Annotated in this window: 92 protein-coding genes, 2 tRNA genes, 1 rRNA gene and 1 pseudogene (1 of these 96 running past the window's edge); 67 read left to right on the top strand and 29 right to left on the bottom strand. The window is 69.5% G+C overall.

Translation table 11 applies throughout. The features are described from left to right. The 13 genes from ACZ5PO_RS02705 to ACZ5PO_RS02645 form a co-directional block, all read left to right on the top strand. Positions 1 to 436, top strand: the 3' portion of a protein-coding gene (locus ACZ5PO_RS02705) for an alpha/beta fold hydrolase (RefSeq protein ID WP_464190002.1). 362 nt of this gene lie to the left of the window's left edge; 436 of the gene's 798 nt are visible here — the last part of the coding sequence; its start codon lies off the left edge, out of view; it ends in the stop codon at positions 434 to 436. 108 nt (positions 437 to 544) lie between these two features. Beyond that, the gene (locus tag ACZ5PO_RS02700) at positions 545 to 1258 is read left to right on the top strand and encodes a TetR family transcriptional regulator (protein WP_464190000.1); all 714 of its coding nucleotides are present in this window, start codon (positions 545 to 547) and stop codon (positions 1256 to 1258) included. Between the two features lie 496 nt (positions 1259 to 1754). Further along, a complete protein-coding gene (locus tag ACZ5PO_RS02695) occupies positions 1755 to 2576 on the top strand; it encodes an SDR family oxidoreductase (RefSeq protein WP_464189998.1) in 822 nt (273 codons plus the stop codon). 172 nt (positions 2577 to 2748) lie between these two features. Further along, positions 2749 to 3933 (top strand): acyl-CoA dehydrogenase family protein, encoded by a 1185-nt coding sequence (locus ACZ5PO_RS02690; protein WP_464189996.1) that lies wholly within the window; start codon positions 2749 to 2751, stop codon positions 3931 to 3933. Then, entirely contained in the window at positions 3930 to 5480 is a 1551-nt protein-coding gene (locus ACZ5PO_RS02685) for a class I adenylate-forming enzyme family protein (RefSeq protein WP_464189994.1), read from the top strand. Before ACZ5PO_RS02690 ends, ACZ5PO_RS02685 begins: the two co-directional genes overlap by 4 nt. After that, positions 5477 to 6406, top strand: a complete 930-nt coding sequence (locus ACZ5PO_RS02680; protein ID WP_464189992.1) for an amidohydrolase family protein — start codon at positions 5477 to 5479, stop codon at positions 6404 to 6406. Before ACZ5PO_RS02685 ends, ACZ5PO_RS02680 begins: the two co-directional genes overlap by 4 nt. A 235-nt stretch (positions 6407 to 6641) precedes the next feature. Further along, on the top strand, positions 6642 to 9080 hold the full coding sequence (locus ACZ5PO_RS02675; RefSeq protein ID WP_464189990.1) for a xanthine dehydrogenase family protein molybdopterin-binding subunit: 2439 nt from the start codon (positions 6642 to 6644) through the stop codon (positions 9078 to 9080). Next, positions 9077 to 9913: an FAD binding domain-containing protein gene (locus ACZ5PO_RS02670; RefSeq protein ID WP_464189988.1), complete on the top strand. Its 837-nt coding sequence runs from the start codon at positions 9077 to 9079 to the stop codon at positions 9911 to 9913. The genes ACZ5PO_RS02675 and ACZ5PO_RS02670 overlap by 4 nt, the downstream gene beginning before the upstream one ends. Continuing rightward, entirely contained in the window at positions 9910 to 10410 is a 501-nt protein-coding gene (locus ACZ5PO_RS02665; RefSeq protein ID WP_464189986.1) for a (2Fe-2S)-binding protein, read from the top strand. Before ACZ5PO_RS02670 ends, ACZ5PO_RS02665 begins: the two co-directional genes overlap by 4 nt. Before the next feature lie 30 nt (positions 10411 to 10440). Further along, positions 10441 to 11772: an MFS transporter gene (locus tag ACZ5PO_RS02660; protein ID WP_464189984.1), complete on the top strand. Its 1332-nt coding sequence runs from the start codon at positions 10441 to 10443 to the stop codon at positions 11770 to 11772. A 31-nt stretch (positions 11773 to 11803) separates the two neighbouring features. Next, entirely contained in the window at positions 11804 to 13114 is a 1311-nt protein-coding gene (gene fahA / locus ACZ5PO_RS02655; protein WP_464189982.1) for a fumarylacetoacetase, read from the top strand. Positions 13115 to 13127: 13 nt separating this feature from the next. After that, the gene (locus ACZ5PO_RS02650) at positions 13128 to 13916 is read left to right on the top strand and encodes a cyclase family protein (protein ID WP_464189980.1); all 789 of its coding nucleotides are present in this window, start codon (positions 13128 to 13130) and stop codon (positions 13914 to 13916) included. 164 nt (positions 13917 to 14080) lie between these two features. Further along, entirely contained in the window at positions 14081 to 15289 is a 1209-nt protein-coding gene (locus ACZ5PO_RS02645; RefSeq protein ID WP_464189977.1) for an SEL1-like repeat protein, read from the top strand. A 121-nt stretch (positions 15290 to 15410) separates the two neighbouring features. Here ACZ5PO_RS02645 and trxA read toward each other — a convergent pair whose 3' ends face one another. The 11 genes from trxA to ACZ5PO_RS02590 all read right to left on the bottom strand — a co-directional run bounded on the left by trxA (position 15411) and on the right by ACZ5PO_RS02590 (position 33077). Next, entirely contained in the window at positions 15411 to 15746 is a 336-nt protein-coding gene (trxA, locus tag ACZ5PO_RS02640) for a thioredoxin (RefSeq protein WP_464189975.1), read from the bottom strand. A gap of 117 nt (positions 15747 to 15863) precedes the next feature. Continuing rightward, positions 15864 to 19382, bottom strand: a complete 3519-nt coding sequence (gene addA / locus ACZ5PO_RS02635; RefSeq protein ID WP_464189973.1) for a double-strand break repair helicase AddA — start codon at positions 19380 to 19382, stop codon at positions 15864 to 15866. Then, a complete protein-coding gene (gene addB / locus ACZ5PO_RS02630) occupies positions 19379 to 22588 on the bottom strand; it encodes a double-strand break repair protein AddB (RefSeq protein WP_464189970.1) in 3210 nt (1069 codons plus the stop codon). The genes addA and addB overlap by 4 nt, the downstream gene beginning before the upstream one ends. After that, a complete protein-coding gene (locus tag ACZ5PO_RS02625; RefSeq protein WP_464189968.1) occupies positions 22585 to 23316 on the bottom strand; it encodes a nucleotidyltransferase family protein in 732 nt (243 codons plus the stop codon). Before ACZ5PO_RS02625 ends, addB begins: the two co-directional genes overlap by 4 nt. Positions 23317 to 23491: 175 nt before the next feature. Further along, complete coding sequence (gene tsaE, locus ACZ5PO_RS02620; RefSeq protein WP_464196624.1) at positions 23492 to 25033, bottom strand: tRNA (adenosine(37)-N6)-threonylcarbamoyltransferase complex ATPase subunit type 1 TsaE; 1542 nt, start codon at positions 25031 to 25033, stop codon at positions 23492 to 23494. 127 nt (positions 25034 to 25160) lie between these two features. Further along, positions 25161 to 27707, bottom strand: a complete 2547-nt coding sequence (locus ACZ5PO_RS02615; protein ID WP_464189965.1) for a sensor histidine kinase — start codon at positions 27705 to 27707, stop codon at positions 25161 to 25163. 259 nt (positions 27708 to 27966) lie between these two features. Next, positions 27967 to 29367 carry an adenosylhomocysteinase gene (ahcY, locus tag ACZ5PO_RS02610; RefSeq protein ID WP_464189963.1) on the bottom strand — a complete coding sequence of 467 codons (1401 nt, stop codon included), beginning with the start codon at positions 29365 to 29367 and terminating at the stop codon, positions 27967 to 27969. A gap of 377 nt (positions 29368 to 29744) precedes the next feature. After that, positions 29745 to 30233, bottom strand: a complete 489-nt coding sequence (locus tag ACZ5PO_RS02605) for a tetratricopeptide repeat protein (protein ID WP_464189960.1) — start codon at positions 30231 to 30233, stop codon at positions 29745 to 29747. A gap of 16 nt (positions 30234 to 30249) precedes the next feature. After that, entirely contained in the window at positions 30250 to 31086 is an 837-nt protein-coding gene (locus ACZ5PO_RS02600; RefSeq protein WP_464189958.1) for an ABC transporter ATP-binding protein, read from the bottom strand. Beyond that, the gene (locus ACZ5PO_RS02595; RefSeq protein ID WP_464189956.1) at positions 31079 to 31918 is read right to left on the bottom strand and encodes an ABC transporter permease; all 840 of its coding nucleotides are present in this window, start codon (positions 31916 to 31918) and stop codon (positions 31079 to 31081) included. The genes ACZ5PO_RS02600 and ACZ5PO_RS02595 overlap by 8 nt, the downstream gene beginning before the upstream one ends. A gap of 64 nt (positions 31919 to 31982) precedes the next feature. Next, positions 31983 to 33077: an ABC transporter substrate-binding protein gene (locus ACZ5PO_RS02590; RefSeq protein ID WP_464189954.1), complete on the bottom strand. Its 1095-nt coding sequence runs from the start codon at positions 33075 to 33077 to the stop codon at positions 31983 to 31985. Between the two features lie 214 nt (positions 33078 to 33291). On the opposite strand from ACZ5PO_RS02590, the gene ACZ5PO_RS02585 reads away from it, so the two are divergent. The 4 genes from ACZ5PO_RS02585 to ACZ5PO_RS02570 all read left to right on the top strand — a co-directional run bounded on the left by ACZ5PO_RS02585 (position 33292) and on the right by ACZ5PO_RS02570 (position 36580). Further along, on the top strand, positions 33292 to 34086 hold the full coding sequence (locus ACZ5PO_RS02585; RefSeq protein WP_464189952.1) for a transporter substrate-binding domain-containing protein: 795 nt from the start codon (positions 33292 to 33294) through the stop codon (positions 34084 to 34086). Positions 34087 to 34405: 319 nt separating this feature from the next. Continuing rightward, positions 34406 to 34789, top strand: coding sequence for a RidA family protein (locus ACZ5PO_RS02580; RefSeq protein ID WP_464189950.1), 384 nt, complete (start codon positions 34406 to 34408; stop codon positions 34787 to 34789). Positions 34790 to 34825: 36 nt separating this feature from the next. Further along, positions 34826 to 35701: an amidohydrolase family protein gene (locus tag ACZ5PO_RS02575; protein WP_464189949.1), complete on the top strand. Its 876-nt coding sequence runs from the start codon at positions 34826 to 34828 to the stop codon at positions 35699 to 35701. Positions 35702 to 35803: 102 nt separating this feature from the next. Next, positions 35804 to 36580 carry an SDR family oxidoreductase gene (locus tag ACZ5PO_RS02570; protein WP_464189947.1) on the top strand — a complete coding sequence of 259 codons (777 nt, stop codon included), beginning with the start codon at positions 35804 to 35806 and terminating at the stop codon, positions 36578 to 36580. A 38-nt stretch (positions 36581 to 36618) separates the two neighbouring features. Here the strand turns inward: ACZ5PO_RS02570 and ACZ5PO_RS02565 are convergent, their stop codons facing one another. Genes ACZ5PO_RS02565 through ACZ5PO_RS02550 form a run of 4 tightly spaced genes read right to left on the bottom strand, consistent with a single transcriptional unit; the run spans position 36619 to position 39019 of the window. Next, a complete protein-coding gene (locus tag ACZ5PO_RS02565) occupies positions 36619 to 37083 on the bottom strand; it encodes a hypothetical protein (RefSeq protein ID WP_464189945.1) in 465 nt (154 codons plus the stop codon). A gap of 11 nt (positions 37084 to 37094) precedes the next feature. Then, a complete protein-coding gene (gene hmpA, locus ACZ5PO_RS02560) occupies positions 37095 to 38306 on the bottom strand; it encodes an NO-inducible flavohemoprotein (protein WP_464189943.1) in 1212 nt (403 codons plus the stop codon). 40 nt (positions 38307 to 38346) lie between these two features. After that, positions 38347 to 38619 (bottom strand): TehB family protein, encoded by a 273-nt coding sequence (locus ACZ5PO_RS02555; protein ID WP_464189941.1) that lies wholly within the window; start codon positions 38617 to 38619, stop codon positions 38347 to 38349. Between the two features lies 1 nt (position 38620). After that, complete coding sequence (locus ACZ5PO_RS02550; RefSeq protein WP_464189939.1) at positions 38621 to 39019, bottom strand: group III truncated hemoglobin; 399 nt, start codon at positions 39017 to 39019, stop codon at positions 38621 to 38623. A 96-nt stretch (positions 39020 to 39115) separates the two neighbouring features. On the opposite strand from ACZ5PO_RS02550, the gene ACZ5PO_RS02545 reads away from it, so the two are divergent. Next, positions 39116 to 39577, top strand: a complete 462-nt coding sequence (locus tag ACZ5PO_RS02545) for an Rrf2 family transcriptional regulator (RefSeq protein WP_464196622.1) — start codon at positions 39116 to 39118, stop codon at positions 39575 to 39577. Between the two features lie 15 nt (positions 39578 to 39592). On the opposite strand, the gene ACZ5PO_RS02540 is transcribed toward ACZ5PO_RS02545, so the two are convergent. Continuing rightward, the gene (locus tag ACZ5PO_RS02540; protein WP_464189937.1) at positions 39593 to 40351 is read right to left on the bottom strand and encodes a TetR/AcrR family transcriptional regulator; all 759 of its coding nucleotides are present in this window, start codon (positions 40349 to 40351) and stop codon (positions 39593 to 39595) included. 257 nt (positions 40352 to 40608) lie between these two features. Here ACZ5PO_RS02540 and ACZ5PO_RS02535 point away from each other — a divergent pair, with 257 nt between their 5' ends. The 12 genes from ACZ5PO_RS02535 to ACZ5PO_RS02480 all read left to right on the top strand — a co-directional run bounded on the left by ACZ5PO_RS02535 (position 40609) and on the right by ACZ5PO_RS02480 (position 56716). After that, positions 40609 to 41421 (top strand): ABC transporter ATP-binding protein, encoded by an 813-nt coding sequence (locus ACZ5PO_RS02535; protein ID WP_464189935.1) that lies wholly within the window; start codon positions 40609 to 40611, stop codon positions 41419 to 41421. A gap of 15 nt (positions 41422 to 41436) precedes the next feature. Next, complete coding sequence (locus ACZ5PO_RS02530) at positions 41437 to 42270, top strand: ABC transporter permease (RefSeq protein ID WP_464189933.1); 834 nt, start codon at positions 41437 to 41439, stop codon at positions 42268 to 42270. Positions 42271 to 42526: 256 nt separating this feature from the next. Further along, positions 42527 to 43606 carry an ABC transporter substrate-binding protein gene (locus ACZ5PO_RS02525; protein ID WP_464189931.1) on the top strand — a complete coding sequence of 360 codons (1080 nt, stop codon included), beginning with the start codon at positions 42527 to 42529 and terminating at the stop codon, positions 43604 to 43606. A gap of 42 nt (positions 43607 to 43648) precedes the next feature. Then, positions 43649 to 44428 (top strand): SDR family oxidoreductase, encoded by a 780-nt coding sequence (locus ACZ5PO_RS02520; RefSeq protein WP_464189929.1) that lies wholly within the window; start codon positions 43649 to 43651, stop codon positions 44426 to 44428. Positions 44429 to 44479: 51 nt separating this feature from the next. Next, the gene (locus ACZ5PO_RS02515; RefSeq protein WP_464189927.1) at positions 44480 to 44785 is read left to right on the top strand and encodes a DUF1330 domain-containing protein; all 306 of its coding nucleotides are present in this window, start codon (positions 44480 to 44482) and stop codon (positions 44783 to 44785) included. Between the two features lie 307 nt (positions 44786 to 45092). Further along, positions 45093 to 47555, top strand: coding sequence for a glycogen/starch/alpha-glucan phosphorylase (locus tag ACZ5PO_RS02510; RefSeq protein WP_464196620.1), 2463 nt, complete (start codon positions 45093 to 45095; stop codon positions 47553 to 47555). A gap of 129 nt (positions 47556 to 47684) precedes the next feature. Beyond that, positions 47685 to 48635, top strand: a complete 951-nt coding sequence (locus tag ACZ5PO_RS02505; RefSeq protein ID WP_464189925.1) for an AraC-like ligand-binding domain-containing protein — start codon at positions 47685 to 47687, stop codon at positions 48633 to 48635. A gap of 283 nt (positions 48636 to 48918) precedes the next feature. Further along, positions 48919 to 51006, top strand: a complete 2088-nt coding sequence (locus ACZ5PO_RS02500) for a hydantoinase/oxoprolinase family protein (RefSeq protein ID WP_464189923.1) — start codon at positions 48919 to 48921, stop codon at positions 51004 to 51006. Positions 51007 to 51017: 11 nt separating this feature from the next. After that, positions 51018 to 52808, top strand: a complete 1791-nt coding sequence (locus ACZ5PO_RS02495) for a hydantoinase B/oxoprolinase family protein (RefSeq protein ID WP_464189921.1) — start codon at positions 51018 to 51020, stop codon at positions 52806 to 52808. A gap of 59 nt (positions 52809 to 52867) precedes the next feature. Next, a complete protein-coding gene (locus ACZ5PO_RS02490) occupies positions 52868 to 54235 on the top strand; it encodes a glutamine synthetase family protein (protein ID WP_464189919.1) in 1368 nt (455 codons plus the stop codon). 57 nt (positions 54236 to 54292) lie between these two features. Beyond that, the gene (locus ACZ5PO_RS02485; RefSeq protein WP_464189917.1) at positions 54293 to 55600 is read left to right on the top strand and encodes an NAD(P)/FAD-dependent oxidoreductase; all 1308 of its coding nucleotides are present in this window, start codon (positions 54293 to 54295) and stop codon (positions 55598 to 55600) included. A gap of 198 nt (positions 55601 to 55798) precedes the next feature. Beyond that, positions 55799 to 56716 carry an SMP-30/gluconolactonase/LRE family protein gene (locus tag ACZ5PO_RS02480; protein WP_464189915.1) on the top strand — a complete coding sequence of 306 codons (918 nt, stop codon included), beginning with the start codon at positions 55799 to 55801 and terminating at the stop codon, positions 56714 to 56716. Between the two features lie 305 nt (positions 56717 to 57021). Here ACZ5PO_RS02480 and ACZ5PO_RS02475 read toward each other — a convergent pair whose 3' ends face one another. Further along, positions 57022 to 57939, bottom strand: coding sequence for an alpha/beta fold hydrolase (locus ACZ5PO_RS02475; RefSeq protein WP_464189913.1), 918 nt, complete (start codon positions 57937 to 57939; stop codon positions 57022 to 57024). Positions 57940 to 58017: 78 nt separating this feature from the next. Here ACZ5PO_RS02475 and ACZ5PO_RS02470 point away from each other — a divergent pair, with 78 nt between their 5' ends. Then, entirely contained in the window at positions 58018 to 58662 is a 645-nt protein-coding gene (locus ACZ5PO_RS02470) for a TetR/AcrR family transcriptional regulator (protein ID WP_464189911.1), read from the top strand. Positions 58663 to 58680: 18 nt separating this feature from the next. Here ACZ5PO_RS02470 and ACZ5PO_RS02465 read toward each other — a convergent pair whose 3' ends face one another. After that, on the bottom strand, positions 58681 to 59178 hold the full coding sequence (locus ACZ5PO_RS02465) for a winged helix-turn-helix transcriptional regulator (protein ID WP_464189909.1): 498 nt from the start codon (positions 59176 to 59178) through the stop codon (positions 58681 to 58683). 95 nt (positions 59179 to 59273) lie between these two features. Here ACZ5PO_RS02465 and ACZ5PO_RS02460 point away from each other — a divergent pair, with 95 nt between their 5' ends. From ACZ5PO_RS02460 to ACZ5PO_RS02445, 4 genes are all read left to right on the top strand, one after another. Further along, complete coding sequence (locus ACZ5PO_RS02460; protein WP_464189907.1) at positions 59274 to 59849, top strand: dihydrofolate reductase family protein; 576 nt, start codon at positions 59274 to 59276, stop codon at positions 59847 to 59849. 11 nt (positions 59850 to 59860) lie between these two features. After that, a complete protein-coding gene (locus tag ACZ5PO_RS02455) occupies positions 59861 to 60520 on the top strand; it encodes a glutathione S-transferase family protein (protein WP_464189905.1) in 660 nt (219 codons plus the stop codon). A gap of 241 nt (positions 60521 to 60761) precedes the next feature. Beyond that, on the top strand, positions 60762 to 61562 hold the full coding sequence (locus ACZ5PO_RS02450; RefSeq protein ID WP_464189903.1) for an IclR family transcriptional regulator domain-containing protein: 801 nt from the start codon (positions 60762 to 60764) through the stop codon (positions 61560 to 61562). A 110-nt stretch (positions 61563 to 61672) separates the two neighbouring features. Further along, positions 61673 to 62575: a crotonase/enoyl-CoA hydratase family protein gene (locus ACZ5PO_RS02445; protein ID WP_464189901.1), complete on the top strand. Its 903-nt coding sequence runs from the start codon at positions 61673 to 61675 to the stop codon at positions 62573 to 62575. On the opposite strand, the gene ACZ5PO_RS02440 is transcribed toward ACZ5PO_RS02445, so the two are convergent. Both ACZ5PO_RS02440 and ACZ5PO_RS02435 read right to left on the bottom strand, forming a co-directional pair. Continuing rightward, positions 62562 to 64253, bottom strand: coding sequence for an SDR family oxidoreductase (locus tag ACZ5PO_RS02440; RefSeq protein ID WP_464189899.1), 1692 nt, complete (start codon positions 64251 to 64253; stop codon positions 62562 to 62564). The two genes, ACZ5PO_RS02445 and ACZ5PO_RS02440, sit on opposite strands and share 14 nt — an antisense overlap. Positions 64254 to 64263: 10 nt before the next feature. Continuing rightward, the gene (locus tag ACZ5PO_RS02435; protein ID WP_464189897.1) at positions 64264 to 65013 is read right to left on the bottom strand and encodes an IclR family transcriptional regulator; all 750 of its coding nucleotides are present in this window, start codon (positions 65011 to 65013) and stop codon (positions 64264 to 64266) included. Between the two features lie 212 nt (positions 65014 to 65225). Between ACZ5PO_RS02435 and ACZ5PO_RS02430 the strand changes: the two genes are divergently transcribed. From ACZ5PO_RS02430 to ACZ5PO_RS02415, 4 genes are all read left to right on the top strand, one after another. After that, positions 65226 to 66443 (top strand): ABC transporter substrate-binding protein, encoded by a 1218-nt coding sequence (locus ACZ5PO_RS02430; RefSeq protein WP_464189895.1) that lies wholly within the window; start codon positions 65226 to 65228, stop codon positions 66441 to 66443. A 95-nt stretch (positions 66444 to 66538) separates the two neighbouring features. After that, entirely contained in the window at positions 66539 to 68059 is a 1521-nt protein-coding gene (locus ACZ5PO_RS02425; protein WP_464189893.1) for an aldehyde dehydrogenase, read from the top strand. A gap of 28 nt (positions 68060 to 68087) precedes the next feature. After that, positions 68088 to 68858, top strand: a complete 771-nt coding sequence (locus tag ACZ5PO_RS02420; protein WP_464189890.1) for an SDR family NAD(P)-dependent oxidoreductase — start codon at positions 68088 to 68090, stop codon at positions 68856 to 68858. 212 nt (positions 68859 to 69070) lie between these two features. Further along, positions 69071 to 70204, top strand: a complete 1134-nt coding sequence (locus tag ACZ5PO_RS02415) for a CaiB/BaiF CoA transferase family protein (RefSeq protein WP_464189888.1) — start codon at positions 69071 to 69073, stop codon at positions 70202 to 70204. 147 nt (positions 70205 to 70351) lie between these two features. Here ACZ5PO_RS02415 and ACZ5PO_RS02410 read toward each other — a convergent pair whose 3' ends face one another. Then, positions 70352 to 70867, bottom strand: coding sequence for a thiol-disulfide oxidoreductase DCC family protein (locus tag ACZ5PO_RS02410; RefSeq protein ID WP_464189886.1), 516 nt, complete (start codon positions 70865 to 70867; stop codon positions 70352 to 70354). 15 nt (positions 70868 to 70882) lie between these two features. Then, complete coding sequence (locus tag ACZ5PO_RS02405; protein WP_464189883.1) at positions 70883 to 72370, bottom strand: aminotransferase-like domain-containing protein; 1488 nt, start codon at positions 72368 to 72370, stop codon at positions 70883 to 70885. Between the two features lie 216 nt (positions 72371 to 72586). Here ACZ5PO_RS02405 and ACZ5PO_RS02400 point away from each other — a divergent pair, with 216 nt between their 5' ends. The 4 genes from ACZ5PO_RS02400 to ACZ5PO_RS02385 all read left to right on the top strand — a co-directional run bounded on the left by ACZ5PO_RS02400 (position 72587) and on the right by ACZ5PO_RS02385 (position 79410). Next, entirely contained in the window at positions 72587 to 74617 is a 2031-nt protein-coding gene (locus tag ACZ5PO_RS02400) for a hydantoinase/oxoprolinase family protein (protein WP_464189881.1), read from the top strand. Continuing rightward, positions 74617 to 76623: a hydantoinase B/oxoprolinase family protein gene (locus ACZ5PO_RS02395; RefSeq protein WP_464189879.1), complete on the top strand. Its 2007-nt coding sequence runs from the start codon at positions 74617 to 74619 to the stop codon at positions 76621 to 76623. Before ACZ5PO_RS02400 ends, ACZ5PO_RS02395 begins: the two co-directional genes overlap by 1 nt. Next, positions 76620 to 77630, top strand: a complete 1011-nt coding sequence (locus ACZ5PO_RS02390; protein WP_464189877.1) for an SIS domain-containing protein — start codon at positions 76620 to 76622, stop codon at positions 77628 to 77630. Before ACZ5PO_RS02395 ends, ACZ5PO_RS02390 begins: the two co-directional genes overlap by 4 nt. A 244-nt stretch (positions 77631 to 77874) precedes the next feature. Beyond that, positions 77875 to 79410: a YifB family Mg chelatase-like AAA ATPase gene (locus ACZ5PO_RS02385; protein ID WP_464189875.1), complete on the top strand. Its 1536-nt coding sequence runs from the start codon at positions 77875 to 77877 to the stop codon at positions 79408 to 79410. A gap of 685 nt (positions 79411 to 80095) precedes the next feature. Here ACZ5PO_RS02385 and ACZ5PO_RS02380 read toward each other — a convergent pair. Beyond that, positions 80096 to 80425 (bottom strand): hypothetical protein, encoded by a 330-nt coding sequence (locus ACZ5PO_RS02380; protein WP_464189873.1) that lies wholly within the window; start codon positions 80423 to 80425, stop codon positions 80096 to 80098. A 192-nt stretch (positions 80426 to 80617) separates the two neighbouring features. Further along, entirely contained in the window at positions 80618 to 81373 is a 756-nt protein-coding gene (locus tag ACZ5PO_RS02375; RefSeq protein WP_464189871.1) for an SDR family NAD(P)-dependent oxidoreductase, read from the bottom strand. A 255-nt stretch (positions 81374 to 81628) separates the two neighbouring features. Between ACZ5PO_RS02375 and ACZ5PO_RS02370 the strand changes: the two genes are divergently transcribed. After that, complete coding sequence (locus ACZ5PO_RS02370) at positions 81629 to 82519, top strand: AraC family transcriptional regulator (protein ID WP_464189869.1); 891 nt, start codon at positions 81629 to 81631, stop codon at positions 82517 to 82519. Positions 82520 to 82548: 29 nt separating this feature from the next. Here ACZ5PO_RS02370 and ACZ5PO_RS02365 read toward each other — a convergent pair whose 3' ends face one another. Beyond that, entirely contained in the window at positions 82549 to 82878 is a 330-nt protein-coding gene (locus ACZ5PO_RS02365; RefSeq protein ID WP_464189867.1) for a hypothetical protein, read from the bottom strand. Between the two features lie 322 nt (positions 82879 to 83200). On the opposite strand from ACZ5PO_RS02365, the gene ACZ5PO_RS02360 reads away from it, so the two are divergent. From ACZ5PO_RS02360 to ACZ5PO_RS02350, 3 genes are all read left to right on the top strand, one after another. Beyond that, positions 83201 to 83827 carry an HAD-IA family hydrolase gene (locus ACZ5PO_RS02360; RefSeq protein ID WP_464189864.1) on the top strand — a complete coding sequence of 209 codons (627 nt, stop codon included), beginning with the start codon at positions 83201 to 83203 and terminating at the stop codon, positions 83825 to 83827. Positions 83828 to 83865: 38 nt separating this feature from the next. Further along, the gene (locus ACZ5PO_RS02355; protein WP_464189862.1) at positions 83866 to 84636 is read left to right on the top strand and encodes an HpcH/HpaI aldolase family protein; all 771 of its coding nucleotides are present in this window, start codon (positions 83866 to 83868) and stop codon (positions 84634 to 84636) included. Between the two features lie 193 nt (positions 84637 to 84829). Beyond that, entirely contained in the window at positions 84830 to 85909 is a 1080-nt protein-coding gene (locus ACZ5PO_RS02350; protein ID WP_464189860.1) for an acyltransferase family protein, read from the top strand. Positions 85910 to 85922: 13 nt separating this feature from the next. Here the strand turns inward: ACZ5PO_RS02350 and ACZ5PO_RS02345 are convergent, their stop codons facing one another. Beyond that, a complete protein-coding gene (locus ACZ5PO_RS02345) occupies positions 85923 to 86606 on the bottom strand; it encodes an alpha/beta hydrolase (protein WP_464189858.1) in 684 nt (227 codons plus the stop codon). A 639-nt stretch (positions 86607 to 87245) separates the two neighbouring features. After that, positions 87246 to 87884, bottom strand: a pseudogene (locus tag ACZ5PO_RS02340) (DNA-3-methyladenine glycosylase family protein); the annotation flags it as partial. Positions 87885 to 87915: 31 nt separating this feature from the next. Here ACZ5PO_RS02340 and gluQRS point away from each other — a divergent pair. From gluQRS to ygfZ, 17 genes are all read left to right on the top strand, one after another. Next, complete coding sequence (gene gluQRS / locus ACZ5PO_RS02335; RefSeq protein WP_464189856.1) at positions 87916 to 88827, top strand: tRNA glutamyl-Q(34) synthetase GluQRS; 912 nt, start codon at positions 87916 to 87918, stop codon at positions 88825 to 88827. A gap of 343 nt (positions 88828 to 89170) precedes the next feature. Next, the gene (locus tag ACZ5PO_RS02330) at positions 89171 to 90142 is read left to right on the top strand and encodes an AraC-like ligand-binding domain-containing protein (RefSeq protein WP_464189853.1); all 972 of its coding nucleotides are present in this window, start codon (positions 89171 to 89173) and stop codon (positions 90140 to 90142) included. 111 nt (positions 90143 to 90253) lie between these two features. Beyond that, the gene (locus tag ACZ5PO_RS02325) at positions 90254 to 92281 is read left to right on the top strand and encodes a hydantoinase/oxoprolinase family protein (RefSeq protein WP_464189851.1); all 2028 of its coding nucleotides are present in this window, start codon (positions 90254 to 90256) and stop codon (positions 92279 to 92281) included. A 6-nt stretch (positions 92282 to 92287) separates the two neighbouring features. After that, positions 92288 to 94276 carry a hydantoinase B/oxoprolinase family protein gene (locus ACZ5PO_RS02320; protein WP_464189849.1) on the top strand — a complete coding sequence of 663 codons (1989 nt, stop codon included), beginning with the start codon at positions 92288 to 92290 and terminating at the stop codon, positions 94274 to 94276. 380 nt (positions 94277 to 94656) lie between these two features. Continuing rightward, positions 94657 to 95376 carry a GntR family transcriptional regulator gene (locus ACZ5PO_RS02315; RefSeq protein ID WP_464189847.1) on the top strand — a complete coding sequence of 240 codons (720 nt, stop codon included), beginning with the start codon at positions 94657 to 94659 and terminating at the stop codon, positions 95374 to 95376. Between the two features lie 65 nt (positions 95377 to 95441). Further along, the gene (locus ACZ5PO_RS02310) at positions 95442 to 95636 is read left to right on the top strand and encodes a hypothetical protein (RefSeq protein WP_464189845.1); all 195 of its coding nucleotides are present in this window, start codon (positions 95442 to 95444) and stop codon (positions 95634 to 95636) included. Positions 95637 to 95803: 167 nt separating this feature from the next. After that, on the top strand, positions 95804 to 97006 hold the full coding sequence (locus ACZ5PO_RS02305; protein ID WP_464189843.1) for an ABC transporter substrate-binding protein: 1203 nt from the start codon (positions 95804 to 95806) through the stop codon (positions 97004 to 97006). A gap of 31 nt (positions 97007 to 97037) precedes the next feature. Next, positions 97038 to 97814: an ABC transporter ATP-binding protein gene (locus tag ACZ5PO_RS02300; protein ID WP_464189841.1), complete on the top strand. Its 777-nt coding sequence runs from the start codon at positions 97038 to 97040 to the stop codon at positions 97812 to 97814. Continuing rightward, complete coding sequence (locus ACZ5PO_RS02295; RefSeq protein ID WP_464189839.1) at positions 97814 to 98563, top strand: ABC transporter ATP-binding protein; 750 nt, start codon at positions 97814 to 97816, stop codon at positions 98561 to 98563. The genes ACZ5PO_RS02300 and ACZ5PO_RS02295 overlap by 1 nt, the downstream gene beginning before the upstream one ends. Then, the gene (locus ACZ5PO_RS02290) at positions 98560 to 99474 is read left to right on the top strand and encodes a branched-chain amino acid ABC transporter permease (protein ID WP_464189837.1); all 915 of its coding nucleotides are present in this window, start codon (positions 98560 to 98562) and stop codon (positions 99472 to 99474) included. Before ACZ5PO_RS02295 ends, ACZ5PO_RS02290 begins: the two co-directional genes overlap by 4 nt. A 10-nt stretch (positions 99475 to 99484) precedes the next feature. Then, positions 99485 to 100615 carry a branched-chain amino acid ABC transporter permease gene (locus ACZ5PO_RS02285; protein ID WP_464189835.1) on the top strand — a complete coding sequence of 377 codons (1131 nt, stop codon included), beginning with the start codon at positions 99485 to 99487 and terminating at the stop codon, positions 100613 to 100615. A gap of 8 nt (positions 100616 to 100623) precedes the next feature. Then, positions 100624 to 101556, top strand: a complete 933-nt coding sequence (locus tag ACZ5PO_RS02280; RefSeq protein ID WP_464189833.1) for an aminotransferase class IV — start codon at positions 100624 to 100626, stop codon at positions 101554 to 101556. Between the two features lie 33 nt (positions 101557 to 101589). Then, a complete protein-coding gene (locus tag ACZ5PO_RS02275) occupies positions 101590 to 103608 on the top strand; it encodes a hydantoinase/oxoprolinase family protein (RefSeq protein WP_464189830.1) in 2019 nt (672 codons plus the stop codon). A gap of 12 nt (positions 103609 to 103620) precedes the next feature. Further along, a complete protein-coding gene (locus ACZ5PO_RS02270; protein ID WP_464189828.1) occupies positions 103621 to 105309 on the top strand; it encodes a hydantoinase B/oxoprolinase family protein in 1689 nt (562 codons plus the stop codon). Between the two features lie 96 nt (positions 105310 to 105405). After that, positions 105406 to 106791 carry an aspartate aminotransferase family protein gene (locus ACZ5PO_RS02265; RefSeq protein ID WP_464189826.1) on the top strand — a complete coding sequence of 462 codons (1386 nt, stop codon included), beginning with the start codon at positions 105406 to 105408 and terminating at the stop codon, positions 106789 to 106791. A gap of 436 nt (positions 106792 to 107227) precedes the next feature. Further along, positions 107228 to 107980, top strand: a complete 753-nt coding sequence (locus ACZ5PO_RS02260) for a hypothetical protein (RefSeq protein WP_464189824.1) — start codon at positions 107228 to 107230, stop codon at positions 107978 to 107980. A gap of 50 nt (positions 107981 to 108030) precedes the next feature. Then, positions 108031 to 108936, top strand: a complete 906-nt coding sequence (gene ygfZ, locus ACZ5PO_RS02255) for a CAF17-like 4Fe-4S cluster assembly/insertion protein YgfZ (RefSeq protein WP_464189821.1) — start codon at positions 108031 to 108033, stop codon at positions 108934 to 108936. Between the two features lie 7 nt (positions 108937 to 108943). Here the strand turns inward: ygfZ and ACZ5PO_RS02250 are convergent, their stop codons facing one another. Together ACZ5PO_RS02250 and ACZ5PO_RS02245 are read right to left on the bottom strand one after the other, a co-directional pair. After that, positions 108944 to 109855, bottom strand: coding sequence for an AEC family transporter (locus tag ACZ5PO_RS02250; RefSeq protein WP_464189819.1), 912 nt, complete (start codon positions 109853 to 109855; stop codon positions 108944 to 108946). Positions 109856 to 110132: 277 nt separating this feature from the next. Further along, positions 110133 to 112241, bottom strand: coding sequence for a peptidoglycan DD-metalloendopeptidase family protein (locus ACZ5PO_RS02245; RefSeq protein ID WP_464189817.1), 2109 nt, complete (start codon positions 112239 to 112241; stop codon positions 110133 to 110135). A gap of 1157 nt (positions 112242 to 113398) precedes the next feature. Between ACZ5PO_RS02245 and ACZ5PO_RS02240 the strand changes: the two genes are divergently transcribed. The 3 genes from ACZ5PO_RS02240 (at position 113399) to ACZ5PO_RS02230 (ending at position 115246) form a co-directional block, all read left to right on the top strand. Continuing rightward, positions 113399 to 114883, top strand: a 16S ribosomal RNA gene (locus ACZ5PO_RS02240). 175 nt (positions 114884 to 115058) lie between these two features. Next, a tRNA-Ile gene (locus tag ACZ5PO_RS02235) sits at positions 115059 to 115135 on the top strand. Positions 115136 to 115170: 35 nt separating this feature from the next. After that, a tRNA-Ala gene (locus ACZ5PO_RS02230) sits at positions 115171 to 115246 on the top strand. Positions 115247 to 115343: the final 97 nt, after the last annotated feature.

The raw sequence follows: 115343 nt of genomic DNA, 5'->3' as shown, positions 1-115343 counted from the left end.
CACTGTATCGACCTTCACCGACGAGGTGCGCGCCGGCCTGCGGCAGCGGGCCCAGACCGTGCGCCTCGCGGGGATGGGCGCCATCCTGCAGCCGACGCTCGACCGCTGGTTCACGACAGGCTTCGCCGGTCGGCGCCCGGACATGCTCGACCGTGTGTCGAAGACGCTGCTGGCCGCCGGCAAGGACGTGCACGCGGCCATGTGGGACACGATCGCGACCCTCGACGTCGCGCCGGCGCTCCAGGCGGTCCGCGTGCCGACGCTGGTCCTCGTGGGCGAACTGGACCCGACTACGCCCGTTGCGGCGTCGGAGGCCATCGCGCAGCGGATCGCCGGGGCGCAGCTCGTCGTCCTGCCGCAGGCCTCGCACATGACGCCGATCGAGGTGCCGGCCCTGGTCAACGAGCGGCTGCGGACGTTTCTGGCGGGGCGCTGACTTACCGCCGTCGCCCCGCGGCCGCGCCGGGAGTGCACGCGCGGTCGGAAACGGCAGGGGTGCATGGGCGCGCCTTGACCGGCGCCGACCGGGTGCCCTAATTCGCCTATGCGACCGAAGCGCCTCGACCCCCAGGACAAGCAGATCACCGAGCGCCTCATGCAGGCGGCCGAGTTCGTCTTCGCCGAGAAGGGGCTCGAGAAGGCGACGCTGCGCGAGATCACGGCACGCGCGAACGTCAATCTCGCCGCGGTCAGCTATTACTTCGGATCGAAGTCCGACTTGACGCTTGCGGTCTTCAGCGACCTGTCGACACGGCTGAACAAGCAACGACTCGTCGATCTGGAGGATTGCCTGGCGCGCGCCAAGGCGGCAAAGCGCCCGCCGGAGCTCAAGGCGATCCTCGAGATCTTCATCCGGCCCTACGTCGATACGGGCAAGAGCGGGCGGCTGTTCGCCCGCCTCGTCATGCAGCACCGCGTCGCCCCGACGGATCTCACGCGCGCGATCACCAAGCGCCATTTCGACCCGATGGCGAAACGGTTCATCGAGGCGATCTCTCTGGCGTGTCCGCACCTCGAGCCGAACGATTTCTTCTGGCGCTATGTCTTCATGATCGGCACGGTGGTCTACAGCGTCGCCGACCTCAGCGTCCGGGATCGCACGGCCCAGCTGTCCGAGGGGAAGATCGACCCCAGCAACGTGGACGATTTTCGCCAGGCCATGATCGACTTCCTGATCGGCGGCATGATGGGATCTGCCGAGGCGCAGGTCTCAGCCCCGAAGGTCAAGCAGCGACGGCTTGCGGCGACGCGATCATAAGCCCTGCGCGGGGATCTTGATCGACTGCCGGCGACGGCGGCGCCACGCACCGTCGTCCTGCCGACGGCCATCGACTTCACACGTCGCGGGCTCGCGACGAACGATGCCGATCGTGATCGGTGGATAAGGCATCGGCTGCTGCCGTTGGCCCTTGATTGAAAGCTTGGAGAATCCCTCCCGCCATTTCGTGGCGACGGCGGAGCGTCGCTTACCGAGCATAGAAAGTTGGCGAGCCCTCCCGCCGGGTCGGCGCTGTCGGCGGCGCCCGGCGAGGTCGCTTGACGCGAGCGAAACACGTGTTTAAAACAGACATAATTAAACGCGTGTTTGAAATCGAAATTTGACCGCAGCTTCGAGGAAACATGCCCGCCTCAACGGCCTTCGATGATCCCCGCGCACGAGGGGCGCCGCACCATGACGGCGGCGGTCGAGCCGGCGCTGCATCGGCCGTGCGACCGGCTGTGGCGAAAGATCTGGCGACAGGGAGGAGACTGCTTTGACGGATGTCGTGGGGTTGGAAAACCTTGCCGGCCAGGTCGTATGGGTGACCGGGGCGGGCACTGGCATCGGCCGCGGCGTTGCGCTGGCGTTCGCACAGGAAGGCTGCCGCGTAGCGCTCTCCGGGCGCCGGCGCGAGCCCTTGGACGAAACCGCTGATCTTGTGGAGGCGTCTGGCAGCAGAGCGTTGGTGGTCCCTGCCGACGTCGCGGAGGCTGGCGCCGTGACGGCAGCCCACGACACGGTCGTGGCGACGCTCGGCGACATCGACATCCTGGTGAACAGCGCGGGCACGAATGCGGTCCGGCGCTATTGGCGGGACCTGTCGCCGGCGGACATGGCGCGCACCATGGACGTCAACTTGAAGGGGCCTTTCCTGTGCAGTCTCGCCGTATTGCCCGCGATGCGCGCACGGCGACGCGGGCTGCTGATCCACGTCGTGTCCAACGCGGCCGTTGGCATCTTTCCCGGCGTCGGGCCGACCTACACGGCGAGCAAGCACGGTGCCCGGGCCATGTCGGCCACGATCAACGCCGAGGAAGGCGTCAACGGCATACGCAGCGTGTGTATCAACCCGGGCGCGGTCGAGACGCCGTTTCAGGATGCGAGGCCACGCCCGCCGAGCGCAGCCGATCGGGCCTTGATGGTCAAGCCCGACGACGTCGCCGCCGCCGCCGTGTTCGCGGCTCGCCTGCCACCGCGGACCTGCATGGCCGAAATGCTCGTCACTCCGACGGACAACCACATCTACCGTGAGACTGCGAAGGCCATTGCCGCGCCAGAGCGTGATGATTTTTCTTCGAATCATCATCCGCTCTAATCTTTATTTTGAGCATGATCTTGTCCAAAACCGGTGTCCACTTTTTGGGATCATGCTCTAACGCCCCTGGGCTGACCGCTTCGGCCCATCGCTTCTCGCCCGACCAACGAGCCGCGCGGCGACAAGCGTCCGCAGACAGAGTGCGCCGTCCCTCCTTGCTTTGGGATCTCCAATGATGCCGATCGCAAACAATCCGCCAATGCGCCAACCCTGCGACCGGCTTTGGCCGCCCTTGGCGGATGAAGCGTTCACCCTTGGCTTGCGTGCATTCGTGAGGGAGCGGGTGGTCCCCGAAGCCGATGCGATCGACGAGCAGGATGTCTACCCTGTCGAGCTCGCAAAGGATCTGGCGGCGGGCGGCTACAGTTCCCTGACGCTGCCGGTGGAGTATGGCGGAGGGGGGCAGGACTTCGCCTATGCCATCGCCCTGTTCGAAGAGGTCGCCGTCGGTTCGGCTGCGCTGGCGGTCTCGCTGCTGACGACGTTCCAGGCGCAAACCATCATCCGCCTGTTCGGCAGCGAGAGCCTCAAGGCCCGCGTCCTGCCGCAGTTCGCCGGCGGGCTCCTCGCCTCCTACGCCCTGACCGAGGCGGCGCACGGCAGCGACATCCGCTCGCTCGACACCAAGGCTCGCCGGACGGCGGAGGGCTGGGTGCTGCGCGGCGAGAAGCATTTCATCACCTCGGCATCCGCCGCCGAGTTCTTCGTCATCCTGGCCGAGACGGACAAAGGCGTGTCGGCTTTCGCGGTGCCGCGGCAGACGCCCGGCCTCGACATCTACGAGGGGCGGAACTCGGCGACGTTCGGGTTGCGCAACGGCCCGCACATGAACCTGCGGCTCGACGATGTGGTTGTGCCAGACGACCACCTCATCGGCGCCGAGGGCAAGGGTGTGCGGCAGGCGGTCACGACGCTCGATTATTCGCGAACCCTTGCCGCGGCGATCAGCGTCGGCATCGCACGGGGCGCCTTCGACGCCGCCTACCGCTACGTCGGCGCGCGCAGGGCCTTCGACCAGACGGTGCTGAGCTTCCAGGGCATCCAGTGGTACCTGGCCGAGGCGCTCGCCGACATCGATGCGTCGCGGCTGCAGGTGTTCCATGCCGGCCGGGCGCTCGACGCCCACGACGCCATCGACCGCTACGGCAGCGAGGCCAAATTGCGCGCCGCGCAGGTGGCGACGCGCACTGCGGCGATGGCCGTCCAGGTCTGCGGCGCCCACGGCACCATGGTCAAATCCCCGTTCGGCCGCTACCTGCGCGACGCCAAAACCTACGAGATCGCCGGCGGCTCCAGCGAAATCCTGAAGAACACCATCGGAAAATACCTGGTGCGGGGTCTGGGAGCCGCTCAATGATCACCGATCTCCTGGCCGAGCGGGCGCGTGAGCGACCGCAAGCGCCGTTCGTTGTCACGCGCGAGCGCACCTTCAGCTTCGCCGAAATCCACGAGGCATCGCGGCGGGTCGCGGGCCTGCTCGAGCAGCATGGCATCGGCAAGGGCGATCATGTCGCGCTGCTGGCCGGCAATTCGGCGGCTTTCCTTGCAGTCTGGTTCGGTATCAACCGGCGCGGCGCAGTGGCCGTCACCCTCAACGACCAACTTGTCGCCGACGGCCTGCGCTATTCGGTGGCGCAGTGCGACGCGCGCCTGCTGCTGGTCGACCGCGCCTGGGAGACGAGCCGGGCGAGCCAGCTCGATGATCACCAGCGGGCGCTGCCCCGCATCGTCATCGAGGATGACGCGGCCTTCTTCGCCATGCTGGCCGCGGTCGCCTCCGGCGCGGAGGTGTCCGTCGCGGCGCAGGACGCCTGCACGATCCTCTACACCTCCGGGACGACGGGCCTGCCGAAGGGCGTGGTGAACTCGCACAACGCCTATGCCGCGGCCGGCCGCGCCACGGTCGAGGCGCTGAAGATCACGGCCGACGACCGGATCATGGTGTTCATGCCGCTCTTCCACGTCAATCCGCAGATGTACGCCGTCATGTCGGCGCTGTGGACCGGCGCGGCGCTCATCGTGCTGGCGAAATTCTCCGCCTCCAGCTTCTTCGACGATGCCATCCGGTTCGGCGCGACCGGCTGCACCTTCGTCGGTACCGTGCTGTCGATCCTGGTGAAGCGTCACCCGGGCCTGCGTCGCGATCATCGCGTCCGGTTCTGCTTCGGCGGCGGCGCCACGCAAGCCGTCTGGCGCGAGGTGGAGCAGCGCTTCGGCATCAAGGTCCACGAGGTCTACGGCATGACCGAGGTCGGTGGCTGGAGCACCAGCAACACGGTCGAGGTCTCGCGGTTCGGATCGTGCGGCAAGCCCCGTGCCGACCTGGAGGTGAGGGTGGTCGGTCCCGACGATCGCCCGCTGCCGCCCGGCGAGGTCGGCGAGATCGTGGTGCGGCCGATCGCGCCCGACACCATCCTCATGGGCTATTACAACAAGCCCGAGCAGATGCTCGGCGCGATCCGGAACCTCTGGTTCCACAGCGGCGATCTGGGCGCCTTCGATGCGGACGGCTTCCTGTTCTATCACGGCCGCGCCAAGGAACTCATCCGCCGCAACGGCGAGATGATCTCGCCGGCGGAGATCGAGACCGCCCTGCGGCGCATGTCCTGTGTCGATGATTGCGCGGTCGTGGCCGTGCCCGACGAGATCGCCGGCGACGAGATCAAGGCCGTCGTCGTCGCCTCCGGCGTGCGCGATCCGATTGCGGTCAGGTCGTTCCTTGCCGATCTGCTGCCGCCGTTCATGCAGCCCCGATACGTGGAATTCGTCGAGGCCATTCCCAAGACCGAAACCGAGAAGATCCAGCGCAACAAGCTGCAGTACGTGGACGAGCGCGTGCACGATCTCCGCAGGCCTGCCGACATTGCGTCGGCGCCGGCGGCAGCCGGGGCGACCCGTCCATGAGCCTCCACCTTGACCAGGGCGCGCTGCCGCCGCCGGCCTGTCTGCCGCCACGGCCGGCGCTGCCGCCGTCGCGCTTTCCGATGCCCTCCGGAGCATGGGACACCCATGCCCACGTCATCGGCGGCGGCCCCGATCGGCCGTTCGTGCCGGGCCGCAGCTACACACCGCCGGCCGCCAGCGCGGCCGCCTACGTCGCCATGCTCGACGCCGTCGGCATCGACTACGGGGTCGTCGTCCAGATCAGCGTGCACGGCAACGACAACCGCCTGATCGCCGAGGCGTTGAAACGCTATCCGGAGCGGTTGCGTGGCGTCGTCTCGATCGATGGCACCGAGACCGACGCGCAACTGGTCGCGCTGCGCGCGCTCGGGGTCTGCGGCATCCGCCTCAACGAGCATTTCGCGGGTGGGACCGGCGCTGACCAACTGCACCGGCTGGCCGACCGCTGCCGGCCGCTCGGCTGGCACCTCGATCTGGGCCTCGGCGGGGCGAGGCTGGCGCAACTGGCGCCCGCGCTCGGCCGCCTCGGGATCCGCCTCGTCATCGATCACATGGGCTTCTGCCCCGCCGGGCTCGGCGTCGGCCAGGCCGATTTCGCCGCGGTGCTGGAGCTCGCCGCCATGGATGATTGCTGGATCAAGCTGTCCGGCGGCTATCGTCTGACGGCTGCGCCGGACGGCGAGGACGAGCTTGCGCCGTTCGTCCAGGCGCTGTGCCGAGCCGCGCCGACGCGGACGATCTGGGCTGCGGACTGGCCCAACGTTGCCCTCAGCGATCCGGCACGCATGCCGGAAACCGGGGCGCAGCTGGATGCCCTCAGCCGGCATGTCGGCGATCCTCACCAGCTGCACGCGATCCTCGTCGACAATCCGCAGCGGCTGTACGGACGCCCCGGAACGCCTGTCGGGCCGACGGTGATGGACTAAAATCTGGGCCGGGCCCGCGTGCCAAGGATTGTTCTCGAGTTGATGGATGGCCGGATCAAGCCTGGCCATGACGTCTGAGGTATTTCGTGGCCGTAATGGCCAGAATTGACCTGGCCATCTATATAATCAGAGACTGTCGACCAGTACGCAGGAAGCTGTTTATTTGATGAGACGCTTGACGTCGTCGAAACGTATGTTTAAAACTGTCGTATAAAGACAACGATGTCGAGGAAACATGCCTGAATTCGTTGCGGTGGACACAGAACGTGAAACAGATGCGGCAAGCCGGTCCCATGACCAGGCCGATCACGCGGTTTCGACATGGGTCGGCCGGGATATCCCGCGCAAGGATGCCGACCGGTTCGTTTCCGGACGCATCGACTACACGGCAGACGCCATCGAGGCGGGGACGCTGCGCGTCGCGATCCTGCGCAGTCCGCATGCCCACGCCCGCATCCGGCGGGTCGACACCGAGGCCGCGAGCCGGGCGCCGGGCGTGGTCGCCGTCTTCACCGGCGCGGATGTGCGCGCGTGCTCGGCCCCGATGCCGACGCGGGTGCCGCGCGAGCGCTTTCCCGGCCCCGTCGATATCTGGCCCCTGGCCGGCGACGAGGTGCTGTACGTCGGCCAGCCGGTGGTGGTGGTTGTCGCTACGAGCCTGAACGATGCGGAGGCCGCGCGGGCTTGCATCGAGGTCGACTACGATGGGCTCGAGCCGATCCTGAGCGCATCGGCGGCTTTGGCGCCGGGCGCCGCGCTCGCCCGGACGGAGTGGCCCACCAACGTCGTGGCCCGCGACATGATCCGGCAGGGGGACGTCGACGAGGCCTTACGGACGGCCTTCCGGACCGCACGCGGCGAGGTCTCGTTCGGCTCGGGCACGAGCGCCCCGATGGAGCCGCGCTGCTATATCGGCGATTGGGACGACCGCGCGCAGCGTCTGACTCTGCGGGGCACGCTGCAGCAGCCGCATCCGACCCGCTGGATGCTGGCCCACGTGCTCGGGCTGGCGGAAGCGCAGATCCGCGTCCTGGCAATGACCGCGGGCGGCACCTTCGGCCTGAAGATGGTGGGCCATCCGGAGGAGGCGCTGGTCGCCATCCTCAGCCGCCAGCTCAAGCGGCCGGTGGCCTTCGTCGAGAGCCGCGAGGAATGCTTCCTCGCCAACGCCCGCGAGCAGACGCACCGCTTCGAGATCGCCGCCGACGCGCAAGGCAGGGTCGTCGCCTTTCGCAACACGATCGTCGCCGATGTCGGCGCCATCGGCGCCGGCGGCGGTTGGGTGATGGCGTTGGTGACGCCGACGGTGTTCCCGACGGTCTACGACGTGCCCAACGTCGCCGTCGACGCCACCGTCGTGACCACCAACAAGCCGCCCTGGCAGGGCATTCGCGGCTACGGCAAGGAAACCGCGAACCTGGTGATGGAGCGGGCCATCGAGCTGATCGCCGGCGAGCTCGGCATGAGCTCGATCGAGGTCAGGCGCCGCAATCTCCTGCCCAAGCACGCCTTTCCGCATCGGTTGCCGTCAGGCCTCAACCTGGACAGCGGCGACTACGGGCCGGCGCTCGACCAACTGCTCGAGCTGTTTCCCCTGGACGCATGGCGGCAGCGGCAGCAGAGCGCCGACAAGAGCGACAGGCGCATCGGCATCGGCTTCGCGTTCGACCTGACGCCGGAGGGAGCGTCGTTCCCGGGGACGATGCAGGCCGGGTTCGAGACCTCGACGGTGATCGTCGATCCGACCGGCACCGTGCGGGTCGCGACCAGCGTGACGTCGCCGGGCGGCGGCAACGAGACCGGCATCGCCCAGCTCGTCGCCGACGTCTTCGGCCTCTCGCCGGACGAGGTGACGATCATCCAGGGGGACACCGACATCACGCCGTTCGGCACCGGCAACACCAGCAGCCGCAGCCTCATGTTCGGTGGTGCCGCGTCCGTCCTGGCCGCCCGTGAGCTGCAAGCGCGCATTGCCGTCTGTGCCGCGACGTTGCTGCAGGCGGACCCCGGCGAGCTGGTGTTCTCGCAAGGGCGGATCGGCATACGCGGCGACGCCGACCGATCGGTCTCGTTCAAGCAGGCCGTGTCGACGATTTATACTTACGCCTATTCGGTCGCGGCCGACGTCGAGCTGCCGCTGCAGGTGAGCAAGACCTATCGCTCACCCAATATCCGGCACGTTCCGGACGAATTCGGCCGGATCAGCGCGTATCCGTCGTTCCCCTATTCGGTGCATGCGGCGGCCGTCGAGATCGACGTCGCGACGGCGCAGGTGCGCGTGCTGGACTACGCCGCGATCCATGATTGCGGCGTCGTGGTCAACCCGGGGCTGGTCGAGGGGCAGTTTCGGGGCGCCGTCGCCATGGGCATCGGCGCCACCCTCTGGGAGGAGCTGCTCTACGACGCAAGCGGCGCCACGCGAACCAACCGGTTCAAGAGCTATGTGCTGCCGCGCGCGCCGGATCTGCCGCGGATTAAGGTCGGTCATCGCTCGACGCCGAGCCCGTTTCATCCGCTGGGCACCAAGGGGGCCGGCGAGTCCGGCTTCGGCGGGGCGATGACGGTGATCACCAACGCGATCGCCGACGCCCTGGGCGAGCAAGGCAAGCTCGTGGATCGCGTGCCGTTCAAGCCGGACCGGCTGCTTCCTCTGTTGGGGCAGGCATCGTCATGATCGCGCACGATTTCGACTACCACGCGCCGCGTTCGCTCGCCGACGCCCTGTCGCTGCTCGCGCAGGCCCGGTCGGACGCCGCCGTCCTCGGCGGCGGCACCTGGCTCGTGCCGCACATGACCTACGGCCAGCAGCAGCCGAAGGCGGTGATCGACATTCGCCGGCTCGGCCTCGATACGATCGAGGCCGAAAGCGACCTCATCGTCGTCGGCGCCGGTGTGACCTACCGCCAGGTGCTCGAGTCCGAGGCGCTCGGGACCAGGCTGCCGCTGTTGACCCTGATGGCGCAGCAGATCACCGGCGGCCCCCAGATCGTCGGCCAGGGGACGCTGGGCGGCTCCGCCTGCTACGCCAATCCGTCGTCCGACGTGCCCGCCTGCCTGGTGGCGCTCGACGCGACGCTGCGGCTCGCCAGCAGCGCCGGGCGCCGCGAGGTCAAGGCCGTCGATTTCTACGCCGGCGCCTTCCAGACGATCCGCCGGCCCGACGAGATGCTGACCCATATGGTCTTCCGGCCGACGGCCGACCGCGGCGGCTGCGGCTATTACAAGCTGAAATTCAGCACCGGTTCGTGGCCGATCGTGACGGCCGCCTGCATCTCGACGGTCAGCGCCGGCGGAGCGCCTCGCCACCGCCTCGCCGTTGGCGGCGCCAACGCCGTGCCTGTCGCGTTCGAGGTGGATGACGAGAGGCCCGAGGAAGCCATCGCGGGCCACCTCTCGCGCCTGATTTCGCAGGAGTGGTCGGACGAGTTCGCCGGCGCCGGCTATCGCCGCCAGGTGGCGCCGGCCATCGCGCGCCGGGCATTGCATCAAGCTTGGGGGGCCAGATGAGTGGTTCACCGATCGACGTCGAGCTCAGGCTCGATCACCACGATGTCGTCGCCCGCGTCGACGGGCGCTCGCTGCTGATCGAGGCCATCCGCGACCTCGGCGCCAGGAGCGCGCGCATCGGCTGCCTCACCGGCGATTGCGGCGCCTGCACCGTCCTGCTCGATGGGCAGCCGATCAAGTCGTGCCTGATGCTGGCGGTGGCCGCCGAGGGCCGCGAGATCGTCACCCTGGAGGGCAGCGCCTCGGCCGTCGCCGACGCGGTGCGGCAGGCCTTCATCGCCAAGAAGGGCTTCCAGTGCGGCTACTGCACGTCCGGCATGATCCTGATCGCCATCGACCTGCTCGAGGCCAGCCCGGATCCGGCCGAGGCGGACATCCGCGCCGCCATCAGCGGCAATCTGTGCCGCTGCACCGGCTACGACGACATCGTCAGCGCCATCGCCGAAGCCGCCAGGCAGTTGCAGGCGGCTCAGGCGAAAGGCCTGCGGACTGGGTGAGATCTCACAAACAAGCAAGAGGGGACGCACATGACGACCGAAGAGTTGGGGCAGCCACAGCGCACGCCGGTCACGGCAGGTCTGTCGAGCATGCTGGGCAGCTGCATCGAATGGTACGATTTCTACATCTTCGGCACGGCGACCGCGCTGGTCTTCAATGCGATCTTCTTTCCGAATTTCGACCCGCTGGTCGGCACCCTGCTCGCCTTCGGCACCTTCGCCGCCGGCGCCATCATGCGTCCGCTCGGCGGCATCGTCTGCGGGCATTTCGGCGATCGGATCGGCCGCAAATCGATGCTGGTCATGACGCTGATCCTCATGGGCGGCGCCACCGTGCTGATCGGCCTCATCCCGAGCTATGCCAGCATCGGCGTGCTGGCGCCCATCCTGCTGATCCTGCTGCGCTGCATCCAGGGCTTTGCCTTCGGCGGCGAATGGGCGGGCGCGGCGCTCATCGCCGTCGAGCACGCGCCGCCCCGGCGCAGCGGTTTCTTCGGCAGCCTGCCGCAGATGGGCTCGCCGATCGCGCTATTCCTGTCGACAGGCACCTTCGCGCTGCTGGCGCTGATGCCCAAGGACGACTTCATGAGCTGGGGCTGGCGCATTCCCTTCGTCGGCAGCGCCCTGCTGATCCTGGTCGGGCTCGTCTTCCGCCTGAAGCTCTTGGAATCGCCGTCCTTCGTCCAGGTGCAGCAGCGCGGCGAGGTGGCCGGCGCGCCGATCAAGGAGGTCCTCAGGCACGACCTCAGGCGCGTATTGATCGGCTGCGGCATCGTGCTGTGCACCACGGTCGCCTTCTACATCCAGGCGATCTTCGTCGTCTCCTACGCCACGCAGACCGTCGGCGCGCCGCGCCAGGTCGTGCTCAACGCGGTCCTGGTCGCCTCGTTCTTCGAGCTGCTGATGCTGCCGGCCTTCGCCATCCTGGCCGACCGGATCGGCCTGAAGCCGGTCGCCTTCTTCGGCGCGCTGTGGACGGCCGCCTTCAGCTTCCCGTTCTTCCGGCTGATCGACGGGGGCAGCGCCTTCGACATCACGCTGTCGATCTCGCTGGCGATGGTGGGTATCAGCGCGCTGTTCGCCGTGCTGCCGGCCTACGTGTCGAGCCTGTTCGAGGCCCGAGTACGCTACACCGGCATCTCGCTGGCCTACGGCATCGCCGCTGGCCTGATCGGCGGCCTGACGCCGCTGCTCGCGAGCAGCCTCTACATCTGGGCAAAGTCCGCCTGGCCGATCGCGCTCTATCTCGTCGTCGTCGCCGTCATCAGCCTGATCGCCATCGTCGCCAGCCCGGGCCGCTGGATCATCGCCCGCAGCGACGCGACGGCGCCGCCCGCCGCCCGCCAGGTGCCGGCAGAATAAGACGATCCGCACAAACCGCGAGAACCGCTCGATGATGCAGCTCGACGCAACCCATGACCCGGCCCGCAAGAGCTGGGTCGCCAGCGCCAACGACCCGGCGACCGACTTCCCCATCCAGAACCTGCCCTACTGCATGTTCTCCCGAGACGCCGAACCCGCGCGTGCGGGGGTGGCCATCGGCGACGGCATTCTCGACCTCGAGGCGGCCCTCGACGTGGGGCTGCTGGCCCCGAGCTACGCCGGCGCGATCACGGGATGCCGCGGCACCGGTCTCAATGGGCTCGCCAGGCTCGACCGGGCTGCACTGCAGGCCCTGCGGGCGCGCCTGTCCGAGCTGCTGAGCGCGGAGGAGCATGCAACCGGGCCACACCGCGATCGCCTGATCGTCGCGGCCCGGCGAGCCGCCCTGCACCTGCCGATGAAGATCGGTGGCTTCACCGATTTTTTCGCCTCGCTCTACCACACGGAACGGGGGGGCCGGCGGACGCGGCCCGACGATCCGGTGCCGCCGAACTACCGCTATGTGCCGATCGCCTACAACAGCCGGGCCAGCTCGGTGCGCGTGAGCGGCGCAGCGATCCGCCGCCCCAAGGGGCAGTGGCGCACTACGGCCGGCGACGTCCATTTCGGCCCGACCGAGGCGCTCGACTTCGAGCTCGAGCTCGGCGCCTTCGTCGGCCGTGCGAGCGCGCTCGGCGATCCCGTGCCGATCGACGCGGCGGCGGACCATGTCTTCGGCTACTGCCTCCTCAACGACTGGTCGGCGCGCGATGTCCAGCGGTGGGAGAGCGTGCCACTCGGCCCGTTCCTCGCCAAAACCTTGTCGACGACGGTCTCGCCTTTCGTGGTGACGGCCGACGCCCTGGCCCCGTTCCGCACGGCGCCCGCCCCCCGGCCGGCGGGCGATCCGCAGCCGCTGCCATACCTCCATGCGCAGAGCGATCAACGCGACGGCGGCCTCGATCTCGTCCTGAAGGCCTTCATCCAGACCGACGCCATGCGCGACGCAGGTGAGCCGCCGGTCTGCATCACGACAACCAACTTCAAGCATATGTACTGGACCGTCGCGCAGATGATCGCGCATCACACCAGTAACGGCTGCAACATCGAGACGGGCGACCTGATCGGCAGCGGCACGACGTCGGGGCCGACCGATGACAGCCGCGCCTGCCTCGCCGAGATCACCGGCGGCGAGCGGCCGATCGCCATGCCGACCGGCGAGAGCCGCGCGTGGCTCGACGATGGCGACACCATCGTTTTCACCGGGAGGGCGGAGCGGCGCGGCTTCGTACCGATCGGGTTTGGCCGCTGCGAAGGCCGCATCATCCCGGCCCACGCTTAAGACAAGGAATATTATGGCACGCCGTCTCATCGACATCTCGGTCGCGTTGCAGACCGGAATCGCCAGCGACCCGCCGCATGCCTTGCCGCAGATCGAGTACCGCGATCACCACATGACCGCGCCGGCGATCGCCAGCTACTTCGGTGTCGGCATCGATCAGCTGCCGCAGGGCGAGTATGCGGCCGTCGAGACGTGCACGCTCAGCACCCACAATGGCACGCACCTCGACGCGCCCTACCACTTCTTCTCGTCGATGAACCACGCCCTGACGCCCGGCGGAGAGCCGAGCCTGCGCATCGACGAGGTGCCGCTGGAGTGGTGCTTCCAGTCGGCCGTCAAGCTCGATTTCCGGGCGTTCGACGACGGCTACGTGGTGACGCCGGGCGACGTGCAGGCCGAGCTGAAGCGCATCGGGCACCAGCTGAAGCCGCTCGAAATCGTCGTCGTCAATACCCGGGCCGGCAGCCGCTACGGCGAGGACGACTATGTCGACGCCGGCTGCGGCATGGGCAAGGCCGCGACCTTGTGGATGCTCGAGCAGGGCGTGCGCCTGGTCGGCACCGACGCCTGGAGCTGGGACGCCCCGTTCTCCCACACCCGGCGCAAGATCGCCGAGGGCGGCGACGCGAGCCTGATTTGGGAAGGGCACCGGGCCGGCCGCGAGATCGGCTATTCTCACTTGGAGAAGCTGCACAACCTGGAGATCCTGCCGCCCACCGGCTTCCAGGTGGTGTGCTTCCCCGTGAAGATCCTGCGCGCCTCGGCCGGCTGGACCCGTGCGGTGGCGATCGTGGACGCCTAAGGGGGGCTCCTGAGCTGCCGGACAGGGCCGCCGGAGACGCGGCCGCCCGCGCGGTCTGCGCGGTCGGTGCACGACTAAGTTGCGCGGCCTGTTTCTTCGCTTGATCCGATCGTTGCGGTGCCTCAACGTTGCTGAAGCACGGCTGTGATGGGGGCACGAAGCGCATGCGGCTCAGGGGGGCTCTGCTGATCTGGCTCTGTTGCCTCGTTGCCGGCGCGACCGGGGTCGTGGCTGCCTCCGACGAGGACAGCCGCCACGGCTTTTCCGCGGCCCGCAGCGCCGAGACCGTGGATCGCAGCCAGATGCCCGGAGAGATCGTCCGCCTCAAGGCCGCCGCCGACGGCGGCGACGCCACGGCCATGTACGATCTGGGCGCCATCTACGCCGAGGGCTATGGCGTTGCGCCGGATTTTGTAGCCGCGCACGCCTGGTTTCAGAAGGCTGCGGACGCGGGGCTGGCCATCGCCATGACCGGCTTGGGAGCGTTGCATGCCAACGGCTTGGGCGTGGCACAGGACTACGCGGTCGCCCGCGGATGGTACGAGAAGGCGGCCCGCCTGGGCGAGCCGACGGCGCTGCTCAACCTCAGCACCATGCACCTCAACGGGCAGGGCGTTACCAGGGATCCGGCCGCCGCCGAGGGACTGCTTCAACGAGCGGCCGAGGCGGGGAGCGTGTTGGCGATGGGCGCGCTTGGGCTCAAGTACGCCAAGGGCGACGGCGTGGCCCTCGACTACGCGGCCGCGCGCAGGTGGCTCGAGAAGGCCGCCGATGGCGGCGATGATACCGCCATGTACAATCTCGCGATCCTGCATAGCCACGGCTACGGCGGCCCACCAGACACGGTGGCTGCTCGCGAGTGGTACCGGAAGGCGGCCGAGGCGGGGAACGTGTCCGCCATGACCGAGCTTGGCCTCACCTACGCCAGGGGCGACGGCGCGGCGCCGGACTTTGCCGCCGCCCGCACTTGGCTACAGCGCGCGGCCGACGAAGGCGACGCGCAGGCCTCGTACAATCTCGGGGTCATCTACGACCGTGGCCTCGGCGTCGCTCAGGACGCCGCCGCCGCCCGGGCCCTGTACCAGAAGGCCGCGGACGCCGGTCTCCCGGCCGCGATGGTCAACATGGGCACGATGTATGCCCGCGGCCAGGGCGTTGCCCAGGACTTCGCCACCGCCCGCAACTGGTATGAGAAGGCGGCGGCGGCCGGCAGCACCGCCGCGATGATCAATCTGGCCATGATGTACGCCGACGGCGACGGCATGGCGCGGGACGTGGCCGCGGCGCGGCGCTGGTACGAGAAGGCGGCGGCCGCGGGCGACGAGGACGCCGCCAAGCGGCTGGCAGAGCTCGACAAGAAGAGCCGGAGGTAGACGCGCCGGAGGCGGAAGGGGAGCGAGAGCCAAGCCGCGGGCTCTCCGCAGCAAGACGACAAACAAACAAGGCCGGGCTTGGCGGCCCGGCCTTGTGCAAAATTCCAGGACTGCGCGTCGATCAGGCGACGGCGGTGCCCGCCGTGCTCTGGATCCACCGCGACAGGTCGCCCTTGGGGGCGGCGCCGACCTTCTGGGAGGCGAGCTTGCCGTCCTTGAAGATCATCAGGGTCGGGATCGAGCGGATGCCGAACTGAGCCGCGACGCCGGGGTTCTCGTCGACGTTCAGCTTGACGATCTTGACCTTGCCGTCGAGCTCCTTGGCGATCTCCTCGAGCGCCGGGCCGATCATGCGGCAGGGGCCGCACCATTCGGCCCAGAAGTCGACGACCACCGGCTCCGCGGCCTTCAGGACATCGGCCTCGAAGCTGGTATCGGTCACTTTTGTGGTCGCCATAGCTAACCTTTCCGCGAGCCGTTCGACTCGCTCCATTCATCGTCGCACAGAAGCTAGGAAGCCGTCGGCGGAGGGTCAAGGCCGGCCTCCCGCGGCCGGCACAGGGCGGGTGTGCGTCTACACGATATCAGGTCCGGCGGCGGCGGCGGTGCTGCGCCCCAGCTTCCGCAGCGCCTGCTGCTGCTGTTCCGGCGTCAGCTCGATGACCGTCGGCCCCGTGCGGTAGACCAGCAGCGGGCGCACCGGCCGGCCGGGGAGCGCCTGCCGCACCAGGGCGGCATAGAGCGCCAGCTGGGCCACGTGGCCGTCGTTGGGCGCCGCCGCCGCGGCGCCGCTCTTGAAATCGGCGATGAGCACGGCGTCGTCCGTCACCGCCAGCCGGTCGATGCGGCCGCTGACCGAGACGGGGCCGGCGCCCGGCAGCGTGACCTCGCCCGCCACCTCCACTTCGCTGCGGCCGGCCGGGCCGAACAGGGCCTTGAGCCGCGGCGCGGCGACAATGGCCAAGGCCTCCGTCGCCAGCGTCTCCCGGCGCTCGGCCGGCCAGTCCGCTGCCTGGCTCGCCACGTAGCGTTCGGCCGCCGCCGCCCGCATCGCCGCCGCCTGGGCCGGCAGCCGCTCCAGCAGCCCGTGCAGCAGCAGGCCTTCGCGCCGGGCGTCGCGGTCGCCCGTCGCCCTCTGGCCCGTCGCCCTCCGCCCCGGTGCGCTATCCACGGCGGAGGAGGGCAGCAACGGGGTGGCCCGGGCCGGTTCCTGCGGCGCCGGCGTGGTCAGCCAGGGCGGCGACGGTGGCGCGGCGGCGACGGTGGCGCGCTGCTCCGCCGGTGCAGCCGGTGCGCCGCTCGCCACCACGCGCAGCGTGCCCCCGCTCAGCGGATCGTCGACCTCGCGCATCTCCAGCCCACGGCCGTCGGCGTCGGCGGCGAGCCCCAGCGCCACGTCGATCATGCCGTACCAGGATTCGAGCGGCGGCGCCTGCGGGCGCTTGGCGAGGTGGGGGGCGATGATCAGCCGCTCCTTGGCCCGCGTCATGGCCACGTAGAGCAGGCGGTTGTGCTCCTCGCGCTCGCGCCGGCGGGCGGCGCTGCAGGCCTCCACCAGGGCTGCCGGCCGCTCGGCCGCGGCCGGCAGCCACACCGGTACCGGCCGCCGCGCGGGGCCCCCGCCGACGTCGAAGGCGAGCAACAGCGGCAGCCGCTCGTCGTAGCGGCAGGCGTCGGCGAGGATCACCGCCTCCGCCTCCAGGCCCTTGGCGCCGTGCACGGTCATGACGCGGATCTCGCCGCGGCTGGCGTCCATGTCGCGCTTCACGTCGTGCACCGCGTCGCCGAAGCGGGCCAGGAACAGGGCGAGCGACGGGGTCTCGCGCTGCTCGTGGGTGAGGGCCAGGCTCAGGAACTCGTCGATGGCGTCGTGCGCCTCGGGTCCCAGCCGCGCCACCAGCGCCCGCCGGCCGCCGAGCGGGCCGAGCAGCGTGGCGTAGAAGCCGAACGGGCCGAGCCGTCCGCTCATCTCCTCGAAGCGCTCCACGGTCTCGAGCGCGGCCGCCGCCTTCATGTGGCCTGCGCCGGCCGTGTCGCGGAGCGCGTCGCGCAGCGACGACCGGCCCGGGCGGCGGGCGGCGACGGCCACGAGGTCGTCGTCGTCGAGGCCGACGAGCGGGGACTTGAGCACCGTGGCCAGGGTCAGGTCGTCGGCGGGCAGCAGGGCGGCGCGGCCCGCGGCCACCAGGTCCAGCACGGCGATGTGCTCGTCGAGCCGCAGCCGGTCGGCGCCGGCGACCGGGAGCCCCGCGCCCTTGAGCGCACGGATGATCGCCTCGAACAGCGCGCCGCGCTTGCGCACCAGGATCAGCACCTCGCCGGCCGGCACCCGGCGGCCGGTCTCGTCGCCCTCGTGCACCAGGGAGCGGACGTTGCGCGCGATGCGCTCGGCCAGCACGACGGCGGCCGAGGTCGGCTCGGGCGCATCGACGGGGGCGGCCCAGGCGTCGGGCTCGACCTCCTCCTCGGCCGCGGTCGGCGTCCAGATCTCGACGCGGCCGTAGTGGCCGAGCCGGCTGGTGGCGTGCACCGTGCCGGCCCGGACGTTCGGGCCTTCGCCGAACGCCAGGCCGGCGAAGTGGCCGGGCACGCCGAACACCAGGTCGACGGCGGCCAGCACCGCCGGCGCCGAACGGAACGAGACGTTGAGCTCGAGATGCTCGAAACGGTGGCCGGCGGCGGCGGCCGCGCGGGCGAAGTGGCGGCCGCTTTCGGCGAAGGCCCGCGGATCCGCGCCCTGGAAGCCGTAGATCGACTGCTTGGGGTCGCCCACGGCGAACACGGTGCGGTCGAGCTGGCGGGCCCCGGCGCCGACGGTGAACTCGGCCGTCAGCGCCCGCAGGATGTCCCATTGCGCCGGGTTGGTGTCCTGCGCCTCGTCGACCAGCACATGGTCGATACCGGCGTCGAGCTTGTGCAGCACCCAGCTCGCTGCGTCCGAGTGCTGCAGCAGCGTGCGCGTCTTGTCGATGAGGTCGTCGAAGTCCAGTGCGCCGCGGGCGTGCTTCATCGCCTCGACCCGCGCCAGGATGGCCTCGGCCAGCGTCATCAGCGCAGCCGTGCGCTCCACCGTGCGCGCCGCCCGGCGCCGGTCGATCAGGCCGGCGAGCCGGTCGCGCTCGGCCCGGATACGGGCCGCCAGCTCCGGCGCGATCGTGCGGGTGACCAGGATGTCGGCGCGTGGCTTGCCGTCGGTGAAGAATACGGTGAGGTAACACTCGAGCCGTTCGCTCGGCTCGGTCGCGGCGCTGGCCGCCCGCAGGTCCGCGGCACGCTGCTGGTCGGTCTTGGCGCCGCGCGCGAGCTCGTCGGCGATGGCGCTCCACTCCGCCGGCGGCAGCCCGTCCTCGATCATGGTGCGCTCGATCGCGGCGAGCGTGTCGCCCGGCAGGAGGCCCAAGGCCCGCGCCAGGGCATCCATGGCGGTGGCGATGCCGCCCGCTGTCGCGGCCGTCTCGCGCAGGAAGGCGCGCTCGGCGAGCGCTGCGCGCACCGCCGCGGTGAACAGGTCGCCGGCGGCTTCCAGGCTGACGCGATGGAGGGCGGCCGCCGCGGTGCCGCCGATGGCGGCCGCGCTCAGCACGGCGCGGGTAGCGTCGGCTACGAGCTCCTCGCCAGCCGCGTCGTCCAGCACCTCGAAGCGGGCCGGGACGTTGGCCTCGAACGGCACCAGGTGCAGCAGGCGCTCGCAGAAGGCGTGGATGGTCTCGATCTTGAGGCCGCCCGGGGTCTCGACGGCCTGTGCGAAGAGCCGGCGCGCCGCGGTGAGGCGCGCCGGCGAGGGCCGTCGACCCTCCAGCGTGCTCAGTTCTTTTGCCAGCTCATTGTCGCCGTGGGTGACCCAGGTGGCGAGACGGTCGAACACCTTGACGGCCATGTGAGCTGCCGCCGCCTTGGTGTAGGTGAGGCACAGGATCTTGCCCGGCGGGGTGCCGGCGAGCAGCAGGCGCAGCACCCGGTCGACGAGCACCTTGGTCTTGCCGGAGCCGGCGTTGGCGGAGACGAAGGCGGAGAGCGCAGGATCCGAGGCGATACGCTGCACCTCGGTGGCGCGGCTCACCGGAGCGGCCGCCTCGAGCGCGTCGAGGCTCATGGCTCCGCCTCCGTGCTGGCGAGGGACCACTCGCGCACCCGCGCCAGGTGGTCGTAGTCGTTGTAGCGCTTGGCGTACTTGGCGAATGGACGGGCCCGGAAGGGCAGCTCGCCGGCGACATAGCGGCCGATCAGGGTCTCGAAGCGGGCGAGGTGCTCCTCGATCAGCGCGGCGACGGTGCGCGTCTCGCCCGGTGGCGGCGCGAGCGGCCGCGGCCGCAGCGGCGGGGCGCCGCCGTTCGCCTGCACGTAGACGAGCTCCGCCGGACCGTGGCCCGGGGGCACGCCGGCGAAGGCGCCACGACGCAGCATGGCCGCCTCGAGGGTCAGCTGCGGCGCGAAGCCGACGAACACTTCCTTGGCGGTCGGCGGCGAGCCGGTCTTGAAGTCGACGACCGTGGCACCGCCGTCGCGCTTGAGCTCGATGCGGTCGGCGCGGGCCCGCAGCGTGAAGGCGGCGCCGTCGGCGAGCGCCAGCTCCAGGCTGCCGGAGACCTCGGCGAAGACCTGCGCGATGCCGGGGCGGCGCGCCAGCTCCCATTGCGCGAAGGCCCGGGCGACACGCTCGAAGCGCGGCCACCATTGGGCGGCGACATCCGGATAGGCGGCGAGGCCGGCGAACGCCTCGCGGCCGAGCGCGACCAGCTCGTCGGTGGGATCGCCGGCGAGCGCCGTCGGCCAGCGCTCGGCGAACGTGCCCAAGACGTCGTGGATGATGGTGCCGCGGTCGGCCGCGCCCGGCGGCACGGCCAGGTCGTCGAGCGGGTCGAGGCGCAGCACGTGCTTGGCGAAGACGGCATAGGGGTCGCGCACCAGCGTCTCGACCTCGGTGACGCTGAGCGAGCGGGGCACCAGGTCGGCCGGCGGCAGGGGCGCGGGCTGCGCGATCGGCCGCGGTGCCGGCGTCGCGTCCAGGGTCGCCGCCCAGGCGAGATAGCGGCGGCCACGGGCGACGGCCTCGGTCCAGGGCGAGACCGACCCGCCGTCGTCGGCGAGCGCCTTGAGCCGCTGCAGGAAGCGCGACGGCACGGTCGGCGCGCCGCCGCGCTTGGCGGCGCGGGTGATGACCGCGTCGGGCGTGCCCAGCGCGGCAACGAAGTCGTGCGCCGTCTGGCCGATGCGCCGTTCCGGCGGCGGCAGGCCGAGGGCTGCGGCCATCGGCCGGTTGATGAAGCTGTCGGTGCGGGCGGCGGGCGGCCACACGGCCTCGTCGAGGCCGCCGAGGATGACGCGGTCGACGTGGACGAGGCGCGCCTCCAGGAGGCCGAGGATGCGCACGCGCCGGTCGCCGCCGGCCCCCTCCTGGCGTGCGACACGTTCGCCGGACAGCCGGGCGAAAAAGCTCGGATAGTCGCCAAGCCCGCCGGGCACCGTGCAGCCCGCGGCGGCGGCGAGATCGTCGAACAGGGTGAACAGGGCCTCCGCATCCGGCCCCGCGAGCGCGGTGCGCTCGCCATCGCCGGCCGCGGCCGCCAGCACCGCCTGCCGGTGGGCGGCGGCGAGCGCCACCAGATCGTCGCCCCCCGCGGCTGCGATCAGCGGAGCCAGCGCCGCCTCCAGGCGGTCGATGAGGCCGGCGGCGAGCTCCCAGTCCCGCTCGCCGAGCCGCTGCAGCGGCCGCGGTGCATGGCGGCCCGCGGCTTCGGCCCGCCGCTCCGGCAGCACGGCGCGCAGGCCGGCCAGGCCCGGCGGCGGCTCGGGGCCGCGCAGCAGCCCGATCTCCAAGGCGGTCGCGGCGCGGCGCGCCCGGCGCCGGCTCAGGCCGAAGGTGGCGAGGGGATGGGTGACCAGGGCGACGAGCGGCCGCGCCGCGCAGCGGCCGGCGGCCGCCTCCGCGAGCAGCCGGGCGAGCCGGCCGGGGCCGGTGCGGGCGAGCGGCCGGCCGGCGGAATCGTCGGCGTCGATGCCCCAGCGGCCGAGCTCGGCGCAGACCCTCTCGGCCAGGCCCCGATCGGGGGTGACGAGGGCGACCGTGGCGCGGGCGTCCTCCAGCGTCTCGCGGATGGCGATGGCCGCGGCCAAGGCTTCCTCGCGCTCGTCGGCGGCTTCCACGATGGCGACCCCGGCGAGGGCCCGGCCGGCCGTCTCGGGCGACGGCCGATGCGCCGGCTCGGCCCACAGCTCGGTGGTGGCGGCCGGCCGCAGCGCCTCGCTGAGCAGGCGGTTGCGAGCGCGGGCTGCCGGCGGGGCGGTGCCAAGCGGAGCGACGTCGTGCCTGTCGATGCCGATGGTGGCGAGGAGCCGCGCCATGGCGGTCTGCGGGTGGCCAAACGGCGCCTCGTCCACGCCCTCGCGCTCGTCGTTCCGCCGGCCGCTGCCGGTCAGCAGGGCGAAGCTCGCGTCGTCCAGGTCCTGGTCCAGCCCCGGCAGCACCACGGTGCCGTTGGGCAGGCGGGCAATGGCGGCGAGCAGCCGGGCCGTGGCCGGCATCGAGCCGGTGGAGCCGGCGGCGATCATCGGGGCCAGCGGCGCTGCCCCGTGCTCGCCCGCCAGCCGCGCCGCCTCGGCCAGGATGAGGGCGTTGCGGCGGGCGGTGGGATCGCTCGCGCCGCGCTCGGCGAGGATCGCCGGCCAGGTCTCGGTGACGATGCGCAGGAACGCCAGCGTGATGCCGAAGTAGGCGCTGTGGCGCGCCTCCACCGTCGCCGCCAGGGCGTCCCAGTCGACCCCCTGGGTCGTCACGTGGTCCATCAGGCGTTCGAGGTCACCGGCGAGCGCCAGGGCGTCCGCCGGCGAGGCCGGCACCAGCAGGGGCTCGTGCGGCGCCAGCTTGAGGAGCGCCCGATCGACTTGCTTCGCCCACGCCAGCACCAGGCGGGTCAGCGTGAGCCGCCGCTCGGTCGCCGGGATCGGCGGCGGCAGGGCGGCGCCGGCGCTCTCGAAGGCACCGGCGTCGTCCTCGTCCGGGTCGAGCGGCGTGTCCTCATCGACGTCGCCCAGCGGCACGATGCGCGGCAGGAACAGGGCGCCGACGCCGGCGTGCGCCACCAGATGGTCGGCGAGAGCCCGCGCGGCGCGCCGGGTCGGCAGGAAAATGGTGGCGCGGGCGAGGCCCAGAGGCTCGGTGCGCGGCGCGAAGCCCGGGATCAGGCTACCGTCGAGCAGGGCGGCGGCGAGCGTCGGCAGGAATGGCGCGCCCGGCGGGACGGTGAAGACGCGCGGAGCGGCGGGGCGGCTGAAGAGGTCGGGACGCGGCTCGTCGATCACCGGTTGCTGTTCGCGATCACATCCTCGGCGGCGCGCACCGCGTCCGGCGTCCCCACGTGGAGCCACTGGCCGTCGAGCCGCAGCCCGTGCAGACGGCCGCGTTCGAGCGCACGGTCGAAGATGAGGTTGAGCGAGAACGGGCCGTCCGGCGTGTCCGCGAACAGGGTCGGCTTGATGACGGCCACGCCCGCGTAGACGAAGGGCACCACCAGCCGCTCGCCGCGGCGGATCAGTCGGCCGTCGGTATCCATGGCGAAATCGCCCAGGCCGTCATAGCCCACGCTGGTCGCCGTGGAGGCGAGCAGCAGCAGCACGTCCATGCGTTCGGGATTCCAGGCCTGCGCGAGGCGCCGCACGTTCGAGCGCGGCCCTTCGATCCACAGGCTGTCCGAATTGCCTATGAAGAACGGTGCCTCGCCCAGCAGCGGCAGCGCCTTCTTGACGCCGCCGCCGGTTTCCAGCAGCCGGCTGCGCTCGTCGGACACGGTGATCATCGGCGCCTTGCGCTTGCCCAGGTGCGTCTCCACCAGGTCGGGCAGATAGTGGACGTTGACGATCACCTCCGTCACGCCCGCATCGAGGAAGCGGTCGATGGCATGGTCGACCAGCGCCCGCCCGCCGACCCGCACCAGCGGCTTGGGCGTCGTGGTGGTGATCGGCCGCATCCGCTTGCCGAGCCCGGCGGCAAGGATCATGGCGCGGGTAATGGGCTGTTGGCCGTCGGTCATGGCCGCGTTGGCCCCGATGGACCATTGGGCGGATCCCGGCTGAGGAGCTGACATGTCGTTCATGCGCCTAGCGTCTAATGCGTTAGGGCCGCAGGCGCCGAGCGTCTGCTGCCCAACTCTTTGATTCCGGAGCGCTTCTCCGCGACTGGGTGGGTCCCCTCAATCGCGAAGCGCTCTAGCCGGCGTCGTCGACGAGGAGCCGCGGCAGGTGGGTCTCATACCAGACCTTGACCGGCGTCAACACGGGGTGGGCCAAGTCACGCCTGAGGTAGGTTTCTATCCGTGGCAGGTGCCGCAGGTACTGCGGCTTGCCGTCGCGTCGGTCGAGCCTGGTGAAGATGCCGAGCAGCTTGGTGGCCCGCTGCGCGCCGAGCACGGCATAGGCCTGGGCGAAGGCCGCCAGGTCGAAATCGGGCTCGGCCGCCCGCCGGGCGCGCGCGTAGGTGCCCAGCAGCTTGAGCTCCAGGTCGGCCGGCACGGTGACCCGCGCATCCTGGAACAGGGATACGGTATCGTAGGCCGGGTGGCCCAGGACCGCGTCCTGGAAGTCGATGACCCCCAGCCGCTGCGCTTCCGGCCGGTCGGGCAGCCAGATGAGGTTGGGCGAATGGTAGTCGCGCAGCGCCCAGGTCGGCTTGGCGGCGACGACGGGTCGTAGCGCCTCGTTCCAGGCGGCGGTGAATTGCGAGCGCGCCAGCGCCGGCAGGGCGCGGGCATTGGCCGGCAGATACCAGTCGAGCAGCAGCTCGACCTCGATCATCAGGGCGTCCAGGTCGTAGGGCGGGATGACATGGTCGATGCCGTCGGCCACGGGCAGCGTATGCGGCAGGTCGATGCCGTGCAGCCGCGCCAGCAGCTGGGCCGCCGCTTCGTAGCGCGCCGGGATCGGGGCGCCGTCGGCCACGATGCCGCCGTCGCCGAGGTCCTCGACCAGCAGCACGCCGGCGTCGAGGTCGGCCCCCAGGATCTCCGGCGCGCTGATGTCGAGGGCGCGGAGGCCATTGGCGACGGCGACGAAGGCGTGCACGCTTTCGGCCAGGTGGGCGATGGCGCTGTAGGGCTTGCCGCGGCGGATCGCCGGCCCGTCCGGCCGGCGCGGCGAGATCATCAGGATGGCGGTCGCACCGGAGGGCCTGGTCAGGCGCTCGTAGGCGCGCGTCGAGGCGTCGCCCTGCAGGTGCTCGCGGCGGGCATCCTGCCAGGCGGCATGCGTCAGCACCGTGCGGATGGCGCGCGCGATGGCGAGCCGTTCGGCCCAGCCGCCGAAGCCGGTCATCACGGCAAAGCGGTGCGATGCGCTGTCCGGCGCGATGCGCAGCATGATGTCGAGCCGGTCGCGCCCCAGCGGGCGCTGCGCCCGCTCCGGCCATTCCACCAGCGCGATGGCGCCCGCCGTCGCCTCCTCCCAGCCGAGCTCCAGCAGCTCGTCGGGGCCGGAGATGCGGTAGAGGTCGGCGTGCACCACCCCGCCGGCCGGCGTGTCGTACTGCTGCATCAGGGTGAACGTCGGGCTCGGCACTTCGACCGTGGGGTCCTGCGCCAGCGTGCGCACCAGGGCGCGGGCGAGGGTCGACTTGCCGGCGCCGAGATCGCCGGACAGCGTGATCAGGTCGCCGGGCCGGAGCATCTCCGCGATCACGCGGGCGAGGGCGGCCGTCGCGTCCTCGTCGGGCAGGTCGAGGGTCCAGGTCGCGGTGGGGCCTTCCGCCTCGCCCATGGCCGCGGCGGGGGGCTGCGCCGGACGGCCATGGCCGGTGTCGGGCGCCGCCCGCACGGGGGCGGCCGACAGTTGGTCCTGCGCGGCGGCGCCGGGCGTCATCGTGTCGAGATCCATGCTGCCCCTATTATTCGGCGGCGGCGGGCACGGCCAGAGCGGCCGTCGGGAAAACGCAGGTGACGCGCGTGCCGCGCCCCATTTCGCTGGCGATGGTCACCTGGCCGCCATGCAACTCGACGAACGAGCGCACGATCGACAGCCCCAGCCCGACACCGCGCCGGCGCGCCTCCGGCGCGTGGCTCTCGAAGCGGTTGAAGACCTTGTCGACGATGTCGGCCGGGATGCCGCGGCCCTGGTCGACGACGTCGAACACCACGGCGCCGGCTTCGCGGCGCACCCGCAGCGACACCGTCTGCTGCGGCTTCGAGAAGCCGATGGCGTTCGACAGCAGGTTGAACAGGATCTGGCGCACCCGCTTGCCGTCCGCCTCGAAGCGGCCGATGTCGTCGGGGACGTCGATGGCCAGGTTGATCGAGGCCTCGGCCAGGCGGTCCTCGACGCCGCGCGCGGCCGCCTGGATGGTCTCGCGGATGTCGATCGGCTGGCGGTTGAGGGCCATGGAGCCGTTGTCGATGCTGGCGAGGTCGAGGATGTCGTCGATGATCGCCGTCAGTGCCGTCGACGAGCGCAGGATATGGTCGGCGTAGTCGCGCTGCTTGGCGTTGAGCGGGCCGCTCATGCCGTTGCTGAGCATCTCGACGAAGCCGATGATGTTGGTGAGCGGCGAGCGCAGCTCGTAGGAGACGTGGTGCACGAAGTCGTCGCGCAGCTGCGAGGCCTTGAGCAGCGCCTCGTTGCGCTCGGACAGCACCCGCTCGATGCGGGCGCTCGCCGTCATGTCGGTGAAGGTCAGCAGCGTCGAGCCGTCGGGCAGGGGCGCCATGGCGCAGTCGACGATGATCGTGGTGTCGCCGACGCCGTGGCCCAGCCGGCAGGTCGCGGCGCGGCGACTGTCGTGCAGGCCGACCACGGCCTCGCGCACCTGCGCCCAATGCTCGTCGTCGGCGATGATGCGTCGGCCCCGTTCGACGATCTCGTCGACGTGCGGCTCGGTCGCGGCCAGCCCCTTGGGCAGCTTCCACAGCCGCTCGAAGGCCGGGTTGGTGAGCCTGAGCCGGCCGTCCGGGCCGAACACGGCGACGCCCTCGCGCAGGGTGTCGAGCGTCTCGCCCTGCACGCCGATGAGGCCGTTGTAGCGCGACTCGAGCTGGAAGCGCTCGCTCACGTCGTCGAACAGATAGGTGACGCCGCCCTGGGGATTGGGGTTGGTGACGACGCGCAGCGTGCGGCCGTCGGGCAGGTACCACCAATGGTCCTGGGCCTCGACGGCCAGATAGGCCGCCAGCACGCCGGCCTTCCATTGCCGGAAGTCGGCCTCCTCGGGCAGCCGCCGCTCGGCGCGCAGCCGCTCCAGGATCTCGCCGTCGGTCGGTGCGCCGTCGAGGAAGGATTGGTCCAGCGACCACAGCAGGCGATAGGCCGAGTTGTGGAAGACGAGGTGCTGGCCGGCGTCGAAGATGGCGACGGCGGTCGGCAACTGGTCGAGCGTGCGCGCGTGCGCCTCCATCTGGCGCTCGAGGTCGTCGCGCAGGCTCGCCAGCTCCGATACGTCGGTGGCGATGCCGGCGCTGCCGGCGGGGCCCGGCACCTCGACGACATCGAGCATGCGGCGATCGCCGGCGAGCACCGCCGGCACCCGGGCGACGTAGGACAGGCCGATCTCGCGCCGGCGCTGCGATTCCTCGCGCGCGGACTGATCCAGCAGTTCGGTCGCTCCGGCGGCCGCGCCCGCGGCGTCCTGCGCCTCGATGGCCCGGCCGTAGGCGGCGTTCCACCAGGTGAGCTGGCCCGTATGGTCGCGCACCCAGACCGGCTGAGGGATCTCGTCCAGCATCACCCGGAGCGCGCCGAGCTCCGCTTCGACCCGGCCGAGCAGTTCCTCGGTGCGGGCGAGCTCCGCCCGGTCACCGGAGATCTCGCTGAGGCGCAGCAGCGCCGAGCCGCCGACCACGCGGCCGTCGGCGACGAGGAAACGCCCGGTGGTCGTCTTGAGCCGCAGCGAAAACGCTTCGCCGCCGAGCTTGAGGCGCTCGACGGCCATTTCGACGGCCTGCGCGTCCGTGGGCGTCAGGTAGGAGCCGAAGGCGAGGATGCGGCGCGGCTGGGCATCGATGGCGGCGATCGCCGTGTCGCCGTCGATGGTCGGCTCGGCGCCGGGCCGGGTCCAGGTGATCAGCACCTGCGGCACGCCGGCCAGGAAGGCCTCCGCCCGGTCGCGGGCGAACAGCGCCCGGTCGAGCTGGGCGCGCATGTGCCGCTCCCGCCGCCGATGCCAGCCGCGGGCGGCCATGTGGAGTCCCACCGTGACGCAGAGACAGAGGACCAGCCCGAGGATCAGGGCGAGCAGGCCGGCGCGGGCGGTGTCGAGCGGCGCGGCAACGAGGCCGGTGAGCTGCGCCGGCGAAGCCGTGCCGGCGGATCGGCGCAGGGAGGAGAGGGCATCAGCGAGATCAGGACGCGCGCCGCCCGGGGCCCAGGCGTAAAGCGCCAGCCCGGCTGCGCCGAGCGCGGCCGAGAGCACGAAAGCCCGCTTGATGACCCGCGAGCCGGCCATGGCATGAACCCCTCGTCGGTTGGCCCGAGGCGGCGGTTGTGCGCCGGAGCTGTCCCGAATCGGCGTCAGTGTACCTGGGCGGGCAACGCGATCGGAAGAGCTCCGCCACGACGCATGCACAGAACAGGCCGAATAAAGCGTTACCCGGCCGGAAATAAGGCGCCTCCGGCCTTGGAACCGGAGCGCCTCCCTTGCGATCGGGTGATCCCACCCGATCGCCAAACGCTCCCGCCGGGCGGGGCGAGCCGCGCCCGCAGCGTCAGTAGCGGTAGTGGTCCGGCTTGTAGGGGCCGGTCACCTTCACGCCGATGTACTCGGCCTGCTCGGGCTTCAGCTCGGTGAGCTTCACGCCGATCTTGGCCAGGTGCAGCCGGGCCACCTTCTCGTCCAGGTGCTTGGGCAGGGTGTAGACCTTCTTGGCGTACCGCCCTTCCTTGCCGAACAGCTCGATCTGCGCCAGCGTCTGGTTGGTGAACGAGGCCGACATGACGAACGACGGGTGGCCGGTGGCGTTGCCCAGGTTCACCAGGCGCCCTTCCGAGAGCAGGATGATGCGCTTGCCGTCCGGGAACTCGACTTCGTCGACCTGCGGCTTGACGTTGTGCCACTTGAGGTTCTTGAGGCCGGCGACCTGGATCTCGTTGTCGAAGTGGCCGATGTTGCAGACGATGGCGCGGTCCTTCATGCCGCGCATGTGGTCGAGGGTGATGATGTCCTTGTTGCCGGTGGCGGTGACGTAGATGTCGGCGCGCGGCAGCGCCTCCTCGATCGTCGTCACCTCGTAGCCTTCCATGGCCGCCTGGAGCGCGCAGATCGGATCCACCTCGGAGACGATGACGCGGGCGCCGGCCTGCCGCAGCGATGCGGCGGACCCCTTGCCCACGTCGCCGAAGCCGGCGACGAACGCCACCTTGCCGGCCATCATCACGTCGGTGCCGCGGCGGATGCCGTCGACCAGCGACTCACGACAGCCGTAGAGGTTGTCGAACTTGGACTTGGTGACGCTGTCGTTGACGTTGATGGCGGGGAAGAGGAGCTTGCCCTCCTTCTCCATGATGTAGAGCCGGTGCACGCCGGTGGTGGTCTCCTCCGAGACGCCCTTGATCGAGGCGGCGATCTCGCCGAACCAGCCCTTCGGCTTCTCGGCCAGGGTCTTCTTGATCAGGGCGAAGAGGATCTCCTCTTCCTCCGAGCCCGCCTTGTCGAGGAAGGCGGTGTCGCCGCCCTCGGCGCGCACGCCCAGGTGCACGAAGAGGGTGGCGTCGCCGCCGTCGTCGAGGATCATGTTGGGCACGCCGCCGCCGTGCCACTCGAACAGCTTGCGGGTGTAGTCCCAGTAGTCGTTCAGCGTCTCGCCCTTCACGGCGAACACCGGCGTGCCGGCGGCGGCGATCGCCGCGGCGGCATGGTCCTGGGTCGAGTAGATGTTGCAGGAGACCCAGCGCACGTCGGCGCCGAGCGCCTTCAGCGTCTCGATCAGCACGGCGGTCTGAATGGTCATGTGCAGGGAGCCGGCGATGCGCGCGCCCTTGAGCGGCTGCGCGGGACCGTACTCCTCGCGCACGGCCATCAGGCCGGGCATCTCGCTCTCGGCGATGGCGATCTCCTTGCGGCCCCAATCGGCGAGGCCGAGATCCTTGACAATGAATTCGTGCGACATGCGTCCAAAGCCTCCGCTGGCGACTGAGCCGGGGATTACCACCCCGCGCCGCGAAGGGCAATAAACATATAAACAAATCTTTATGTGATGATGGCGCCGGCCGCGGACGGGCCGCGCCCGGGCCCATGGCCGGCAATGCCGCTTGCCCGAGTGCTCTCCGATCGGCTCCGGCCAATCCGATCGCAGCGACGCGCTTCATGATTGGGGCGATGGGCGGGGCAACGGCCCGTTGCTCACGCAAGAGCGTGCGGGGGGCGCCGGGAGGCTGCCGGAGCCTATTCGGATCCGATGGACCCGGCCGGCCGGCCGCAACGTCACGAGCCTTCGAGACGGGCCCACTTCCTCGTCCAGCGACCGTACCCGATGAGGTTGCGCCTCTACGGCTTCGGCGTACGGCCGGCGCGGACGAGCGCCTCTCGCAGCTCGTCGTGCTCTTCGCAGCCGTCGGGATGGCAGAGCAGGCGCAGCAGCTCGAGATTTTTCTCGGCGCCGGCGAAGTCCCCCCGCTCGACGAAGAGCTCGCCCTGGTATTCCAGCGCCGACCGGTGGGCCGGATCGTAGAAGAGCGCTTCCTTGTACCAACGCGCCGCCTCGTCGTAGCGCTTGAGCTTGCGCAGGGAGTAGCCGAGGAGATTGTAGAGGTCGGCATGGCGCACGGTGGCCGTCAGGGCCTCGAGCTCGCGGGCGGCCGTCTCGTAGTGGCCCCCTTTGATCTCGGCCCGGATCGCCGACAGGTCGGGCAGGTCGGTCGAAGGGGCCGTGTCCATTGCCGCGGCGGCGTGGCCGGCCACGACCGCCAGCACGAGCAAGGCCCTGGGCAGGAGCGCGAGCCACCCGCTTACGGCTCGCCGTCCGCGGTTGATCATGGTTGCGTCACCTCGCTCAGGCGGCCGGCCGCTGGGCGCCGTCTTCGCCCATGGCCGCGAGGATGCGCCGCTTGAGCGCGGCAAATTCGGGGCTCGCCCGGTCCCGCGGCAGCGGCAGGTCGACCTCGATCTCGGCGGCGATCCGCCCCGGGTTGCGGGCCATGACGGCGACCTTGTCGCTGAGATAGATCGCCTCGTCGACGTCGTGGGTGACGAGGATCATGGTGATCCGCTCCAGCCGCCAGATGCGCTGGAGCTCCGCCTGGAGGTGCACCCGGGTCAGCGCATCGAGCGCGCCGAGGGGCTCGTCGAGCAGCAGGATCTCCGGGCGGCCGACGATGCCGCGGGCGATCGCGGCGCGCTGCGCCATGCCGCCGGAGAGCTCGTGCGGGTAAGCCTTTTCGAAGCCCGCCAAGCCGACCAGCGCGATGTGGTCGCGAACGGCGGCCGCCTTGTCGGCCGCGCTCCAGCCCGCGTTCTCCAGGGCGAGGGCGATATTGTCCTCCAGCGTCAGCCACGGCAGCAGCCGATGATCCTGGAATACGATGCCGCGCGACAGGGCCGGGCCTTCGATCCGCTGACCCCCGATGAAGATGTCGCCCCCGTGGTCCCGGTCGAGGCCGATGATGAGCCGCAGCAGGGTGGACTTGCCGCAGCCGCTCGGCCCCACCAGCGACACGAAGGCGCCCGCCTGAACCTCGAGGCTCACCCGCGAGAGCACGCGCACAGGCGGGCGTCCGGCCACCGTGTAGGTCTTTGATACGTTTCTGACGTCCAGATGCCCCGGCGTGACCACCGTCGCCGCTCCCTTCGTCGTCGTGAGCCCGATCTCGTTCAGGGGCAGCTCAGCCATCGTAGCCCTGCTTCCAGCGCAGCACGCGGCGCTGCAGGAGGGCCATGCTCCGGTCGATCGCGAAGCCGACGAGGCCGATGATGACCATGCAGACCACGAGCTGGTCGGTCAGCAGCAGGCCCTGCGCCCTGAAGATCAGGAAGCCCAATCCCTCCAGGCCGCTCAAGCCTTCGGCGACGACCACCAGGGCCCAGGCGAGGCCCGCGGCATAGCGGAGTGACACCATGATGGAGGGGACCGCCGCCGGCAGCACCACCTTGCGCACCAGCTGCCAGCGGGTCAGGGTGAGGACGCTGGCGAGCTCGATGTAGCTCTTCTCGACGTTGCGGATGCCTTGCAGCGTGTTGAGGAACACCGGAAAGAACACGGACTTGCCGATCACCAGCACCTTTGCCGGCGCACCAATGCCGAGCCAGAGGACGATCAATGGCAGCCAGGCGATGCCCGGGATGTGCCGGATGGTGTCGAACGTCGGACCGAAGAATTGTTCGACCTTGCGCGACAGCCCCGCCGCGATGCCCAGGCCGACGCCCGCGAGCGAGCCGTAGACGAAGGCCTGGCCCACGATCTTGACGCTGGCGAGGAAATCCAGCGCCAAGTTCTGCTTGGTGAGCATCTTCCAGAACGCCGTCACCACCGTGATCGGCGCCGGCAGGAAAACCGGGTCGATCCAGACGCGGCTGGCGGCGGTTTGCCAGAGGCCGATGATGATAGCCGGCAGGATGATGCCGATCAGCGCCGGCCTCCGGCGCGGGCCTCCGGCCGGCCTTGCCGGCGCGTCGGCGCGCCCCGCCAGGACGGAGCCGTCGATCGCCTCGGCTGTGTTGCTCATGCGGGCCCTCGCGGGATCGGCGCAATCGTGCCGCCGGCGCCATCGGCCGGCGGCTCGTTTCGCCTCAGTTGTAGATGGAGTATTGGCCGCCGACGAAGAAGCGCCCGTCGACAAAGGCGTCGATCTGGGTGTCCGTCAGCTTGCGCTCGGCGAGAATATCGTCGCCGTTCTCGATGTACCACGCCTGAAACGTCTTGATGGCGTTGCGGGCGCGCTCGGCGTTCGGCTCGCCGGCCATGAATTCCCATTCGCCGGCATGGGTGATCTGGAACTTGGCGACCTCGACGGGGACCCGCGTTTCCCGCGCCACGATTTCGGCCGCCTCATCCACGTGATCGAACGTCCACGCTCGCGTTTGCTCGCGCGCTTCGAGGAAAGCCTTCACCACATCGGGATATTTGTCCACGAAGTCGCGGCGCGCGAAGTAGGTCACGCGGCCCGCGTTGTTGACGTAGATGCCGTCGTCCGGCGAGCGGCCGACCACCTTGAGCTTGCCGGACAGCCAGGCGCCCGTGGCGGCGGCGCCGGCCGCGAGATGGACGGTGGTCGCATCCGTCGCGCCCGAGAGCACCGAGGAGATGGCCACGGCGACGTTATCGATCGAGGTGTAGCGGATGCGGCCCTGCTTCTCGCGCGAGTCGAACGGCAGCCCCGCCTTCTGGGCGACCTCGAAGGGCGACGACCAATAGCAGCTGATCCGGCTCGAGCCGAACTTCTTGCCGTCGAGGTCGGCGATGGTCTTGATGCTGTCGTTGTCCGCCCGCGCCAGGATCGGGGCGCGATACCGGTTGGACGGCTCGGACACCCAGATGATCTGGCCGTCGAGACCGTTCGCCCGATGCACGGTCGCGGGATAGATCATGCGCTGGGCGATGGCGATCGCGCCGCCCTTGACCGCGGCGGCCTCGGCGCCGAGCAATTCGGCCGCGCCCGAGGCGATCAGGTTGATCTGCGTGGTGCCGATCCTGTCGAACTCCTGCTTGAAGAAGCCCTTCTCGCGCGCAATCACCGTCCATGGCGTGAGCTGGAGATTGATCGCCGGCAGCGCCTCGGAGGCTCCCGCGGCGCCGACGCTCGCCCAAGCGGCGGTCGCGAGCGTGGCTGCCATGGTCAGGGCGGACGAATAGAACGTCTTTCTCGATTGATGCGTCCACAGCATAATGAAATTCCCTTTCCGCAGGGCGGCGCGAACATTGTCTGGATATTAGAATAGGCGGCTGCAATTATGCCTGTCCACATGGTGCGAACGCCGCTGTATTTCTTTATTCAGTGCTATCATGGATGAATTTTCTAGCTCACAGCCCGCTCGCGCCGCCGCTCGGTCGCCGTCGCGGCCGATACGCCGCGCGCCGGCTATCGGTGCCGCCGTCATCGTGTGCGTCGGCGCTGCTCTGGCGGCCGCCTTCGGCGGCGTCGGCGCCGCGACGCCCGTGCCGCGGGCGGCCGGGGCGGCTCGGCTCGAGGGGCCGCTGCGGCTGGGCGTGGCTTACGTCGCTCCGGCCCGGACGCCCGCGACCCGCATCTATGTGGAGGAGGGCTTCGAGGCGGACCTCGCCCAGGAGATCGGCCAGGCGCTCAAAGTCGAGGTCGAGCTCGTGGCCGTGGCAGCCGATCGGGACGGTGCGCTGGCCGACGGGCGCGTCGACGCCCTGCTCGTGCGGGCCGGCGCGGACGATCCGCTCCGCCGGACGGCCCGCGTGCTCCCGACCGGCTACGCCTCCGGCCTGAGCCCGGTGATGCGATCCGACAGGCCGCTGGCGCGGTGGAGCGACCTCGCGGGGCACGTGGTCTGCGTGACCGACGCCAACCTGCGCGGCCAGGCGCTGGCGCGCGCGCTCGGCGCGCAGGTACGGACGATGAGCGCGCCGGCGCAGGCCTTGATCGCGGTCCGCACGGGCGAGTGCGCTGCGGCCCTGCACGACCGCGCGGGCCTCGACGCCCTGTTCCGCAAGCGGTTCTGGCAGAAGTTCTCGGCGACTCTGCCCCCGGCCGAGACGAGCGAGCTCGTGGTGGCGGTGGCCGCGACGCGGCCCGACCTCGCCGCTGCGATCCAGACGGCGCTCGCGGCGGCCGGGTCCCCCTCGCAATGGCAGCAGCGGCTGGAGCGCTGGGCCGAGCTGGCCTCGTTCGAGGTGTATCGCGACCAGGTGGCCGGCGATTGCCATTGAGCCGGCAGTGCCGGCGATGGATGCTTCGTCGAGGCAAGGACGTCGGCGCGGGATTCCGCGCTCGTCCATCTGACGGCGGTCTATCGATATAGCAAATCTCGATGCGGTGATGGGCGCGGTGCGTTGGCGCCTGCGTCCGGTCCTCGCATCCGGTTCTGTCCGCCAGTGTCATCTCGATCGATCGATCAATTCAAACTTGATCGATCGATCGATATATGCTCTCTGAGCCGAACGTCGCGCGGCGGCCCGGGACGATCCGTTCCTGAGCCCGGCGGCATCAACAAGCGCAATCGGCAACAAGCGCAATCGGGAGGTGACGATGAGCGGGCGACGCAGCGTCGATATTCACGGGTTCAAGCACGTCAATCCGATCCCGAACGCCAGCCGGATCGGCAATCTGCTGATGTCAGGCCTGATCATCGGCGTCGACCCCGAGACGGGACAGCTTCCGGATACCGTGGTCAGGCAATGCGCCAACATGTTCGTGCACATGCGCAGCATCGTCGAGGCCGGCGGCCTGTCGATGGACGACATCATCAAGATGAACGTCTGGCTGCGCGACCCGTCGGACCGCGCCGCCCTCAACGACGAGTGGACGAAGGCCTTTCCGGATGCCGCCTCGCGCCCGGCGCGCCAGGCCCTGCCGCTGACCGCGGCCGGCGATGCGCTCATCCAGTGCGAGGTCATCGCCGTCGCCGGTTGAGGCGCCGCCGGCCCGTTCCCAACAAGGACCCCTCAGATGCAGAAATACAAGCTGTTCGATCCCAATCCGAAGGTGCCGGAGCCGCTGCCGCCGGCGGGAACCTGCGACGGCCAGTTCCATATCTTCGGCCCGGTGGAAGCCTATCCGATCCGGCCCGGCGCCGTGTACTGCACGCCCCAGGCGACGATCGGCGCGGCGCTGCGGATGCACAGGACGCTCGGCATCGCGCGCGGCGTCATCGTCCAGTCGAGCGCCTACGGCACCGATTTCCGCATTCTCTACGACGCGCTCGCCGAGGCGGGCCCGAACTACCAGGCCTGCGTGGTCATCGACGACAGCGTGAGCGATGCGGAGTTGCGCCGGCTGCACGATGCCGGCGTGCGCGGCGCGCGCTTCAACTTCTGGAAGGTGCTGAACCTGGTGCCGAGCCCGGAGCAGTTCAAGCGCTCGATCGCGCGCATCCAGGAGATGGGCTGGTACGCCAAGCTGCACATGCCGGCCGACGAGTTCCTGGAGATGGCTCCGCTCTTCGATCCGCTCACGCTCAACGTCGTCCTCGATCACTTCGGACGGCCCGACTTCAGTCTCGGGCTGGAGCATCCGACGGTCCGCCACATGCAGGCGCTCCTCGAGCGCGGCAACTGGTGGATGATGCTGTCCAACGGCGACCGCTGGTCCACCCAGGGCGCGCCCTGGGACGACGCCGTCGCCTTCGCGCGTGCGTTCATCGCAACGGCGCCCGATCGCATGATCTGGGGCTCCGACTGGCCGCATCCGCTGGTGGAGGAGCACATGCCCATGAAGAACGACGGCGAGCTGCTGGAGCTCATCTACCGCTATGCCGGCTCCGAGGCGATCAAGAAGAAGATCCTGGTCGACAATCCGGCCAAGCTCTTCGGTTTCACAGCTTAGATCACGCCTCCGATCAGATGATCGTCATCTGGTCGGAGAGACATGGTCCAACTCTTCAGAAAACACAGGCGCACGCCGGCTTTCGTCTCACGGAGAATACGCATGGATCTCGGTATCAAGGGCCGGAAGGCCATCGTCTGCGCCTCGTCGAAGGGGCTCGGCAAGGCCTGCGCCACGGCGCTGGCGCAGGAGGGGTGCAGCGTCGTCATCAACGGCCGCGACGAGGACGGCCTGCGCCAGGCGCGTGACGAGGTCGCCGCGACCGGCGCCGAGGTCACGGCGGTGCTCGCCGACATCAACACCGAGGCGGGGCGCGCGGCGCTGATCGCCGCCTGTCCGGAGCCGGATATCCTCGTCAACAACAACGCCGGGCCGCCGCCCGGCAAGATCGAGGATTGGGATCACGCCGCCTGGCTCACGGCGCTCGAGGCCAACATGCTGGCGCCCGCGCTGCTGATCCGGGCGGTGCTGCCGGGGATGCGCGCCCGGCGCTTCGGCCGCATCGTCAACATCACCTCGGCGATGGTGAAGACGCCCTATCCGGAAATGGGGCTGTCGACGGCCGCACGCGCGGGCCTCACGGCACTCAGCAAGGGCATGTCGAAGCTCGTCGCGCCCGACAACGTGACGCTCAACAACCTGCTGCCGTTCCGCATCGACACCAACCGCCAGCGCTTCTTCTCCCAGCGCCTGGCCGACGAGCAGGGGATCCCGTTCGAGGAGGCGCGCCATAAGATCGCCCAGACCGTCACCGCCGGCCGCATGGGCACGCCCGAGGAGTTCGCCGCGGCCTGCGCCTTCCTCTGCAGCGTGCCGGCCGGCTTCATATCGGGCCAGAACCTGCAGCTCGACGGCGCGTCCTACCAGGGCCTGATCTGACCGCAGCGTCCGTGCCGCATGACGGCGGGGTCGATGAGCTAGATCAGCCCATGGCTTCCGGCGACGGCGCCGAGCAGCGTGACGACCGCCGCGGCGAGGAGCAGGCGATGGAGACGCTCCATCCGCGCGAAGTCCGTCGCCGGCGCCGGCGACGCCGCCATGCGCCGGTGCAGGACCAGCGGCTCGAGCACGAACAGCATCGCCGCGAAGAGCGCCCAGAGGCCGACCATGGCGTGCATCCACCAGAACCGGGGGTCGACGAACCGGCCCCACATGTCCCCCCGCTGGATCATCCAGACGCCGCTCGCGCCGGCGAGCAGCACCCAGATCCGCGCCTGCGGCGCGAAGCGCGCCTCGATCCGGTGAAAGGCGGCGAGGCGCTCGTCCGGCGCGTGGCCGCGCCGCACCGACGGCATCACCACGGTCGTCACGAAGGCGACCCCGCCGATCCACATCAGGACCGCAAGGACGTGCAGCGCGCGAGCGATGGTGATGTCGTCCATGGCGACCTCCCTCAGGCGGCCAGCAGTTCGTCGGCCGGGCCGAAGAACTCGTAGTGGATGCTGTCGGACGGCGCGCCGGCGAGCGACAGCGCCGACACGAAGGCGCGCAGGAAGGGGCGCGGACCGCAGAGATAATAGTCGGCCGCTCCGATCGGCGTCTCGGCGGCGAGCCAGTCCGTGTCGATCAGCCCGGCCCGGTCGTAGTCCCGGCCCAGGACGTCCTCGCCGCGCGGGTGCTGGTAGAAGGTGGTGACGCGGATGTTGGGATGGCGCGCCGCGAGCGCCTTGACGTGGGCGCCCATGGCGTGGGTCGCCCCGTCGTAGGTGCCGTGGACATAGTGGACCGGAAGGCCGGGATGGCGCGTGGCGATGGTCTCCAGCATCGCCACCATCGGCGTCAGCCCGACGCCGCCCGACATCAGCACCACGGGCCGCTCCGGCCGGTCGTGCAGGGCGAACTCGCCCGCCGGCGGCGCCACCTTGAGCACCGTGCCCGGTGTGGCGTGATCGTGCAGCCAGCCGGAGGCCAGCCCCTTGGGCTCGCGCTTCACCGAGATGCGATAGCTTTCGCCGTTGGCGGCGTTCGAGATCGAGTAGTTGCGCTTGATCGGCGGGTGGCCGGGGATCTCCAGCCAGAAGGTGAGGTACTGGCCCGGCCTGTGGCGGATCACGGAACGACCGTCGGTCGGTCGCAGCAGGAAGGATGTGATGAGGCTGCTTTCGGGGCGCACCGCGTCCACCACGAAGGTCCGCCAGCCGGTCCAGCCGCCGTCGGCCCCGGCCAACTCGCCGTAGATGCGGCCCTCGCGCGCGATCAGGATGTGGGCGAGGAACCAGTAGGCTTCGCCCCAGGCGGCGAGGATCTCGTCGGTCGCCGCATCGCCGAGCACCGCCTTGATCGCGCCGAGCAGGGCTTCGGCCACATGCGGATAGTGCTCCGGCAGAATCTGCAGGCCGACATGCTTCTGCGCGATGCGCTCGACGGCCGGCGCCAGCGCCCCCAGATTGTCGATGTTGGCGGCATAGGCGAGGATCGCCGCGGTCAGCGCGCGCGGCTGCGAGCCGGCGTCCCCGTGGTGCGACTGGTTGAACAGGTCGCGAATATCGGGGTTGCGGAACATGCGCGCATACATCTCGCGCACGATGTCGAGGCCATGGGCCTCGAGCGCGGGCACGGTGGCCTTGACGAGCGCAATGGTGCGCTCGCTGAGTGTCTGTGACATCAACGTCTCCTTCGGGAACGGAAAAAAGGCGGGAGGGCGATCAGCCGTCGGGTGGCCGATCGTAGAAATCGACCTGCATTCGCATCGGGCCCAACGGCTCGACGAAGTGGGCCTGTTCGGGCCGGAGCGGCCCGGGCGTTCGGGAGTCAAGCACGGCCTCGCGGAACGGATCGAGGTAGGTCAGCCGCACCCGCCCTTCCAGCACGCGGACCATGCCCCAGACCCCGGCCTTGGTGCTGTGCCGCGAACGCAGCGCCTGGGGCAGCGTCGCCTCGTCGAACACCGGCGTCGAGCGATAGGGCTTGGCGGTCATGTCAGGCTCTCCGCGCGGAATGAGGATCCAGCTTGAAGAAGAGGGCCAGCTGCAGGCTTTCGGCGATGCGCGCCGCCTTGGCCTGAAGCGCGGCCGCCGCGGCGGGCGGCATGGCCTCGGCCACGGTCTGGTTCCAGAGCGCCAGCCAGCGCTCGAACAGCTCGGGCGCGATGCGGTCGCGGTGCTTGAGGTGCGCCGCCACCGGGTTGCCCTTGTAGCGGCCGCTGGTCAGCATCACCGACGACCAGAAGGCGGCGAGCTTCTCCAGGTGCTCCGGCCAGTCGTCGATGGCGTCGTTGAAGATCGGGCCGAGCGCGGCGTCGGCGCGGACGCGCGTGTAGAACAGCGTCACCACCCGCTGCAGCGCCTCGTCCGTGATGTTATCGACGCTGGTGTCCATGGCCGATCCATAATCATGCATCTCATATGCATCTATTATGACGCTTTAAAAGATGCAAGCGAAATGCATATTAAGGAGAGCCATGTGAGAGGGCCGATGCGGCTGACGCGCTACACCGATTATGCGATGCGGGTGCTGCTCTACCTGGGCGCACGGCCCGAGCGCCTGTGCTCGATCGGCGAGATCGCGCGCGCCTACGGCATCTCGCAGAACCACCTGATGAAGGTCGTCAACGACTTGGCCAACGCCGGCTACGTGGTCAGCACGCGCGGCCGCGGCGGCGGCATCCGGCTCGGCCTGCCGCCCGAGCAGATCAACGTCGGCGCGCTGGTGCGCCACACCGAGGACGGCTTCGATCTGGTGGATTGCGGCAGCTGCATCATCGCGCCCGCCTGCGGCCTCACCGGCGCGCTGCGCGAGGCGCTGGCGGCCTTCATGGCGGTGCTGGACGGCTACACGCTCGCCGACCTTCTCGCCAAGCGGGTCCAGCTCGGCAAGCTGCTCTCCGCCGCCGGCCGCACGGAGGCGGAGCCCGGCCTGGCCGGCTCGTCGGGCTGACCTGCGGCGCCGCCGTCAGGCGTGGGAGACGTGCTTGCCGACGGCGGCGGGCCGCCGCCGTCGTGGTGGCGCAGGTGCTGCGGACGGCTGCGCCGGCGCCGGGGCGCGGAGACCATTCAGCAGGAACGGCAGGATGTGCTCGAAGGCATAGTCCACGTTGCGCAGATCGCAGCGGCCGCCCGAGAGGTCGTAAATCCGATCCGGGTTGTTGAGCGTGTGCGTAATGATGCAGAGGAGGCAATGCAGGCGCCAGTACAGATCCTCCTCGGGCACGTCGGGAAGGACGAGTTGCAGCGCCCGGATGAAGCGATACTGGAAGTCGTCGAAGAACTCCCGCATCATGGCACGGGCGATCTTGCTGCGATCGCTGCCGATGCGGCCGACCAGGCGCATGAAGTGATCGCGCTTGGGCGTGCGTGCGAAGCTGTCGCGCCATGACGGCAGGAAGTAGCCGCGCAGCAGGTCCTCCAGACGCGGCTCCGGGCTCGCGGCAAGGACCGCCTCGATCATGTCGGAGCGCTGCTGGTTCACCGGCGCCGCCTTGCGCTCGAAGATGGCGCGCAGCAGGCCCTCCTTGTTGCCGAAATGATAGCTGATAAGCGAAATGCTGACCCCGGCCGACGCCATGATGCCGCGCAGCGAGGCGCCCTCGTAACCGTGATCGGCGAACAGGATCTCCGCTGCCTCGATGATGCGGTCCCGCGTCGCCTCGCCCGAGCGCTCCTTCTGGCGGGGGACGGCCCCACCGGTTGCTGTCGATGCCATCTTCGCCATGCGGACGTTCCCGAAGCCGATTCTCTACTGAACGATCAATTCACTAAGCTCTATCACGGCGCGGTTGCGCTGTCCCGCGGCGCGGCCGCCTCGGCGCCCGTTTCGGTCGATTCCGAACTTGCATTTGTATCGTTCGATCGATACAAAATTGATCCACAGGCGCCGGCGGATGAAGCTCGTGCGGCGTTCGATCGCCGCGGCGGACGAGGCGCTCGAAAAGGCGAGGGGCGAAGGCCTCCGTCACAAGGGAGGGATGCATGGCTCCGACCGCAGCCGCGGTTGCCGACAGCGCAGGGCGAACGGCGTCGTTTATCAATCTGGCCGGGGTGGCGAAGACCTACGCATCGCGCGAAGGCACGCGCGTCAATGCGGTCGAGGAGGTGTCGTTCGGCATCGCGCGCAGCGAGTTCACCTCCATCGTCGGGCCGTCCGGCTGCGGAAAGACGACGCTGCTCAAGATGATCGGCGGCCTCATGCCGGCCTCGCAGGGGGCGATCACCTACGACGGCCTGCCCAAGGGGCGCACGCGCCCGGAGCTCGGCATGGTGTTCCAGGATGCGGTGCTGCTGCCGTGGCGCACGGTGCTCGAGAACGTCATGCTGCCGATCGAGGTGCTGTCGCTCGATGCCAAGATGGGACGGCGGCGCGCGCTCGATCTCATCGAGCTGGTGGGGCTCAAGGGCTTCGAGGGAAAATACCCCACCGAGCTGTCCGGCGGCATGCAGCAGCGCGCGTCCATTGCGCGCGCCCTGGTCAACGAGCCCAAGCTGCTGCTGATGGACGAGCCGTTCGCCGCGCTCGATGCGCTGACGCGCGAATCCATGTCGCTGGAGCTTCAGCGCATCTGGCAGAGCAGCCGCAGCACGGTGCTGTTCATCACCCATTCCATCGCGGAGGCGGTGTTCCTGTCCGACCGGGTGCTGGTGATGACGGCGCGGCCCTCGCGGGTGCGCGAGATCATCGACATCGAGCTGCCACGGCCGCGCTCGCTGGCAATGACCACCAGCCCCGAATTCGGCGCCTATGTCGCCCATATTCGCACCCTGCTGTCCGCGACCGGGGGGATTTGAACGATGAGCCCCGACATGGTCGATCTTCAGCCGCAGGTGGGCAAGCCGCCGGTGCCTTTCGCGCGGCGCGCCGTCGCCTGGCTCGATCTCGGCACCATCCTGTCCGCCGCGTCGTTCGTCGTGCTGCTGGCCGTGTGGCAGTACGCGGTGCGTGCCAGCCTGATCCCGGCCTTCGTGCTGCCGGCGCCGACCGAGGTCGCGGCCCGGGTCTGGTCCGACATCCTGAGCCCGGCGACGCAGTTCGATTGCGGCTACACCCTGGTGGAGATCCTGGCCGGCTTCGCCATCGCCGCGGTCCTGGGCGTCGCGCTGGGCGCGCCGATCGCGCTCGTGCCGATCGTCGATCGCATCCTGTCGCCCTACATCGTCGCCTTGCAGACCATCCCCAAAGTGGCCGTGGCCCCGATCCTGATCATCTGGTTCGGCTTCGGCATCGAGTCGAAGATCGTCATCGTCGCCCTGATCGCGTTCTTTCCCATCCTGGTCAACGCGGTGCTCGGCTTCCGCAGCACCGATCCGCGCCAGATCACGCTGATGAAGGCGCTCGATGCCTCGGCGTGGAAGATCTTCGTCAAGGTTAGGATGCCCAACGCCCTGCCGTCGATCATGGCGGGCATGCACATCGCCATGATCTTTGCGGTGATCGGCGCGGTGGTGGGCGAGTTCCTCGGCTCGCCGCACGGCCTCGGCAGCCAGATCATGCAACGGCAGTCGTCGATGGACGTCGTCGGCGTCTACTCGCTCCTCGTCATCCTCACCGCGATCGGCATCGCCTTGAACACGGCGGTGAAGATGGTGGCCGATCGCCTGGTGTTCTGGGGCCAGACGGGGGAGACCAGCGGCTTCTAGAGCATGATCCCCAAAAGTGGACACCGGTTTTTGGACAAGATCATGCTCGAAACAAAGACTTAGAGCGGGAGTCGAAGATAAATCATCCCGCTCTAGAGCAGGATCTAGTGCAGGAGCCGGCATCCCCGTCTCGGGATCACGGGCCAGAGCCTGGTGTCAGGCTCCGCATCCTGCCGTACGCCGCCAAATCAAAGCTTCAAGACAGGGGGCCACCGTCCGCAGGGGCGGCACGAGCCCGAACAGGGAGGGGTTTTGCATGTTTCATGAGCGCTCTCGCGCCGCTGTCCGCACGCGCCTGACCGCCGTGCTCGCCCTCGGCGCCATCCTGGCGTCCGGCGCGGCCGCTGCCCAGACCAGGCTCGTCGTGCAGGGCGGCGCGCCCGTGCCGTACACCGGCTTCCTTCCGGTCTACGTCGCCCAGCACGCGGGGCTGTTCAAGGAGGAGGGGCTCGACGTCGAGGTCCGCTACAGCTCGGGCGCGCCCCAGGCGACGCAGATCGCCGCCGCCAACCAGGCCGACGTTGCCGTGGTGACCGTCGAGCCGGCGATCAACGGCTACGACAAGGGCATCCGCGGCAAGCTGTTCGGCCGCATCAACAACGAGCTGATCTACTACATCGCCGTGCCCGAGGGTTCGCCGATCAAGTCCGTCGCCGACCTGAAGGGCAAGAAGATCGGCGTGGCGAGCTTCGCCAGCGCCGCGGTTCCCGTCATCAAGTCGATCCTGAGGTCCGCCGGCGTCGAGCCGCAATCGGACACGCTGCTGCCCGTCGGCGTGAACGATCAGGCGATGGCGGCGCTCCGCTCCGGCGCGGTCGACGCGCTCGGGCTCTACGACGGCATCTATTTCGGCCTCGAGCGTGCCGGCTTCAAGTTTCGCTATTTCCGTCAGCCGACCCTGGGCAAGTTCGGCAACACCGGGCTGTTCGCGTCGGACGAGACCTTCAAGGCGAAGCAGGACGCCCTGTGCCGCTTCGGGCGGGCCTTCGCCAAGGCGGCCCTGTTCGCCGAGACCAACCCGCGCGCCGCGGTGCAGCTCTATTGGAAGTCGGCGCCCGGCAACCGCAAGGGCGCGGACGAAGCCGAGGCGATGAAGAACGGCCTCGCCGAAGTCGAGCCGATGCTGAAGGTCTTCAATATCGGCTTCCCGCCGCAGGCCCGCTACGGCGAGATCGATATGGCCGCCTTCCGGCAATACATGGAGCTCAACAAGCAGGAGGGCGTCATCGCCAACGTGCCGCCGATCGATGCCATCGCGACCAACGCGCTCATCGCCTGCATCAACACCTTCGACGGCGACGCCATCCGCAAGATGGCCCGCGACTGGAAGGACTGACGGGTCGGCTCCGCCTGCCCGATCGCCGACAGCGAGGATCATATGGATTTTGGCATCAGGGGACGCGTCGCACTGGTGTGCGGCGCGAGCAAGGGGCTGGGCCGCGGCTGCGCCGAGGCGCTGGCGGAGGAGGGCGCCGATCTGGTGCTCGTCGCCCGCGGCCGAGACGCGCTGGCCGACGCGGCCCGCGACATCGGCGCCCGCTTCGGCCGCCCGGTGCGCACCGCCGCCGCCGACATCACCACGGAGGAGGGACGCACCCGCGTCCTGGCGGCCTGCCCGGCGCCGGACATCCTGGTCACCAACGCCGCCGGCCCGCCGCCCGGCGATTTTCGCGCCTGGGATCGCGACGCCTGGATCGCCGCCCTCGACGCCAACATGCTGACGCCGATCGAGCTGATCCGGCGGACCATCGACGGCATGATCGCCCGGCGCTTCGGGCGCATCGTCAACATCACGTCATCGGCGGTGAAGGCGCCTATCGACATCCTGGGCCTGTCGAACGGGGCGAGGTCCGGCCTCACCGGCTTCGTCGCCGGCCTCGCCCGCGCCTCGGCGCAGCACAACGTGACCATCAACAATCTGCTGCCCGGCCCGTTCGCCACCGACCGGCTCGATGCGCTGGTCGGCACCATGGCCGCAGGCCGCGGGGAGGCCGCGGACGATGTCCGCCGGCGCCTGATGGCGCAGAACCCCGCCGGCCGCTTCGGCTCGCCGGAGGAGTTCGGCGCTGCGTGCGCCTTCCTGGCCAGCGCCAGGGCGGGGTTCATCACCGGGCAGAACATCGTGCTCGACGGCGGCGCCTATCCCGGCACGTTCTGACGGAGGCTGCGGCATCCCTGCCGCGGCACACACATGGCGAGGGAGGTGGCGATGAGCACCTACGTTCTGTTCGATGTCGAGATCCACGACCCCGAGGGCTTCGCCACCTTCATGGCCGGAGTCAAGCCCGCGATCGAGAGCGCCGGCGGGCGCTACCTGGCGCGCGGGGGCGCGCACACCGTGCACGAGGGCGACTGGCAGCCCCGCCGCATCGTGCTGCTGGAATTCCCCTCCCCGGAGGCCTGGACCGCCTTCTACGCCAGCAAGACCTATCGCGACCTGAAGGCCGTCCGGGAGAAGGCGAGCTCGGCGCGGCTCGTCAGCTTCGAGGGCCTTGCCAGCTCCCCGCCGACATAGACGTCGCGACGGCGATCGGCGCACCGGCGGCGCCTCGCCGACCCGGATTCCAGGCCAGGGTGATCGGCATCTGTGGGCTGCGCGACATAGGCGTGCCTCAAGACATGTGCTTTAGAGAGGGAGCATCACGCGCTCGGCAACGGTCCGAGCCGCGGCTGGACCGGCGTCCGGCCGCATCCCGGGAACGGCAAGCTCGAGGAGATCTGACGTGACGAACCTCGCCGACCAACCGACTTCCCCCGCGCTGCGGACCGACGGTCACGCCGAGCTGCCTCGGCCGGCCGCGCGCGGCCGCACCGACAATGGCATCGGCTTCGGCCCGTCGCCCAGCGGCCTGCCGTCCTCCGGCCGCTCCGCCGAGCAATGGCGCGACGACATCCTCGACAAGCTGCTCTACGAGGTGGGCCGCACCACCCAGACGGCGGCGCCGCACGACTGGTACCTGGCCACGGCCTATGCGGTGCGTGACCAGATCGTCGACGGCTGGGTCGGCTCGCGCACCCGCACCTACGACGAGGACCGCAAGCGCGTCTATTATTTCTCGGTCGAATTCCTGATCGGCCGGCTGCTGACCGACGCGCTCTGCAACATGGGCGCGACCGAGGCGGTGCGCCAGGCGCTCAACACGCTGGGCATCAGCCTCGACTCGATCCGCGAGGTGGAGCCGGACGCGGCGCTGGGCAACGGCGGCCTTGGCCGCCTCGCCGCCTGCTTCATGGAGAGCCTGGCGAGCCTGTCGACCCCGGCCTACGGCTACGGCATCCGCTACGAGCAGGGCCTGTTCAAGCAGGCGATCGTCGACGGCTGGCAGCGCGAGCTGCCCGAGGACTGGCTGTCCCTCGGCAACCCCTGGGAGTTCAAGCGCGCCGACGTGACCTACCCGGTCTGCTTCGGCGGCGTGGTCGAGCACATCGGCGGGGACGGGGAGCGGGGCCACGCCATCTGGCATCCGGCCGAGACGGCGATCGCCATCGCCCACGACACGCCGGTGCCGGGCTGGCGCGGCCGCCACGTCAATACGCTCAGGCTGTGGTCGGCCCGGTCCGTCGATCCCATGCAGCTCGAGGCCTTCAACCGCGGCGACTTCGTCGGCGCCCTGGCCGACCGCGCCAAGATCGAAGCGATCTCGCGGGTGCTCTACCCCAACGACGAGACCGAGGCCGGCCAGGAGCTGCGCCTGCGCCAGGAGTTCTTCTTCACCTCCGCCTCGCTGCAAGACCTCACCCGGCGCCACCTCACCCAGTACAAGGACATCACCACGCTGCCGGATTACTGCGCCATCCAGCTCAACGACACCCACCCGTCGATCGCCGTCGCCGAACTGATGCGGCTCCTGATCGACGAGCACGGCGTGGGCTGGGACGACGCCTGGAGCGTCACCACGCGCACGCTGAACTACACCAACCACACGCTGATGCCGGAGGCGCTGGAAAGCTGGTCGGTGGAACTGCTCGGCCGCGTGCTGCCGCGCCACCTCCAGATCATCTACCAGATCAACTGGGAGCACCTGCGGCGCATCGCCGAGCACGGGCCCAGCTCCGACGAGCAGAAGGCGGCCCTGTCGCTGATCGATGAGCAGCACGGCCGGCGGGTGCGCATGGGCCACCTCGCCTTCCTCGGCGCCCACCGGGTGAACGGCGTCTCCGCCCTGCACACCAACCTGATGCGGCAGACCGTCTTCAAGGAGCTGAACGAGGTCTACCCCGGAAAAATCGTCAACAAGACCAACGGCATCACCTTCCGTCGCTGGCTGTTCGAGGCCAATCCGCGGCTGACTGCGCTGCTGGTCGAGACGATCGGGCCGGCGTTCCTCGACGATCCCATGCGGCTCACCGACGTCGCCCCCTTCGCCACCGATACGGGCTTCGTCGAGCGTTATGCCCGCTGCCGCCGCGAGAACAAGACCGCGCTCGCCCGCATCATCCGCGACCGTTGCGGGCTGGCGGCCGATCCGGCGAGCCTGTTCGACGTGCAGATCAAGCGCATCCACGAGTACAAGCGGCAGCTGCTCAACGTGCTCGAGACGGTGGCGCTGTACCAGGCGATCAAGGACGACCCGAGCCGCAGCTTCGCGCCGCGCACCAAGATCTTCGCCGGCAAATCGGCGGCGAGCTACGTGCGCGCCAAGCTGATCATCAAGCTCGCCAACGACGTCGGCCACCGCATCGAGGCGGATCCCGCCGTGCGCGACCGGCTCAAGCTCGCCTTCCTGCCCAACTACAACGTGAGCCTGGCCGAGGACATCGTGCCGGCGGCTGATCTCTCCGAACAGATCTCGACCGCGGGCATGGAAGCCTCGGGCACCGGCAACATGAAGCTCGGCCTCAACGGCGCCATCACCATCGGCACGCTCGACGGCGCCAACGTGGAGATGCGCACCAACGTGGGCGAGGAGAACATGGTCATCTTCGGGCTGACCACGCCCGAGGTGGCGGAGAAGCGCGCCGCCGGGGTCACCGGCGCCCAGGCCGTCGCCGAGTCGCCGCGCCTTCAGCGCGTCATCGAGGCGCTGAAGGCGGGCGAGTTCTCGCCCGACGACAAGCAGCGCTTCGCCCCGCTCCTCGATGCCATCCTCGGCGCCGATCCGTTCATGGTCTGCGCCGATTTCGACAGCTACTGGGAGGCGCAGCGCCGGGTCGACGCGCTGTGGGCCGATCCCGCCACCTGGTGGCGCATGAGCATCCTCAATACCGCGCACATGGGCTGGTTCTCGTCGGACCGCACGATCCGCGAGTACTGCGCCGAGATCTGGGGCGCTCCGACCGAATAGCGCCTGGGCGGCGGGGGCCGCGGCCCATCGCCATCGGCGGTCGCCCGGATCGGGCGCCGTGGCGGCCCGCGACTTGCATGGATTTTCGGTCAGGGCGGCCCGCGCGGGCTCGCCGACGGGGATCCCTGCATGTCGCCTGCGCTCCAAGATCTCAACGGCAGCCGGACTCGATCGGTCGAGTCCTGGCGGGAGTGGATCGGCAAGGCGTACTTCGAGCTCGACGTCCAGACGCCTGATGCGGAGGCCTTCACAGGCGAGATGCAATGCTGGGACGCGGGCGAGTTCGGCTTGTCCGTGGTCCAGTCCTCGTCGGTGCTGTACCGCCGCCGGCGCGAGAGCTGCCGCCGCGGCGGTGGCCGCATTCTCGTGACCGTGCCGCTGGAAGGGGAGGTGGAGTTCTCGCAGTTCCGGCGACAGGCCCGGTGCGGGTCGGGCACCTTCGTCCTGGAGGCCAGCGACGAGCCCTACGAGTTCATGCACGCGCCGTCCTCGCGGCTGCTCGTGCTCAGGGCCGAGGAAGGCGCCTTGCGCGACCGGGTCCACGATGCGCGCCGCTTCTTCGCCACGGGCATCAGCGCGCGCGACGGCCTCGGCCGCCTGTTCGCCGACTTCCTGCACCTGTCGCTGCCGCACATCGTGCGCGAGCCGCAGCGCCTGCTGCCCATGCTCGGTCCCCAGCTCCTCGATCTGCTCGGCGCCGCGCTCGAAAGCGAGCCCGAGGCGATCGACTCGTCCCTGTCGGCGGTCAAGGCGGCGCATCTCGCCCGCGTCGACGCCTATGTCCGCCAGCATCTGCGCGATCCCGAGCTGTCGCTGGAGCAGATCGCCGGCGCCTGCGGCGTGTCGCTCCGCTACCTGCACCGGCTGTTCCACGACGCCGGATCGACCGGGCGGCAATGGATCCGCGATCGCCGCCTGCGCGTGGCGCACGACCTCCTCGTGCAGCCGGATCGCAACCTGTCGATCGCAGCGCTCGCCTATCGCGTCGGCTTCAGCGACCACGCCCAGTTCTCCCGCGCCTTCCGCGCCAAGTTCGGCTGCTCGCCGCGCGACGTGCGAGCGCGCCATCGTTCGAGCTGACAGCGTTCGCAGGGACGACGCGGCGCGCCCCGTTGCAGCAAAGGGTGCGGCGAGTGCCGCAGCTAACTCGCCACCCGCGCGGCTATCGCACATCTGTGGCATCGGCTCCGGCGGCGCCAGACCTTCAAAACAGAGCTAGCTTGGCGGTGTGCGCGCCACGCCCAATTTTCGGGCCCGTGGCGGCAAGACCGCCCCCTCTGTCGCTGCCTAGCATCCGTCTCCGTTGACCCGCGGTGCGCGCAGTGAGCGGCGCCCGCGACGAGCGGACGGGACAGGACGGGCGATGGGCTACAAGATATCGGTCGATACCGGCGGCACGTTCACCGACGTGGTGATCAGCGACGCCGCCGGCAGTCTCACGATCGGCAAGGCCCTGACCACGCCGGCGCGCATCTTCGACGGCATGCGCGATGCCATCGGCGCGGCGGCCGAGCAGATCGGCCTGTCGTTCCCGCGCCTGCTGGCCGATACGGACCTGTTGATCTACGGCACCACGCGCGCCACCAACGCCGTCGTCACCAAAACGGTGGCCAAGACCGCCTTCCTCACCACGCGGGGCTTTCCCGACACGCTGGTGCTCAAGGAGGGCGGCAAGTTCCGGCCGCACGACTTCAGCCAGGACTATCCGGAGCCCTATATCCCGCGCCGCTACGTCTTCGAGATCGACGAGCGCGTCAATGCGGCCGGCGACGTCACCCGGAAGCTCGACCGCGAGCAGGTGCGCGAAACCCTGGCGGTCCTGAAGGCGCGCGGCTTCGAGGCGGTGGCCGTCTCCTTCCTGTGGTCGGTCCTCAATCCGACGCACGAGGAGGCCGTCGCCGCGCTGATCGAGGAGCAAATGCCCGGCGTGCCCTACAGCCTGTCGTCGCGGCTGATCCCGATCATGCGCGAATACCGGCGCGCTTCGGCGACCGCCATCGACGCCTCGCTGAAGCCGCTGATGCAGCGCCACCTCCAGGAGCTCGAAACCGACCTGAAAGCCGCGGGCTACCGTGGCGACATCTTCGTCAGCACCGCCGCCGGCGGCTGCAACAGCATCGCGGCCCTGGTCGAGCGGCCGATCTTCACCATCGGCTCCGGCCCGGCCATGGCGCCGGTCGCCGGCATCACCTACTCGCGCATGGAAGGCCTGGGCGAGAACGTCATCATCTGCGACACCGGGGGCACCACCTTTGACGTCGGCGTGGTGCGCGACGGCGCGCTCACCTTCAACCGCGACACCTGGCTCGGGCCCCGCTACACCGGCGACCTGCTCGGCATCGCCGCGGTCGACATGCGCTCGATCGGCGCCGGCGGCGGCTCCATCGCCTGGCTCGACGACGGCGGCCTGATGCACGTGGGGCCGCAATCGGCCGGCGCCGTGCCGGGCCCGGCCTGCTACGGGCGCGGCGGCACCCAGCCCACCGTCTCCGACGCGGCGGCGGTGCTCGGCTATTTCGACCCCGCCTATTTCCTCGGCGGCCGCATGACCCTCGACGTCGCCGCCGCGCGCGCCGCCATGCGCGGGCTGGCCGAGGCGCTGGGCCTCTCCATCGAGGAGACGGCCTGGCGCATCCTGACGCTCGCCGGCGATCTGATGATGCGCGCGGTCGCCGACGTGACCATCAACGAAGGCATCAACCCGCGCGACAGCACCATCGTCGCCGGCGGCGGCGCGGCCGGCATGAACATCATGCTGATCGCCAAGGAGCTCGGCTGCGACCACGTGGTGCTGCCCAAGACCGCCTCGGCGCTCTCGGCCGCCGGCATGCAATATGCCGACATCGTGGCGGAAGAGGTGGGCAGCCTCTACAGCCTGTCGCACCGCTTCGATTTCGAGCGGGTCAATGCGCTGCTCGAGGCGCTGGAGGCGCGCGTGCTGGCCATGCGCGAGACGGTCCCGGGCCAGGCCGGCGACGTGGAGCTCGAGTTCTACGGCGAGGCCCGCTACCAGGCCCAGGTCTGGGAGCTCGACACCCCCTTCCCGGACACCAAGCTGCCCTCGCGCCGCTTCGCCGGCCAGGCCGACCTCGACGCCTACGTGCAGAACTTCCACGACCTGCACGAGCGCATCTTCGCGGTGAAGGACCCCGGCAGCGCGGTGGAGACCGTGAGCTGGAAGGTGCGCCTCGTGGTCAAGCTCGATGCCCCGGCGGCCCGCCAGGCGGCACCGGGCGAGGGGGCGACCCCCGCGGTCGCCAGCTACCGCCAGTGCTTCTTCGGCGGCACCGAGCCGGTGCGGACGCCGATCTACAAGTCGTCGGACCTCGGCGCCGGCCACACCATCGCCGGCCCGGCGGTGATCGAGGAGCCCAACACCACCCTCGTCGTCTATCCCGGCATGTCGGCGCAGGTGAGCGCCGCCGGGCACTATCGGCTGAACATTCACTGAGGCGAAGCATCATGGCGAGCCCGACCCAAGCGTCCGATTTCGATCCCTACATGACCGCCATCCTGGCGAACCGGGTGGACGGCATCATCCGGGAGATGACCAACACGCTGCTGCGGGCTGCCCGCTCCGGCGTCATCAACAGCGCCCGCGACTTCAGCTGCTCGATCTGCACCGGCGACAACCGGCTGCTGGCGTCGGCGGAAGGCCTGCCGATCCACATCTTCGGCAGCCACATGCAGGCCCGCACCATGACGGAGAACGCGGGGGCGGACCTGAAGGAAGGCGACTGCTACCTCCACAACGACCCGTACTCCGGCAACAGCCACGCGGGCGATCACACCTTCCTGGTGCCCGTCTTCATCGACGGCGAGCACCTGTTCACCACAGTAGCCAAGGCGCACCAGGCCGATATCGGCAACTCGCTGCCCACCACCTACATGGCCGGCGCGCGCGACCAGTACGAGGAAGGGGCGCTGATCTTCCCGGCGGTGAAGATCCAGTCGGACTACGAGATGGTCGACGACGTGGTGCGCATGTGCCGCTCCCGCATCCGCGTGCCCGACCAGTGGTACGGCGACTTCCTGGCCGGCATCGGCTCGGCCCGCATCGGCGAGCGCCGGCTGAAGGAGCTGTGCGAGAAGTACGGCACGGCGACCATCAAGGCCTTCATCGGCCACTGGATGCAGTATGCCGAGCAGCGCATGGCGGCCGCCATCAAGGCGCTGCCCGCGGCGACGCTGACCAACACCGGCAACCACGATCCCTTCGGCGATCTCCTGCCTGAGGGCATTCCGCTCAAGGCGAGCCTGACCATCGACCCCGTCGACGGCTACATCGACGTCGATCTCCGCGACAACGTCGACGTCGTGCCCTGCGGCTTCAACCAGAGCGCCGCCTGCGCCAGCGCCTCGGTGATGGCCGGCATCTTCAACTCGATCCGCGCCGACGTGCCGCGCAACTCCGGCTCGTTCAGCCGCATCCGCATCCATATCCGGCAGGGCTCGGTGTGCGGCGGGCCGGTGTTTCCCGCAAGCTGCTCGCTCGCCACCACCAATGTCTCCGACCGCATGGTCAATCTGGTGCAGGCGGCCTTCGCCCAGATCGGCGACGGTTGGGGGCTGGCCGAGGGCGGCATCGGCATGGGGGCCGGCTGCGCCGTCGTCTCCGGCCGCGATCCGCGCCTCAACGGCACCCCCTTCGTCAACCAGCTGTTCCTCACCAACTCGGGCGGCCCGGCGAGCGCGGTGGCCGACGGCTGGGTGACCTACGGCCTGCCGGTGGCGGCCGGGCTCATGTACCGCGACTCCGTCGAGATCGACGAGCTGAAGCACCCGATGGACGTGCAGTACGTGCGGCTGATCCCCGGCACCGGCGGCGCCGGTCGCTTCCGTGGTGCGCCCTCCATGGAGACGGGCTACGTGGCGCGCTGCCCGCGCATGGAGGTGATCTGGCCCTGCGACGGCACCCACTTCGCGCCTCAAGGGGCGTGCGGCGGCCAGGCCGGCGGCTCGGCCGAGCACCGGCTGGTGCGGGCGGATGGCCGCGTCGAGCCGCTGCCCAACATCGTCGTGCTCGCCCTCGACGAGGGTGACCGGGTGGAGGGCTGGCAGACCGGGGGCGGCGGCTACGGCAACCCCTTCGAGCGCGATCCCAAGCGGGTGCTGCACGATGTCCTCGAAGGCTGGGAAACGATCGAGCGAGCTCGCGAGATCTACGGCGTGGCCCTGACCGGCGCGGTGGACGACGAGACGCTCGCCATTGATGCCGCCGCGACCGAGAGCCTGCGCCGCGTCGCGGCCTGAGCGAGAGCCTCGCCTGGGCGGCGGCCGTGACGGGCGCCGCCCGCAAACAAGAGCCTGACATGCTGGTACAAACGGACGATTCCAGCGACTTTACCCGGTGGCTCGAGGCCAACGGCCCGATCGAGAGCATCCAGGCGGTGGTCTGCGACCTCAACGGCATCCTGCGCGGCAAGCGCGTGCCGGTGAGCCAGGCCGCCAAGGTGCTCGGCGGCAACATCCGCATGCCCTTGTCGATCGTCGGCGTCGACGTCTGGGGCGAGGACATCGTCGGCAGCGAGCAGGTCTTCGAGAGCGGCGACAACGACGGTGTCTGCGGCCTCACCGGCCGCGGCGCGCTGCCGGTCAACTGGACGTCGCGGCCCAGCGCGCTGGTGCCGCTGTGGATGTTCCTGGAGGACGGCCGGCCGTTCCTGGCCGATCCCCGCCAGGCGCTGGCGGCGGTGCTGCGCCAGTACGCGGCGCTCGGCCTGCATCCGGTGGTGGCCACCGAGATGGAGTTCTATCTGATCGACCCGGAGCCCGACAGCGCGGTACCACCGATCTCGCCCTATACCGGCAAGCGGCTCGATTCCGATGCGATCCTCTCCATCGACGAGCTCGACGATTTCGGCGAGTTCCTGTCGGACGTCTACCGGGAGTGCGCCCGGCAGAACGTGCCCGCCGACGCGGCTGTCGCCGAGAACGGCATCGGCCAGTTCGAGATCAACCTGATGCACAGCGACGATCCGCTGAAGGCGGCGGACGACGCGGTGTTCTTCAAGCGCATCGTCAAGGGCGTGGCGCGCCAGCACAAGCTGGCCGCGACCTTCATGGCCAAGCCCTACGGCACCCGCTCGGGCAACGGCATGCACGTCCATTTCAGTGTGCTCGACGACGCGGGCCGCAACGTCTTCGACGACGGCACGGCGGCCGGCTCGCCGGTGCTGCGCCACGCGGTGGCAGGGCTGTTGCGCGGCATGGCCGAGACGACGCTGCTGTTCGCGCCGCACTTCAACTCCTACCGGCGGCTGCGCCCCGACACCCACGCCCCCACGACCATCGCCTGGGGCTACGAGAACCGCACGGCCGCCATCCGCATCCCCGGCGGCAAGCCGGCCTCGCGCCGCATCGAGCACCGCGTCGCCGGCGCCGACGCCAATCCCTATCTGGTGATCGCCGCCATCCTGGGCGCGGCGCTGGCCGGCATCCGCGGCGGCTGGGAGCCGCCGCCCGACGTGCCCGGGCGGGCCTATGCGCCCGACCGCTTCCCCAAGATCCCGGCGGATTGGGGCCAGGCGGTCGACGCCTTCGAGGCCGGCGAGATCGTCACCGGAATCTTCGACCCGCTGCTGCGCGCCATGCTGATCGCCTGCAAGCGCCAGGAGATCGCGGGCTTCGCCGAGCAGGTCACCGACTACGAGTTCAGCGCCTACCTCGACATCGTCTGAGGGCCGGCGAGCCGGCGAAGGCCTGGCTCGCCGGGGCGGCCGCAAACAGGAGAACCCATGTCCCCGGGCGGCCCCGGCGCCGGCGTGCGCCAAGCTCATGCGCCATCCTATTATGCCGCGACCGCCAACGACACGGCCGAGCGCCCGGCGCTCGACGGGTACATCCGCGCCGACGTCTGCGTCATCGGCGCCGGCTTCACCGGCATCTCCGCCGCCCTGGCGCTGGCCGAGCGCGGCTATGCGGTGGTGGTGCTGGAGGCCGCGCGCATCGGCTTCGGCGCCTCCGGCCGCAACGGCGGCCAGATCGTCAACGGCTACAGCCGCAACCTCGAGGTGATCGGCAAGCGCTACGGCGAGGCGGCGGCCCGGGCGCTCGGCGCCATGGCGCTGGAGGGCGGCCGCATCATCCGCGAGCGCATCGCCACCTACGGCATCGACTGCGACCTGGTCGACGGCGGCTTCTTCGCCGCCTTCACCGACAAGCAGATGCGGGAGCTGGAGCACGAGCTGGCCATCTGGCGGGCCTATGGGCACCAGCGCCTGCGCTTGGTCGGCCCCGGCGAGGTGCCGGGTATCGTGCGATCGGACCTCTATGTCGGCGGCCTGGTCGACGAGACGGGCGGCCATATCCATCCGCTCAACCTGGTGCTCGGCGAGGCCGCCGCTCTCGAGCGGCTGGGAGGGCGGATCTTCGAGCACTCCCGCGTCGTCGCCGTCGACACCGGGGCGGCGCCGGCGGCGAGGACCGAGCGGGGCTCGGTCACCGCCTCCTTCCTCCTCGTCTGCGGCAACGCCTATCTCGGCGGCCTGCTGCCCGAGATCAGCGCCAATATGATGCCGGTCTCCAGCCAGGTGATGGCGACCGAGCGGCTCGATGCGGATCTCGCGGCCGAGCTGCTGCCGGCCAACTATTGCGTCGAGGATATGAACTACATCCTCGACTACTATCGCCGCACCGCGGACAACCGCATTCTGTTCGGCGGCGGCGTCGTCTACGGCGGCGGCGATCCAGCCAGCGTCGAAGGCAAGCTGCGGCCCCACCTCGCGCGGACCTTCCCGCAACTCGCCCGGGCGCGCATCGACTATGCCTGGAGCGGCAGCTTCGCGCTGACGCTGACCCGCATCCCCCATGTCGGCAGGCTGACGCCCACGGTCTATTTCTCGCACGGCGACAGCGGCCACGGCGTCACCACCACGCATCTCCTCGGCCGCATCCTGGCCGAGGCCGTGGCCGGCCAGGCCGAACGCTTCGACGTCTGGAGCCGCCTGCCGTGCTATCCCTTCCCCGGCGGGGCGCGCCTGCGGGTGCCGCTCACGGCGCTCGGCGCGTGGTGGTACGGCCTCCGCGACCGCTTCGGTCTGTAGGCGTTTTCTAGCGCCGTCTTCCCAGGGACTGCTCCCGCGACGCTGGGCGCCGCCCTGCATGAGCGCGAGCCCCGCATGTCGCCAGCGGCTCGCCTCATCGGCGCGGACATGCTCTAGACTGATGGCCGGAAGCGGAAACGAATTCCGGATTCGCGGTCACCCGCCGCGGGCAAACCACAGCAGGAAGAGGAAACGCGCATGCAGCTGGAACTGGTCGCCGAAGGACTGCAATTCCCGGAAGGGCCGATCGCCATGGCCGACGGCTCGGTCATCCTGGTCGAGATCCGCCGCGGCACGCTGAGCCGGGTGAAGCCCGGCGGCGCCATCGAGGTGATCGCCGAGCTCGGCGGCGGCCCGAACGGCGCCGCCATCGGCCCGGACGGGGCGGCCTACGTCTGCAACAACGGCGGCTTCGAGTGGCACGTGCGGCCGGACGGCGGTGTCACCCCGCACGGCACGCCGGCCAACTATGCCGGCGGCTCGATCCAGCGCGTCGACCTCGCCACGGGGCAATTCACGACGCTCTACACCGAAGGCGGCGGCCGCAAGCTGCGCGGGCCCAACGACCTGGTGTTCGACAAATCCGGCGGCTTCTGGTTCACCGACCTGGGCAAGGCCGACGACGAGCGGATGGACATCGGCCATCTCTACTATGCCCGTCCCGACGGCTCCGAGATCATCAAAGCGCGGAGCGGCATCACCACGCCCAACGGCTGCGGCCTGTCGCCGGACGAGAAGGTGATTTACGTGGCGGAAACGCGAACCAGCCGCGTATGGGCCTTCGACATCGAGGGCCCCGGCAAGATCCGCCAGCCGCAGGACCGCTTCCAGCCGCACAAGGTGCTGGGGCCGCTGCCGGGCTACCAGTTCCTCGACAGCCTCGCCGTGGAGGCCGACGGCCGCGTCTGCGTGGCGACGATCATCAACGGCGGCGTCACCATCTTCAACCCGGCCGACGGCTCGACCGAGCACGTCTCCGTGCCGGACACGCTCACCACCAACATCTGCTTCGGCGGTTCCGACATGCGCGATGCCTGGATCACGGCGTCGTCCACCGGCAAGCTCTACAAGGGGCGTTGGCCGCGGCCGGGCCTGAAGCTCAACTTCAACGCGTAGCTCAGAGCGGTGCTCCTTGCGGCGCGCCGCCTTCGGGAGGGTGGGCTGCGACGATCCCATCGTCATGGCCGGGCTTGACCCGGCCATCCATCCACTGAGGAACGCGCCATTCGGCCAGCCCTGGCGGGCTGAAGTCCATGTGCGTCGATGGATGGCCGGGTCAAGCCCGGCCATGACGCGGTGGAGACGCGCCAGCCTCTCTTCGCAAGCGGGGCGAGGTGTTCCGTCCGGCCGCGGCGTTCGGGGCGAGGCGCCCTATGTCAGCCGCTCGCCAGTCCGAAGCCGCCGCGCGGCCAGCGGTTCAATCAGCCCGCCGCGAAGGCGGCGAGCTCCGCGTTGAAGCGGTCGGGCGCCTCATAGAACGGCGTATGGCCGACCTCCTCGTAGAGTGACAGGCGGGCTTTGGGGTTGAGCGCCAGCACCCGCTGCGACATCGGCAGCGGGGTCAGCGCATCCTTGGCACCATAGGTCACGAGCAGCCGCTCGGTGGCGGCGAAGGCCTGGTCGAGCCCGTCGCTGCCCAGCCGGACGATGCCCTGCTGCACGACGCGGGGCACCATGCCGTTGAACACCAGCATGCGCCGGAAGGCCTCGGTTGACGGCGGCTTGGCGAAGCAGACGGCGAGAAATCCTTCGATCGCCTGGGTCCGCGCGGCGAGATCAGGGGAGGCGAGGCGGACCGCGTAATCCCTGGCGGTCGCCGTGAGCAGCTCCGGCGAGAGCTTGGTGACGGCGTTGACGAGGTTGACGCCGGCGACCTTGGCCTGTCCGTGCCGGGCCAGGTAGTGGCCGATGGCGAAGCCGCCGAGCGACCAGCCCACGAGGACCGGGCGCCGCAGGCCCGCGGCCTCCATGACGGCCTTGATGTCGTCGGCCCAGCGGGCGCCGTCCGCATAGGCGGCGACGTCAGCCGGCTTGTCCGAGTCCCCGTGCCCCCTGAGGTCGTAGGTCGCGACGCGAAAGCGCTGCGCCAGCGTGCTGCCGGTCTGCAGCTCCCACGACAGGCGGCTCTGGCCGAGACCGTGGATCAGCAGGATCTCCGGCTGCGAGCGGTCGCCGTAGAGCCGTCCCGACAGCGTGAGCCCGTCCTGCGTGCGGGCGGTGAAGGCCTCGCCGGCATCGGCGGCCCCCGCCGCGGGGCCGGCGTGAGCGACGCCGGCGCGGGCCGCCAGCGCGGCAAGGCCGAGCGTGGCGCCAAGGATGGTGCGGCGCGTGTGGTCCATGACAGGTCTCCATGTTGTTTAGCGATCGCTATTCAACTCAGTTGACGCGTGTCGTCAAGCCGTTGTTTAGTGGCCGCTATGGAACCTGTTCCGAAATCCCGCGGCGGCCGGCCCTGGAGCTTCGACCGGGAGGCCGCGGTGGAGACGGCCATGCGGCTGTTCTGGCGGCATGGCTATGAGGGCGTGTCGATCGGCGATCTCACCAAGGCGATCGGCGTCTCGCCGCCGAGCCTCTACGCCGCCTTCGGCAGCAAGGCCGGGCTGTTCCGCGAAGCGCTGGACCGTTACGTGGCGGGCCTCGGCGCGCTCAACCTGCGCGGCCTCGCCACGGCGACGACGCTTGAGGAGGCGGTGCGGCGGCTGCTTGAGGCGGCGGCGCACGCGGTCACGGCGCCGGAGCGCGAGCGCGGCTGCATGGTCTCCAGCGGCTTGGTCACCTGTCATCCCGAGCATGAGGCGCTTGCCCGCGACGTGGCCGGCCGCCGTGACGCGTTACGCGCCGCGATCGAGGACGGGCTGCGACCGTTCGCCGGCGCCATGGAGGCGGGCCCTTTGTCGCGGCATATGGCGGCCGTGATGCAGGGGATGTCCATTCAGGCCCGCGACGGCGCGACCTCGGCGGATCTGCAGGAGATCGTCGAGGAGGTCGTGGCCGGCCTGGCGGCGCGCCGCCGCGCGCCGGGCCGGCCCGGCGGCGTCTCGAAGGCTCGGCTGAAGCGCTGAGCCCCGAAGCGCGGCGGCTTACCCTGCCTTGGCCGCCACCGCCGCCTCGTAGGCGGCCCGCAGTTGCGCGGCCACCGACGGCCCCGGCTTGGCCGGGGCGCCCAGGTGGACGGTGCGCAGCTCGTCCATGAACGCGGCCCACAGCTGCGGGCCGCCGGCCTCCAGCAGCTCGGCGCGCACCGACAGCTCGTACGATGCCGCCCTGTACTTCACGCCCCAGGCGCCCATGTGCGCCAGCAACGGAACGAGGGCGATCGCCATCTCGGTCAGGCTGTAGATCGCCTTCTGCTTGTGGCTGGGGTCGTCGGCCCGGGAGATGAAGCCAGCCTGGGTCAGTCGCTTCAACCGGTCGGCCAGGATGTTGGAGGCGATGCCTTCCTCCGATCGCGTCAACAGCTCGCGGAAGTGGCGGCGGTTGCCGAACATGATGTCGCGAATGACCAGCAGGCTCCAGCGGTCGCCCAGCGCCTCCAGCGTCAGATTGATCGGACATCCCGACCGCTGCGTCTCGCCCACGATTCAGCTCCGGCTCAAAACCGCTTGCAAATTAGGATCGGTTTCGGCAGCCTGCAACTGGTCGCGTCTTGCAATCAAATTGAGGCGAGGTGCGCGTGCCCAAGCTGGTCCTGTCCATGTTCATGAGCCTCGACGGTTACATCGCCGGTCCGGACGGCGAGTTCCTGCCGCCTGATTGGTCCGACGACGTGGCGGCCCATTGGTCGGGCTATGCGCTCGGCCGGGCAGGGCATCTGCTCTACGGCCGCGTCAACTTCCTGTTCAACAAGGGGTTCTGGGAGGCCGCCGACACCAACCCCGACAGTCCGGCCGCCGGGGTCAGCTATGCCGGGACCATGAACCGGCTGCCGAAGACGGTGGTCTCGACGACGCTCACAGGCGACCCCGGCTGGAACGGCACGGTCGTCGCTGGCGATCTGCCGGCCGCCGTGGCCAGGCTCAAGGTGGCAGAGGCGGGGGATCTGTTCCTGTTCGGCGGCGCCGGCGTGGCGCAGAGCTTCGTCGCCCACGATCTGCCCGATGAATACAGGCTGATGGTGACGCCCAACCTGCTGGGGGCCGGCAAACGGCTGTTCGAGCCAGGCTTCGCGCGGCTCGACCTTGAGCTGATCGAGAGCCGGCCGCTCGATACCGGCGCCGTCATCCTGCACTACCGTCGCAAGCGGGCCTGATGGAGGCGATCATGGCCCTGCTGCTCTATGCCCATCCGTTCTCGTCCTATTGCCAGAAGGCGCTCGTCGCCCTCTACGAGAACGGCACGCCCTTTGAATTTCGCCTGCTGTCGCCGGACGAGCCGCGGAATCTGGCGACCCTGGGAGAGCTCTGGCCGTTCAAGCGCTTTCCGCTGCTTGTCGACGACGGTCGCCCGGTGATGGAGGCGAGCATCATCATCGAGCACCTGGACCTCTATCATCCGGGCCAGCAGCGCCTCGTGCCGGGCGATCCGGCCGCGGCGCTCGATGTGCGGTTCATCGACCGCTTCTTCGACAACTACGTCGCCACGCCGCAGCAGAAGATCGTCCTTGACGCGCTCCGGTCCGAGGCCGATCGCGACCCTCGCGGTGTCGCCGAGGCACGGGCGATGCTCGAGACCGCCTATGCCTGGCTCGACGCGCACATGGCGGAGCGCACGTGGGCCGCCGGCGACCGCTTCAGCCTGGCGGACTGTGCCGCGGCGCCGTTCCTCTTCTACGCCGACTGGACACACGCGATCGACGCGCGCTTCAGCCGCGTGCGGGCCTATCGCAGCCGGCTGCTGGCCCGCCCGTCCTTCGCCCGGGCGGTGGACGAGGCGAGGCCGTACCGCCCCTATTTTCCACTCGGGGCGCCCGATCGCGATTGAGCGGCTCGAGCCAAGACGCCGGCCCCCATGCATGGGCGTCGGTGCGCCGGCGCACACCCCTCGCTTGTGGCATATTTCCCGCGAAGCGAAAGCTCTGGTATAGTTTGGCCATGCGGTACGCGGCCCGCGAGCATTTCGGGATGGGATGATCACATCCCATTGCGGAGAAATGCTCCAATTCGCTTTTTTTGAAGCTGGTGCGCTCTCTCACGATCGGTGAAGCGCTCCAGAAGGAACGTCAATGGCGGAACAGGGGAAGGACCGTGAGTTCGTAACTGCATTAGCGCGCGGGTTGTCCGTTATCCAAGTCTTTGATCGCGACCACCCCGAGCTCACGCTGAGCGAGGTTGCCAAGCGGGCGAAGCTCAGTCCCGGGACGGCGCGGCGATGCCTGTGGACGTTGCAGGCCCTGGGCTACGTGGGCGCCAACGGCAAGCGTTACCTGTTGCGGCCCAAGGTGATCACGCTCGGCTCCGGCTATCTCGATGCCGCCCACGTCGACGAGCTGATCCTGCCCTACCTGCGCGAGCTGGTGACGGCGACGGGCGAGAGCAGCGCGCTGGCGGTGCTCGATGAGGGCGAGGTGCTGCCGCTGACGTATTTTTCCGCTCGGCGCCTCGTCCGGTTCACCATGGGCGTGGGCAGCCGCTTTCCAGCCTATGCGACGGCCATCGGCCGGGCGTTGCTGGCGCAACTGCCGGAGGCCGAGCTGGACCGCTATCTGGAGCGCATGACCTTCCGCACCTTCACGTCGCGAACCATCGGCGATGCGGACGGCCTGCGCGCGGCGCTGGCCAAGACCCGTGCCGATGGCTTCGCCATGGCCGTGGGCGAGCTCGAGGAGGGGCTGACATCGATCGCTGTTCCCGTTCACGTGAACGGCCGGGCGGTGGCTGCCATCAACTGCGCCACGTTCCAGCGCGGCGAGCTGCCGGCGGAGACCCTGGCGGCATGGCTCACCGCGATCCGCAACACCGCGCACAACGTCGCCGGTGCGGTCAGCCGGGACCGCGTGCTGCTGCATTCGCTCGCCGCGGGCTGACGGTCGGCCTTCGCGGCCTGCCGCGGCTGCGGCCGTCGTCGAGCGGCGGCATGGGCGGTTGACCGTGATGCACGGGGTCTGGACCATGTCTCGCAGGAGGAGACAGACCCATGACCGCACCCCGTTTCGAGACGCTGCTCTATGCCGTCGACGGCGCCATCGCCACGATCACGCTGAACCGGCCCGAGGAGCTCAACACCATCGTGCCGCCGATGCCGGAGGAGTTCGAGGCGGCGGTGACCGCGGCCGTGCGCGACCACGCGGTGAAGGTGATCGTGGTGCGCGGCGCCGGGCGGTCGTTCTGCGCCGGCTATGATTTCGGCGACGGCTTCCACCACTGGGACAAGGAGTTCACCACCGACGGCGCCTGGGACCCGGGCAAGGACTTCGTGTTCGCCACGGCCCAGGCGGTGGCGCCGACTCAGAAGTTCATGAGCATGTGGCGGGCGCCCAAGCCGGTCATCGCCCAGGTGCACGGCTGGTGCGTCGGCGGCGGCAGCGACACGGCGCTCTGTGCCGACATCGTCATCGCCAGCGAGGACGCCCGCATCGGCACCCCCTATGCCCGCATGTGGGGCGCCACTCTCAGCGGCATGTGGCTCTACCGGCTGGGGCTCACCAAGGCCAAGGAGTACGCGCTCACCGGCAAGCCGCTGTCGGGACGGGAGGCGGCGGACGTCGGCCTGATCAACCGGACCGTGCCGTTCGCCGAGCTCGAGGTGACGGTGCGCCGCACGGCCGAGCAACTGGCCTCGATCCCGGCCTCTCAGCTCGCCGCCATGAAGCTCGTCGTCAACCACGCCTACGAGACCATGGGGCTGGCCTCTACCCAGACGCTCGGCCCGATCCTCGACGGCCTGATGCGCAACACGCCCGACGCCAGGAGCTTCATCGACCTCGCCGAGCGCGAAGGCGTCCGCGCCGCCGTCGCCCGGCGCGACGGCCCGTTCGGCGACTACAGTCAGGCGCCGGCCTCCGAGCGGCCGAACCCGGCCAACGTCATCGTTCCATGACGAGCCAGCCGCGGTAGCGGACGACCAAGCCGATCAGCGGATGGGTGAGGCTCACGTCGAAGTGGAAGCGCCTGTCCGCCGCCATCTCGCGCGCATCGGCGTGCGGGCCGAGCCAGAGCGGCAGGGGCACGCCGAGCAGGCTCCACCGCCGCACCACGAGCTTGAGCTGCTTATTGTCCACGACCGGCGCCATGGCGACCGCGAGCGGGCCGAAGCGTTCCCACAGCAGATGCTCGTCGCGGCCGCGGCCGGCGTACTGGACGCTGCTGAACGAGTGCTCGCCGAAGCGCCGCGTCCAGGTCTCGCGCCCGTCCGCCGCCGCGAACGTCACGGTCACGGCGATGTCGTCGGCGGCCGGTGGAAAGCCGACGAGGCGCGCGGCCAGCCGCGCCAGAAGCGCTGGCCCACGCTCGACGCGTGCCCTGCCCGCCGCCACCCGGCGGCCCGAAACATCGTGCATGGCTTTCAGTTCGGGCGGCAGGGCGTCCCACGCCGGGCCGAGCGCCCGCCGGTACAGCAGCTGGCTCTCGTCCGGGACGGCGTCGTCGCGGATGCCGGTGGCGATCGGGCGCCCGCCGAAGAGCCGCTCGTAGTCGTCAAGCTCGACGTCGCTCGTCGCGGCACGGGCGCCGCTCGGCGGCGGTCGCCCCTCCAGGTGCCGGTATATCAGCGCCGCGACGGCCATGGCGGGGATGAAGGGGCCGTGGTCGCCTTCGGCGATGAGGTGCCAGCCGCGCTTGAGCGCCGCGCCGGAGTCGGCGCGGCCGGTGACCTCGACGAACATGCCGCCGCGGTGCTCCCCCCAGCGCAAGTGACGCATGCCGAAGGTGACGAGGGGCGCGGCCGGTGCGAGCGTCGGCAGCAGGCCGAGCCGGACCAGCCAGGCGCCGCCCATCAGCAGGCGGTACAGGCTCTCGGGTACGGGGGCGGCGCCCATCCAGACCGTGCGCGCCTCCGGCCACAGCTCGCGCAGGGCGCGGAGGTCGGGCACGTCCACCAGCGCGAACAGCCGGCTGCCGAGCGGCACCCGGCCCGGCGGCGCGATGGTGTAGCGAACGCCGTCGGTGAGGGGCCAGGCGGTCACGTCGGCGCCGTCGCGCCGGACCGGCGTCGGCTGGCCGGCGTAGCCGGTGATGGCCTGGATGACGTTGCCGCCGACGCCGGCGTAGGGCGACGGCGCGATGCCGCCGCGGATCGCGTCGACGGCGGCCATGCCGATGGATAGCCGGCGAACGACCGCGGCGGTCAGCACCGGGAAGCTGGACGCGCCGGTGAGCACCGAGATGCCGGCCGCCCTGGCGGCCGCGTCATGGCTGGCGACGCCGGCGACGAAGTCCGAGCCGTCCGCCAGGTCCATGTAGCCGACGCCGGTCGCCAGGCACGCCTCGATCAGCCGATAGGGCGCGGCGCCGTAGGCCTGGAACGGGCCGCTGGCATCGACGACGAGGTCGGGCTTCAGCGCCGCGAGCGCTACCGCCGCATCGCCGGTCCGATCGAAGGCCGCCGGCTGAAGCGCGGCGGCAGCCGGTTGCTGCGCCGCGCAGAACGCCTCGGCCTTCGCGTGCGAGCGGCCGGCGACGATGAGGTGGAGGCGCGGCTCGTCCTTCAGCAGGCCGACGATACGGCTGCCGAAGGTGCCGTAGCCGCCGACGACGAGCAGGCGCAGACGCTCGCTCATCGGCCGACCCTCATGATGCCTGCTCGCGCAAGGCCGCCTCGCAGGCCTGCACGCCGCGCCTGATCGTCTCCGCCGTCTTCGGCCGGATGTCGAGGCAGCGCGAGATGGGGCCTGCCACGACCACGGAGAGGTTGCGGTCGCCGATCCGGAACGGCAGCGAGACGCCTGCGAGGTCGGGAATGTACTCCGAACGGCTCTGGTGATAGCCGCGGTCGCGAGCCTCCTCGAGCTCGCGCTCGATGTCCTCGCCGCTCATGGGCGTGGTGTCGGAAAAGCGCTCGAACGGGATCTTGCGATAGACGGCCTGCCGCGCTTCGGGCGGCAGCTGGGAGACGATGGCGCGGCCGACGGAGCTTGCATGCGCGGGCACGCGGTCGCCGATCTTGGCGTGGTAGCGGACCGAATGGCCTGACTCGACCACGTCCAGGAAGATCGCAAACGTGCCGCTGAGCGCCGCGACGGCCGTCGTCTCCCCGGTCTCCCTGGCGATCGCCGCGACCATGCGCTGCACCGCCTCCGGCAGCGGCTCCGCATCCGCGATGCGCTGCACCAGCGCTTGCCAGCGCGGGGTCGGATAGTACCCCGCCCGCGGCCGGGGTTCGTAGAGGAAGCCCTTCTCCACGATCGTGCCCACCAGGTTGAACGTGCTCGATCGCGGCCAGCCGAGATCGTCGGAGATCTCGGCCAGCGTCGCCGGACGCCGGCGGTCGGCGAAATACTCGATCAATTCCAATACGTTGGCAGCCTGCTTGACGCTCATCGTACCCCTCGGTCGGCCTCTTCGCAGGCGGCCGCGCACAGCGGGCCGTCGCCAAGATGCCTTGACATAAATTCACCACTAGGCATTATTAATTCCTATACAGGAATTATTAGACAATTTTCATCGATACGTCCGCATCCACAATGACCGTCGCAGCGGCCGAGAATCCCACGTCCGCCGCGCCGTAAGAAGCACGAAGAGGGAGAAGAAACATGCCCATATCGAGGTTCGGGGCCGCGCTGGCCCTGGGTTTGCTCTTCGGCACGGGCGCCGTCGCGGCGGAGCCGACGCCGGTGAAGCTCGGCGTGCTGCCGGACATGTCGGGCATCTTCTCCGACATCGGCGGCAAGGGTTCGGTCGACGCCACCAGGCTCGCCGTCGAGGATTTCAACCGCCTGCCCGAAGCCCAGGCGTTCAAGGTCGAGGTGGTCGCCGCCGATGCCCTGAACAAGCCGGACATTTCGAGCGGCATCGCCCGCAAATGGTTCGAGTCCGACGGCGTCGACGCCCTCGTCGACCTGCCGACGAGCGCCGTGTCCCTCGCCATCGCTCCGTTGGTGAAGGAGAAGAACAAGGTGGCGCTGTTCACCGCCGCCGGCACCTCGGATCTCACCGGCAAGGCCTGCACCCCCAATTCGGTGCACTGGACCTATGATACCTGGGCGCTCGCGCACGGCACCGCGGATGCGATCACCAAGGCCGGCGGCAAGAGCTGGTTCTTCCTCACCGTGGACTTCGCCCTCGGCCACTCGCTGGAGCGGGACGCCGCTGCCGTCATCGCCGCCAACGGCGGCAAGATCGTCGGCAGCGTCCGTCATCCCACCGATTCCAAGGACTTCTCCTCCTACCTGCTCCAGGCGCAGGCCTCCCAGGCCCAGGTGATCGCCCTCGCCAACGCCGGTGGCGACACCATCGCGGCCATCAAGCAGGCGGCCGAGTTCGGCATCGTCGACGGCGGCCAGAAGCTCGCGGGCATGCTGCTGTTCATCTCCGACATCCATTCCCTCGGGCTGAAGGCCGCGCAGGGCCTGCAGCTCACCACCGCCTTCTACTGGGACCTGAACGACACCACGCGCGCCTTCGGCCAACGCTTCGCCGAGCGCAACGGCGGGCGACTGCCGACCATGAACCAGGCCGGCGCCTACTCCGCCACCCTGGCGTACCTGAAGGCGGTGGCGAAGGTCGGCTCGCCCAAGGACGGGGCGGCCGTGGTCAAGGCCATGCGCGAGGCGGGGACGTTCGACGACCCGCTGTTCGGCAAGACCCAGCTGCGCGAGGACGGCCGGGTCGTCCATCACATGATGCTCGTCGAGGTCAAGAAGCCCGAGGAGTCGAAGGGGCCGTGGGACTACTACAAGGTCCTCGCCGACATCCCGCCCGAGCGGGCGTTCCGCCCGCTCGCCGACAGCGCCTGCCCGCTGCTGAAGTAGCCCGGCCCCGCGCGCCGGAGCCGCGATCCCTCCGGCACCCGCCAGCCCGGACGCCACGAGAGCCCGATCCGCACACCGCCTGATCCGAGGGGACCATGAACTCCATCGCGACAATCGACGCGCCGTCGACGCCGGACGACCTTGCCCGCTACGAGCACCTCTACATCGGCGGGGCCTGGGTGCCGCCGGAGGACGGCGGCCTGGCCGAGAGCATCGATCCGTCTGTCGGCCGGCCGTGGGCCATCGTCGCCTACGGCGGCGCCAAGGATATCGACAAGGCGGTGGCGGCGGCCCGCGCCGCGCTCGACGGGCCATGGGGCCGCATGCCCGGCCACGAGCGTGCCGCGCTGCTGCGCCGCTTCGCCGACCTCTACAAGGAGCGTGCCCGCGACCTGGCCGTGCTGGAGACGCGTGATTCCGGTCGGGCGCTGCGCGAGACGCTGGCCGATGTCGGCGGCCACTCCACCGGCTATCACTGGTGGGCCTCGCTCGCCGACAAGCACGCGGGCCGCACCATCCCCTTCGACGACAGCGTGCATGCCTTCACCACCCGGCTGCCGGTCGGCGTCGTCGGCGCCATCACCCCCTGGAACGTGCCGCTGATGGCGGCGGCCTGGAAGCTCGGCCCGGCGCTGGCCGCCGGCTGCACGGTGGTGCTGAAACCGGCGGAGCACACGCCGGTGACCTCGCTGGCGCTCGGCCGGCTGTTCGACGAGGCCGGCTTCCCGCCGGGCGTGGTCAACATCGTTCCGGGCTACGGCAAGGACGGCGCCGGCGAATACCTCGTGGCCCACCCCGGCGTGGACAAGATCGCCTTCACCGGCGAGGGAGCGACGGCCAAGGCGATCCTGCGCACCGGCGGCGAGACGCTGAAGCGCTTCACCTTCGAGCTCGGCGGCAAGTCCCCCCACATCATCTTCGCCGATGCCGACATCGAGCAGGCCCTGAACGCCGCCACCAACTCGGCCTGGACCCTGTGCGGGCAGAGCTGCGCGCTCGGCTCGCGCGTCCTGGTGCAGCGGCCGGTCTACGACGAGGTCGTGGCCGAGTTCGCGCGCCGCGCCGGCCGGGTGCGGGTGGGCGCGCCGCTCGATCCGGCGACCCACATGGGCCCCCAGGCCCACGAGGAGCAGCTCGCCAAGACGTTGTCCTACATCGACATCGGCCGCGCCGAGGGCGCCGAGCTGGTCACCGGCGGCCGCCGCCTGACGGCGCCCGAGCTGGCGGCCGGGTATTTCGTCGAGCCGACCGTCTTCGCCGGCGTCTCCAACCGCATGCGGATCGCGCGCGAGGAGATCTTCGGGCCGGTGGCGGCGCTGATCCCGTTCGACGACGAGGACGAGGCCGTGGCGCTCGCCAACGACACCTCCTACGGGCTGACGGCGGGGCTCTGGACGGGCGACGTCGGACGCGCCCACCGGGTGGCCGCCCGCATCAAGGCCGGCATGGTCTGGGTCAACACCTACCGCTTCATCCGCTGGTCGACGCCCTACGGCGGCTTCAAGGCCAGCGGCTGGGGCCGCGAGAACGGCATCGAGGCGCTCGATTCGTATCTGGAGACGCGCACCACCGTGGTCTCCACCACCGGCCGCTTCCCCGATGCCTACGCCAGCTGACAACCGCAACCGGAAGAGAGAAGCAACCATGCGTCTGGCCAACAAGCTCACCGTCGTGACGGCGGCCGCTTCGGGAATGGGGAAGGCCGGGGTCGAGCTGTTCCTGGCGGAGGGCGCGACCGTCGCGGCGATCGACATCAACGCCGATGCGCTGGCGGCGCTTGCCGCCGACATGAAGGCCAAGGGCCACGAGCTGGTCACGATCCAGGCCGACCTGTCGCGGCCCGACGAGGTCCGCCGGTCCATCGACGACGCGGCGGAGCGCCTGGGCGGCATCGACGTGCTCTGGGCCCATGCCGGCACGCCCGGCCCGGCGGGCGTCGAGAACCTGGACCTCGCCGCCTACGAGCATGCGATCTCGCTCAACGTCACCTCGGCGACGCTCTCCGCCGGCGAGGGGATCGGGCACATGCGCAAGCGCGGCGGCGGCTCGCTGGTCTTCACCGCCTCCGTCTCCGGCCTCGTCGGCTCCATGTTCAGTCCGGTCTACTCGGCGGCGAAGTTCGCCGTGGTCGGGCTGACCAAATCGCTCGCCCAGCGCTTCGCCGCCGACGGCGTGCGCGTCAACGTGGTGTGCCCCGGCCTCGCCGACACACCGATGAAGCTCGGCTTCACCGGGCGCTCCGGCGACCCGGCCGAAGCCGCGGCCAACCAGGAGCGGCTGCTCGCCTCCGTCCCGATGGGACGCCTGTGCAAGGCCGAGGAGGTCGCCCACGCCGTCCTCTGGCTGGCCTCCGACGATGCCTCCTTCGTCACCGGCGTGGCGCTGCCCGTGGACGGCGGCTTCACGGCGCGGTGACATCGGGGCCGCGGTTGCCGTGCCGCGCGGCGAGCTGATCGGATGACCGCGGGTCCCTGCGTCCGGCGGATGCTAGAGTATTTCGTCATTGGATGGGATCATCCAATGACAGAGAAATGCTCATAACCTTTTGAATCTGGAGCGCTTCTCTTGTGATCGGGTGATTCCACCCAATCACGAAGCGCTCTAGGCAGGCTTTGATGGAGGTGCGGATGGCCGGGCCGCTCGACGGCATCAGGGTGGTGGACCTCACCACGGTGATCGCCGGCCCCTACGCGACCCAGATCCTGGGCGACCTGGGCGCCGAGGTGATCAAGGTGGAGCCGCCGGGCGGCGACATCATGCGGGCGCCCGGCCCGGCGCGCAGCCCCGGCATGGGCGCGGGCTTCCTCAACAGCAACCGCAACAAGACGGGCATCGTCCTCGACCTGAAGGACGAAGGCCAGCGCGCGGAGCTGATGGCGCTGGTGGAGGGAGCCGACGTCTTCGTCCACAACATGCGCATGGCGGCCGCCGCGCGCCTCGGCCTCAGCTATGAGCATCTCGCCGCCCGCAACAGCCGGCTGATCTACGGCGCCGTCGTCGGCTACGGCCAGGACGGGCCCTACCGCGACCGGCCGGCCTACGACGACGTGATCCAGGCGGAGGCGGGGTGGGCCGCCCTGGAGCAGCGCGTCGGCGGCGAGCCGCGCTATGCGCCCACCATCGCCGCCGACAAGATCACCGGCCTCTATGCCGCGGCCGCCATCAACGCGGCGCTCGTGGCCCGCGCCTCGTCCGGGCTGGGGCAGGCCATCGAGATCCCCATGTTCGAGATCATGGCGTCGTTCCTCGCGGTGGAGCACCTGGCGGGGCGCACCTTCGTGCCGCCCCTTGGCGACACGGGCTATGCCCGCCTGCTCTCGCCCCACCGGCGGCCCTACGCGACGCGGACGGAGCCCATCTGCGCTCTGCCCTACACGGCGGGGCACTGGCGCGCCTTCTTTGCCGCCGCCGGGCGCGACGACTGGGCCGCGGACCCCGCGCTCGCCTCCGACGCCGCGCGCGCAGCTATGATCGACACGCTCTACGAGCGGCTCGGCGCCTGCCTGCGCGAGCGGACGGCTGCCGAATGGCTCGCCGTGCTGCGCGCCGCCGATATCCCATGCGCGCCCATCAACACGCTGGATGACCTGCTCACCGACGAGCACCTGGCGGCGGTCGGCTTCTTCCAGCCGGTGCGCCACCCGAGCGAGGGCGACATCCTGAACGTGCGCCCGCCCATCCGCTTCTCGCGCACCCCCTGCGAAACGACCAAGCCGGCGCCCGCGCTCGGCGTGAAGGACACGCCCGAGGGGACCGCTTAGCCCTCTTGCACAGCGGCGTTGCGCAGTCGATGCCGGCGTAAGGCGCCGCCGCATGCCTCGCCTGCGGGAGCGGTCGGATCGCGCGCAGCTGACCAACTGGCGTGGGCGCTCGCCTAATCCCGACGCGCGACGGCGTTCAGGCCGTCATCACGCTCGCGCTTGTTCGTCTCCGGCATGAAGGTCTCCAGCACCCGGCGTCCATGCGCCGGAGCGGGGCGCGACGAAGCGGTCGGCCTGTGCCGGGTCGGGCATGAAGCAGGTGTCGCGCCGGCCGAACCAGCGCAGGCGGTTGCGCGCGATCACGGCGTAGAGCCGATCGGCGAGGGGGCGCGGCAGCAGCCGGCCGATCGTCGCCAGCGACCACGGCAGGCCGAGGCCCTCGAAGATGCGGATCGAGCCGTCCGCCTTGATCCGCACCCGCCCGTCCTCGATCAGCAGGTTGGATTCGTAGTCGCCGGCAGCCAGGCCGAAGTGTCCGTAGAGGGCTTCGCCCAAGGGCGACTGCGCCGCCAGCAGCCGATAGCGGCGCCTGTGGTCGTGGCGCAGGATGAACTGGGCGAAGCCCGAGCACAGCACGCAGTGGCCGTCGAAGACGATGATCGGCCGGTCGTCGGGAAACGCTGGCACGGCCGGGTCGCGCCGGTAGCTGTAGGGTTCGGGCATGATCCTCTCCGCGCCTCAGCCCGCGCTACGCAGGGCGGCCGGCGGCAGCCGCCTGGCCGGCCGCCGGCCGGCGTAGGCCTGCCAGGCCTGGGCGAGCCGGCGCACGCCCAGCGTGATCGCCTCGCCGTCCTGTACGAACTGGAGGCGCACGTGATCGTCGCCGCTGCCGTCGCAGGTCAGCGCCGAGCCGGCGACGACGGTGACGCCGTGCAGCAGCGCCACCTGGGCGAATTCGGTCGCGGTGCCGGAAGGCAGACCGGCCCAGAAGGAGAGGCCGCCGTGCGGCCGCCGCCAGGTCCAGTCCGGCAACAGCCGCTCCATCGCCTCGCACAGCACGTCGAGGCTGCGGGTGATCTCCTGATGGCGCCGTTGCCGCACCGTGCCGGCGTGCACGAGCAGGCCGGCGGCGATGGATTGAACGATCGGCGAGCCGCCCATGTCGGCGACGGCCTTGAGCCGCGCCAGATGCTCGATGATCGGCTGTGGCGCGCGGATCCAGCCGACGCGCAGCCCGGGCCAGAACAGCTTGCTCAGCGAACCGATGCTGAGGATCGGCGCCGTCGGGGAGAGCGCCGCCAGCGAAACGGGCCGCTCCGCGCCGACGAGCAGATCGCGCATCGTCTGGTCGTCGACGGCCGTGACCTGATGCTCGTCGATCAGGTCGACCAGGGCGCGCCGCTGGTCGTGCGGCATGACCACGCCCGTGGGCGCTTGGCAGGTGGGCGAGACGAGGACGAGGCGCGGGCGCGCGCTCTTCAGCAGCGATCCCAGGCGGTCGACGGCAAAGCCGTCCGCCGTCACGGGCAGTGGTTCGAGGTGGGCGCCGAGCATGCGGAATGCATCGATGGCGCCCGGATAGCTCGGGTTCTCCAGCACGACGCGCTCGCCGTGGGGCGCATAGAGCTGGCCGATGAGCCAGATCGCCTGTTGTGCCCCGGAGGTGACGAGGATGTGCTCGGACTGGGTGGGCAGGCCGCCGAGATCGGTCACATAGCGGGCGATCGCCTCGCGCAGTTCGGCGAGGCCGAGCGGCTGGTAGCCGCCGCTGGCGGGCAATTCGTCCAGGGCGGCGGCCCGCGCCAGGGTCACCTCGCGCAGCAACGGCCCGATGCTGGCCTGCCGCGATACGCTGAAATCGATGGTGCCGCTGCGCTGGGGCGACAGGGGGCGCAGCATCGGGTTGCGGGCCATGGCCCGGACCACGTCGGCATCGACGTAGGGCTGCGGCACGGCGTGCTGTGGATGGCGCACGAGGTGGCCGCTGCCTTGGCGGCTGTCCAGCCAGCCCTCTTGGCGCAGGATGCGGTAGGCGCTCACCACCGTCGTGCGGCTGACCCGCAGGATCTGAGCGAGCGATCGCTCGGGCGGCAGCAGCATGCCCGGAGCGATGTCGCTCTGCGCCAGTGCCGCGCGCAGGGCGGCCGCCAGCCGGGCGTAGAGCGCTCCCTCGGCCTGCCGCCAATCCCCGAGGATCCGTTGAAACGATTGCGGCTTTTGGAGCACCGGTCTCGACTCCCGACGACACCGGCCCGTCCCTGTGGCCGCCGGACTGCCGCGTTGCGGGCCAATCACCACGGGGCGACGGCGGATGTCAACGCCAAGCCAGGCCGTCGAAGGGTCCAATTTGTTGTATTGGCTTCTTGATGCGCCGCACAATGTCAGCGCCAATAGCCTCATTGGCCTTTATGGCCCCGTCCAATTCCAGCGACGCGAGGCACAATGACCGTGGCGAGCATCCGTGTGGCCGTCGACGTCGGCGGCACGTTCACCGACATCTGTATCTTCGACGACCGATCCGGAACGATCCGCGTCGAGAAGCTGCCGTCGAGCACCGATCCGATCGAGGCGGTTCTGGAAGGGGTCGGCAAAGCCGGCGTCGACATGCACGACGTCGCCCTCTTCTCCCACGGCACGACGGTGGCGACCAACGCGCTGATCACCCGCCGGCTGCCGCGCGCGGCGATGGTCACCACCCGCGGCTTCCGCGATATCATCGAGATCCGCCGCGGCACCAAGGAAGACCTGTGGGACGCCTATAAGGACGTGGCGCCGCCCTATATCCGCCGCCGCGACCGCATCGAGGTGTCCGAGCGGGTCGACTACGACGGCGCCATCCTCACCGCGCTGGACGAGGACGACGCCCGCCGGGTCGCCGCCGTGCTGCGGCGCAAGGGCATCGAGACGATCGCCGTCTGCTTCATCAATGCCCATGCCAATCCCGCCAACGAGCGGCGCATGCGCGACATCCTGGAGGTGGAGCTGCCGGGAGCCCGCGTCTCCTGTTCCAGCGAGGTGCTGCCGGAGATCTTCGAGCACGAGCGCTTCTCCACCACCGCGGCCAACGCCGTGCTGGCGCCTCTGGTCAGCGGCTACGTCAATCGGCTGGGCGCTCGCCTCAAGACCAGCGGCTACGAGGGCGACCTGCTGATCCTTCACTCCGGCGGCGGCGTGATGACGCCCAAGACGGTGGAGAAGATGTCCGTGCGGCTCGCCGCTTCAGGCATCGCCGCCGGTGCCATCGCCGGCCGCCACATCGCCGGCTTGGCGGGCTTTGCCAATGCCATCGGCCTGGACATGGGCGGCACCAGCACGGACATCTCCCTGGTGGCCGATGGCGTGCTGCGGACCACCAAGGAGTGGTTCGTCGAGTACGGCTATCCGATCTGCCTGCCCAGCATCGAGGTGCTCACCATCGGCGCCGGCGGCGGCTCGCTCGCCTGGCTCGACGATGCCGGCGGCCTGCGCAACGGGCCGCAATCGGCCGGCGCCAATCCCGGGCCGGCGGCCTACGGCCGGGGCGGCACGGCGCCGACCAATACGGATGCCAATCTGGTGCTCGGCCGGCTCGGCGGCGAGCTCATCTCCGGCGCCATGACGCTGGACCAGGATGCGGCCGGCGCGGCGATCGCGTCGCACGTGGCGGAGCCGCTCGGCCTCGCCCTCCCGGCCGCCGCCAATGCCATCCTGCGCGTCGCCAACGCCAACATGGCCGATGCGGTGCGGCTCATCTCGATCCGCCGCGGCTATGATCCGCGCGAGTTCGTGCTGGTCGTGTTCGGGGGTGCCGGGCCGCTGCACGGTGTCGACCTGGCGCGCGAACTCGCGATCCCGACCGTGCTGGTGCCGCCGCACCCGGGCATCACCTCGGCGCTCGGCTGCCTCCTGGTGGACATCCAGCACGACCTTTCGACCATGTTCCTGGGGCGGGCGGACGCGGTCGACCCGGCCGACGTCGAGGCCGAGTTCCAGACGCTCGAGGAGGAGGGGCACCGGCGTCTCGCGGCCGAAGGCGTGGCAGCGCAGGATATGCAGCTGCTGCGCCACATCGACATGCGCTACGTCGGGCAGTGGCGGTCCATGTCGATCGCCACCGGCGGCCCGGTGACCGATCTCGCCACCATCGTCGAGCAGTTCCACGCCGCCCACGCCCGCGAGCACAACTTCCGCCGCGACGGCGCCAAGGTGGAGGTCTATCGCCTCAACGTCACGGCCATCGGTACCGTGCCAAAGCCCGATCTGCCGCGGCACGCACCGGTCGCGGAGACCCCGATGCCGGTCGCCACCCGGCCGGTGTGGTTCCAGGACAGCTCCGAGGCGATCGCGACGCCCGTCTTCGATCGCGCCAGCCTCGTCACGAGCATGGTGATCCCGGGGCCGGCCATCATCGAACAGCTCGATTCCACCACCCCCATCCCGCCGGGCGCCACCGCCGAAGTCGACGCGTGGCAGAACCTCAGGATCACCGTCTGATGGATACGCAAGCCCCCGCCGCGGCCGCCACCCGGGCCTACACGCTCGATCCGGTCACCCTCGAGGTGCTCAAGAACGCCTTCTCGACGATCGTCGACCAGATGGCGGAGCAGATCCTGCGCACCTGCCACTCCTTCGTCATGTATGCCCGCGACTTCTCGTCGGCCTTGTGCGACCGCGAGGGCAACACGGTGATGCAGGGCAGCGCCGACATCGCCGTGCACGTCGGCACGCTGCATTTCACCGCCAAAGCGGTGATCGAGGCGTTCGGCGACGACATCGGGCCGGGCGACGTGTTCGCCGTCAACGACCCCTACCTGGGCGGCACGCATTTCTGCGACGTCAGGATCGTGCGACCCATCTTCGCTGGCGGCGAGATCATCGGCTATTCCCAGTCGAACGGGCACTGGGCCGACATCGGCGGCAGCGTGCCGGGCTCCTTCGACGTCAACGCCAAGGAGCACTTCGGCGAGGGCCTGCGCTTGCCGCCCATCCGCATCGTCCAGCGCGGCCGCTATTGCGGCGACGTGGTGCGGATGATCGTCTCCAACACCCGCGCCCCAGAGGCGGCCGAGGGCGACCTGCACGCCCAGCTCGAGGCGACGCGCATCGCCGAGATCGAGCTGTTGCGCCTCGTCGGCAAGTACGGCCAGGACACCGTGGTGACGGCCATGCAGGAGGTGCAGGACTACGTCGAGCGGCTCACCCGCCAGCGCGTCGCCGAGATGCCCGACGGCACCTGGGAGACCATCGACTACCTGGATTACGACCCGGCCAAGGGCGAGGGCCTGGTTCCCGTGAAGGTGCGGATGACCATTGCCGGCGACCGCATCCGCTACGACCTCTCGGGCTCGGCCGAGACGGTGGCTACCTTCTTGAACGGCACCTTCGGCTCGTCCTTCTCCGGGCTGGTCACCGGCACCAAGATGTTCTTCCCCGACCTGCCGCTCAACTCGGGCTTCTACCGCGTGCTTGACGTGGAGCTCGGCCCCCCGGGGACGGTGGTCAACGCGCAATGGCCCGTGGCGGTGACGGGCTTCTGCTCCGGCTCCTACGGCAAGGTGGTCAACGCCGTCTTCGAGCTGTGGTCGCACGTGCAGCCGCAGCGGGCGATGGCCTGCTGCGTCGACATCGAATACCTGCTGGTGGGCGGCCGCGACCGGCGCACGCCCGACGGCGACGTGTTCATGTGGTACGACTGGATGGTCGGCGGCTGGGGCGGCCGCAATGGCAAGGACGGCTCGAGCGCCACCTCGGCGGTGTTCGGCGTCGGCGAGGCGGTGCAGCCGCTGGAGGGGCAGGAGCGCCTGTGCCCGGTGGTCACCACCGAGCACCAGATCGCCACCGACTCCGGCGGGCCGGGACGCTTCCGCGGCGGCTGCGGCGTGCGCAAGGGCGGCGTGCTGACGGGCATGCGCGGCACCGTCATGTCCTATTGCTGCGACCGTGCCCGCTCCATCACCTGGGGCATCCAGGGCGGCCTGCCGTCGATTCCCCACGGCGTTTGGCTGACCCGGGCGGGCGGGGAGCCGCGCTACATGGGCGCCATCTTCTCCAACGTTCCGGTGGGGGAGGGCGACCGCTTCACGCGGCCTTCGGCCGGCGGCGGCGGCCTCGGCGATCCCCTGGATCGGGACCCGGCGGCGGTGCTGGAGGACGTGATCGACGACTATGTCAGCGTTGCCCGCGCCAGGCGCGACTACGGCGTCGTCGTGACCGAGATCGATCGCGAGCTCGATCTGTTCGAGATCGACGCGGAGGCGACGGCGGCCGAGCGGCGGCGCATCCGTGCCGCGCGGGTCGGGTGGCTGAGCGAGGATGCCGAAGGGGTGGCCGCCCGCTTCCGCGGCGGCGAGCTCGATATGCTCGACCTGGTGCGCCAGTACGGCGTCATTCTCGACTGGGGCACCGGGGCGCTGCTGCCCCAGACGACGGCGCAATACCGCGAGATGCTGCACCGGCGGGCGGTGCCGGCCTGGGGCACTGCCGAGGGAGGCGCGGCATGAGCGACGGCTTCAATCTCGACCGGCAGATCGCGTCCGCGCCGGCCGCCTTGCGCACCATCCTGGCCCAGCCGGTGCCGGCGCTCGATCACCGCCGGCCGATCATCTTCACCGGCATCGGCACCTCGCTCCATGCGGCCCGCGTCGCCGCCGGCTGGATCACCACGCTCAGTGGTGGGACGGTGCGACCGCAGGCCCTCGATGCCCATGACGTGGGGACCTGGGCACCACTGCGGCCCGATGACCAGGTGGTGGTGATCAGTCACCGCGGCACCAAGATCTTTCCCACCGCGGCCCTCGCCCGCGCCCGCGCCGCGGGTGCCGCGACGGTTGCCATCGTCGGGGCGACCGCCCCGGAGCAGCCCGCCGACCACACCCTGCGCACCTGCGCCGACGAGACCGCCGGCACCTTCACCGTGTCGTATCTGAGCTCGCTCGCCGTCCTGGCGCGCCTGGCCGAGCCGTTCGAAGCCTCCATCGACGGCGCCTTTGCGGCCGGGCTCGACGCATTGCCCGACGCCGTGCAGCAGACGCTCGGCCTCGGACAGCCGTCGGCGGCCGCCGCGGCGGTGGCCGAGGCCGAGACCCTGCTGATCGTCGGCTTCGGGGTCGACTTGCCGACCGCTCAGGAGGCGGCCCTGAAAATCAAGGAGGGGGCGTGGCAGTGGACCGAGGCGATGTCGCCGGAGTTCGCCCTGCACGGCACGCCGGCGAGCTATCGCCGCGGCATGGCGGCCGTGCTGATCGAGCCGGGGCAGCCGGACGGCGGCCGCACGGCTCTGCTGCGCACCGCGCTCGGCGAGCTGGGACTGCGCACCCTGGCGGTCGGCGAGCGCGCGGACGCGGAACTCCCCTTCGTCGCACCGCATCCGCTGCTGCGCCCGGTGACTGGCATCGTGCCGCTGCAGCGACTGACCGCCGAACTGGCACGCTTGCGGGGCACTGATCCTGACACCATGCACGGCCACCGCGAGCCATGGCGCACGGTGATGACGGGCATCCGGTTATGAGCGGGCGGCCTTCGCCGCAAGAGGGGGCCGCCTGCTTCAGCTCATCGGCCGGGCACGCGCGAGCGGCGGTGAGGGCTTTCGAGCCGATGCTGGCCGGATCAAGCCCGGCCATGACGCTGGACGGACGCGGACGGCCCGGCTCGCTCGCGTCTCATGGCTTGTCGTCGTGTTCCTGTCTTGTTCTTGCATTTGTCCCGGCTTTCGCTAGCATAGGTTGCGGCAGCGGCGAGGGTGGGGCGGGCGGATGGTCACGCGGGTGGCGACGGTGGCGTTCGCGGGCATCGAGGCGCGTGCCGTCGACGTGCAGGTGCAGATCGTCAGCGGCGCGGTGGCCTTCACCGTCGTCGGGCTTGCCGACAAGGCGATCGCCGAATCGCGCGAGCGGGTGCGGGCGGCGCTGATCGCCTCGGGGCTGGCGCTGCCCGGCAAGCGCATCACCGTGAACCTGGCGCCGGCCGACTTGCCGAAAGAAGGCTCGCACTACGACCTGCCCATCGCGCTCGGCGTCATGGCGGCGATCGGCGCCATTCCCGCGGACGCGCTCGGCGGCTTCACCGTGCTGGGAGAGCTCGCCCTCGACGGCTCCATCTCGCCCGTCGCCGGCGTGCTGCCGGCGGCCATCGCCGCGGCGGGGCGCGGCCACGGCCTCATCTGCCCGGCGGCCTGCGGCGCGGAGGCCGCCTGGGCCGGGGGTGAGCTCGACATCGTGGCGCCGCGCTCGTTGATCCAGCTCGCCAACCACTTCAAGGGCACGCAGGTGCTGGCGCGGCCACAGCCGGCGATCGCCCAGGCTGCCGCGCCGCTGCCCGACCTCAGGGACATCAAGGGCCAGGAGAGCGCCAAGCGCGTGCTCGAGATCGCCGCCGCTGGCGGCCACAACCTGCTGATGAACGGGCCGCCCGGCGCCGGCAAGTCGATGCTGGCGCAGCGGCTGCCGTCGATCCTGCCGCCGCTGACGCCGCGCGAGCTGCTCGACATCTCCATGGTGCATTCGGTGGCGGGCCTGCTGGAGGAGGGGGCGCTGACCGACCGGCGGCCGTTCCGGGCGCCGCATCATTCCGCCTCCATGGCGGCGCTCGTCGGCGGCGGCCTGCACGTCAAGCCGGGGGAGGTCTCGCTCGCCCACAACGGCGTGCTGTTCCTGGACGAACTGCCGGAATTCGCGCCGCAGGCGCTGGACGGCCTGCGCCAGCCGCTGGAGGCCGGCGAGGTGATGATCTCGCGGGCCAACCACCGGGTCGTCTATCCCGCCCGCTTCCAGCTCGTCGCCGCCATGAACCCGTGCCGCTGCGGCCGCGGCACCGAGCCGGGCTTCGCCTGCAAGCGGGCGCCCAACGAGCGCTGCATGGCAAGCTACCAGGCGCGGCTGTCCGGCCCGCTGCTCGACCGCATCGACCTGATCATCGAGGTCGCCGCCGTGACCGCGGCCGACCTGATCCTGCCGGCGCCTGCGGAAGGGTCGGCGGAGGTGGCCGCGCGCGTCGCCGCGGCGCGCCAGCGCCAGTCCGCCCGCTACGCGGCGCTCGGCCTGGCCGGCACCATCAACGCCACCTGTCCGGCGCCGGTGCTGGAGGAGGTGGCGCGGCCCGACGCCGCCGGCCTCGCCCTGCTGCGCGATGCGGCCGAGGCCATGCGCCTTTCCGCCCGTGGCTTCCACCGGGTGCTGAAGGTGGCCCGTACCTTGGCCGATCTCGACGAGGCCGACGCGGTGCGCCGCATCCACATCGCCGAGGCCCTGGGCTACCGTACCGCGGTCGACCGCGTGGCCGCGGCGGCGTGAGACGATGCGGCCGGCTTCGAGAGCTAGAGCATTTCTCCGCCATTGGATGGACCCATCCAATGGCGGAGAAATGCTCATAGTCTTTTGAATCTGGAGCGCTTTCTTGCGATTGGGTGTGTCCACCCAATCGCAAAGCGCTCTAGCCGATCGACTCGTCGTGCTGCATAGAGATTCGAGCAGCTTGCGCCATGGCAGCGGTTTGGTTCTTCAAGACGATGGATGGCCCGGCTATCTGGCCGCCGTCGTGTCAAACCCTCAGAGCAACACGGCAGATTTCGTATCCACCGCGAAAGAAATTCGATGAAAATTTGGAATATTTTTATATTTATTATTGTAATTTTGACTATAATTCCTATCATAGGCGATATTCTATCCGGAAGGACGCCTAAAACGGAAGTTTCGCCACAGGAAATTCTCGCATCGTACTCGGATCGGGATATCTGCCGAGAAGCCATCACCGCTGAAGGGGTAGCTTGGAAGCAATCGCTGATCACGCCGGAATTCGTAGCCGAGGCGCACCGGCGTGGCCTGAGTCTGAATGACTGTCGTCAATTCTTCGGCTATCGGGCCTTGCCGTCTCCGCCGCCCTAGGGGGGCAGTAAGAGAAGGGCGGGCGACGCCTCGTCGATAGAGCGCATATTGCAGAGGCGCTGGGCTACCGCACCTTTAGAGCAGCGGGTCCCGCTCATTCATTCGACGCCTGCGTCTCGCGCTCTTCATTACATGCGCGTTGCGTGTCGAATATCAAATACTCCTTGCCTCCCTTGACCGCGGCGCAGGTGCGAACGGTGGCGCCGCTCGACGTATTTGATTTGGGATTCAAGTCGCAGCGATACTTGCTCGACTTGAAGTCGTCGAGCAGCTTCCCGCCAACTTTGACGCATTTCTGGCCACCCGGGTTCGAGTGCCAGTTAAAGGCAAACTTCCCTTGCAGCGCATCGATCCCCGCGGCGCTTCCCGGTGCGGACGAAAGAACGAGGAGAAGAACAGCAAGGCCCCATCGGATGTTCGGCATCGGAATACCCCCTCAGTGCTCAAACATGGTTCTGATGCCATGTCCTCTTGGCCCGAGAACATACCCGAACGGACCGGGCCAGACAAAAGGTTTGGCCCGCGCATTCTCCACGTGTCTCGTGGTGCTGGCTTGAGCGACCGGGGAGCTCCCCTTTCGAGGTCGAGCCGCCCCGGCGGCGCCGCAGGGCCTGGCTCAGATGCCCTGGCCGCCGGACACCTCGATGCGCTGGGCGTTGACCCACCGGTTGTCCTCGGCGAGCAGGCTGGCGATCATCGGGCCGATGTCGTCCGGCAGGCCGACGCGGCCGAGCGCCGTCATCTCGGCGAAGATCTTGTTGACCTCCGGATTGTCGCGCACCGCGCCGCCGCCGAAGTCGGTCTCGATCGCCCCGGGCGCCACCGTGTTGACGGCGATGCCGCGCCCGCCGAGCTCCTTGGCCATATAGCGGGTCAGGACCTCGACGGCGCCCTTCACGGCCGCATAGGCGGCGTAGCCGGGGTAGGACAGGCGGGTGAGGCCGGACGACAGGTTCACGATGCGGCCGCCGTCGGCGATCAGCGGCAGCAGCGTCTGGGTGAGGAAGTAGACGCCCTTGAAGTGGACGTTCACCAGCCCGTCGAACTGCGCCTCGGTCGTCTGGCCGATCAGCGCGTAGTCGCCGTGGCCGGCGTTGTTGACGAGGTGGTCGAACGTGTCGCGCGCCCAGGTCTCCCGCAATGTCGTCCGCAGGCGGTCGGCGAACGGTGCGAAGGCTGCGACGTCGCCGGTGTCGAGCTGAAGGGCGATGGCCTTGCGCCCCATCGCCTCGATCTCGGCCACGGCCGCCTGCGCGGCGTCGCCCTGGCTCCGGTAGGTGAGGACAACGTCGCCGCCGTGGCGGGCGACGGCAAGCGCGGTGTTGCGGCCGAGCCCGCGGCTGGCGCCGGTGACGAGGCTGATCTTGGTCATGGTCGTGCTCCTCTCGCGCATCGAAGCCGATGCGGGGACAAAGAGCCGGAGCGGCCGCTCCGATGCGGTCGGTGCAGCCGCCGCTCCGGCGTGACGTGGCGGATATCGGGGCGCCGCGCGGCCGCCGGTTGCCGGATCCTCGGTGTTGCTTGCCCGATCCTCCAAGGGGAGCTCCAAGTCGGCGTCCAAGCGGGCCTCCAAGTGGGCTTTCAAGCGGACGTGCGCCGGCTCTGCCGAGGCTGTAGGCTTCACGCCATGACCGATCTGCTCGATGCCGTCCGCCGCCACGCCGAGGCGCACGCCGACGGCCGCGGTATTGCCCGCACGCCGATCGCAGGCCTCACGACGGTGCGTGCGACCGCCCCGAGCGACCTCGTCCACGCGATCTCCCGGCCGCTCGTCGCCCTCGTGGTGCAGGGCAGCAAGCGTGTCACCATGGGCCCGCAGGCGTTCACCTTCGCGGCGGGGGACAGCCTGCTGATCACGGCCGATGTGCCGACGGTGAGCCAGATCACGCGCGCCAGTATCGCCGCGCCCTACTACTCGCTGGTCCTGGAGCTCGACCCGGCGGTGATCGCGGACTTGACGGTGGAGATCCAGGCCGTGTGCGTCGGCGATGACGCGCCCGTGCAGGTCGAGCCGACCGACGCCGAGGTGGCCGAGGCGGCGCTGCGGCTGATGCGCCTGCTCGACCGGCCGGCGTCCTTGCCGGTGCTCAAGGCACAGCTCGTGCGCGAGGTTCATTACTGGCTGCTGGCCGGCCGGCATGGCGCCGCCATCCGCCGTCTCGGCTGGCCGGACGGCCACGTGCAGCGCGTGGGGCGCGCCGTCGCCGTGCTCCGCGCCGAGTTCGCGCGGCCGCTGCCGGCGGCGCGCCTGGCGGCCGTGGCGGGGATGAGCCCGTCGTCGTTCTACCAGCACTTCCGCGCGGTGACCTCGCTGTCGCCGCTGCAGTTCCAGAAGCAGCTGCGCCTGATCGAGGCGCGCCGGCTGATGCTGTCGGAGGGCGCGGCCGCGAGCAGCGCGGCGTTCGCCGTGGGCTACGAGAGCGTGCCCCAGTTCACGCGCGAATACGGGCGCCTGTTCGGCCTTCCCCCTGCCCGCGATGCCGAGGCGGCCCGGGTGAAAATCCGGGCGGTGGCCTGAGGCAGGGCGTCATGCAATGGCGACCAGGCTCATTCGTTCGACGCCTGCGTCTTCCGCTCATCCTCGCAGGCGCGCAGCGTGTCAAATATCAAGTATTCCTTGCCATCTTTTATCTCGGTGCATGTGCGAACGCCGGCGCCACTGGACGTATTCGACTTGACGTTCAGATCGCAACGATACTTGGCCGACTTGAAGTCGGAGAGAAGCTTACCTCCGACCTTTGCGCATTTTTGACGATCCGGGTTCGCATGCCAGTTAAATGCGAACTTTCCTTGCAGCACATCGATCTTGTCCGCGTGCGCGGGCGTGCCTGGGAGCAGCAGGGCAAGAATAGTAAAGACATAGCGGCTGCCCGGCATTGGAGCTCTCCGTCGGTGCGCATGTGAGACTGCGCTCTACATTCTCTCGTGACGAGGCATATCCTAATGGATCGCGCGAGACAAAAGATTCCGTTCGCGGTTCTCCGGCGGAGCGTTGCCGCGCGAGCCCAAGACTGCGCTGGCGAGCTGCGCCCGACAGCCGACCGGAGGCTAGCTGAAAGGCATCGTCGGAAACGGCCATGCCCGGCCGGCGCTTTGGCGCGGCTGCGTGAGGCGCCGAGCCGGCCTGCCCGCAGCAGGACTCCCGCAACGTCGCCTAAGCCTCTATGACAGGCGCCGAACCATATCAGGAGGAACAACCTTGATCGAGGCGGTTATCTGGGATTTCGGCGGCGTGCTCACCTCGTCCCCGTTCGATGCATTCGCGCGCTTCGAGCGCGAGCGGGGGCTGCCTCAGGATTTCCTGCGCACGGTGAACGCGACCAACCACCTGGACAACGCCTGGGCCAAGGTGGAGCGCAACGAGATCGACGGCGACACCTTCGACCGCCTGTTCGCCGAGGAGAGCAGGGCGCTCGGCCACGAGGTGCGCGGCAACGACATCATCCCGCTGCTCAGCGGCGACCTGCGGCCGGCGATGGTGGAGGCGCTGCGCCGCATCTCCGAGCGCCTGAAGACCGGCTGCATCACCAACAACCTGGTGGCGAGCGCCTCCGACAATCCAAAGTCGATCTACAAGGCCGAGGTCATGGCCCTGTTCGGCCACGTCATCGAGAGCGCCAAGATCGGCCTGCGCAAGCCCGATCCGCGCATCTACGCCATGATGATCGAGGCCCTTGAGGTCGATCCCGCCAGGTGCGTCTATATCGACGACCTCGGCGTCAACCTGAAGCCGGCGCGCGAGATGGGCATGACCACGATCAAGGTCGTCGACCCCGCGGTGGCGATCGCCGAGCTGGAGCGGGCGGTGGGCTTTCCGCTCGGCTGACGCGATCGGGTCGCAGCCCCAGGAAAGGTGAGGACGCCATGTCGGTCTATACAGCCTTCGCCGATCGCCTCCGCCGCGCGGAGGCGACCTATACCGCCTGGGTCGGCTGGCCCGAGCCCATGGTCGCCGGGGCGCTGGCGCGGTCCGGCTTCGACGCCGTCACGCTCGACATGCAGCACGGCGCCATCGACTACCTCGGCGTCGTGCGCTCGATCCCGCTGATCGCGGCGGCGGACCGCCCGGCCGTCGTGCGCATCCCGGTCGGCGAATTCACGACCGCGTCCCGGCTGCTCGATGCCGGGGCCGCGGCGGTCATCGCGCCCATGGTCAATTCCGCCGCCGACGCGCGGGCGCTGGTGTCGTTCACCAAGCTGCCACCGGTGGGGCAGCGCAGCTGGAGCCCGTACGGCGCCCTGCCGCTGTCGGGGCTCACCGCGACCGACTATCTCGCGGGCGCCAACGGCCTGGTGCGTGTGCTGGCCATGGTCGAGACCCGGGAGGCGCTCGCGGCGCTCGATGACATCCTCGCCGTCGACGGCATCGACGGCGTCTTCGTCGGCCCGTCCGACCTCTCGATCGCTCTGTCGAACGGGGCGGAGGTGGATGCGGAGGCGCCGGGCGTCGAGCCGGCGCTCGACCACGTGGTGGCGCGCTGCCGTGCGGCCGGCAAGGTGCCCGGCGTCTTCGCGATAACGCCGCAGCGGGCCAAGGCGCTCGCCGCCCGCGGCTTCGTCTTCATCGCGGTGAGCACCGACGCCCTGCTCCTTCAGAGTGCGGCGCACCAGGCCATGGGCATCCTGCGGGGCTGAGGCGAGGTCGCGGGATCGGCAGGCCGCTCGTGGCGCGCGCCGCCGCTCGGCCGGCCTCGGCGGGGCGACCGGGTGTGTTCAAATATCCACGCCGGCTTAGAATGTTTTCCCCCTCAAGTTAGAATCGTTCTTACCCGATTGACGGCTCACCTGACGTTGCGTCAATTGCAACTCGGGGTGGGTGGGGCACGTCATGTGGGCTGAAAACAGGCCTCTCACGGCAGTGAGAGGCATCGCGGCGTTGTGGGTCGTTGGGCATCATCTGGCTCTGCGTTTCGTCAACACGGCGGACGCCCAGGCCGATCGTTTCCTCATGCCGGGCTTCATCGCCGTCGACATCTTTTTCATCCTCAGCGGCTTCGTCCTGGCCATCTCGTACCGCGACCTGACGCTTCGCGCGGCGCCGACCTTCCTGCTGCGGCGCGCCTTCCGGATCTATCCGCTGCACCTGGCCGTGATGGCGGCCCTGGTCGCCTATGCCGGCGCCAGGCTCGCGCTCGGCCGGCCGGAGGCGCCGGGGCTGCCGTGGGACCGGCTGGCCGACGCGCTGACGCTCACCCAGGTCTACGACGACGTGCCGCTGTCGTGGAACATCGCGAGCTGGTCGCTCGGCATCGAGATGGGCTGCTACGTGCTGTTTCCCATCGCGATCCTGGCGCTGCGCTGGCTGCCGCGCCTCGCCTTGGCGTTCGCCGCGGTGGCGTTGGCGTGCGTCGAGTATCTCGTGCTCGACCGCTGGCAAGGGGCGACCTCCGGCCTCGGCGCGATGCTGCGCGGCGTTGCCGGATTCGTGCTCGGCATGGCGCTCCACCTCGCGGTGCGCGAGCGCGCTCTGTCGCCCCGCCTGTGCGCGGCGGGCGAGCTCACGGCGCTCGTTGGCATCGGCGCGGCGCTGCTGGCCGGCCAGCTCGCGCTCGTTCCCCTGTGCGCGGCGCTGGGCATCGTCTGCCTGTTCTTCGACGCCGGCCCGCTGGCCCGCCTGCTGCGGCACTCCTGGCCCGTCGGGCTCGGGCGCATCTCCTATTCGTTCTACCTGATCCACCTGCCGCTGATCAGCGTGCTGGCGATGGCGATGCCGCCGGCCCTCGTTCCGTTGCCCGCGCCATGGAACCTGGTGGCGTGGTCGGCCATGGCGGTCGTGCTGTCGCTCCTCCTGTCGGCGCTCACCTTCCGCTTCATCGAGGAGCCCGCCCGCCGCTACGGCGCCCTGCTGGCACAGAGCTTCGGGCGCAGGCGCGCGGCGGCGCCGGCTGGTCTGCTCATCAGCCTATGAGGTGCGGGCTGGATCAGCGCGCAGGATAGGGCAGCCCGAAGCACTGGGTCAGGAACAGGCCGCCGTGGCGCAGGCCCTCGGCGTCGATGCCGTGGCCGAGCCCGAGGCAGAGGTGCCACTGGCAGGGGACGTCTGCCTTCGCCAGCCCCTCGGCGGAGAGGAACAGGGCGTCGGCCGGAATGAGGTCGTCGGCCTCGCCGTGGATCAGCAGGACGGGCGGTCGCGCGCGGATGTCGTGCTTCAGGGCGTCCGCGCCCGCCCGCTCGTCGGTGACCAGCAGGCCGGAGTAGCCGAGCAGGGCGGCCGACTGCCGCCCCCGCCGCAGGCCCACGTGCAGGGCCATCATGGTGCCCTGGCTGAAGCCGACGAGCGCCAGCTTGCTTTCGTCGAGGCCGTGGCGGGCGAGCTCGGCGTCGAGGAAGGCGTCGATGACGGGCGCGGCCGCCTGGGCGCCGACCCAGCGCTCGTTGGGATCGCGCATGGTGAGCGGGAACCACTGCCGGCCCGTCGGCATCTGCGGCAGGCGGCCCGGTGCGTGCGGCGCGACGAAATAGGTGTCCGGCAGCCAGGCTTGCCACTGCCGCCCGATTTCGATCAGGTCGTTGCCGTCGGCGCCGTAGCCGTGCAGCAGCACGACCAATCGCTTGACCCGGCCCGATCGCGGCGCAAGGCGCGGCCCGTCGATCGTCTGCGCCATCGCTTGCTCTCCCCCTGGATGCCCGTCTGCTCGCCGAGCCTTAGCACGACGGGCCGAGGGGTGACACGGTCAGGCGGCGGCACCGGCCCGTTGCCGCTGCAGGCGCCGCGCCCGGCTGCGCAGCACCGTCGGGCCGTCCTCGCTCAGGCGCGTCAGCACCAGCGCCAGGCGGGCGGCGTGGGCGCCGGTGCGTCCCGCCAGATCGGCGGCCGCCTGCAGCGCGCCGACGCGCGCCTCGGCGCGCACCTCGCTCCGGCCCTCGGCGATGCGCAGCAGCACGGCGACCGCCCGCCGCGCCTCTCGGTCGGTCAAATCGGCGCGCGCCAGCGCGTCCATCAGGTGCGGGGCGGCGTCGTGGGCGAGGCGGGCGGTCACCGCCTCGGCCCGGCCGGCGAGCGCCGCAGGCGTCGCCGCCGCCAGCGCCGCGAGGCCGCGGGCGGCATTGACGCGGATGGCGGGGCTGTCGGACAGCACGCCTTCGAACAGCAGCTCCGCCGCCCAGGGGCTGCGCAGGAGTGCCGCCGCGGCCCCTTCCGCGCCGCGTCCGTCGGCGAGCGCCGCCAGCTCGTCGCGGAGCGGCGGGCGGTCGGCTTCGGCCGGCTCGGCACCGGCGGCCGCGGCGCCGTCCGAGCCCGCAGCCGGGGCGCCGTCACGGCCCTTGGCGCGGGCGTAATAGGCCCACAGCAGATAGGCGGCGGCGCCGCGCCATGGCCGCCAGCGCAGGGCGAGCGCCGCCATGGCCGTTTCGTCGGGCCGCTCCGCCAGCCTCAGCGCCAGGCGCGCCGCCTCCTGCAGGGCGAGGTCGCCGGCCGGGAAGGTGTCGGGATGGCCGAGGCAGAACAGCAGGTAGATGTCGGCGGTCCACGGGCCGATGCCTGCGACATGGGTCAACGTGGCGTGGGCCGTCTCCGCGCTCATGTCGGCCAAGGCGTCGAGCGGCAGCGTGCCGTCGGCGACGGCGGCCGCGATGGCGCGCAACGCCCGCATCTTGGGGGTGGAGAGCCCCGCCGTGCGCAGCACCTCGTCGGTGGCCGCCAGCACCCGGTGCGCACCGATCGGGTGCAGGGCCGTGTCGAGCCGCGTCCAGATGGCGTTGGCGCTGGCGGTCGACACCTGCTGCGCCACGATGATGCCGGCGAGGCCACGAAAGCCGGGCTCGCGCTTGCGCAGCGGCGGCCGCACCCCGCGGTCCAGCAGGTCGGCCATCAGCGGGTCGAGCCGTGCCAGCTCGGCGAGGCTCGCGTCGAGCGCCTCGCGGGAATCGATCAGGCTTGTCATGGCCGAAGCTTAGCGCGAAAGCAGGGGGCACATGATCCCGGATCTCGCGCCCATCGGCCCGGCGGCCCGCCCCATCCTGCGTTTTGCGCCGAGCCCTAACGGCTATCTGCACCTGGGCCATGCCTATTCGGCGCTGCTCAACGAGCGGATGGGGCGCAGGCTCGGCGGCACCGTGCTGCTGCGCATCGAGGACATCGACATCGGCCGCTGTCGGCCCGCCTACGCGCACGCCCTGCGGGAGGACCTGGACTGGCTCGGCCTTGCCTATCCGGAGCCGGTGCGGCGCCAATCGGAGCATTTCGCCACCTACGCGGCCGCCCTCGAGCAACTGCGCCGGGGGCAACTGCTCTATCCCTGCTTCTGCTCACGGGCCGCGATCGCCGCGGCGGTGGCCGAGCGCGGCGATCGCGGCCTGCGCGATCCCGACGGCGCGCCGCTCTATCCCGGCACCTGCCGGGCACTGGCGGCGGCGGAGGTGGAGCGCCGGCTCGCGGCCGGCGCGCTGCACACCCTGCGCCTGCGCATGGACGAGGCCGCGGCGCGGTGCGGCGAGGCCCTCACCATGCGGACGTGCGGCGCCGGCGGCGAGGCGGGCACCGTTGCCGTCGATCCGCGGCGCTGGGGCGACGTGGTGCTCGGCCGGCGCGATGTGCCGACGAGCTACCACCTCGCGGTCGTGGTCGACGACGCGCTGCAAGGGGTGACGCATGTGGTGCGCGGGGCCGATCTCCTCGCCGCCACCGCCATCCATCGCCTGCTGCAGCGCCTGCTCGGCCTGGGCGAGCCCTGCTACCACCATCATCGGCTGATCACCGACGACCACGGCCACAAGCTGGCCAAAAGCCTGGGATCGCTGCCGCTGCGCGAGCTCAGGGCGCGCGGCACGACCGCCGCCGAGGTGCGCGAGGGCCTCGGATTCGGTGATCTCGGCGCGGCCGCCTGAGATGTAGCCGGCCACGGCGAAAGTATTGTGCGCTGCGGCGTAGGACGTCCGTCGCCGCCGCCACTGCACTCAGACGCATGACTCCACGCACGCACCGGCAAGCGTGTCGTGATAGTGTCGTTTAACAATAACGACTGCGGCTTGGTGCCAGGCTTGGCAACCAATTTGCTAGAGCTGCGGTCGGAGGGCACCATGCGTGCTGCAGGTCACGTCGGCGAGGCGGGCTCGCGCACCGTCCCTGGGGGCGGAGGCCGGCGGCCCATGCGAAGCTCCGTCGGCATCGGACAGGCGCTCCGGCAGCGCTGCGGCCACGCACTCCCTGGTGCCGAGACGGGAGGTTAGGATGCGCGTGAGCTACTCGACCGTGCAGGCCGCCCCGGCGGCACGCAAATGGTACTGGAACCGGGCGGTGGCGCGCACGTACTTCCCTTTGGAGCTCAGCTTTCACAGCACGCCGGGCTTTGCCGGCGAGCTCGACGTGTGGACGCTCGGCGACGTCTCGATCTCGCGCAACGTCTCCGACGGCCTGATCTACCGGCGGCATGAGCAGCATCTGCTGCACGAGCGGGAAGAGAGCTTTCTGATCACGGCGCCGGAGCTCTCGGACATTGCCTTCGTCCAGGACGGCCGCGAGGTGCGTGGCCGGCCGGGCACCTTTCTCGTCGAGCGCAGCCATCTGCCCTATGAGTTCAGCCATGCGGAGCCCAACGCGCTCTGGGTGCTCAAGGTCCCGGCGGCGACGCTGCGCGCCCGCGTCGGCCGGCCCGAGCGGCTGGCGACCCTGACCTTCGATGCCACGCGCGGCATCGGCGCCCTGTTCGTCGACATGATCAGGATGGCCGCGCCGCGCATCGACGAGATGGACGAGGCGGCGCGCGATCTCACCGGCCGGCAACTGGTCGATCTGCTGGCCATGGCGGTCGAGGCCGACGACCGCGTCCTGGGCAGCCGCGGCAGCTCGGTGCAGAGCGCCCATCTGCAGCGGGTCGAGCGCTTCATCCGCGCCAACCTGGGCATGAGTCAGCTCGCGCCGCAGATGATCGCGGATGCCTGCGGAATTTCTGTGCGCTACTTGCACCAGTTGTTCGAGATGCAGGGCAATACTGTCTGCGGCTGGATCCGCAGTCAGCGCCTTCTGATGTGCGACGAGGCGCTGCGCGATCCGGCGAGCCGCCGCTCGATCTCCGAGATCGCCTACCAGTGGGGCTTCGGCGATCAGGCGCAGTTCAGCCGGCACTACCGGGCCCACTTCGGCCGCACGCCGAGCGACACGCGGGGGACCATCCGCGCCGGACGGGCGCAAGCGCCGCGGTGAGGACGCCGGCGGGCTGAGAGCCGGCACTGCCGACCCGACGATCGAGGCCACCCGCGCGGGCGGGCGGCGGAGCTCTGCCCGCGAGCCGGGCACGGACAGGAGACTGATGCCTTGCAGAACCTGCGCGTTGCAGTGGATGTCGGCGGCACCTTCACCGACATCTGCATCATGGACGAGGCGACGGGCCTCATCCGCATCGAGAAGACCGCCTCGTCGGCGGACCCGATCGACGGCGTCATGGCGGGCCTCGACAAGGCGGCCATCGATCTGGGCGAGGTGGCGCTCTTCTCGCACGGCACCACCGTCGCCACCAACGCGCTGATCACCCGGCGCCTGCCCCGCACCGGCATGGTCTCGACCCGCGGCTTCCGCGACGTCATCGAGATCCGGCGCGCCAACAAGGAGGAGCTCTGGGATACCTACAAGGACGTGGTACGCCCCTACGTGCCGCGGCGCGACCGCCTCGTGGTCACCGAGCGCGTCGACGCCCAGGGGGCGGTGGTGACGCCGCTCGACGAAGCCGACGCGCGCGAGGTCGCCCGCATCCTCAAGCGTCGCCAGGTGGCGGCGGTCGCCGTCTGCTTCATGAACGCCTACATGAGCGGCGCCAACGAGCGGCGCATGAAGGCGATCCTCCAGGAGGAGATGCCGGGCGTTCCGGTCTCGATCTCCTCGGAGGTGCTGCCCGAGATCTTCGAGCACGAGCGCTTCTCGACCACCGTCGCCAATGCGGCGTTGAGCCCGGTCGTCGTGTCCTACACGTCGCGTCTGGGTGAGCGCCTGAAGCAGGAGGGCTACACGCGCGACCTGCTGCTGCTGCACACCGGCGGCGGCGTGATGACCCCCGCCAGCGTCAAGGATTTCGCCGCGCGCCTGGCCGGGTCCGGCATCGCCGCCGGTGCCATCGCCAGCCGGCACATCGCCATGCTGTGCGGCTTCCGCAACTCGATCGGCCTCGACATGGGCGGCACCTCCACCGACGTGTCGCTGGCCTACGACGGCCAGTCGCGGGTCACCAAGGACTGGTACGTCGAGTTCGGCTATCCGATCCGTTTCTCCTCCATCGAGGTGCTGACCATCGGCGCCGGCGGCGGCTCGCTGGCGTGGACCGACGAGGCGGGCTCGCTGCGCAACGGGCCGCAGTCGGCCGGCGCCAGCCCGGGGCCCGCCTGCTACGGCAACGGCAACCGCCAGCCCACCAACACCGATGCCAACGTGGTGCTCGGCCGCCTCGGCACCAGCCTCGCCGGCGGCAAGATCATGCTCGACCCCAAGCTCGCCATGGAGGCGGTGGAGGAGGGCGTGGCCAAGCCCTTCGGCCTGGAGCCGCACGCGGCGGCCGATGCCATCATCCGCGTCGCCAACGCCAACATGTCGGATGCGGTGCGGCTGATCTCGATCAGCCGCGGCTACGACCCGCGCGACTTTGCCCTGGTCGCCTTCGGCGGCGCCGGTGCTCTGCATGGGGTCGACGTCGCCCGCGAGCTGGCGATTCCCGCCGTCATCGTGCCGCCCAATCCGGGCGTGACCTCGGCGCTCGGCTGCCTGCTCGTCGACGTCCAGCACGACTTCTCGGAAAGCTATCTGGTCGAGGCCGCCGATGCCGATCCCGCCGCCATCGAGGCCGCCTTCGGGCGGCTGGAGACGGAGGCGCTCGAGCGCCTGGCGCACGAGGGCGTCGAGCCGGCGGACACCATCCTGCAGCGCTCCATCGACATGATGTACCAGGGCCAGTGGCGCTCGCTCGCCGTCACCGCGCCGAGCCCGATCGCCTCGATCGCCGAGCTGACCGAGGCGTTCCACCAGAACCACGAGCGTGAATACAACTTCCGCCGCGACGACGCGCCGGTCAGCCTGTTCCGCCTCAACCTGAAGGCGGTCGGCGTCGTGCCCAAGGCGGAGCTCGCCGTGCACGAGGCGACGGGCGAGACACCCGCGCCCGTGAGCCGGCGCCCCGTCTGGTTCGATGGGGAGGCCGCGGTCGAAACCCCGGTCTACGAGCGCTCCGACCTGCCGGCAGGCCTCGTGCTCGCCGGCCCGGCGGTCATCGAGCAGCTCGATTCCACCGTGCTGATCCCGCCCGGCACCCGGGCCGAGGTCGACCAATATCTCAACATCATCATCCGCGTGAGGGATTGATCCGCGATGGCCGAGCCGCTCCCCCTCGATCCCGTGACCTTCGAGGTGCTGAAGAACTCCTTCATCACCAGCGTCGACCAGATGGGCGAGCAGATCCTCAGGACCTGCTATTCCTTCGTCATCTACAACCGCGACTTCTCCAGCGCCCTGCACGATGCCGAGGGCAACTCGGCGGCGCAGGGCAACCAGGACATCGCGGTCCACGTCGGCACCCTGCATTTCACCTGCAAGGACGTGATGCGCGCCTTCGACGGCGACATGCATCCGGGCGACGTGTACGCCATCAACGACCCCTACGCCGGCGGCACCCACTTCTGCGACGTGCGGCTGATCCGGCCGATCTTCGCCGACGGCAAGATCATCGCCTTCAGCCAGTCGAACGGCCACTGGTCGGACGTGGGCGGCAGCGTGCCGGGCTCGTTCGACGTGGCAGCGCGCGAGATGTTCCGCGAGGGGCTGCGCATCACGCCGATCCGCCTGTTCTCGAAGGGCAAGCTCTGCAAGGACGTGGCGCATCTGCTCGCCGCCAACACCCGCGATCCCGCCTCGATCATCGGCGACATCCAGGCCCAGGCCGAGGCGACGCAGGTGTGCGAGCGCGAGATCCTGCGGCTGGTCGACAAGTACGGCCGCGACACGGTGGAGACCGGGCTCGCCGCGGTGCAGGACTACGTCGAGCGGGCGGTGCGCCAGCGCCTCGCCGCCATCCCCGACGGGGTGTGGGAGACCCAGGACTTCATCGATCGCGACCCGGCGAGCGGGGAGGGGCTGATCCCCATCAAGGTCAAGCTCACCATCAAGGGCGACAAGGCGATCTACGATTTCACCGGCAGCCACCCGACCATCGGCTCGATCTACAACTCGGCCTTCGGCGCCACCTTCTCGGCGGTCGCCGCCGGCATGAAGACCTTCTTCCCCGACCTGCCGCTCAACTCCGGCTTCTACCGCGCCTTCGAGATCATCGCGCCGGAGGGGTCGATCGTCGACGCCAAATGGCCGGTCGCCGTCACCGGCTTCCTGATGCCGTTCGAGAAGATCATGAACGCCATCTACGAGATGTGGTCGAAGATCATGCCGGAGCGGGCCATCGCCTGCGCCTTCAACCTCGAATACCTGCTCACCGGCGGCCTCGACGGGCGCCGGGCGAGCAAGCCGATCTTCATGTTCTACGACTGGCTGCCCGGCGGCTGGGGCGGGCGCAACGGCAAGGACGGCTGCAACGTCACCACCGCCTGCTTCGGCACCGGCCTGATGTCGCAGCCGGTGGAAGGGCAGGAGCGGGCCAATCCGATCCTGACCACGCAGTACGAGATCCTCACGGATTCCGCCGGGCCGGGCAAATGGCGCGGCGGTGCCGGCGTGCTCAAGACGTCGGTGATGCTCGAGGCGGAAAAGACCGTCATCTCCTACATCTGCGACCGCGAGCGGGCGGTGGTGTGGGGCATCGAGGGCGGCTTGCCGTCCATGCCCCATGGCCTCGCCATCAGGCGCGCCGGCGCCGAAAAGGAGGAGTGGCTCGGCTCCGTCTTCTCCGACGTGCCGATCGGCCCCGGCGACGTCTTCACCCGGCCGACCGCCGGCGGCGGCGGCTTCGGCGATCCGCTGGAGCGCGATCCGGCGCTGGTGCTCGAGGATGTTATGGACGACTACGTCTCGGTGGAGCGCGCCGAGAGGGACTACGGTGTCGTCATCCGCGTGATCGACGCCGAGATCTGCGACTATGCGGTCGACGAGGCGGCCACCAGGGCCGCGCGTGACCTGATCCGGGCCGAGCGCGGCCGATGGCTCGCGACCGATCCCGAGGAGGTGGCGGCCGGCTATCGGGCCGGCGCGATCGACAAGCTCGACGTCGTCCGCCGCTACGCCGTCATTCTCGATTGGGACACCGGCACGCTGCTGCCGAAGACGACGGACCAGTTCCGCGACATGTTCCGGCTGCGCTCGGCGGCGAAGTGGGCCGCCGCGACGCCGGACGTGGAGATCGCCGCCCAATGATCGGGCAGCCGCTCCTCGGCGCCGACCAGCCTCGGCCACGGGCGAGGTCTCTTTTGCGGCAGGCCTCCCCGTGTCGTTGGATGGGGCGGGAAGCGGGGGATGCCTTGCATGCTGCACGGGTCCCGCCGGGCCGCTTCCGTCAGGCGTCGCCCGGACGCGGCCATGTGGCTGGCCAACGGCTTGAGAAATCGAGCGGTTTTCGCCCATGCCTTGGGCATGGGCATGCTCAGCATTTGCTCACGGGTGACGTTGACTCAAGGGCCCCATTGCCTAATCTGTCCACAGTCTGCAATTTGATATTCCGCAGCCGTCGGGCCGCGCGACCGCGTCGGGTACGGGTTCGGAGAGCTGCGGAACGCGTACGATCGATGAGTCTTTCGGTGGAACAGGTTGCGGTGCCGCGGCTGGTCGAGACGCCCAGTCTGTCCGATCAGGTGCGCAACCTGCTTCTGGAGGGGCTGACCTCGGGCCGGCTCAGGCCCGGCGACCGGATCAACGAGGCGGAGCTTGCACGCACTCTCGGCATTAGCCGCAATCCCATCCGCGAGGCCATCTCGGGCCTGGCGCAGCGCGGCTTTCTCGTCGCCTCGCCGCGGCGCGGCCACTTCATGCGTGCCTTCACGCCGCAGGACGTCAACGACGTGTTCTCGTTCCGCATCTGCGTGGAGTCCTTCGCCATTCAGCAGGCCCTGCCGCTGATGCGTCCGGCCGACCACGATGAATTGCGTCGCATCGTCGACCGCATGATCGTGGCGGCGGAAAGGGAGCAGCTCACCGAGCTGCGCCAGGCCGACATCGCGCTGCACCGGCGGATCTGCGAGCTGTCGCAGAACCGCCAGACGCTCAGGGCGCACGAGGGCATCGACACGGAGGTGCAGATGCTGGTGGCCTATGTCGATCTCGACCATGAGACGCCGATGGAAGCGGCGCTCGCGCACGTGCCGCTCGTGGAGGCGTTGGTGACGGGCGATGCGGCGCGCTCCGTGGCCGCGCTCGAGCACCACCTCAAGGCCACGTGGGTCCGCGTTCTCGACATCTATGACAAGACCGGCCCGGCGCGGTCGGGACAGGCCACGCGCGCCGTGGCGGCCGGGCATTGATCACGCTGACACGCTGATGGCGGGCCGTCGGCACTGAAGTAACCGTCAATAATTTGGGGGTGTACATGAAGTTTGCCCAGAATCGAATGTACATCGAAAGCTACAACAAGTGCCCGAACTGCGGGATTTTGCTTTACGATAAGCCCGCGAACGTCGATTCTGGCACGGTTGTCGAAGCCGGAAAGATCTACTGTTCCGCGTGGTGTGTCGCGTGGGAAAAAGAGCGCGAGAAGCGGCGGCAGACCCAGCCGACGCCCTGATGGCTTGAGCTGGTCGCAGCCGACCGCGCTTTGATTTTGCTGAAAGCTGACGGCGACGGGCGCGCATGATCGCGCCCGCGTGCAGGGAGCTCGTGTCCGGAAGCCGTCGCCGGACCGTTCATCCGCAGATCGCGATGTCGCGCTGCTGCATCAGGCTGGAGGGTAACTTGAAAACAAAACTTCTGATGAGCGCGTTGCTGTGCGGGGCCGTCGCCGTCGCAGCCCCCCGGAGCGCCGCCGCTGCCGACGACGGCATCACCATCGGCATGGCCGTCGCCTTTTCCGGCTGGATGGAAGCCTACGACGGCGAAGCCGCCAAGATGGCGCAACTGTGGATCGAGCAGACCAACGCCAAGGGCGGCGTGCTCGGCAAGCAGATCAAGGTCATCACCGCCGACACCAAGACCGACCGCGTCGAGGGCGCCAAGGCTGGCAAGCAGCTCATCGACCAGGGCGCCAACCTGCTGCTGGTCTCGGCCGACTACGACTACGGTGCGCCGGCGGCGCTCCAGGCCCAGAAGGCCAACCTCATTTCCGTCTTCCTCGGCGCCTCCGACCCGAAGGCCGGCGTCATCGGCGTCGGCCCGCTCTCCTTCACCGCCAACAATGCCGCCCAGCTCGAGGGCGCCGTCATGGGCGAGTGGGGCTACGACAAGAAGGGCTTCCGCAAGGGCTACATGCTGGTCGACGAGACGATCGAGTACAACAAGTCGATCTGTGCCGGCTACGAATGGGCCTTCCCCAAGAAGGGTGGCAAGATCGTCGGACAGGACACCTTCAAGGGTCTCGATCCGACCATCAGCTCGCAGATCACCCGCCTCAGCGATGCCATCCGCACCGGCGGCGTCGACAACATCATGCTCTGCTCGACCAACCCGGGCGCCGCGAGCTCGGTGCGCCAGCTGCGCGCCGCCGGCATCAACCTGCCGATCATGGCCGGCACTGCCATGGACGGCACCTACTGGCTGAACTCGACGCCCGGCCTCAAGGATTTCTATCTGCCGGTGCAGGCGCTCACGGTGAATGATCCCCGCCCGGCGGTGAACGAGATCACGGCCGCCTACGCCAAGAAGTACGGCAAGCCGCCGACCACGCAGTACGCCTACCCGATCTACGCCTTCCTCGACCTGTGGTCGAAGGCGGTGACGACGGCGGGCACCACCGAGGCGGCCAAGGTCGTGGCGCTGCTCAACAAGGACGACAAGGCCGCGACAGTGCTGGGGCCGCGCACCTTCACGCCCAAGCTGCACATCCAGATCGGCATGCCGATGTTCGTCGTCTCCTACGCGGACGACAAGGAGACGCCGGTCGAGGAGTGGCAGATCAAGGACACCATCCCCGACTCGGTCCTCTACAGGCTCAAGAAGTGAGGCTTCGCGGGCCATTGGTCGGACCAGCGCGATGATCGAGCCCTACGTCGAACCGGCGGCGCCGGGCGTGGACCGCGGCCTGACCAACGCCTCGGAGCTCGCCGCGGACAAGCTCGTGGTGCGCTTCCAGGGGCTGGCGGCGATCTCCGACGTGAGTCTCAAGGTGCAGCGTCACGAGGTGTTCGGCCTGATCGGGCCGAACGGGGCGGGCAAGACCACGCTGGTCAACTGCCTCACCGGCTTCCAGCGGCCGACCGAGGGGCGCATCATCCTCGGCGGCGACGACACCGCCGGCTGGTCGGCCTCGCGCTTCCGCGAGCAGGGCGTCGCCCGCACCTTCCAGGCCGGGCGCCTGTTCAAGGACATGACCGTCACGGAGAACGTGGAGGTCACGGCCACGGGGCTGGGCGCTAGCCTGCGGGCGGCGCGCGAGCACGCCAAGGCGATGCTCGGCTGGATCGGCCTGGCCGACAAGGCGGCGCTGCATGCCGGCGCGCTCGCCTACACGGATCAGCGGCGCCTCGGCATCGCCCGGGCGCTGGTGCTCTCGCCGGCCTTCATCCTGCTCGACGAGCCGGCCGCCGGCATGTCGGACGCGGAGTGCGAGGACCTGATGGAGCTGGTCGCCTCGATCCCGCGCACCTTCACCTGCGGCGTCCTGCTGATCGAGCACAACATGCGGGTGGTGATGGGCATCAGCCAGCGCATCCATGTCCTCGACGGCGGGCGCACCATCGCCGAGGGCACGCCCGACGAGATCCAGCGGCACGAGGCGGTGCTGGCCGCCTATCTGGGCATGGAGGCGTGATGGGCGCGCTGGTCGAGGTCGACGGCATCCACGTGCGCTACGGCGACCTCGTGGCGCTGCGCGACGTCTCGCTCACGGTGGCCGAGGGCGAGGTCGTCTGCATCATCGGCCCCAACGGCGCCGGCAAGTCGACGACGCTCGCCGCCATCGCCGGCGGGGTCACGCCCCATGCCGGCGATGTCCGCGTCGGCGGACAGAGCGTCCTCGGCCTCAGGCCCGAGCAGGTCGCCCGCCTCGGCCTGTCGCTGGTGCCGGAGGGCCGCCACATCTTCGGCACCCTGACGGTCGAGGAAAACCTGCGCATCGGCGGCTACATCCAGGGCGACCGTGCCGCCGCCAAGGCGGACATGGAGCGGCTGCTGACGCTGTTCCCGCGGCTGGCCGAGCGGCTGCGCTACCCGGCGGGCCGCCTCTCCGGCGGCGAGCAGCAGATGCTGGCGGTGGCTCGCGCCGTGATGACCCGGCCGCGCCTGCTTCTCGTCGACGAGCCGTCGCTGGGGCTCGCGCCGCGGATCATCGACCAGATCTACGAGATCCTGCTCGACCTGAGGACGCGGGCCGAGCTGACGCTGCTGATCAACGAGCAGAGCTCCAACCGCATCCTCAAGCACGCCGACCGCATCTACGTGCTGCGCAGCGGGCGGGTGCAGCTCGAGGGCCGTGCCGCCGACCTTCAGGACGGTGAAGCCATCCGCCACGCCTATTTCGGCTTCGGCGAAGCCGCCGCCCGCCTGGACGCCCACGCATGATCCAATTCCTGCAAAACCTCATCGACGCCATCGCCCTGGGCAGCATCTACGCCCTGGTGGCGCTGGGCGTCGGCCTGCTGTTCGGCATCCTGCGGCTGATCAACTTCGCTCACGGCGACTTCATCACCATCGGCGCCTATGCGCTGATCGTGCCGTCGGCCGACGTGACGGCGCGGCTGCTGATCGGTGGCTGGCCCTGGCCGGTGATGATCCCGATGATCTGCCTCATCGTCGTCATCATCGCCTTGCTCGCCGACGCGCTGGTGTTCCGGCCGCTGCGGCGCGCCTCCTCGCCGACGCTGATGATCGCTTCCTTCGCGGTGAGCTACATCATCCAGAACGGCGTGCTGATGGCCTACGGCTCGCGTCCCAAGGCGGTGGACCTGTGGAGCGGCGCCAACACCCAGGTGTTCATCGGCGAGCTCCGGGTGCCCATGCTGCAGCTCATCACGCTCGGGGTGACGCTGGTGCTGATGACCGCGCTCACGCTGTTCCTCAAGCGCACCCCCTACGGCGTGCAGATGCGCGCCGCGGCGGAGGATTTCCGCATGGCCCAGTACCTGGGCGTGCGCGGCAATGTGGTGATCGGCATCGCCTTCGCCATCAGCGGCATCCTGGCCGGGGTGGTGTCGCTGCTCTACACCACCCAGTCCGGCTCCCTCAGCCACACCATGGGCGTGCCGCTGGCGCTGTTCGCCTTCGTCGCCGTGGTGGTCGGCGGTATGGGCAGCCTGGTCGGCGCCGTGGTCGGCGGCTTCACCATCGGCCTCATCGTCACCATGCTGCAGGCCTACCTGCCGCCGGAGCTGCGTGCCTTCCGCGACGCCTTCGCCTTCGCCTTCGTCATTCTCATGCTGCTGGTGCGGCCCGCGGGCCTGGTGCCGGCGCGCAGCACCTTCGAGCGGGTCTGAGGTAGACCGCATGGGCCGCTTCCTCATTCGCCATCAGACGCCGGTGCTGCTCGCCATCCTGCTGGCGCTCATCGCCGCCGCGACCGCGCTGAGCAGCAACGAAGCGCTGCAGGTGACGCTGACGGAGATGTTCATCCGCGTCATCGTCGTGGTGGGCCTCTACGTCTTCATCGGCAATTCGGGCATCATCTCGTTCGGCCACATCGGCTTCATGTGCATCGGCGCCTACGCCGCCGCCTGGGCCACGGCCGAGCCGTCGTTCAAGCAGATCATGCTCGCCGGCCTGCCGTCGTTCCTGCAGGAGCATCAGTATCCGTTCCTGGTGGCGACGGGCGGGTCACTGCTGCTGGCGATGGCGGTGGCGCTGCTGTTCGGCCTCGCCATCATGCGCCTGTCGGGCACGGCGGCCTCGATCGCCACCTTCGCCTTCCTGATCATCGTCAACAGCGTCTATTCCAACTGGGATTCGGTGACGGCCGGCGTCTCCTCCATCATCGGCATTCCGACGGTGGTGGGGCCGTGGACCGCCTACGCCTTCGCGGCGCTGGCGATCCTCGTCGCCTACCTGTTTCAGATCTCGCGCTTCGGGCTGATGCTGCGCGCCTCGCGCGACGACGAGGTCGCCGCCCGCGCCTCGGCGGTGAAGATCGTGCGCATGCGGCTCGTCGCCTTCGTGGTGAGCGCCGCGCTGGTCGGCGTCGGAGGCGGCCTCTACGCGCAGTTCCTCGGCATCCTGACCGTCGACCCGTTCTATCTGAACCTCTCCTTCATCACCATCGCCATGCTGGTGGTCGGCGGCATGGCGAGCCTCACCGGCGCCGTCACCGGCGTCGTCGCCGTCACCGCCGTCGTCGAGATCCTGCGCCTGCTCGAGCGCGGTGTGCCGGTCGGCGGCGCGAGCCTGGCGCTGCCGACCGGCAGCCAGGAGATCGGGCTCGGCATCGTCATGGCCCTGATCCTGATCTTTCGGCCCAACGGCCTGAGCCGCGGGCGCGAGCTCGCCCCCATCGCCGGCGCGCCCATGGCCGCTGCGTCGGCACCCGCCCCGTCCGCCGCCTCGCCCGTCGCGCCGGCCCCCAGCGCGCCCGCCGCACCGCCGGCGGCGCTGGCGATCGCCGACGAGCGCAAGGCCGCCGTATGAGGACAATCATGACCGAAGCCCCGTCCCCCTATGCCGCCGGCGCCGCCTACGTCGACGGCCGCTACATGCCGGTTGCCGAGGCTGCGATCCCCATCACCGACTGGGGCTATCGCCGCTCCGACGTCACCTACGACGTGGTCGGCGTCTGGCAGGGCGCGTTCTTCCGGCTCGACGACCACGTCAGCCGCTTCCGCGCCTCCATGGACGCGTTCCGCTTCAAGCCCAAGGAGAGCGACGCGGACATCAAGGCGATCCTCAATCGCTGCGTGGCACTGGCGGGACTGCGCGACGCCTACGTCGCCATGGATTGCCTGCGCGGGCGCCCGCCGGCGGGCATGCCCTATCACCCGGCCTATGCGCGCAACTACATCGCGGCCTTCGCCGTGCCGTGGATCTCGCTGCTGAAGCCGGAGGTGATGGCACGCGGCGCCCACCTGGTCGTCGCCGAGACCATCCGTATCCCGGCCTGCTCCGTCGACCCGCGCGCCAAGAACTTCCATTGGGCGGACCTCACCCGCGGCCAGTTCGAGGCGCACGACCGTGGCGCCGACTTCTGCGTGCTGCTCGCGGAGGACGGCACGGTGACCGAGGGGCCCGGCTTCAACATCTTCGTCGTCACCGACGGCCGCATCGCCACTCCCGACGCCGGCGTGCTGGAGGGCATCACCCGGCGCTCGGTGATCGAGCTCTGCCAGGATCTCGGCCTGCCCATCGACGTGCGGCCGGTGCCGGTGGCGGAGCTGCGCGAGGCCGACGAAATCTTCCTGTCGACCACGGCGGGCGGCGTCATGCCGGCCTCGCGCATCGACGGCCGCATCATGGGCAACGACCGCCCCGGACCGATCTCGCAGCGCGTGCACGAGGCCTTCTGGGTCCGCCGTGCGCATGGCTGGCACGCGACCGCCGTCGACTATGGCGCGGCCGCAGCCTCGGCCGCGTGAGATCGGGCCCCACTGCCACGGGAGAGAACGACCATGGGTTACAGACTGGGCATCGACATCGGCGGCACCTTCACCGACTTCGTCGCCTACGATGAAAGCAACCGGGTGCTGTCGGCGTGGAAGAATCTGTCCACGCCGCACGATCCGATCCAGGGCATCATGACGGGCCTGCGCGCTTTCGCCGGCCTGGACGACACGTCCGGCATCCGCCTCGGCACCACGGTCGCGACCAACGCGCTGCTGGAAGGCAAGGGCGCCCGCGTCGCCTACGTGACCACCCGCGGCTTCCGCGACGTGCCGTTCATCGGTCGTGGCAACCGCCGCCACCACTACGATCTCGCCTGGGTCAAGCCGAAGCCGTTCGTCATGCGGCGCGACGCTGTCGAGGTGGACGAGCGCGTGGGGTCGTCCGGTGCCGTCATCCAGCCCCTCGACGAGGCGCAGATCGAGGCGCTGGCCGACAGGTTCGCCGCGGAGGGCAAGATCGAGGCCGTCGCGGTGGTGCTGCTGCACTCCTACCTGACGCCCGTGCACGAGCAGCGGATCAAGGCGATCTTCAGGGAGCGCCTGCCCGGCGTGCCGGTGTCGATCTCCTACGAGGTGCTGCCCAAGTGGAAGGAGCACTTCCGCTCCTCCACCACCATTTGCGACGCCTTCATCAAGCCGATCGTCGACAGGCAGCTCGGCTCGATGCAGCGGCAGCTTGCGGAGAACGGGGTCAAGGCGCAGGTCGTCGTCATGCGCTCCAACGGCGGCGAGATGAGCCTGCCGGCCGCTGTCGAGGCGCCGATCCAGATCGCCGTCTCCGGCCCGACCGGCGGCGTCATTGCCGCCAAGCGCACGGCCGAGCTTCTGGGCCTGCCCAATCTGGTGACGCTCGATATGGGCGGCACGTCGACCGATGTGTCCACAGTGGTCAATGGCAAGGAGAAGTTCACCACCGACTTCGAGATCGAGTGGGGACGCCCGATCCAGATCCCGATGATCGACATCCGCACCATCGGCGCGGGCGGCGGTTCCATCGCCCGCATCGATTCAGGCGGCATGCTGGTGGTCGGGCCGGAGAGCGCCGGCGCCAATCCCGGCCCCGCCTGCTACCAGCGCGGCGGCACGCTGCCCACCGTCACCGACGCCAACGTGGTGCTGGGCCGCATCAGCGCCAGCAACTTCCTCGGCGGCTCCATGGGCCTCGATGCCGAGGCGGCGCGGCGGGCCGTCGAGCCGATTGCGGCGTCGCTCGGCTATTCGGTGGAGCAGGCGGCGCTCGCCATCGTGCGCATCGCCAACAACAACATGGTGGGCGCGCTGCACACCGTGCTCACCGAGCAGGGGCTCGACCCGCGTGATTTCGTGCTCGTCGCCTTCGGCGGGGCGGGACCGCCTCATGTCAGCGACCTGATGACCGAGGCGTCGATCCCCAGGGGCCTGGTGCCCAACTTCCCCGGACAGTTCTCCGCCTTCGGCTTCACCATGGCCGACGCCCGCGTCGACCGCTACCGCACGGTGCAGCTCAACTCGCGCTTCTTCGACCGAGAGCGTGCGGCTGCCGTGATGGCGGAGCTCGTGGCCGAGTGCCGGGCGGACCTCGCCGGCCAGGGCCACCACGACGTCACCATCAGCCGCAGCGTCGAGATGCGCTACCTCGGCCAGAACTACGAGCTGGAGATCCCGGTGACGGCCGAGGCCTTTACCGACGACGAGATCGCGACGCTGCTCGAGACCTTCCACGCCCTGCATGAGGCGCGCTTCGGCTTCCGCCTGGCCGACCACATGGAGATCGTCAACTTCCTGGTGACGGGCGTCGCCCACACCGGGAGCCTGGAGTTCCCCGTCATCGCCGAGGCCGAAGGGCCGGCCGAGCCGCTCTCGCGGCGTCCCGTCTGGTTCGGCGGCGGCTGGCTGGATACTCCGGTCTACGGCCGCGACAGCCTCCGCGCCGGGCACACCATCGCCGGCCCGGCGCTGGTCGAGGAGAACGCCTCGGTGACGGTGCTCGACCCCGGCAAGTCGCTGACGGTCGATCGCTACGGCAACCTGCTGATCGCAGCCTGAAGGAGACGCATCATGGACATGGTGTCCCTCAACATCGTCGGCGGCATCCTGGTCTCCATCTGCCGCGACATGGGCGTCACGCTGATGCGCACGTCCTATTCGACGATCTTCTCGGAATCGCTGGACTTCACCTGCGGCCTGGCGCTGCCCACCGGTGAGCTCGTCGCCACCGGCGACTTCTGCCCCTCGATGATCGGCGGCCTGCCGCTGCTCCTGCGCTCGTGCGTGCAGGAGATCGCGCTCGATGACCTGGAGGAGGGCGACGTCATCCTCCACAACGATCCCTACCGCGGCGGCCTGCACACGCCGGAGCACACCTTCTTCAAGCCGGTGTTCGTCGACGGTGAGCTCATCGGCTTCTCGGTGGCCATCGGCCATGTCTGCGAGGTCGGCGGCATGGCGCCGGCGGGCTTCGCCGGCGAGGCGACGGAGGTCTTCCACGAGGGGCTCCGCGTGCCGCCGGTGAAGATCAAGAAGGCCGGCAAGGACGTCGACGACATCTGGCGGCTGATGCTCGCCAACGTGCGTACCCCCCGCTACAACTACGGCGATTTCCGCGCCCTCATCGCCGCCACCGATTTGGGCGAGCGGCGCATGGCCGACCTCGCCCGCAAATACGGCGTCGCCGCCTTCCGCGAGCATGTCACCGCGCTGATGGATTATTCGGAGCGGCGCATGCGCGCCGAGATCGAGAAGATCCCCGACGGGCGCTACCTCTTCGACGACTGCATGGAGGACGACGGCATCGAGGACAAGATGTTCACGATCTGCGCCGAGGTGACGGTCAGCGGCAGCGATCTGATCGTCGACTACCATGGCTCCTCGGCGCAGGCGAAGGGGCCGATCAACGGCACCCTGGGCGTGGCCCACGGGGCTGCCTACAACGCCGTCCTGCAGCTGACGGACCAGAGCATCCCGAAGAACTCCGGCTGCTTCCGGCCCATCCGCGTGCTGGCGCCGCCCGGCACGGTCGTCAACGTCAACTTTCCCGGGCCCTCGGTCGGCGGCAACACGGAGACCCATTGCCGCATCGCCAACGTGGTCATGGGCGCCCTGGCGCCGGGCCTGAAGGAGCGCTCCGCCGCCACCGACGGCGCCACGCACTCCAACTTCCTGTTCGGCGGCAGCGACACCAAGACCGGCGAGTTCTTCTGCTGCTACGACCTGACACCGGTCGGCTGGGGCGGCCGCAGCTTCGCCGACGGCAACGACGCGGTCGGCGGCATCAACGGCAATTGCCCGCACATCCCGGTCGAAGTCTTCGAGTACCGCTACCCCTGGCACGTGGAGGAGTTCAAGCTGGTGGACGGCTCCGGCGGACCGGGCACCTTCCGCGGCGGGCTCGCCCTGTCGAAGACGGTGCGCTGCACCGACACGCCGATGACCTTCAGCTACATGAGCGACCGCCAGAAGGTGCACCCCTGGGGCATCCACGGCGGCCACGACGGGGCCAAGGCCGAGCTCTTCATCAAGCGGGCCGGCAGCGACGAATGGCTGACCATCACCCAGGCCTTCAACAAGGTCTCGCCGAGCAAGTTCGCCAACGTGCCGATCAGCCCGGGCGACCGCATCAAGATTTCCTCTCCGGCCGGCGGCGGCTGGGGGCCGCCCGAAGCGCGCGATCCGGCCATGGTGAAGGACGATCTGCTTGACGGATTCATCACGGAGGAGCAGGCCCGGACCGCCTACGCCGCCAAATAGCCATCAGGTGCCGTATGGCGTGCTGACGCGCCGGGCAGCGACACTGCCACGGCCGTCCGCACGCCTTTCAAGCTCATCGTAATCAGGAGTCTGATCGTGACGATCCTGCCGAATTCGCTGCACGCGCGCGACGTGGCCTACCAGTTCCATCCCTACACCAACGCGCGCCGGCACGAGCGCATCGGGCCGATGGTCATCGACCGCGGCTCGGGCGTCTATGTCTACGACGACCAGGGGCGCGAATACATCGAGGCGCTGGCCGGGCTGTGGAGCGTCGCCGTCGGCTTCGGCGAGCAGCGGCTGGTCGATGCCGCGGCGCGGCAGATGGCCCGTCTGCCCTACTATCACACCTTCTCGCACAAGTCGCACGAGCCATCGATCGAGCTGGCCGAGAAGCTGGTGAAGATGTCGCCTGACGGCCTCGACCATGTCTTCTTCACCAACTCCGGCTCCGAGGCCAACGACACGGTGGTGAAGCTGGTCTGGTACTACAACAACGCCCTCGACCGGCCGCAGAAGAAGAAGTTCATCGCCCGCAACGGCGGCTATCACGGCATCACCGTGGTGGCCGGCAGCCTCACCGGGCTCCAGGTCAACCAGCGCGGCTTCGACCTGCCGCTGCCCTTCGTTCGGCACGTCACCTGCCCGCACCACTACCGTTACGCGGAAGCCGGCGAGAGCGAGGAGGCCTTTGCCGACCGGCTGGCGGCGGAGCTCGAGGCCACCATCCTGGCCGAGGGACCCGATACCGTCGCTGCCTTCATCGGCGAGCCGGTGATGGGGGCGGGCGGCGTCCTGGTGCCGCCGCGGACCTACTGGGAGAAGGTGCAGGAGGTCTGCCGCCGGCACGACGTGCTCGTCGTCGTCGACGAGGTGATCAACGGCTTCGGCCGCCTCGGCACCCTGTTCGCCTGCGAGACCTTCGACATCAAGCCCGATGTCCTGGTCCTCTCCAAGCAGATCACCTCATCCTACCAGCCGCTGGCGGCCGTGCTGTTCAGCGACGCCATGTACCAGGCGATCGCCGACCAGACCGAGCGGCTGGGCAATTTCGGCCACGGCTTCACCGCCAGCGGCCATCCGGTGGCGACCGCGGTGGGACTGGAGAACCTGGCCATCATCGAGGAGCGCGGCCTGGTGGCCAACGCCGCCAAGGTGGGGGCGCGCCTGCAGGCCGGGCTCGCCAGCTTCGCCGAGCATCCGCTGGTGGGGGAGGTGCGCGGCATCGGCCTGATCGGGGCGGTGGAACTGGTGGCGGACAAGGCGACGAAGGCCAAGTTCGATCCGCCGGGCAAGGTCGGGCTCTATTTGTTCGAGCGGGCGCAGGAGCACGGCCTGATCGTGCGCGCCATTGCCGACACCATCGCCTTCTGTCCGCCCCTGATCATCACCGAGGCACAGCTCGACGAGGTGCTGGCGCGCTTCAGCCGCGCGCTCACGGACACGCAGGCCTGGGTGGCAGCTGGTATGCCCGCCGTGTGAGAGACGTCGGCTCGCCGCCCGGAGCGGCGGACGCTCCGAGCTCTTGAATCAGAAGCACTTCGCGGTCGGGTGATGCCACCCGGCCGCGCGCGCTTTCGGCCGAACGCGTCGAGCAGCCTCTCAGGCCTAACCAGCGCCGCTGGGGGCGACGAAGCCGGTTCGGCGCTGGACGATCCGATCGAAGCGAGCGCGCAAGGCGGCTCTGCGCCGGGTATGGGATCGCGCCGACAGGCCTTCAGCTCCGAGTAGAACCACGCGATCAGACTGCGCAGCCATGGCCGGGCGCTCGGCAACAGGCGTTCCAGCCTCCGCGCTCGGCCTCGGCACTCGAATTGCTGAGACATCCCCGATCCTTTGCTTCGGCACGTCCTCGTGTCGGAGATGCGGCACGGCTTGAACGAAAGCCGACAAGACGAGGGCGATCGGCGGAGAAGTCATGACGGATCTGACGGAACTCAGACGGCGCAAGGAGCCACTGAACCTGGCGATTGTGCATGTCGACCCGGAGGCTTTCAGCGCGAACCTGATGGGGTGGCTGGAGGTCACCGCCTTCGTGAGCGCGCAGCGGGCCGGAGAAGCCCGAGCTCCGGCCGATGGACAAATCCCGACGCTCTCGCCGCAGGAGTTGCGCAACGGCGGTGTGCATGCGGTCGGCAATGACGCGGTCTTTGCCTTCTGCATGACTGCGGCGATGAAGGGGGACAAGGCGGCGGTCGACGAGGTGGAGCGCGCGCTGGAGCAGAGCATGGGGAAGGAATTCCCAGGCTCGTTTGGCTTGTGGCATTTTCGCGCCACGATCGACGCGCCGGTGACGCTGGAGGACCTCGTCGGTCAGGCCGGCAAGAAGATGCTGCTGGGCGACATTCCTCCGCCGCCGCTGCGCGCCAAGGAGAACTGGAACACGGGTTTGCGCTTCTTCGAGAAGGCGCGCCGGTCCAATTTCGTACACGAGATCATGTATCCCCTGGCAAAATGGACTCGCGCGCGTTGGACAGAGACCTTGGAGAAGGGCGTCGCCTTCCTCCAGCACATCGAAGACAATGTTCCAGTCTTGCACCAGGTTCTGGAAGATCCTCGCAATGATCAGCCCTTCATCGCGAACACGCTGCTCAGTCTCGCGCCCGCGGTGGACATGGAGCTGACCGAAGAATACCAGGGATTTCTGCGGTCACTGGCGCGCCGGGGGTAGCGGCCGTGCGACCCCGTGATGGTGCCGACGCCAAACGCGACGAGGGGTGCATGGGTGAAGCCTTGAAAGTTGCGACTCTGCCCGATCGCGCTGTCGTGGCCATCGGCGGTGACGATCGCATCAAGTTTCTGCAAGGGCTGGTGACCAACGATATGCGCCGGCTGGCCCGGGACAGGGCCCTGTACGCAGGCTTTCTGACAGGTCAGGGCAAGCTGCTCTGCGACGTTTTCGTCGTGGAGGACGGCGACCGTCTCCTCCTCGACATGGCCACAGCCCATGTCGGGGGTGTCTTCAAGCGCCTGACCGCCTTCAGGCTGCGCGCGGCCGTGGAGTTTGGCGAGGCGTCCCCCGCTCTTGCGATGGCCGCTGTCTGGGGAGCGGACGCCGCCGCGCGGCTGGGGCTCGACACCGTTGAGGGCGCCGCCGGCAAGGGTCCATCGGCCGGGATCCCTCATGCCTTCGTCGACCCGCGGATTGCGGCCCTGGGGGCGCGGCTCATGTATCCGGCAGACCTGCCGATCGAGGCGGAGCTGGCCCGGCTTGGCTTCGCGAACGCCACCGCGGCAGATTATGCGGCGCATCGACTGGCGCTCGGCATTGCCGATACGGCCGAGATCGGCGGCGAGCTCTGCTATCCGCTCGAAGCCAACTTCGAGTTGCTCCACGGTGTGGATTTCAAGAAGGGCTGTTATGTCGGCCAGGAGGTGACCGCTCGCATGAAGCTCAAGGGCGAATTGCGCAAGCGCGTCCTGCCGGTCACCGGCACGATGCCTCTGCCGCCCGCCGGCACGCCTGTGACGGCCGGCGGAGCCGAGCTCGGGCCGCTGATTGCAGCGTCGGGCTCCCAGGGCCTCGCTTTGCTGCGTCTCGATCGTCTGGCCAGCGCGCACGAGAGCGCTCTCCGGGCCCAGGAGACTGAGCTCAGCGTTCGTTGGCCGAGCTGGCTGCCGCGCTGACCGGCGATCAGACGCCCAGCGCCCACAGCCAGGCGATGGTGGTGGCGATCGACAGCCCCGTCGACAGCGCGATGGCGCTGGAGGCCACCGCGACGCCGGCCCGGCAGCGCTCGGCCAGCAGATAGGCGTTCACGCCCGACGGGCAGCAGGCGAATAGGGTGGCGACGCCGGCCCAGGCCGTCGGCATGGCGAAGACGTGGAAGGTGAGCAGGTAGACGATCAGCGGGTGGACGACGAGCTTCAGCGTCGAGATGATGCCGGGCAGCGCCAGGCCGGCCGGAATGCCGTAGCGGCGCAGCGCGATGCCCATGCCGACGAGCGCGCAGGGGATGGCGGCCGCGGCCAGCTCGTCGATGATGGTCCACACCGGCGCCGGCAGCGGTGGCAGCATCCTCGCCACTGCGCCGGCAAAGATGGCGATGAGGATCGGGTGGGTGGCGAGCCGGCGCGCGATGGCCGCCAGCGAGGCGCCCTTGCCCTCCGCCAGCAACGTCGCCGCCGTCATGGTGACCGGCAGGTGCACGGCGAGCAGCAGGAACAGCGGCACCGCGCCGGCATCGCCGTAGGCCTTCAGGATGATGGGCACGCCGACCAGCAGCGTGTTGGACTGGCCGGCGGAGAAGCCGGCCACCACGGCCTCGGTGTGGCCGAGGCCGAACCGCCGGCGAGCGATGACGTGGGCTGCGGCCCAGACCACCGCGACCCCGGCAAAATAGCCGATCCAGTAGCCCCAGGGCTGGGACAGCGGGATCTGCGCCGTGGCGAGCGTCTTGAAGATCAGGCAGGGAATGGCGATGACGAAGACGAAGTCCGACAGGCCATCGCCGGTGCGGTCGGCCAGCAGATGCAGCCGCCGGCCGACATAGCCCACGAGCATGAGCCCGAAGACCGGGAAGACGATGTTGAGGATGGCGAGCATGGCCCCGGACGCGGGACGACCGCAGCGGGCCGCAGGTTGGATTGCCCGCTCCTGCTAAAGCGCTTCCGGGAGAAACGAAAGAGCGCGAGCGCATCGCCTCGGCGGAATCACCTCACCGGAAGGGAAGCGCTCAAGACTGAGGAAGGTGGAGCATTTTATCGGGGGGATGACCGCGCTTGCGACGTGCGCCGGCGCCGCGGCGAACCGGTGCAGGAGTTGCAAGGCCGCTGCTCGAGCATTTCCGCGTTTCGGAGAGGCGCGGAAATGCTCTATCTATTTATTTTATCGCATTTTCTTCACGCGAGCCGGCGTCCACTTCGCTCGAAAATGCTCTACGGGGAGCCGCCCTGCGCCAGCTTGGGGTATCGGCCCGCGTCAGCAACTGGTCGATCTGCTCGCGCTGGCGCCTGAAGTCGGCAAGCGCCCGGCCGTCGAGCTCACGGCCGCGCGGCACCTTGATGCGCATCGGATTGACGAAGCGGCCGTTGACCAGCACCTCGTAGTGGAGATGCGGCCCGGTCGACAGGCCGGAGCTGCCGAGGTAGCCGATGACCTGGCCCTGGCGCACCCGGGCGCCTTCGGCGATGCCGCGGGCGAACGCCGACTGGTGCGAGTAGGTGGTGACGTAGCCGTTGGCGTGCTGGATCTCGGTGTGGCGTCCATAGCCGGAGGACCAGCCGGCCTTGCTCACCACGCCGTTGCCGGCGGCCAGGATCGGCGTGCCGATCTTGTTGGCCCAGTCCACGCCGGTGTGCATCTTCGAATAGTGCAGGATCGGGTGGTAGCGCATGCCGAAGCCGGAGCGCAGCTCGCCGTCGGAGATCGGCTTGCGCAGCAGGAACTTCTTGAGCGATTTGCCGTCCTGGTCGAAGTAGTCGACGGTGCCGTCGTCGCCCTGGTAGCGGTAGATCCGGCGCTGCTCGCCGCCGGTGGTCAGGGCGGCGTAGAGGATCTCCGGGCGGCCGGAGCCTTCCTCATCCTCGCTGTAGAAGACCTCGAAGCTGTCCCCCGTCCCGATGTGCCGCTGGAAATCCACGTCGTAGGCGAAGACCCGCACCAGCTCGTCGATCACCGGCGCCGGCAGGTTGTTCTTCAGCCCGGTCTCGTAGAGGCTCTCGTAGAGCCGCGGCGCGGAGCTGTCCTCTTCCTCGTCCTCGTCGGCATTGTCGGCTGCCGGTCTCGCCGCCGCAGTCTTGTCGTCGCTCTGGGGCGGCGCCACGGCGACGAAGGCGCCGCGGTCGTCGAGCGCCGCAATGGCCTCGATGCCCTTTTCGCCGAGCACCATGACCCGGACGATCTGGCGGCGGCTGATGCGATCCGGTCCGAGCAGCGGGCTCGGCGCCACCAGGATGCGCAGCCGCTGGCCCTCGCCCAGGGCCGAGACCTTCACCTGTGACCACAACGGCTTCAGGATGGCGCGGATCTGATCGTCGTCGCCGCCGGCGGCGCGGAGCACCTGCTCGAGCGTCTCGCCGCGCTTCATGGTCACGGTGCGCTCGTCGGAGACCGGATCCTTGGTCGCATCGACCTTGGGCAGCACCGTCACGTTCTCGGGAACGACGCGGACCTCGATCTTGGAGAACGGATTCTCCGGCGCCGCCGCATAGGGCAGGCCATCGAGCGCGCCGGGCTGGCGCAGGCTGCGCGACAGCAGCAACTGCGGCGGCAGGGGCAGCGCCGGCCGCTGGGCACCCTGCTCGGCCGACGCGCGCCGATCCTCCTCGATCTGCGCCGCGACCTCCGCGTCCGACAGCGCCGGCGCCTTGTCGATCGCCGTAGCGGCGAGGTCGCGCTTGACGATGGAGACCTCCGCGTCGGCGGGATCGGGCTCCGCCTCGGCGACGCGCTCCGGCGCGCCAGTGTCGTCTGCAAACAGCTTGAGCGGATTGAACGCCGGGATGTCGGTCGCGTACTGGCCGACCGTCGTGGACAAGGCCGTGGCGAGGCGGACGAACGGCCGGACCTTGATGACTTCACGGTCGCCGGCGCGCAGCGTCATCGGCGACTTGAAGGTCTGCTTGGCGGCCGCAGCCACCTCGAACCGCACGAGGCGGTCGGCCTTGCGGGTCGATACGGTTGGCCGGTCACCCACGGCGAGGCCGATCTGCTGGCGCATGGAGGCCGGTACGAGCTCCGGCGCTTCCAGGATCGCAGCATCGCTCTCCAGTGAGACATAGATGGCTGCGCCCAGCAGCAGGACGCCGCTGATGCCGGTCAGTATGCTGCCCGAGAGCCAGCGCACGCTCACCGCGCGCCGGTCCGCCGTCGGCGTCGACAGGCCGCTGGGATCGAGTGGCGGCTCGTTGCCCAGATCGGGGAGGGGGCCAAGCCGATCGGCTGGATCGGCGTGGAATGCGGCAGGCAGATCCGGCGATCGCTCTAGCATGGCGCGGCAGCCTCGATCCGTGAGGCCGCATCCCGGGCAAAGCGCGCTCCAGCCACGGCGTCCGGGGTCAGCGCATGCTCCGCAAACGTGGGGACGGCTTCTGCGCTCAACATGCCCTCGGCTTTTGAGTTGCAGCGCCTTCGCGGCCCGCGAGGCCGCGCGAGCTGAAAGCACGTTGTCTGCTGGCCAGCGGGACTGATTCGCCCCGTCGACGAGAGTCTACGCAAATCAACACGTTAGCGCATCCGGCGTGGCGGTGGAACGGATGCGGCCGCTCCATGCCGTGGCCCAGGCCCCGGCATGGAGCCCTCAATCCCGGTATCCGCCTGTCCATTCCGCAAAAGCGATGTCCCCCTTTGGCAGACGGCGTCGAGCGGATGGCCTAGCTCATCCGAACGGGCGGACGCAACGCACAACGCCCGTGGCTTCGGTGAAATGGGCAAACATGGCTTGAGTGAGGCGGACGGGCAGGAGCACCCCGGGGGCTTCGACTGTCCTGCAGGGCCCAACGGCGCCGCTGGGCGCAGATGCGCAGCACTCATATATATGCAGTGCGGGACGGCGAGCGTGCAGCGCGACAGATGGGGGGCGGCGCCCCGGCCGCATCGTAGCCGGTTGGCGGCCATCTGCGCGCTGGCGGCCGCCGCGCGCGATGACAGCCGTCAGCTACGCCGTAGTCGGCTAAGAGACTGATTTGGCTGTTATTTTGATGTTTTTGCCAGCCAATGTCAAAAATCCTACATGTTTGGTGTTGACAGGAAGGGCAGGCTCGCCCTATAAACCGCTCATCGACGGCCTGCGTTGACCGCGGGTTGTTTGCTCTTCCGCCGCAGAATGAGGGTCTGGGCCCGATACGGATCGGGGCTAAGGCCTGTTTTCGGTGTGAAGGGATTTTTCATCGGCGGGTGCTTTTTGCATTGTTCGATGAAGGCTGTTTGACAATTGAATCGGAAAGAGAAGCGTAGACGGCGTTGTCCTTGCGGACGGCCTGGCGCATGACCCTCGGGTCCATGGGTTTAGGTTGTCGAGAAGGATATCGGCGGTACTACGTTTCGGAGCTCACATTGATCTTTATTGGCGTCGCGAGGCGTTGATGGGGATTGGATGTTGAGGCTCCGTCAATTCGCGTAGAGACCAAGCCGAGACAAATTCTCATCCAATCTGAGAGTTTGATCCTGGCTCAGAGCGAACGCTGGCGGCAGGCCTAACACATGCAAGTCGAACGCCCCTTCGGGGGAGTGGCAGACGGGTGAGTAACACGTGGGAACGTACCCTTTGGTTCGGAATAACTCAGGGAAACTTGAGCTAATACCGGATACGCCCTTCGGGGGAAAGATTTATCGCTGAAGGATCGGCCCGCGTCTGATTAGCTAGTTGGTGAGGTAATGGCTCACCAAGGCGACGATCAGTAGCTGGTCTGAGAGGATGATCAGCCACACTGGGACTGAGACACGGCCCAGACTCCTACGGGAGGCAGCAGTGGGGAATATTGGACAATGGGCGCAAGCCTGATCCAGCCATGCCGCGTGAGTGATGACGGCCTTAGGGTTGTAAAGCTCTTTCGGCGGGGACGATAATGACGGTACCCGCAGAAGAAGCCCCGGCTAACTTCGTGCCAGCAGCCGCGGTAATACGAAGGGGGCAAGCGTTGCTCGGAATCACTGGGCGTAAAGGGCGCGTAGGCGGACATTTAAGTCAGGGGTGAAAGCCCGGGGCTCAACCTCGGAATAGCCTTTGATACTGGATGTCTTGAGACCGGAAGAGGTAAGTGGAACTGCGAGTGTAGAGGTGAAATTCGTAGATATTCGCAAGAACACCAGTGGCGAAGGCGGCTTACTGGTCCGGTTCTGACGCTGAGGCGCGAAAGCGTGGGGAGCAAACAGGATTAGATACCCTGGTAGTCCACGCCGTAAACGATGGATGCTAGCCGTTGGGCAGCTTGCTGTTCAGTGGCGCAGTTAACGCGTTAAGCATCCCGCCTGGGGAGTACGGTCGCAAGATTAAAACTCAAAGGAATTGACGGGGGCCCGCACAAGCGGTGGAGCATGTGGTTTAATTCGAAGCAACGCGCAGAACCTTACCAGCTCTTGACATGTCTCGTATGGTTACCGGAGACGGTATCCTTCAGTTCGGCTGGCGAGAACACAGGTGCTGCATGGCTGTCGTCAGCTCGTGTCGTGAGATGTTGGGTTAAGTCCCGCAACGAGCGCAACCCTCGCCCTTAGTTGCCATCATTCAGTTGGGCACTCTAGGGGGACTGCCGGTGATAAGCCGAGAGGAAGGTGGGGATGACGTCAAGTCCTCATGGCCCTTACGGGCTGGGCTACACACGTGCTACAATGGCGGTGACAGTGGGCAGCGAAGGGGCGACCTGGAGCTAATCCCAAAAAACCGTCTCAGTTCGGATTGCACTCTGCAACTCGGGTGCATGAAGGTGGAATCGCTAGTAATCGTAGATCAGCATGCTACGGTGAATACGTTCCCGGGCCTTGTACACACCGCCCGTCACACCATGGGAGTTGGCTTTACCCGAAGGCGTCGCGCTAACCGCAAGGAGGCAGGCGACCACGGTAGGGTCAGCGACTGGGGTGAAGTCGTAACAAGGTAGCCGTAGGGGAACCTGCGGCTGGATCACCTCCTTTCTAAGGATTGTCCTTCACGGACGGCCATTCTGGCCCGATGTATCGGACATCTTGGAAACATCAGGGGTTCGTCAGAACCCCATAGGCGGGGCAGCGCCGTCTTCGTTTCTCTTTCCTCGGATGAACACGTGCCGGAGACGGCGGGCCCCTGGGGCTCGGCGGGCTTCGGCGCAACGGGCTTGTAGCTCAGTTGGTTAGAGCGCGCGCTTGATAAGCGTGAGGTCGGAGGTTCAAGTCCTCCCAGGCCCACCATTGATGCGCGTGCCAGCTCGGGCTCACCCCGGTCAGGGGCCATAGCTCAGTTGGGAGAGCGCGTGCTTTGCAAGCATGAGGTCGTCGGTTCGATCCCGTCTGGCTCCACCAGATTTTTTGGTTCGATCGAAGGGACGGTACTCCGCTCCCCTCCCCTGCTGTTCATCCGTTTCAAGATTCGCTGGGCGTGAGAGCCCCGGATGTCCCG

The organism is Chelatococcus sp. KU-N122 (genome assembly GCF_055391085.1).
Note: the sequence above shows the minus strand (reverse complement) of the source record. Positions and strands in the feature narration are given on the sequence as shown.

Coding starts and splice junctions, on each gene's coding strand:
- ACZ5PO_RS02310 (WP_464189845.1), top strand. CDS start 95,442: ATGAAGTTTGCCCAGAATCGAATGTACATCGAAAGCTACAACAAGTGC.
- ACZ5PO_RS02365 (WP_464189867.1), bottom strand. CDS start 82,878: ATGCCGGGCAGCCGCTATGTCTTTACTATTCTTGCCCTGCTGCTCCCA.
- gluQRS (WP_464189856.1), top strand. CDS start 87,916: ATGATCCCGGATCTCGCGCCCATCGGCCCGGCGGCCCGCCCCATCCTG.
- ACZ5PO_RS02495 (WP_464189921.1), top strand. CDS start 51,018: ATGGCGAGCCCGACCCAAGCGTCCGATTTCGATCCCTACATGACCGCC.
- fahA (WP_464189982.1), top strand. CDS start 11,804: ATGATGCAGCTCGACGCAACCCATGACCCGGCCCGCAAGAGCTGGGTC.
- ACZ5PO_RS02675 (WP_464189990.1), top strand. CDS start 6,642: ATGCCTGAATTCGTTGCGGTGGACACAGAACGTGAAACAGATGCGGCA.
- ACZ5PO_RS02450 (WP_464189903.1), top strand. CDS start 60,762: ATGGCGGAACAGGGGAAGGACCGTGAGTTCGTAACTGCATTAGCGCGC.
- ACZ5PO_RS02660 (WP_464189984.1), top strand. CDS start 10,441: ATGACGACCGAAGAGTTGGGGCAGCCACAGCGCACGCCGGTCACGGCA.
- ACZ5PO_RS02285 (WP_464189835.1), top strand. CDS start 99,485: ATGGGCCGCTTCCTCATTCGCCATCAGACGCCGGTGCTGCTCGCCATC.
- ACZ5PO_RS02680 (WP_464189992.1), top strand. CDS start 5,477: ATGAGCCTCCACCTTGACCAGGGCGCGCTGCCGCCGCCGGCCTGTCTG.
- ACZ5PO_RS02645 (WP_464189977.1), top strand. CDS start 14,081: ATGCGGCTCAGGGGGGCTCTGCTGATCTGGCTCTGTTGCCTCGTTGCC.
- ACZ5PO_RS02615 (WP_464189965.1), bottom strand. CDS start 27,707: ATGGCCGGCTCGCGGGTCATCAAGCGGGCTTTCGTGCTCTCGGCCGCG.
- ACZ5PO_RS02290 (WP_464189837.1), top strand. CDS start 98,560: ATGATCCAATTCCTGCAAAACCTCATCGACGCCATCGCCCTGGGCAGC.
- ACZ5PO_RS02300 (WP_464189841.1), top strand. CDS start 97,038: ATGATCGAGCCCTACGTCGAACCGGCGGCGCCGGGCGTGGACCGCGGC.
- ACZ5PO_RS02480 (WP_464189915.1), top strand. CDS start 55,799: ATGCAGCTGGAACTGGTCGCCGAAGGACTGCAATTCCCGGAAGGGCCG.
- ACZ5PO_RS02415 (WP_464189888.1), top strand. CDS start 69,071: ATGGCCGGGCCGCTCGACGGCATCAGGGTGGTGGACCTCACCACGGTG.
- ACZ5PO_RS02700 (WP_464190000.1), top strand. CDS start 545: ATGCGACCGAAGCGCCTCGACCCCCAGGACAAGCAGATCACCGAGCGC.
- ACZ5PO_RS02500 (WP_464189923.1), top strand. CDS start 48,919: ATGGGCTACAAGATATCGGTCGATACCGGCGGCACGTTCACCGACGTG.
- ACZ5PO_RS02430 (WP_464189895.1), top strand. CDS start 65,226: ATGCCCATATCGAGGTTCGGGGCCGCGCTGGCCCTGGGTTTGCTCTTC.
- ACZ5PO_RS02600 (WP_464189958.1), bottom strand. CDS start 31,086: ATGGCTGAGCTGCCCCTGAACGAGATCGGGCTCACGACGACGAAGGGA.
- ACZ5PO_RS02590 (WP_464189954.1), bottom strand. CDS start 33,077: ATGCTGTGGACGCATCAATCGAGAAAGACGTTCTATTCGTCCGCCCTG.
- ACZ5PO_RS02295 (WP_464189839.1), top strand. CDS start 97,814: ATGGGCGCGCTGGTCGAGGTCGACGGCATCCACGTGCGCTACGGCGAC.
- ACZ5PO_RS02320 (WP_464189849.1), top strand. CDS start 92,288: ATGGCCGAGCCGCTCCCCCTCGATCCCGTGACCTTCGAGGTGCTGAAG.
- ACZ5PO_RS02625 (WP_464189968.1), bottom strand. CDS start 23,316: ATGACCGACGGCCAACAGCCCATTACCCGCGCCATGATCCTTGCCGCC.
- ACZ5PO_RS02420 (WP_464189890.1), top strand. CDS start 68,088: ATGCGTCTGGCCAACAAGCTCACCGTCGTGACGGCGGCCGCTTCGGGA.
- ACZ5PO_RS02475 (WP_464189913.1), bottom strand. CDS start 57,939: ATGGACCACACGCGCCGCACCATCCTTGGCGCCACGCTCGGCCTTGCC.
- ACZ5PO_RS02520 (WP_464189929.1), top strand. CDS start 43,649: ATGGATTTTGGCATCAGGGGACGCGTCGCACTGGTGTGCGGCGCGAGC.
- ACZ5PO_RS02350 (WP_464189860.1), top strand. CDS start 84,830: ATGTGGGCTGAAAACAGGCCTCTCACGGCAGTGAGAGGCATCGCGGCG.
- ACZ5PO_RS02545 (WP_464196622.1), top strand. CDS start 39,116: ATGCGGCTGACGCGCTACACCGATTATGCGATGCGGGTGCTGCTCTAC.
- addA (WP_464189973.1), bottom strand. CDS start 19,382: ATGAGCCTCGACGCGCTCGAGGCGGCCGCTCCGGTGAGCCGCGCCACC.
- ACZ5PO_RS02330 (WP_464189853.1), top strand. CDS start 89,171: ATGCGCGTGAGCTACTCGACCGTGCAGGCCGCCCCGGCGGCACGCAAA.
- ygfZ (WP_464189821.1), top strand. CDS start 108,031: ATGGGTGAAGCCTTGAAAGTTGCGACTCTGCCCGATCGCGCTGTCGTG.
- ACZ5PO_RS02530 (WP_464189933.1), top strand. CDS start 41,437: ATGGTCGATCTTCAGCCGCAGGTGGGCAAGCCGCCGGTGCCTTTCGCG.
- trxA (WP_464189975.1), bottom strand. CDS start 15,746: ATGGCGACCACAAAAGTGACCGATACCAGCTTCGAGGCCGATGTCCTG.
- ACZ5PO_RS02670 (WP_464189988.1), top strand. CDS start 9,077: ATGATCGCGCACGATTTCGACTACCACGCGCCGCGTTCGCTCGCCGAC.
- ACZ5PO_RS02275 (WP_464189830.1), top strand. CDS start 101,590: ATGGGTTACAGACTGGGCATCGACATCGGCGGCACCTTCACCGACTTC.
- ACZ5PO_RS02380 (WP_464189873.1), bottom strand. CDS start 80,425: ATGCCGAACATCCGATGGGGCCTTGCTGTTCTTCTCCTCGTTCTTTCG.
- ACZ5PO_RS02375 (WP_464189871.1), bottom strand. CDS start 81,373: ATGACCAAGATCAGCCTCGTCACCGGCGCCAGCCGCGGGCTCGGCCGC.
- ACZ5PO_RS02395 (WP_464189879.1), top strand. CDS start 74,617: ATGGATACGCAAGCCCCCGCCGCGGCCGCCACCCGGGCCTACACGCTC.
- ACZ5PO_RS02485 (WP_464189917.1), top strand. CDS start 54,293: ATGTCCCCGGGCGGCCCCGGCGCCGGCGTGCGCCAAGCTCATGCGCCA.
- ACZ5PO_RS02245 (WP_464189817.1), bottom strand. CDS start 112,241: ATGCTAGAGCGATCGCCGGATCTGCCTGCCGCATTCCACGCCGATCCA.
- ACZ5PO_RS02470 (WP_464189911.1), top strand. CDS start 58,018: ATGGAACCTGTTCCGAAATCCCGCGGCGGCCGGCCCTGGAGCTTCGAC.
- ACZ5PO_RS02540 (WP_464189937.1), bottom strand. CDS start 40,351: ATGGCGAAGATGGCATCGACAGCAACCGGTGGGGCCGTCCCCCGCCAG.
- ACZ5PO_RS02445 (WP_464189901.1), top strand. CDS start 61,673: ATGACCGCACCCCGTTTCGAGACGCTGCTCTATGCCGTCGACGGCGCC.
- ACZ5PO_RS02260 (WP_464189824.1), top strand. CDS start 107,228: ATGACGGATCTGACGGAACTCAGACGGCGCAAGGAGCCACTGAACCTG.
- ahcY (WP_464189963.1), bottom strand. CDS start 29,367: ATGTCGCACGAATTCATTGTCAAGGATCTCGGCCTCGCCGATTGGGGC.
- ACZ5PO_RS02355 (WP_464189862.1), top strand. CDS start 83,866: ATGTCGGTCTATACAGCCTTCGCCGATCGCCTCCGCCGCGCGGAGGCG.
- ACZ5PO_RS02425 (WP_464189893.1), top strand. CDS start 66,539: ATGAACTCCATCGCGACAATCGACGCGCCGTCGACGCCGGACGACCTT.
- ACZ5PO_RS02580 (WP_464189950.1), top strand. CDS start 34,406: ATGAGCGGGCGACGCAGCGTCGATATTCACGGGTTCAAGCACGTCAAT.
- ACZ5PO_RS02280 (WP_464189833.1), top strand. CDS start 100,624: ATGACCGAAGCCCCGTCCCCCTATGCCGCCGGCGCCGCCTACGTCGAC.
- ACZ5PO_RS02565 (WP_464189945.1), bottom strand. CDS start 37,083: ATGGACGACATCACCATCGCTCGCGCGCTGCACGTCCTTGCGGTCCTG.
- ACZ5PO_RS02570 (WP_464189947.1), top strand. CDS start 35,804: ATGGATCTCGGTATCAAGGGCCGGAAGGCCATCGTCTGCGCCTCGTCG.
- ACZ5PO_RS02270 (WP_464189828.1), top strand. CDS start 103,621: ATGGACATGGTGTCCCTCAACATCGTCGGCGGCATCCTGGTCTCCATC.
- tsaE (WP_464196624.1), bottom strand. CDS start 25,033: ATGGGCGAGGCGGAAGGCCCCACCGCGACCTGGACCCTCGACCTGCCC.
- ACZ5PO_RS02515 (WP_464189927.1), top strand. CDS start 44,480: ATGAGCACCTACGTTCTGTTCGATGTCGAGATCCACGACCCCGAGGGC.
- ACZ5PO_RS02345 (WP_464189858.1), bottom strand. CDS start 86,606: ATGGCGCAGACGATCGACGGGCCGCGCCTTGCGCCGCGATCGGGCCGG.
- ACZ5PO_RS02595 (WP_464189956.1), bottom strand. CDS start 31,918: ATGAGCAACACAGCCGAGGCGATCGACGGCTCCGTCCTGGCGGGGCGC.
- ACZ5PO_RS02385 (WP_464189875.1), top strand. CDS start 77,875: ATGGTCACGCGGGTGGCGACGGTGGCGTTCGCGGGCATCGAGGCGCGT.
- ACZ5PO_RS02605 (WP_464189960.1), bottom strand. CDS start 30,233: ATGATCAACCGCGGACGGCGAGCCGTAAGCGGGTGGCTCGCGCTCCTG.
- ACZ5PO_RS02410 (WP_464189886.1), bottom strand. CDS start 70,867: ATGCCCGAACCCTACAGCTACCGGCGCGACCCGGCCGTGCCAGCGTTT.
- ACZ5PO_RS02525 (WP_464189931.1), top strand. CDS start 42,527: ATGTTTCATGAGCGCTCTCGCGCCGCTGTCCGCACGCGCCTGACCGCC.
- ACZ5PO_RS02690 (WP_464189996.1), top strand. CDS start 2,749: ATGATGCCGATCGCAAACAATCCGCCAATGCGCCAACCCTGCGACCGG.
- ACZ5PO_RS02665 (WP_464189986.1), top strand. CDS start 9,910: ATGAGTGGTTCACCGATCGACGTCGAGCTCAGGCTCGATCACCACGAT.
- ACZ5PO_RS02455 (WP_464189905.1), top strand. CDS start 59,861: ATGGCCCTGCTGCTCTATGCCCATCCGTTCTCGTCCTATTGCCAGAAG.
- ACZ5PO_RS02435 (WP_464189897.1), bottom strand. CDS start 65,013: ATGAGCGTCAAGCAGGCTGCCAACGTATTGGAATTGATCGAGTATTTC.
- ACZ5PO_RS02400 (WP_464189881.1), top strand. CDS start 72,587: ATGACCGTGGCGAGCATCCGTGTGGCCGTCGACGTCGGCGGCACGTTC.
- ACZ5PO_RS02575 (WP_464189949.1), top strand. CDS start 34,826: ATGCAGAAATACAAGCTGTTCGATCCCAATCCGAAGGTGCCGGAGCCG.
- ACZ5PO_RS02505 (WP_464189925.1), top strand. CDS start 47,685: ATGTCGCCTGCGCTCCAAGATCTCAACGGCAGCCGGACTCGATCGGTC.
- ACZ5PO_RS02650 (WP_464189980.1), top strand. CDS start 13,128: ATGGCACGCCGTCTCATCGACATCTCGGTCGCGTTGCAGACCGGAATC.
- ACZ5PO_RS02555 (WP_464189941.1), bottom strand. CDS start 38,619: ATGACCGCCAAGCCCTATCGCTCGACGCCGGTGTTCGACGAGGCGACG.
- ACZ5PO_RS02390 (WP_464189877.1), top strand. CDS start 76,620: ATGAGCGACGGCTTCAATCTCGACCGGCAGATCGCGTCCGCGCCGGCC.
- ACZ5PO_RS02250 (WP_464189819.1), bottom strand. CDS start 109,855: ATGCTCGCCATCCTCAACATCGTCTTCCCGGTCTTCGGGCTCATGCTC.
- ACZ5PO_RS02550 (WP_464189939.1), bottom strand. CDS start 39,019: ATGGACACCAGCGTCGATAACATCACGGACGAGGCGCTGCAGCGGGTG.
- ACZ5PO_RS02490 (WP_464189919.1), top strand. CDS start 52,868: ATGCTGGTACAAACGGACGATTCCAGCGACTTTACCCGGTGGCTCGAG.
- ACZ5PO_RS02685 (WP_464189994.1), top strand. CDS start 3,930: ATGATCACCGATCTCCTGGCCGAGCGGGCGCGTGAGCGACCGCAAGCG.
- ACZ5PO_RS02370 (WP_464189869.1), top strand. CDS start 81,629: ATGACCGATCTGCTCGATGCCGTCCGCCGCCACGCCGAGGCGCACGCC.
- ACZ5PO_RS02440 (WP_464189899.1), bottom strand. CDS start 64,253: ATGAGCGAGCGTCTGCGCCTGCTCGTCGTCGGCGGCTACGGCACCTTC.
- hmpA (WP_464189943.1), bottom strand. CDS start 38,306: ATGTCACAGACACTCAGCGAGCGCACCATTGCGCTCGTCAAGGCCACC.
- ACZ5PO_RS02535 (WP_464189935.1), top strand. CDS start 40,609: ATGGCTCCGACCGCAGCCGCGGTTGCCGACAGCGCAGGGCGAACGGCG.